Below are 82,050 nucleotides of genomic sequence, written 5' to 3' on the forward strand. Positions count from 1 at the left end.
CCCCCCTTTTCGTTCAACCAAACGCCCGGCGCGGCCTCAGTGCGCGCCTGCCGCCGCTTCCGCTGCGCCGCCGTCGCCGGCCTTGGACGAGCGCGGGCGAGCAAACCAGACCAGGCCCGTCAGCATCAGGAAGATGACGGCCGACGCATAGAACACGTCCACCGCCGACATCGTGAAGGCCTGCGCGTTGATCAGGCCGTCAACCATGCTCAAGGCCTGCTGATGCGATACGCCCAGCCCGTTCTGCAGCGTGTTGACCGTCTGATCGAAAGCCTGCTGACCGGGCTTGGCAATTTCGGTCAGCTGCGAGTGGTGCATGGTGGCGCGATTTTCCCACAGCGTGGTGGCGATCGACGTACCGAACGCGCCTGCCGTCAGCCGCAGGAAGTTCGACAGGCCCGACGCGGCGGGGATGCGCCACGGCTCGATGCTGGACAGCGTGATGGACGTCAGCGGCACGAAGAACGCCGCCATCGCCGCGCCCTGGATGATGGTCGGCAGCATCAGCGTGCGCACGTCGGTCTGCGTGTTGAAACCGGACCGCATGAAGCACACCAGCGCGAAGATCAGGAATGCCACGGTCACGATCTGGCGCGGGTCGCGCGTGGCCAGCATCTTGCCCACGATAGGGGTCAGCAAGATGGCCAGCAAGCCCACCGGCGCGGTCACCAGGCCGGCGTAGGTGGCGGTGTAGCCCATATTGCTTTGCAGCCACAGCGGCAGCAGCACCACATTGCCGAAGAACACGCCGTAGGCCACCGCCAACGTCAGTGCGCCCACCGTGAAATTGCGGACCTTGAACAGGCGCAGGTCCACTACCGGATGCGCGTCCGTCAATTCCCAGATCAGGAAGAACACGAACGCCACAAAGGCCGTCGCCGCCAGCGCGATGATGGTGGGGCTGGCGAACCAGTCCAGTTCCTTGCCCTTGTCCAGCATGATTTGCAGCGCGCCCACCCAGACCACCAGCAACACCAGGCCGAGCTTGTCGATGGGAAGCTTGCGGGTGACCGATTCGCGATTGCCGTAGATGCGCCAGCTGATCCACGCCGCCAGCAAGCCCACGGGAACGTTGATATAGAAGATCCACGGCCAGGTGTAGTTGTCGGAAATCCATCCCCCCAGCAAGGGCCCGGCCACGGGAGCCACCAGCGTGGTCATGGACCACACCGCCAGCGCCATGCCCGCCTTGGACTTGGGGAAGCTGGCAAGCATCAGCGTTTGTGACAGCGGGATCATCGGCCCTGCCACCGCGCCCTGCAACACGCGAAACGCGATCAGCGCTTCCAGCGACGGCGCAAAGCCGCACAGCCACGAGGCCAGCACGAACAGCAGCGTCGAAATCAGGAACAGGCGCACCTGGCCGAAACGCTGAGTCAGCCACCCGGTCAAGGGCACCGTGATGGCGTTGGCCACCGCGAACGAGGTAATGACCCAGGTGCCCTGACTGGTGCTCACGCCCAGGTCGCCCGAAATCGTCGGGATGGACACGTTCGCAATCGACGTGTCCAGCACGTTCATGAACACCGCCGTGGACAGCGCGATGGACCCGATGATGCGGGCCGCGCCTTCCAGGGGCGGGTGGGTGCCCGGCGGGCGGGCGGGTTCGATGGGGGGCGCGCCAGCGCCCGCGGGCTGGGCGGTCGTGCTCATGATGCGAGGTTGTCGTCGATGATTTTCTTGATCATGGCGTCGACGTCGTCGTGCGCCGGTTCGAAGGCGCGCGTGGACCAGGCGGGCTCATTGCGCACGGCTTGCGTCAGCGCTTCGCCGTCCTGTTGGCCCACGTCCACTTCCACGTCCATCGACAGGCCGACGCGCAACGGATGCGTCTTCAGGTCTTCAGGGTCAAGCAGGATGCGTACGGGCACGCGCTGCACCACCTTGATCCAGTTGCCCGTGGCGTTCTGGGCGGGCAAGAGCGCGAAGGCGCTGCCGGTACCGGCATCCAAACCGGCCACCTTGCCGTGATAGACCACCGAGCTGCCGTAAAGGTCGGCCACCATCTTGACCGGCTGGCCGATGCGCATCTTGCGCAACTGGCCTTCCTTGAAGTTGGCTTCCACCCAGACCTGGTCCAGCGGCACCACGGTCATCAGCGCGGTGCCTGGGGCCACGCGCTGGCCCACCTGCGCGCTGCGGCGGGCAATGACGCCACCTACCGGCGCGGGCAGCACCGTACGCGACTGGGCCAGCCACGCGTTGCGCAAGCCCGCGGCGGCTTGCAGCACGTCGGGGTGATTGGCAACGGTCGTGCCTTGCGTCAGCGCCTGGTTGGTGGCCAGCTTGGCGCGCGAGGCGGCCAGCGCGGCGCGGGCCTGGGCCAGACCCGACTGCGCCGACTTCAGCGCGGCTTCGGCGTGCAGGATTTCTTCACCGCTGACGCCGCCGGACTTGGCCAGTTGCTGGCGACGGGTGACGTCGCTTTGCGCGCGGGTCAGTTCGGCCTGGGCGCGCAGGATGTCGGCATTGCGCAGGTCGACGTCGGCGGCCAGCGCATCGTTCTGCACGTAGTAAGTGCGAACCTGGCGCACCATCTGCGCCAGCTTGGCCTGCGCCTGTTGCAGGGCTACGTCGGTGTCGGCGGGGTCCAGGCGCACCAGGGGCTGGCCGGCTGCGACGGTTTCGGTGTCGTCGGCCTCGATAGCGATCACAGTGCCGGGCACTTGCGGCGTAATCTGCACCAGGTTGCCGTGCACGTAGGCGTCGTCGGTGCTTTCAAAGTGGGCGCCAAACAGGAACCACCAGATGGCATAGGCGATGGCGATAAGAATGAAGACGCCGGAGGCCAGCAGCAAGAGGCGTTTGCGGGCGGGATTGGCGGTGGGGGTGGCAGCGTTCATGACGTCTGAATCCGAGGATCGTTCAATGAATGGGGTTCGTGGCCGGGGCGGCCTGCGCGGCTTGCGCGGTGTCCGTGGGGGCGGGCGGGGTGTAGCCGCCGCCCAGCGCATTGGCAAGATTGGCGTCAAGCTGGTAGGCGCGGATACGCAGATCGGTATCCATGCGTGCCTGCGTCAGCACGCCGGTTTGCGCGATCAGCACGGTGATGTAGTTGCCCAGCCCCGCCTTGTAGCGGTTCACGGCCAGGTCGTACGCGGCTTCGATGGCCTCGCGGGCCTGGCGCTGTTGGGCGCGTTCCTGTTCCAGCAGCCGCAGCCCGTCCAGCGCGTCGGCCACTTGATGCACGGCGTCCAGCACGGCCTGGTTGTAGTCGGACACGGCAAGGTCCGCGTCGGCGCGGCGGCCGGCCAGGTTCGCGTTCAATTCGCCACCGTGGAAGATCGGCAACGTGACGGCCGGGCCGAAGCCGGCAGTGCGCGCGGCAGCGCCCAGCAGGTTGCCCGTGCCCAATGCCTGAAAGCCCGCGAATGCCGTCAAGTTGACGTTGGGGTAGAACTCGGCCTTGGCGGTGTCGATGGCGCTGCGCGCGGCTTCGGCGCGCCAGCGCGAGGCCACGACGTCGGGCCGGTGGCCCAGCAGGTCCAGCGGGATGGCGGTGGGCACGACGCCCGCCGGGGCGGTCAGGTCCACCGCAACCAGCGACTGCCCGCGCTGCGGCCCGGCGCCGGCCAGCGCCGCGACCTGGTTGCGCAACTGCGCCAGCGTGGTTTCCGTCTGCGTCAGTTCAACGTTGCCGGCCGCCAGCGAGGACTCGGCCTGTTTCACTTCCACCTGCGTGTCAAGCCCGGCGCCATAGCGGCCTTGGGTCAGGGACAAGACGTCGGCGCGCTGCGCGATTACGCGCTTGAGCACGTCGCGTTGGGCAAAGGCGTTTTGCAGGTTCAGGTACGCACGCACGGTGGCGCTGGCAAGCATGTTGCGCGCGGCCTGGGCGTCGGCGGTGGCGGCTTCGCGTTCCGACACAGCCGACTTCAGGCGCGACCGGTTCTTGCCCCAGAAATCCAGTTCATAGCTGAAATCCAGCGCCAGCCGGTTGTCGCTGACGACGGTGCCACCCAGCGGGGCCGGGTAGATGTAGTCGGCCGACAAATGTTCGCGATTCAGGGAGTAGTCGGCGTCCACGCGGGGCATCAGCGGGGCGCGGGCCGAGCTGACAGCGGCGTTGGCCTTGGCCAGCCGCGCTTGGGCGGCGCTCATAGAGGGGCTGTTTGCCAGCGCTTCGTCCATCAGGGCGTTGAGCTGGCTGTCGCCGTAGCGTTGCCACCATTGCGTGTTGGGCCAGGCCGTGTCGTGAGCCGTCAGCCCCAGTTTGGCCGCATCCAGCGCTACAACGGGTTCGGGCCCGGGTTCCATCAGTGCGCAGCCGCTAAGTGCCAGCACCAATACGGTAGAAAGAAGGCGTTTCATCCTGACTGTTTGCTGAAAGTAATTGATTAATCTGTATTTGCCTAGGCAAACATTATGCCAAATAAAAACCCGGATCCCGGGGGCAAGCAACGGGGGCAAGCGGCGTCACCGTTCCGGCGCCGTGCCCGAGGCCGAGCCGTTGGCGATCATGCGCCGCAGGAAATGCATCAGCTGCGTCACTTCGTCGGCCGAAAAACCGCGCAAGTGATGATTGAGCGAACGGGCGATGTTGGGCGCGATTTCGCGGGCCTTGGCTTCGCCCAGTTCGGTCAATTCAATCTTCACGACTCGGCGGTCCTGCTGGCTGCGGTTACGCCGCAGCAGGCCCTTTGCCTCCAGCCGGTCAAGCGCGCGGGTCATGGCGCCGGTGTCCATGTCGTTCAGGCGGGCCAGTTCGGCCGGGGTGTCGGCGCGCCCCAGGAAGACCATGGCCAGCGGACGCCATTGCATCGCGGTCAGGTCAAGCGGAGCCATTTCCTGGTCCAGCATTCGGGTCAGCGAGTGATAGACCAGCTTGATGAGGTAGCCGGCGTTCTCTTCCCCCATGCAGCGGTGATCGCTGCGGTAATGGACGGGGGAATCGGCGGCGGGCGGGGCAGTTTCGGCATTCATGGGCCGAATTTTACTGCCTAGTCAGTTATTGTCAAGGCTGCGAATTCGGCGGATTCTGAGCCTCGGGCGCGCCTTTGCGCAGGCCCGACCAGACGATTGCCGCCACGATCAGGGCCGCGCCCGCCATCATCCGAAGCGTGGGTTCCTGGCTGAACAACGCCCATGCGAAGGCAATGGCATAAACGGGTTCCAGCGCTATTACCAAGCCCGCCGTGCGCGCGTTCAACCGTGTCAGGCTGGAAACAAACAGGTAGTGCGACAGCCCGGTGCAGAACACGCCCAGCAAGGCCAGCCAGAACCAGTCCACCGCCGGCAACGCCGGCAGCTGGCCCACGGCAAACGGCACCATCACCAGCGCCACCACCACGTTTTGCCAGCAGGCCACCTGCATCGGGTCCATGCCGGATGCAGAGCGGCGGTTGCTCAGGGCAAGCAGCGCAAACGTCAGGCCGGACAACAAGCCCCAGGCCAGGCCGATCGTGCCCTGGTCCGCCAGGTCGAAAGACGGAGTGACCAGGATCAGGCCGGCCGTGACCAGAGCCAGCAGCATCCATTCGCCGGCGCGGATGCGTTCGCGAAACAGCAGGCCTTCGAACAGCGTGATGAAGGCCGGGAAGCTGGCAAAGCCCAGCGTGGCGATGGCGATGCCGCCGACCTTGACCGCAATGAAGAACGTGACCCAGTGCGCCGCCAGCAGCGCGCCGGCCAGCACCAGCACGAAAAGTTGCGCGGGGGTCAGCACACCCAGCAACGGCTTGCCGCGCAGCCGGGCAAAGACCCCCAACGAAATCACCGCGAAGAAAGCGCGGCCCAGCGTGATGACGGCGGCGCTGGCTTGTATCAACTCCCCGAAAACGCCGGTCAGGCCGAATAGCACGGCGGCAATATGGATGTTCGTCAGAGCGTGTTGTCGGGTCATGCGTGGGGTGTCGATGCCAAAAAGCGATGTTGGGGCGTGCAAATCGGCTTGCACTGAATCTAAAATCATCGCATGAATCGTATTGCCAAGCTTTTGCCGCTCTATAGCCCGTCCGGTCGCGCGGCCGGAATCCTCATGGCGATGCTTGGCGCGGTGCTGTTTTCCGCGAAGGCGATTGTCGTCAAGTTCACCTATCGCTATGGGATTGACGCCGTTACGCTGATCGCGTTTCGCATGCTGTTCGCGATGCCGTTCTTCGCGGCGGTGGCGTGGTATCAGTCGCGCCGCGCCGCCCGGGGCGAGATCGTCGTCATGACCCCGAAGGAACGCGTGCAGGTCATTGTGCTGGGCCTGCTGGGCTATTACCTGTCCAGTTTCCTGGACTTTCTGGGGCTGCGCTATATCACCGCCAGCCTTGAACGCTTGATCCTGTTTCTGTCGCCATCGCTGGTGGTGCTGCTGTCCGCGTTCTGGTTCAAGCGCCCCATCGAGCGCCGGCAGTGGCTGGCCATGGTGCTGTCTTATACGGGCGTGGTGCTGGTGTTTGCCCACGACCTGTCCTTTGGCGCCGGCAACGAGGTGCTGTTAGGGTCTTTGTTCGTTTTTGGCTCGGCGGCAAGCTATTCTGTGTACCTGATTTGTTCCGGCGAACTGATCAAACGGGTCGGGCCGACGCGTCTGGTGGCCTACGCCATGCTGGTGTCGTGCATCGCCTGCATCATCCAGTTCTTTGTGATCCACCCGCCGTCAATGTTGATCCAGCCGGCGGGTGTATATGGATATTCCGTTATTCACGCCACCTTGAACACGGTGGTGCCGGTGTTCATGCTGATGTGGGCGGTATCGCTGATCGGCGCGCCGACGGCCTCATTGCTGGGCATGATGGGGCCGGTGTCGGTACTGTTCCTGGCCTCCTGGTTCCTGGACGAGCCCATCACCTTGTGGCAGATGGCGGGTACGGCGCTGGTGTTGACCGGGGTATTCGCATTGATGGGCGGTGGCGCCGGCAAAGCGGCACCGGTTGCCCCGCGCGAGGCCCAGCCGCCGCGTTGAAGTCTGGTTTTCTTGATTTATTCGCATCACTTTCATTTAAAGGAGGCCGGCATGGCCAGCAATCTCGTCAAGGCAATTCGTATCGAGCAACACGGTGGTCCCGAAGTCCTGAAGCTGGTTGAGGTGGAAGTGCCGGCGCCGGCCGCCAATGAAGTCACGATCGAGCAGCACGCCGCTGGCCTGAACTTCATCGACATTTATTTCCGTACGGGCCTGTACCCCCATCCGCTGCCGCATGGCCTGGGCTTCGAAGCCGCGGGCGTCGTCACCGCCGTGGGCGCCGACGTCAAGCACCTGAAAAAGGGCGACCGCGTCGCGTACGGCCAAAGCCCCATCGGCGCGTACGCGCAGGCACGCAATGTGCCCGCCAACCAAGTCGTGAAGGTGCCCAAGGGCATCGGCTTTGACGAGGCCGCCGCGCTGATGCTCAAGGGCTTGACGGTGCAATACCTGTTCCGCCAGACCTATCGCCTGCAAGGCGGTGAGACCATTCTGTTCCACGCGGCCGCCGGCGGCGTGGGCCTGATCGCCTGCCAATGGGCCAAGGCCCTGGGCGTGAAGCTGATCGGCACCGTCTCCAGCCCGGAAAAGGCCGAACTGGCCCGCGCCAACGGCGCCTGGGAAACCATCGACTACTCGCGCGAAAACGTCGCCGAGCGCGTGCTGGAATTGACCAAGGGCAAGAAAGTGCCGGTTGTGTACGACGGCGTGGGCAAGGACACCTGGGAAACCTCACTGGACTGCATCGAGCCGCGCGGCTTGATGGTCAGCTTCGGCAACGCGTCCGGTCCGGTCGCCGGCGTCAACCTGGCCGTGCTGAACCAGAAGGGCAGCCTGTACGTGACGCGTCCGTCGCTGGGCGTGCATGTGAATACGCTGGAAAAGCTGCAAGCTGCTTCGGAAGAAGTGTTTGACCTGGTCTTGAAGAAGAAGATCAAGGTGCGCATCGACCAGCGCTATTCGCTGGAGCAAGCGGGCGAAGCGCAGACCGCGCTGGCCTCGCGCAAGACCACCGGCGCCACCGTGCTGATGCTGGACTGATCCGCCACAATCGGCTGCCGGCCCTCGGGCCGGATCAGGCCGTAGCCGGCTGAACCAGGGCCGGGCAAGGCGCGCAATGCGCGGCTTGCCCGGCCCTTTTTGCTGCCGCGCGCCGTGCGCAGAATGACAAATCCCCATGCACGGCCCGACAAGCCTGCGCGCAATGCCGTTGCTATTCTGGCTCCACACTTTTCGTTGGAGCTTTCAGATGTCTTCAGCTCGCAGCAGCGCCACCGACACCGCCACCGGCGACCGCCCGGAGCTGGCCGCCATCCGGGAATTCATGCTGATAGACGGGCAGCCGGTACACGAAGGGCAGGGCCAGCCGATCCCCGTGTATGACCCGGCCACCGGCCGCGTCATCGCCCACCAGCCCGATGCCGGTCCCGCCCAGGTGGATCTGGCGGTGCAAGCGGCGCGACGCGCCTTCGCCTCGGGTCCGTGGCGCGACATGCTGCCCGCCGGCCGCGAACGGCTGCTGCTGAAGCTGGCCGACCTGCTTGAACAGCACGGCACCGAACTGGCCCGGTTGGAGACGTTGAACAACGGCAAGCTGCTGGGCATTGCGCAGGGCCTGGAAGTGGGCGCGGGCGCACAGTGGCTGCGCTACATGGCTGGATGGGCCACCAAGATCACGGGCGACACCCTGTCGTTGTCGATTCCGTTTCCGCCCGGCGTGCACTACAGCGCCTACACGCTGGTGCAGCCCGTTGGGGTGGTCGGCGCCATCATTCCGTGGAATTTTCCCTTGTTGATGGCGGTGTGGAAGATCGCGCCCGCCCTGGCCACCGGCTGCACCGTGGTGCTGAAGCCCGCCGAGGAAACCCCGCTGACCGCGTTGCGGCTGGCCGAATTGGTGCTTCAGGCCGGCTTTCCGCCCGGTGTCGTCAATGTGATCACCGGTCGCGGCGAGACTGCCGGCGCGGCGCTGGTTGCGCATCCGGGTATCGACAAAATCGCTTTCACCGGCTCTACCGAAGTCGGCAAGCTGATCGGGCGGGCCGCCATGGACGACATGAAGCGCGTGTCGCTGGAGCTTGGCGGCAAGTCCCCCGTCATCGTCCTGGATGACTGCGACGTGGACCGCGCCGTGCAAGGCGCCGCCGCCGCCATCTTCTTCAACCAAGGCCAGGTCTGCACGGCGGGTTCACGCCTGTATGTGCAACGCGGTCTGTATGACAGAGTGGTGCAGGGGCTGGCCGACGTGGCCGCCGGCATGACGCTGGGGTCGGGCTTTGACCCCGCCACGCAGATCGGTCCGCTGATTTCGGCGCGCCATCAGCAGCGTGTCTTGGACTACATCGGTATCGGCCGGGCCGAAGGCGGGCGGGTGCTGGCCGGGGGGGCGGCGGACGATGGCGACGGCTACTTCGTGCGTCCCACCGTGTTCGCCGATGTGCCGCAACAAGCGCGCATCGCCCAGGAAGAGATCTTCGGGCCCGTCGTCGTGGCGCAATCGTTCGACACGCTGGATGACGCGGTGCGTCTGGCCAACGACAGCGCATTCGGACTGGGCGCCAGCATCTGGAGCAACGACCTGACGCGCGTGCAGCGCCTGATCCCGCAAATCAATGCGGGCACGGTGTGGGTCAACACGCACAACATGCTGGATCCCAACATGCCGTTTGGCGGGTTCAAGCAATCAGGCGTCGGCCGCGAACATGGCAGGGCCGTGATTGAGATGTATCTGGAGAAGAAGTCGGTTTGCATTGCGTACTAGAACAGACCAAGGGGTATGGGATGGCAGGCATGACATACCGCCACATCCGCGCGGGCGCCGCGTTGATGCTGGCATGGGCGGGCGCAACGCAGCCGGCGTGGGCGGGCGACCCCAGCGCGCGCGACTGGATCCCGGCGCCGGTGGGCACCAACATCGTGGCGGGCTACCTGGCCGGCTTGCGCTCGTCCGGCTTGTATTCGGAAGGCAAACGCGTGCAAGGGGCGTCAGTCGACGTCAACGCGCTGGTCTATCGCCAGATGCACTACCGGGATTTCTACGGCAAGACGGTGCAACTGGAGTTCATCATTCCGATGACTCGCACGTCGCTGGACCTGCCTGGCGTGCCGGGCGATCACCAAACCGGCATCGGCGACGTCACGCTGGGCTCGGCCATCTGGCTCTACAACAACGAGCAGACCAAGACCTGGTTCGCCTGGGAACCGTTCGTGGTGGCCCCGGTAGGGCGCTACGACGGCTCGCGACCCGACGTGTCGCCCGGCAAGAACCGCTGGTCCACCATCCAGGACTTTTCCTTCGTCCAGGGCGTAGGGGAATCCACGTTTCTGGAGGCGATCGCCGAAGTGGAAATTTACGGCCGCAATACCGACTGGTACGGCCAGACGCTGAAAAAGGACCCGTCGTTCCGCTTCTTTGCGTTGGCCTCCACCAACCTGACGCCCGACACCTACACCGGCATCCGCTACCGCTACGAAACGGGCGGACGAGAAACGTCGTCAGGCGAAACCGTGGCGACCCGCGCGCGCAATCACCAACTGGCCGCTGAACTGACCCACCAGATCAACGACGCCAACCAGATTCAGATGCAGTACATCCACGACCTCAAGGTCGAGAACGGGCCTAGGATGCGCGGCGTTCAACTGCGCTACGTCTACGCCTTCTAGGGAATCGGATCATGACACCAGGAGAATATCGATGATTGCGCCTCAAGCCAGATCACGGGCGTCGCGGGTGGGCCGATGGGCGCTGTGCGCGGCCTTGGTCAGCGTCACGGGCCTAGCCTGGGCCGACCTGCCCATAGAAGAGCTGAAGGGCGGCACCCGCTTGCCCTCGGCCAACGCACACCGCCTTTACGTCATGGACGTGGCCTTCAACCATATGGTCGACAGCCGCATCAACGTCTACGACGGCGACACCGGCAAATTCCTGGGCCTGGTGCCCACCTCGTTCAACGGCCACATGACGGTATCGGCCAACGGCCAGGACATCTACGTCATGACGTCCTATTACGAGCGGCTTAATCGCGGCAAGCGCACCGACGTCATCGAAGCATGGGACGCCGAAACGTTGACCCCGAAGTACGAAGTGCCGATTCCGAACAAGCGGGCGCAAGCGCTGAATTACCGCAATTATCTGCGCCAGACCACGGACGGTGAACTGCTGTTGGTGCAGAACGCCACGCCGGCTACGTCGGTCACCGTGGTCGACCTGAAGACGCGTCAGTTCGCCGACGAAATCACGGCGGCGGCGGGGTGCTGGAGCGTCATCCCGTTGCCGTCCCGCCCGCGTAGCTTCACCACCATCTGCGGTGATGGCGCGCTGTTGACCATCGACCTGGACGCCGCGGGCAAGCCCGCGACCCAGCAGCGCAGCAAGCCGATGTTCGACGTGGAAAAGGATCCCATCTTCACGCACACAGAAAACCTGGGCGACACCTTCTACTTCGTATCTTTCAACGGCAACGTCTACACCGCCGACTTCAGCGGCAAGGACGTGCAGTTTGGTGCGCCATGGTCCCTGCTGGACGCCACCGGCAAAGATCGCGGCTGGCGGCCCGGCGGCTACAACATGCTGGCTGTGAACCGCGCGCTGAAGCGGCTGTACGTGGGCATGCATCCCAACGGAGCGGAAGGCACGCACAAGGCGCCCGCTGCGGAAATCTGGGTGTATGACTTGGAATCGCGCAAGCGCATCGCGCGCGTGCCGGGCAAGGGCGCGGTGTCGATGTCGGTATCGCAGGACGACAAGCCCCGGCTGTTCACCATCGACGGCAGCAATGTCGGCGTGTTCGACGCCGCGCCGACGGCGCCGGTTTTCAAGACCACCATTCAGGCTGCGGGCGAAACCGCGGTGCAGGTCGAGCCGCAACCCGTCCGGAGCACGCCATGAATAATCCCGTGTTGTTCTACGGCGCCAGCGCCGCGCTGGCATGTGTGCTGCTGTTGGGCGCGCTTGAAAAGATCAAGGACCTGACAGCGTTCACAGCGGCCGTCTCCGGTTACGACCTGCTGCCGGCCCGCCTTGTCGGCGCGTTTGCACGAGGCTACGTGCTTGCCGAGATCGCGGCGGGCGCGTTGTTGCTGATACCGGGGCGCCAGCCGCTCGGCGCCGCGCTGGCCTTGGGCGTGCTGGCCGTGGCGACGCTGGCGCTGGCGATCAACCTGGCGCGCGGGCACCGGGATATCGACTGCGGATGTTCGGGGCCGGTTGCCAAGGCGCCGGGCGGGGCGCACGGCGGCCTGACATGGTGGCTGGTGCTGCGCAACGGCGCGCTAGCGCTATGGACGCTGCCGGCGCTGGCATCGCTGGAGGGGCACGCGCGCGGCCTGCAATGGGCGGACGCCGCCGCCGTGTTCGGCTTGGCAATGACCGCCGTGGGCCTGTACTTCACCGCCAATCACCTGTTGGCCTCGCATCTCAAGCTACGGAACCTTTGAAGGAGTTTCATATGGATGCCTTGATCATTTCCAATTTCCTGTTGTGGGGCGTGGTGCTGTGCCTGGTGCTCGTCATCCTGGCCCTGTCGCGCCAGATCGGCGTGCTGTACGAACGCGTGGCGCCGATGGGGGCGCTGACGATGGACAAGGGCCCCGCCGTGGGCGAGCCCGCGCCACACTTTGCCTTGGCCGATCTGCTGGGCCGCCGCATCACCATCGGCGAACGCGGCCAACACAGTCAGCTGCTGTTCTTTCTGTCGCCCACCTGCCCGGTGTGCAAGAAGCTGTTGCCCATCCTGAAATCGGTTGCAGCGACGGAAAGCGCGTGGTTGCGCATTGTGCTGGCCAGCGATGGCGAGATGCCCAAGCATCTTGCGTTCTACAAGCAGGCCGGTCTGGAACGATTCCCCTACGTGTTGTCCACCGAACTGGGCATGAAGTTCCAGATCAGCAAGCTGCCTTACGCGGTGCTGCTGGACGAAACCGGCATCCTGCGCGCCAAGGGGCTGATCAACTCCCGCGAGCAACTCGAAAGCCTGTTCACGGCCAAGGAACTTGGCGTGGCGTCGGTACAGGAATTCCTGGCGGCGGGCACGCTGAACGAAACCCAGATTTCCCGCAAGGAGAGCCGCAATGCACTGGCTGGATAAATTGGGAGAGCGCGCCACGCGCTCGGTCGCGCACGCCACGTCGCGGCGCAGCGTGTTGAATCGCATCGGCAAGCTGCTGGTCGGCACCGCGTTTCTGGTGCCGGTGCTGCCGGTTGCCCGCTCGGCGCCTGCCGCCGGGAAAAAGCCGCAAACGGACGACACGGCTTGCGATTACTGGGGCTACTGCGCGGTGGACGGGTTTTTATGTTCGTGCTGCGGCGGCAGCATGACATCGTGCCCGCCCGGCACCTCGCCGTCCGCCGTGTCGTGGGTGGGCACCTGCCATAACCCGCTGGACGGCAAGGACTATCTCATCAGCTACAACGACTGCTGCGGCAAGACGGCTTGCGGCAAGTGCATGTGCGCGGCCGCCGAGCGCGAGCGTCCGGGCTATCAGATGTTCCTGCACAACGACGTGAACTGGTGCATGTCAAATGAGTCCTCAATCTTTCACTGCACAACCTCGGTAATCGTGGGCATGGCCAAACCGCAACCGAAGGCGCCGGCCAAACCATGAGGCAGGGCGGCAACGCGCGCATGCGAAGGCGGTGCTGGGCGACCGCCTTCGCCCTGTTTGTTTTCGGGCAGGCGGCGGCCCAGGGCGATACCCCCCCGGCCGACCGCCTGCGGCAAACCGCCAGGGCCGACTACGTCCTGCAATGCGCGGGTTGCCATCGCGTGGACGGTCGTGGCAGCAACCCGCACGGCATTCCCGATTTTCGGCAATCGGTGGGGGCATTCGTGCATTTGCCCGCCGGGCGCGAGTATCTGGTCCGAGTGCCGGGCGCCGCGCATTCGCAGCTAAGTCATGCCGAACTTGCCGACGTGCTGAACTGGGTGCTGACCGAATTCAGCCCGGCCCAGTTGCCGGCGGATTTTGTTCCCTATAACGAAGCGGAAGTGGCGGCTGCACGGCCGCGCCGCTATGACGATGTGGTGCCCGTTCGGCATGAGCTGGCCAAGGCGTTGGCGTTAAGGGGGTTCACCTTGTCTGATTATTCTTACGGTAGCGACAGAAAGCCCTAGTCCGGACAATTTTTAGGGGTTGTCACCGATACTCGCCCGTCAGACGTGGTGCTAGAAAGAGGCAGCATCCATCCACCGAACGCTGTAGCTGTGCCACGGAGCTGGCCGATCCAGGCACAAAAGGCACGCCGTTTCCAGACGCCGGAGTCGCCATGTCATCGTCCTTGTTGCGCAGCACGCCCCGTCATTTTCTGGATTGCGCCAGCTGGCAGGAAAGCATCAGCAGCACCTTCGTACCCTTGGAAGTATCGGCGGTATCTTCCGCGCGTTTTTGCAATAGCGTGGCGGTGGATTCGCTGGGCTGGATGCACGTCAGCGAATTGCGCAGCAGCGCGCAGCGCGTGCGCCGCAGCAAGCTGCTGGCGGGCCAGTCCGAGCAGGCCGGCTACAAAGTCACGCTGCAATTGTCGGGGCGCAGCGAAATTCGCCAATCCAGCCGCAACGCCTTGCTGACGCCGGGTGAATGGAGCATCTACGACACCACGCGCCCCTACGAGGTTGACGTTGATGAGGGCGCTCATTTCCTGGTGATGCAGGTGCCGGGCAAGCATGCCCAGACCTGGCAGCCACACATGCAAAACGCGGTGGCGCGCAGCTTTAGCGCGCGGCAAGGCTGCGGCCGCATGGCGATGGATCTGCTGCGGGTGGCGCTGAACGAACACGCCCATCTATCGGAAAGCGCCGCGCGCGACGCCGCCAACGCGGTGCTGCAAATGATGGGGCTGGATATCAGCGAGCGGACGGGCGGGCAGGTCGATCAAGACCAGGTAGGGGTCAAGCAGGCGCAATTGCGGCGCGTTCAGCAGTACATCATGGAAAATCTGCACGATCCGAATCTGTCGCCGGTCTCGACGGCGGCGGTGTTTCGGATGTCGCGCCGCTATCTGTACAACCTGTTCGCGCTGGCGTCGACGACGCCGGCAGAGTTCATTCTTGGCGCCAGGCTGGAACGTAGCCGCGACGTGCTGCGCGATGCCTCGCAGGCGGCGCGGCAGATCGGTGATATCGCGTATCGCTTTGGGTTTTCAGATGCGGCCCGCTTCAGCCACGCTTTCCGCAAGCGCTTCGGCGCGTCGCCGTCAGAATATCGGCGGGAAGGGCGTTGAAAGGCAGAGCCGACGGTAGAAGGCAGGGGCCGATGGCGCAAGGCGCGGCCGGTATTTACAGCTGCTCTTCGTTGATCAGGTCTTCTTTGCCGTAGAACTTCACGCCGATGTGAATGCGGTCGCGCCCTTGCGCGCGGCGATGGCGGTTGGTATCGCGCAGCGAATACACGCAGCCGCAATATTCCTGCTGATAGAAGTTCTCGCGCTTGCTGATTTCGATCATGCGGGCCGAACCGCCGCCTTTGCGCCAGTTGTAGGTCCAGTAGATCAGGTCGTCGTAGCGGGCGGCGGCGCGTTCGCCGCAGCCGTTGATCTGGTTCATGTCTTTCCAGCGCGAAATGCCCAACGAGCTGGTGATGGTGTCAAAGCCGTGCTCGTGTGCATACAGGGCTGTGCGCTCAAAGCGCATGTCGAAGCAGGCGGTGCAGCGTTCGCCGCGCTCGGGGGCGTCTTCCATGCCCTTGACGCGGTCAAACCAGTTATCCATGTCGTAGTCGGCGTCGATGAATTCGATGCCGTGCTGCTCGGCAAAGCGAATGTTCTCCTGCTTGCGGATCTCGTACTCTTTTACCGGATGGATGTTCGGGTTGTAGAAGTAGATCGCGTAGTCGATGCCGGAAGCCGTCATGGCTTCCATGACCTCGCCAGAACAGGGCGCGCAGCACGAGTGCATCAGCACTTTGCTACGGCCGGCGGGAAGGTCAAGCTTGGGGCGGACGAGTTCGGACATGGCGTGCACGGGAAAAAGACGAAAAACGCCTTATTTTACCGCGAGTTGCCGTGCCCGGCCGGCGCTCGGGCCAAGACCGGGGCCATCACGCGGCCATCACGCGACCCTCACGCGGCTATCACGGGGCTATCACTTAGGGGCGCCCAGGCTGTAACCCCGGACGTCACCCCGGCTGTGCCCCCGTCTTTGAGCCCGACATCGGCCCCGACATCGGCGCCATAACCGAGTCCCACAGCTCGCGCACCGCCGTGCGTTCCTCCACCAGTTGATCCGGCCCCACGCGCGCCTTTTCCACGCCCTGCATGCGCAGCTGGTGCTGCACGCGGCGCAAGGTGCGGTAGGCGTCTGCCGCGCGCGCGGCCAGCTCGGGCGCGATTAGCCCGGCTTCGCCCGCCAGGCGCAACAGCGTGATGTTGCCCAGGTTCTTCACAAACACCGGGTGCGTTCCCGCATAGCAAAGCACCAGGTACTGCGTCACGAATTCCACGTCGACCATGCCGCCGCGGTCGTGTTTCAAATCAAACTGCTGGCTGGTGTTGGGATGGCCGGCGTTGATTTTCTCGCGCATCGCCAGCACTTCGTCGCGCAGCGCAGCGGGGTCGCGCGGCTGCACCAGGATCGCTTCGCGGATGGCTTCGAAACGGGCGCCCACGTTGGCATCCCCGGCGGCAAAGCGCGCGCGGGTCAACGCCTGGTGTTCCCAGGCCCAGGCATGCTTGTGCTGATATTGCTCGAACGCTTCCATGGAAACGGCCAGCAGCCCGGCGTCACCATCGGGCCGCAGGCGCAGGTCCACTTCATACAGCCGGCCCGACGAGGTCATCGTTGACAGCCACGACGTCATGCGACGGCCCAGCTTGGCATAGACCTCGGCGGCGTCCTCGCGCGGATCGTCGAACAGAAACACCAGGTCCAGGTCGGATGCATAACCGAGTTCCTTGCCGCCCAGCTTGCCATACGCGATGACCGCGAATCGGGGCGGTTCGCCTTCCAGCTTGTTCACCAGCGGCCAGGCGCGACGAATGGTTTCGGTCAGCAGCAGGTCGGCAAGCGCCGACAATTGGTCGGCCAGTTTTTCAACCGTGAGTTCGCCTTCCAGATCCTGCGCCAGCAACTGGAAGCTGGCTTGGCGCTGTACGTCGCGCATCAGGTTCATCTGGCGTTCGATGTCCGGCGAGCCATCGGGCAGCCGGCAAGCGTCCAGGTCGGCGGTCAGTTGGCGTGCGATCTGCGCGAAGTCCAGCGGTTGGAACAAGGTGCGCCAGTCAATCAGGCTATCCAGCAGCAACGGGTGCTGCGTCAGGTACTGCGCCGCCCACGGGCTGGCCGCCACCATGCGCGCCACGCGCGCCAGGGTGTCGGGGTATTCGGCCAGCAGCGCCAGATAGGCGCTGCGCTGGGCAATTTTTTCGATCAGGTCAAACAGGCGCACAGCGGCGTTCAGCGGTGCCGGGGTCTGCCGCGCGGCGCGCAGCGCGGCGGGCAGCAGCGTTTCCATGCGGCGGCGGCTGCTGTCGGGCAGGCTGCGCACGCGATGGCTGCCCAGCAGGGTCTCGGTACGCCGCAACAAATCTTGGGCCTCGTCGCCGAAAGCCTGGCGGATCTGCTCGGCCAGTTCGCATTCGTTGTCGGGTTCTTCGGCGTCGTCGGAGGCGTCGCCGGACGTGCCGGTGTCCTCGGCGTCGCCCATGCCAACCATGCGGAATACGTTGCGGAACGTTTGCGAAACGAATTTGCGGTGCGCGGCCAGCGTGCTTTCAAAATCGTCATGGCTCATGCCCAGCGCAGCGGCCAGCGCGGCTCGGTGTTCCGGGTCGCCGGGCAGGAGGTGCGTTTGTTCGTCTTCGCGATACTGCAAGGCGTGTTCGGTACGGCGCAGGTAGCGGTAGGCCTCTTCAAGCCTGCGCGCGTCGTCCTCGGGCACCAGGCCCGCAACGCGCTCGGCGTGCAGCGCTTCCAAAAGGCCACGCTTTTGCAGGGCGGGCATGCGACCGCCGCGTATCAGTTGTGCCAGCTGCACCACGAATTCGATCTCGCGGATGCCGCCGTCACCCAGCTTGATATTGTTGGCGCTGTCGATACCGTTGCGCGCCATGGCGCGACGTTGCCAATCCTGCCGAATACGTTCGCGCAGCGCGCGCAGCGCGGCCAGCGCATCAAAGTCAAAGTACTTGCGATAAACGAACGGCACGCGCAGGCTTTCCAGCTGGCGGGCCTGCGCGGCACTGTCGCTGCCTTCAAAAGCCTGGGCGGGCATGATGCGCGCCTTCAACCAGGCATAACGTTCCCATTCGCGCCCCTGGCCGATCAGGTAGTGTTCCAGCGCATCCAGGCTCCAGGCTAGCGGGCCGGCGTCACCGTCGGGTCGCAGACGCAGGTCCGTGCGGAATACCTGGCCGTTGGCATCCACTTCCGAAATCACCGGCATCATGCGTCGCGTCAGGCGGCCGTAGAACTCGTGGTGGCTGATGCGGCGTGGACCATCGGTTTCACCTTCTTCGCCATACAGCATGATCAGGTCGATGTCCGAGGACACGTTCAGCTCGCACCCGCCCAGCTTGCCCATGCCGACAATCAGCATTTCCTGGGGCTTGCCCGAGGCCGGGTCGCGCGGCACGCCGTGCACGGCCGCCAGGTCGGTGGCCACGCTGCGGTAGGCTTGCGCCACCGCGATGTCCGCCAACGTGGTCATCGCGCCCACCACTTCTTCCAGATCCGCCTGCCCGGACAAGTCGCGCACAATCAATACGCTGAAGACACGTTCGCGTAATTTGCGCAGCACCATGCGGCAGGTATCCACGGGCAGGATGTCCGGCGCATTGGGGCCGGCCAGCTCGGCCTGCCAGTGCGCCATGCGGGCGGCCGTGACGGGCTGCTGCACGGCATCGGCAAGCCAGGCGGCCAGGTCGGGATGGGCGTCCAGTCGGCGGCGCAAATGACCGGACCAGGCAAGGGCGGGGGCAAGCAAAGAGGGCGAGGACATGGCGTGGGGGCGGCAGACGAATGGACGCGTTTCAGGTATAAATGGGGACGATACCGCAAGACATATTCTCCTGCCCACCGATCCGTGTCTGTTTCAAAAAAAGCCCCCGTGCCGCGCACGCGTAGCGTGCTCTGCTGCCTGTTCTGGGCCGCGCTGATCATCTATGGCGTGGTGGCGGTCGGCTTTCTAAGCGTGCGCTATTGGGTGCTGCCCCGTGTGGGCGAATGGCGTCCACAGATTGAAGCGTACGCCAGCGAGGCGCTGGGCGCGCGCGTCACCATCGGGGACATCAAGGCCGAGTGGCAGGGCCTGAACCCCCGCCTGGACCTGACATCGGTTCAAGTGGTGGACGACAGCGCCACGCCGGTTCTGTCCCTGCCTTCCGTATCCGCCGTGCTGGCGTGGCGCAGCGTGCTGACCTTGTCGCCCCGTCTGGTGCGCTTGCAGGTGCGCAAGCCTGAACTGACCCTGCGCCGCGATCCCGATAATCATCTATGGGTGGCCGGCCAGAACATCGACCTGAATGCCAGCGACCATCGGTCCGATCTGGACCACCCCGCGTTGCGCTGGCTGGTGCGTCAGCGCGAATTGGCAATTAGTGACGCGACCATCATCTGGCAAGACGATCTACGGCGCGCGCCCGCGCTGCCGTTGACCGGCGTCGATTTTCTGATGCGCAACGGCAGCCTGTCGCATCGCTTCGTGCTGCGCGCCTCGGCCGGCGATGCGCTGGCGCGCAAGGTTGAACTGCGCGGCGAATTCAATCGCAGCCTGTTCGCGGCCAACTCGTCCAACCCCGCCAGCTGGAGCGGCCAGCTTTATACAGAGCTTGATGACGTCGAACCGCAAGCGTGGGTGCCGTGGGCACCGGCCCCGGTCATCTCCGGCCGCATTGCCGCCCGCGCGTGGCTGCAACTGGAGCGCGGCAAGTTCACCGATCTGACGACCGACGTGGCGGTGCGCGGGGTGAATTGGGCGGCCTCCAAGGACGGCACGGCAGTACGCGGCGCCTCGGCGCAATTCCGTTTGCAGGGGCTGCCCGGCGATTTTTTCCAGCTTGAAGGCGTGCCGTTGGCGCGCAGCCCGGGGGCGGCCGATGTGTCGCTGAAGGGCGCGGCGCAGCACCTGCAAGTGACGCTGCCGGGCGTGTTCCAGGAACCTACCCTGGTCGCGCGTGAATTGGCCGTGGACGCGCAGGTGAAAGGGCCCGATGCGAAAAACTGGTTTGTCGACGTGGCCGGCCTGCACGTGGTGAACGACGACCTGGACGTGCGCTTGCAGGGCCAGTGGAAGCGCGAAGGCAAGACAGCGGCCGGCAGCGTCGACATGCGCGGCACGATGGTGCGCGGCGCTATGTCGGCTATCCACCGCTACCTGCCGCTTGAGGTAAACGCCGACGCCCGGGAATGGCTGGCCGTAGGCTTGCCCGCCGGGGAAATGCGGTCGGCCTCTATCTTGCTCAAGGGCGACCTGGACGATTTCCCGTTCGCCGCGCCCAACGCAACGGGCGAATTCGTCATCGCCGGCGCCTATGCGGGCGCCAAGGTCGATTACGCGCCTCCCGGCCAGCGACGCAAAGGCTGGCCGATGTTGGAGAATCTGTCCGGCAACTTCCGTATCGACAAGGTCAGCCTGAAGCTGGATAGCGCAGGCGGTGCCACCGCGCGCACCGGACCCGGCCAGACGCTGAATATGGGGGCCGTGACCGCCACCATTCCCGACATGGACCAGGGCGCGGAATTGTTGCTCAACGGCGAGACGTACGGCCCGGTGTCGGCCTATCTGGCGATGGCGGCCAATTCCCCGCTTGGCGGTCTGTTGGACGGCGCGCTGGACGAGGCGCGCGGCACCGGTGACTGGCGGGTGCCGCTGAAGCTTAAGGTGCCCTTGTTGAACACCGACGACACGCAGGTGCAGGGGCACATCCTGTTCTCGGACAACAGTTTTACCTTCATGCCGGAAATGCCCTTGCTCAAGGACATGCACGGCGATCTGGAATTCTCGGAAAAAGGGGTGCAGACCAAAGAACTGCGCGCGCAGTTCCTGGGCGGGCCGGTGAAGATTTTCGGCACCCTGGCGCAGAACTCGGACGCGCTTCAGTTTGAAGGAGCCCTGACGGCGGGCGGATTGACGCAGTTGGGCAATATGCCTTCGATGTCGCGCTTTTCGGGCAAGACGGCCTACAAGGGGCGGCTGGGTTATCAGAAGGGCGGATCGGTCGAGATCTCGATGGAATCGAATCTTTCGGGCATGGCCATCGACATGCCGGCGCCCGTGGGCAAAGCGGCGTCGTCATCGCAATTACTGAAATTGCAGTGGGGAACGGCCCAGGACCGCGGCTCAAAAGACCGCCGCTGGCTGACGGCCAGCCTGGGCGAGAACGTCAACGCGCTGTTCGAGCGCGACCCTGCTGATGGGGCGCCGTCTTACTTTGCCCGGGGCGCATTGGGCATCGGCCGGCCCGCCAGCTTGCCGGAACGCGGAATGAGCCTGAACGCCAGCCTGCCAGAACTCGACATGGACGGCTGGGAAGCCGTGGTGGACGGGTTCGACACGCCGGCGGGCAAAAGCGGCGCCAAGAAAGCCGCGCAAAAACCGGTATTCCCGCCGCCTGAACGCATCAGCCTGGCCACCGGCATGTTGCGCACCAGCGGCTACACGCTTAATGACCTGACGCTGTATGCCATGCGTCCCGGGCCGTCTCAGTGGCGGGTGGACATCCAGTCGCGCCAGGCGACCGGGTCATTGGAATGGCAGGAGGCCTCGGGCGCAATCGCGGGCCAGATCAAGGCGCGAATGAAGCACCTGGCGTTCGGCGGCGAGGGCGACACGAACGAAGCCGACAAGGCCCTGGCGTCCGGCAACGACTTGTCCGATATTCCGGCCATCGACCTGCAAGCGAAGGAGTTCTTTCTGTATGGCAAGAACGTAGGCGAGCTTCAGGTGGTGGGCACGAACCTGGCACGCGGGCGCCAGTGGCGGCTGGACAAACTGACGATCACCAACGATGCCGCCAACCTGAACGCCACCGGCACGTGGCGGCTGGAAGGACCCGATCGGGGCCTGAGCGTGGACGTCAACGCCAACTTCGTGGACCTGGGCAAGTTCATGAACCGCATCGGCTTCGAGAACGTCGTGTCGGGCGGCTCGGGCACCGCGCAAGGCAAGGCAACCTGGCGCAATCTGCCGTGGACGCACAAGGTGGCGGATGTGGCGGGCGAGGTCGATATCAGCCTGGACAAGGGCCGCTTCATGCACGTGAATTCCCGTACCGCCCGGCTGCTGGAATTGTTGTCGCTGCAATCGCTGCAACGTCTGGCGCGGCTGGACGTCAACCCGACCAACCTGCTGCGCGACGGGTTCCCGTTCGATACCATCCGGGGCCGCGTGAAGATGGCCGACGGCAAGATGTCCACCGAAGGCTACAAGATCAACGGGCCCGTGGCGGCGATTGTTCTGGCGGGCGGCGTGAACATCATCAGCGAACGCTGGGACTTGAAGGCGGTGGTGATCCCCAACCTGGATGCCAGCGGGGCGGCCATGGTGACGGCGCTGGCCGTGAATCCGCTGATCGGCCTTGGCGCTTTTGTCACGCAATGGCTGCTCAAGCAGCCGCTGGCGCGCGCAATGACGATGGAATATTCGGTGACGGGTGACTGGGACGATCCGCAGATCGAGCCCATCGAAGCCGCGGGCAAGTCGGGCGACAAGTCAGGCGACAAGCCGGCAGACAAGCAGACGCCGCGCCCGTTCACGGCGCCCGCCCGGGGCGCCATGCCGGAATTCATCGAACATTAGAGCCGGACCAGTGCACTGAGCCCATAAAAAAAACCGCCTGTATGCAATGCAGGCGGTTTTTTCTTTGACGCAGGGCGCCGGCTTACCGAATGTCGGCTTACTTCTTCTTCATCATGTCGAAGAATTCGGCGTTGGTCTTGGTGGCACGCATTTTGTCCAGGATGAACTCCATGGATTGCACTTCGTCCATGTCGTGGATGAACTTGCGCAGCACCCACACCTTTTGCAGCAGGTCGGGGGCAATCAGCAGTTCTTCGCGGCGCGTGCCCGACTTGTTCAGGTTGATGGACGGGTAGACGCGCTTTTCAGCCAGACGACGCTCAAGGTGGACTTCGGAGTTGCCCGTACCCTTGAATTCTTCGTAGATGACTTCGTCCATGCGGCTGCCGGTTTCAATCAGCGCCGTACCCAGGATGGTCAGCGAACCGCCTTCTTCCAGGTTACGTGCGGCGCCGAAGAAGCGCTTCGGACGTTGCAGGGCGTTGGCGTCCACACCGCCGGTCAGCACCTTGCCGGAGGCCGGCACAACGGTGTTGTAGGCGCGGGCCAGACGGGTGATCGAGTCCAGCAGGATCACGACGTCCTTCTTCATTTCGACCAGGCGCTTGGCCTTTTCGATAACCATTTCAGCCACTTGCACGTGGCGCGTGGCGGGTTCGTCAAAGGTCGACGCCACCACTTCGCCGCGCACCGTGCGCTGCATTTCGGTCACTTCTTCAGGGCGCTCGTCCACCAGCAGGACGATCATGACGGCGTCCGGGTAGTTGGTGGTGATGGCATGCGCGATGTGCTGCATCATCACCGTCTTGCCGGACTTGGGGCTGGCGACGATCAATCCGCGCTGGCCCATGCCGATCGGGGCGAACACATCCAGGATGCGGCCCGTCAGGTTCTCTTCGCTCTTGATGTCCCGTTCCAGGCGCATCGTGCGGTTCGGATGCAGCGGCGTCAGGTTTTCGAACATGATGCGATGCTTGATCGCTTCGGGCGCCACGCCGTTGACCTTATCCACCTTGACCAGCGCAAAGTAGCGTTCGCCGTCTTTCGGCGTGCGCACTTCACCTTCGATGGAATCGCCGGTGTGCAGGTTGAAACGGCGGATCTGCGAGGGCGAGATGTAGATGTCGTCCGTGCTGGCCAGATACGAGGTCTCGGGCGAGCGCAGGAAACCGAAGCCGTCAGGCAGGACTTCCAGAACGCCGTCGCCAAAGATCTGCTCGCCTTGCTTGGCGCGCCGTTTCATGATGGCGAACATCAATTCCTGCTTGCGCAGGCGGTTGGCGTTCTCGATTTCCAGGCCAGCGGCCATTTCGAGCAGCTGCGAAACGTGCAGCGCCTTCAGTTCGTTGAGGTGCATCGCGGTGAATGTGGGGGAAAAGTAAAGGAGGGTTCTGGCGGCGCGCCACGGACGGGCTCGCGCGGTATTGAATGAGCGCCGCCTCCAGGGCGGCGCCTTCGTTCACAGCACGCAGTTTACAACGCGCCGTCCAGGAATGCAGTGAGTTGCGACTTCGACAGCGCGCCAACTTTGGTGGCGGCGGCTTGGCCGTCTTTAAAGAGCATAAGGGTGGGGATGCCGCGGATGCCGTACTTGGTGGCGGTACCCTGGTTTTCGTCCACGTTCAGCTTCGCGATCGTCAGGCGACCTGCGTACTCGGTGGCGACTTCTTCCAGGATCGGGGCAATCATCTTGCAGGGGCCACACCAGGCAGCCCAGTAGTCCACCAGCACCGGCTGGCCGGATTTCAACACATCGGCATCGAAGCTTGCGTCACTGACGTTCTTGATTTGGTCGCTCATGATGGTGATTCTCGGTTCGGCAGCAAAAGGCGCGTAAAAAGGGACGCGCCTTGCCGTTGTTCTTGTATGTGGAATGGATTAAAGCATACCACTGTCAATAACAACAGGCATACCACTGTTAATAACAACAGGGTTTGCTGGTTTTGTGTAGGATGTTGCGGCGCAGTCGTTTGTGATCCGGGCATTGAAGCCCTGACGCGCTGGCTGTGACTGTCATCATCCTACCGAATTCGGAGTTGGTCAGGTCGTGCGCAACCCACCGGGAGCCGCGCAGAATCTAGGCTTATCCGTAAAATGTCGGTTTTTTTCCACAGATGTTGGGGATAACTTGGCCACTCCACGTTACACCGAGGCGTCCATTCGCGTCCTGAAGGGGCTGGAGCCCGTGCGCCAGCGCCCGGGCATGTACACCCGCACCGAAAACCCCCTGCACGTTGTGCAGGAGGTCATTGATAACGCCGCAGACGAGGCCTTGGCCGGCTACGGCAAACAGATCCAGGTCACGCTGCACAGTGATGGCAGCGTGTCCGTCGAGGATGACGGCCGGGGCATCCCCGTCGGCCTGCATCCCGAAGAAGGCGCGCCCGTCGTCGAATTGGTCTTCACCCGCCTGCACGCGGGCGGCAAGTTCGACAAGGCGGGCGGCGGCGCCTATGCCTTCTCGGGCGGGCTGCACGGGGTGGGCGTTTCTGTCACCAACGCGCTGGCGACCCGGCTTGAAGTCGTGGTCTGGCGCGACGGCGCGGTCAACCGGCTGGTGTTCAAGGGCGGCGACGTTGCTGAACCCCTGGCGCCGTACGACCAGGGCGGCCGCAAGAAATCGGGCACCCGCGTGCGCGTCTGGCCCGATGCCAAATATTTCGACAGCCCCAATATTCCGCTGGGCGAACTGACGCACCTGTTGCGTAGCAAGGCCGTGCTGCTGCCCGGCGTGAAAGTCACGCTGGTCAACGAGAAAAGCGGCGACACCAAGACGTGGCAATACCAGGATGGCCTGCGCGGTTACCTGGCCGAAGCGCTGACCGGCGCCGAATTGATGGTGCCGTTCTTCGAAGGCCAGCAGTACGCCGGGGCCGACCACGAGAACTTTGCCGAAGGCGAGGGCGCCCAGTGGGTTGTGGCCTGGACCGAAGACGGCAACGCCGTGCGAGAGTCCTACGTCAACCTGATCCCGACACCGGCCGGCGGGACGCACGAGTCCGGTCTACGCGAAGGCCTGTTCGGTGCGGTGAAGGGCTTTGCCGAATTGCACAGTCTTTTGCCCAAGGGCGTGAAGCTGTTGCCCGAAGACGTGTTCGCCCGCGCCAGCTTTGTGCTGTCGGCCAAGGTGCTGGACCCGCAATTCCAGGGCCAGATCAAGGAACGGCTGAACAGCCGCGACGCCGTGCGTCTGGTGGGCGGCTTTGCCAAGAGCGCGCTGGATCTCTGGCTGCACAGCAACGTCGAATACGGCAAGAAGCTGGCGGAGCTGGCAATTCGTCAGGCACAGGCGCGCCAGCGCTCGGCCCAAAAGGTTGAAAAGCGCAAGAGCTCCGGCGTGGCCGTGCTGCCCGGCAAGCTGACCGATTGCGAATCCAGCGACGCCAGCCGCACGGAAGTGTTCCTGGTCGAGGGCGACTCCGCGGGCGGGTCCGCCAAGATGGGGCGCGACAAGGAATTCCAGGCCATCCTGCCGCTGCGCGGCAAGGTGCTCAATTCCTGGGAAGTGGACCGCGACCGGCTCTTTGCCAATAACGAAATCCACGACATTTCCGTTGCGATCGGCGTAGACCCCCACGGCCCCAACGACACGCCGGACCTGTCCGGCCTGCGTTATGGCCGCATCTGCATCCTGTCGGACGCTGACGTCGACGGCTCGCACATCCAGGTCTTGCTGCTGACCCTGTTCTACAAGCACTTCCCGAAACTGGTGGAAGCCGGCAACGTGTTCGTGGCCAAGCCGCCGCTGTTCCGGCTGGATGTGCCCGCGCAGGGCAAGCGCCCGGCCCGCAAGATCTACTGCCTGGACGAAGGGGAACTTGAAGCCGCGCAGGACAAGCTGCGCAAGGAAGGCGTGCGCGAAGGCGCCTGGTCGGTCAGCCGCTTCAAGGGCCTGGGCGAAATGAACCCGGAACAACTGTGGGAAACCACCATGAATCCGGACACGCGCCGCCTGCTGCCCGTGGGTTACGGCGATCAGACCCCCGAAGACACCACCCGCATGTTCGACATGCTGATGGGCAAGGGCGAATCCTCGCAGCGCCGCGCCTGGATCGAGGAAAAGGGCAATCTGGCAGAGCTGGACATCTGATGACGTCCACCTTGCCTGACCCCGCCTCCGACTCCGCTCGCATGACCGTCGACATGACGGCCGACGACTACGCCGAGTTCGCCGCCTATGTATACAGGCGGCCCGAACTGCGTCGGCGTCGGTATCGCTCGCACCTGCGGTTTGGCGTGCTGATGATCGTGGCGCTTTTTGCCTACCTGGTCTGGCAGACCTGGGACGGCAAGGGGCCCAACTGGTCGCAGATGCTGCCCGTGTATTTCGAGGGGCTGGCGGTGGGCCTGGGCATTCTGGCGCTGTTGGCGCTGGCGTATGAATTCGTGCTGCCGCCGCTGGTGCGGATGAACACGCGCCGCATGCTCAAGAGGCAGCCCGACGACCTCTTCCTGGGACGGCATCAGCTGGACTTCGGCCCGGACGGCATTCTGGATACCACCGGCAGCGCTTCCGGCCGGATGGAATGGTCGGATATCCGTCGCGTCGAGGAAACGCCGCAGCACCTGTACGTCATTCTGGGCACCTTGCAAGGCGTGATCATTCCCAAGCGCGGCCAGGATGCCGCCACGCTGGCAGCGGTGCGCGCCCAACTGCGCGCGCACGTCGCCGACACCCAGCTGGCCCCGTCCGCGTAAAGGCGCATTGGCGCCGTTTCGATGAAATTGTCTACCTGAATAACCATGACCGACAGCAATCAACCCGGCCTGTTCGACCCCACCCCGCCCGATGGCGATGGCGATGCCAATGCCGCCATCACGTTGGCGCGCTACGCGGAACAGGCTTATCTGGACTACGCGGTGTCCGTGGTGCGCGGCCGCGCCTTGCCCGACGTGGGCGACGGGCAGAAGCCCGTGCAACGCCGCATCCTTTTCGCCATGCAGGCGATGGGGCTGGCCGCCGGCGCCAAGCCGGTGAAGTCCGCGCGCGTCGTGGGCGACGTGCTGGGTAAGTACCACCCGCACGGCGACCAGGCCGCCTATGACGCCATGGTGCGCATGGCACAGGACTTCTCGCTGCGCTATCCGCTGATCGATGGCCAGGGCAACTTCGGTTCGCGCGACGGCGATAACGCCGCCGCCATGCGATACACCGAGGCGCGCCTCACGCCCATTGCCAAGCTACTGCTTGATGAGCTGGACGAAGGCACGGTCGACTTCGTGCCTAACTACGACGGCAGCCAGCAAGAACCCCAGATGCTGCCCGCGCGGCTGCCCATGATGCTGCTGAACGGCGCATCCGGCATTGCCGTGGGCATGGCCACCGAGGTGCCGCCGCACAACCTGCGCGAAGTGGCGCAGGCCTGCGTGGCGCTGATCAAGCACCCGCAATTGCCGGACGCCGAATTGCACGCCATGATTCCCGGCCCCGACTTTGCCGGTGGCGGCCAGATCATCACGCCGGCCGCCGATATCGCGCAGATCTACGGCGCGGGGCGTGGGTCCCTGAAGGTGCGCGCGCGCTGGCAGTTCGAAGAAATGGCGCGCGGCCAGTGGCAGCTGGTCATCACCGAATTGCCCCCGGGTACGTCGGGCCAGAAGGTGCTGGAAGAGATCGAGGAAATCACCAATCCCAAGGTCAAGTCCGGCAAGAAGAGCCTGACGCCCGAGCAGACGCAGGCCAAGGCCGTGATGCTGAATCTGCTGGACGCCGTGCGCGATGAATCCGGCAAGGATGCGGCGGTGCGCCTGGTCTTCGAACCCAAGACCTCGCGCGTGGACCGTGACGAATTCGTCAACACGCTGCTGGCGCAGACCAGCATGGAAAGCAGCTCGTCGATCAACCTGGTGTGTATCGGCACCGACGGCCGGCCGCGCCAGAAGGGCCTGCGCGACATCCTGGTCGAATGGGTGGCGTTCCGCACCAATACCGTGGTGCGGCGCACGCGTTTCCGCCTGGACAAGGTCACCGACCGCATCCACGTGCTGGAAGGCCGCATGCTGGTCTACCTGAACGTGGATGAAGTCATCCAGACGATCCGCGAATCCGACGAGCCGCGCGCGGCGCTGATGGAACGCTTCAAGCTGTCCGAGCGCCAGGCCGAAGACATCCTGGAAATGCGCTTGCGCCAGTTGGCTCGCCTTGAAGGCTTCAAGATCGAGCAGGAACTGGCCGACAAGCGCAAGGACCAGATTTCGTTGCAGGAACTGCTGGACAATCCGACGACGCTCAAGCGCCTGCTGATCAAGGAAATCGAGGCCGACGCCAAGCAGTATGGCGACGACCGCCGCACGCTGATCGAAACGGCCGAACGCGCCGTGCTCGAAACCAAGGTGCTGGACGAACCGGTGACGGTGATCGTGTCGCAAAAGGGCTGGCTGCGCGCGCGTCAGGGCCACGGCCACGATGCCGCCCAGTTCACCTTCAAGCAGGGCGACGATCTGTACGGCGCCTTTGAGTGCCGCACCACCGACACGCTGATCGCCATGGGCGACAACGGCCGGGTGTATTCGGTGCCGGTGGCGGGCTTGCCCTCGGCCCGGGGTGACGGCCAGCCGGTCACGACCATGATCGATCTGGAGTCCGGCACGCGCATTGTCCACACGATCGCGGCCGCGCCCGAATCTCGTTGGCTGTTGGCCACGCGCGGCGGCTATGGCTTTGCGGCCAAGCTGTCCGACATGGTCAGCCGCCAGCGCGCCGGCAAGCAGTTCATCACGCTGGAAACCGGCGATGAAATGCTGCGCCCCGTGCCGTTGTTCGACGGCGCCACGCAACTGGCGCTGCTGTCGGCCAAGGGCAAGTTCCTGGTGTTCGGGCTGGACGAATGCAAGTCCTTGTCGGGCGGGGGCCGTGGCACCATCCTGATGGGCCTGGACGCGTCCGACAAGCTGGATCAGACGGTGCCGATCGGCGCTCGCGGCCTGCGCGCCACGGGCATCTATCGCAACAAGCTGACCGAGGACATCCTGGTGGGCGATGCGCTGGCGCCGTATGTGGGCAAGCGCGCGCGCAAGGGTCGTCAGCTGGACGTGCGTCCCAAGCAGCCGGTCCTGTCGCCCGTGCTGGGGTAAGGCCAAAGGCCATGCCCGGGCGCGCGCCCATGACTCACGCCGCAGCGCATGCCATGCCCGCCAGCCGCTTGGCGCACGTGGATGCGCTGCGCGGCTTTGCGCTTTTCGGCATCCTGGTCGTGAACATCGGCGTTTTCTCGTCGCCTTTCTACGGCGCGGGCATGGCCGACCCGAACTACTCCCGCCCGCTGGACCTGGCGGTGCACTGGCTGATCGCCTGCCTGTTCGAAACCAAGTTCTATCTGCTGTTTTCCTTTCTGTTCGGCTACAGCTTCACGTTGCAGATGGCGGCGGCTGAACGCAGCCACGCGGCCTTCGCCCCGCGCTTTCTGCGGCGGTTGGGGGGCTTGGCCATGCTGGGCGCACTGCACGCCGTGCTGTTCTATCAAGGCGACATCCTGCTGACCTACGCCTTATTGGGTTTGGGCTTGCTGGCGTGCCGCCGGATCGCACCCCGGCATGCACTGCGCACCGCGCTGTGGCTAATCGTGCTGGCCGCAACGGTGTGGGGGGTGCTGGGCCTGCTCAGTTTCCTGGACCCTGTACCCACCGGCTACGAGGCGCGGTATTGGGCCGACGCGCTGGCGTCTATCGAGGCGTATCGCGGCACGATCGGCACAACAATCGCCCAGCACATCAAGGAATTGACGACGTCGGTGTGGTTCATGGTGCTGTTCGTGCAAGGGCCGTTTGTGTTCGCGATGTTCCTGGCCGGCTACGCGCTGGGCCGGCGCCAGGCGCTGGCCGACCCCTGGCGGCAACCGCGCGCGCTGTGGTTGCTGTGCGCGTTCGGCTTGCTGCCGGGCCTGGCGGGATCTGCGTTGTATGCGACCTCGTCCCTGCCGTTTGCCGGTGCCGCGTGGGAATTGCCCGGGCTGGCGGTGGACTTGCTGACGGCACCGCTGTTAAGCATGTCGTACGCCGCCGTGTTTCTGCTGGCGATCCGTACCCGCGCGGCTGGTGGCTTGGGGGCGTGGCTGGCGCCGGCCGGGCGGATGGCGTTAAGCAACTATCTGATGCAGTCGGTCGTTTGCGCGTTCCTGTTCACCGGCTGGGGCCTGCGCCTGTTTGCGTCGGTGTCGCCGCTGGCGACCGTGGGCATCGCGGTAGCCATATTCGCCGCTCAGCCGCCGTGGTCCGCGTGGTGGTTGAAGCATCACGCTTACGGCCCTGTGGAGTGGTTTTTACGCGCACTGACCATCGGGGCATTGCCGCCGTGGCGGCTGGCGCGCGCGGGCTGATTGGCATACCGGCTTACTCGTTGCGGCGGACCGCGTTTAGCGCGGTATCGATGGCGCCAACCAGACGTTCGGTCAATTGGTCCAGCTCGTCATCGGAAATGATGAACGGCGGGGCCAGCAACACGTGGTCGCCTTGGCGCCCGTCAATGGTGCCGCCCATCGGGTACACCATCAGCCCCTGGGCCATGGCTTCGCGCTTGATGCGTGCATGTAGCGCCAAGGCGGGGTCGAAGGTCTGCTTCGTGGCGCGGTCTTGCACCAGCTCAATCCCCATGAACAGGCCTCGACCACGGATGTCACCCACGTGCGGATGCTGGCCCAGCGCCTGCTCTAGCCGTTGCCGCAAGCCCGCGCCTTGTTCGCGCACGCGTTGCAGCAGCTTGTCGCGGCGGATCACCTCTTGTACGGCAAGCGAGGCGGCGCAGGCGATGGCGTGGCCCAGATAGGTGTGCCCGTGCTGAAAGAAGCCGCTGCCTTGCTGCATGGCGTCCACGATGCGTTGCTGCGCCATCACGGCGCCAATGGGCTGATAGCCGCCACCCAGGCCCTTGGCGATGGTGATTAGGTCGGGCACGACGCCTTCCTGTTCCACCGCGTACAGCGTGCCCGTGCGGCCCATGCCGCACATCACTTCATCGGCAATCAGCAGCACGCCGTGGCGGTCGCAGACCTCACGCACGTGCTTGAAGTAGCCGGGCACGGCGGTGACGGCGCCGCTGGTCGCACCCACCACCGGCTCTGCCACGAACGCCATCACGGTGTCCGGGCCCAGCTTCTCAAAGGTCTGTTCCAGTTCCCGCGCCAGGCGTTCGCCGTACTGCTCGGCGCTTTCGCCGTCGCGCTGATCCCGATACGCGTAGCAGGGCGAGACGTGTTCGACGTCGATCAGCAACGGCGCAAATTGCGCACGGCGCCACGCGTTGCCGCCCACCGCCAGCGCGCCCAGCGTGTTGCCGTGGTAGCTCTGGCGGCGGGCCACGATGTGGCGCCGTTGCGGCTGGCCGATTTCGACAAAGTACTGGCGCGCCATCTTCAGCGCCGCCTCGACGGCCTCGGACCCGCCCGACACGAAGTACGCGTGCGAAATGCCTTCCGGCGCGTCGGCCACCAGCCGCGCCGCCAACCGTTCGGCCACGTCGGTCGTGAAGAAGCTGGTGTGGGCGTAGGCCAGCGCATCGATTTGGGCGTGCATGGCAGCCTGGACGTCGGGGTGGTTATGTCCCAGGCAGGACACGGCGGCGCCGCCGGAGCCGTCCAGGTACGCGCGGCCGGCGCTGTCGCGGATCCACACGCCTTGGCCACTGACGGCGACTGGGGGCGTCTGGCGCAGGGAACGATGCAGAACGTGGGTGTGGCTCATGGCAATCCGTTTGGCAAAGAAAGGGTTGAAGTCAGCCGGGGCGGCGGGAAGTCGGGGCGGTCCAATAGATGTTGTCGGCGCGCAGACGCTGTTCCACTTCGGTCAGGCGGTTCAAGACGTCCGCGCCGCCGCGCGCCGTCAACCGGGCGATCAGATGTTCTGCCAAGCCGAGCAAACCGGCCGTGGTGTGAAAGAACGACCCCGGGCCTCGGCGGGCCGGACTTGCCTGCACGCCTTCGCGGTCGGGCGGGGCGAAGCGCAGCGTGTGGCGCGCGCCCACCGCCAACGGCGACAAGGGGTCGTCAGTCAGGGCGATCAGGGCCGCGCCTCGTTGCGCCGCCTGGCGGGCGAGCTGCACGGTGGCGGTGGGATAGGGCGCCTGCGAAATCACGATGAGCGCGTCCTGGGCGGTAAGGCTGTCGGCCTGTTCGGCCGGCGCGCCGCCCAGGCCGTCGATCAGCACGCTGTTACGGCGCACCAGTTGATACGCGTAACGCATCTGAAACGCGATGCCAAAGGCGGATCGCGTGCCCAGAAAGCCCACCTGCCGCGCGTTCAGCAGGGTCTGGACGGCCGCGTCGAAGGCGGGCGCCGGGTTCAGTACACATACTGACGTCACCGCCTGCACCTGGTAGTCGGTCAGCACGTCGTGGCCTGGCGCGGCGGCATCGTCCGCCGCCGCTTGCAGCGCGGCGGCACGATCACGCAGGCCGGGCAGGGCAAGCCCGCTGTTGCCGGCAAGCGCTTGTTGAAAAGGCTGTCTAAATGCTTCGTAGCTGGAATACCCCACCGCCCGCGCCAGCCGCAGCATGGTGGCCGGCGCAACGCCCAGCGCCAGGGCTTGCCGCCGCATGGACCACAGCCCCACTTCCGCCGGATGCGCCGCCACCCAATGCGCTGCGCGTTGCAGCTCGGGCGGTAGTCCTTCCATTTTTTGCTGCAACGTCGCGAGGAGCTCGGAGGGCACAGGCATAGGGGTAAAGCGCGGGGTCGGCGACAAAAAACAAATGATATATCGATGGATTTGAATAAAACAAATGTTTTTATGTGCGCCTTTCTCAGTGGTGGTTCCGCATTTTCGGCCACGTCGGGGTAACCTTGAGCACGCAACTTGCTCCTCTCGCAAGTGCCCGAAATTTGCTTATATCTTCTGCAAATCCGTGTTCATTTATTTACATCGTGCACGGGTTTTTTGTTTGACGCGAATACATCGTGCGCATATCATTCGTGTAGAAATGAATTTGACCGAACCTTTCTCTTCCATGACCAGCCCCGCGAACACTGATCCCTCCCAGCAGTACGATCTGCGCATTTTGCGAGCCCTGCGCCGCATCACGCGTTCGATCGCATTGCACTCGCGACAGTTGTCCGCGGTCAGCCATATCACTGCGCCGCAGTTGATGTGTCTGCGTACGGTAATGGCCAATGGCCCGATGACGGCCACGGCCATCAGCCGTGAAATGCATGTCAGCCCCAGCACGGTGGTTGGCATCCTGGACCGCCTGGAAGACAAGGGTTTGATCCGCCGTGAACGCGGCCGCGAAGATCGCCGCATTGTTTTCGTTACTGCCACGGACGCCGGGCGTGAATTGGCCCAAGGCGCGCCGTCTCCCTTGCAAAAGCACCTGGCCGACGCATTGAATGCGTTGCCCGAGCTTGAGCAAGCCACCATCACGCTATCGCTGGAACGCATCGTGGCGCTGATGGAACAGGAAGGCCAGGCAGTCGCAGCGGAACCGCACGGCGATGTATCGTCGCCCATCCTTGAAGTGCCCACGGGCGGGGCACCCCCAGAATCGGGAATCGTTGCATGAAGAAAAACGAACTGGATACCCCCCATCTCTCAAGTGCCGTGGCGCCGGCGGTTCGCGCGCAGACCCATACGATGCGTCTGCCCACCCGCAAAGACGGCGCCGCCATTCACCACCTCATTTCCGAGTGCCCGCCGCTCGACCTGAATTCCCTCTACGCCTACTTGCTCCTTGGTGAGCATTTCAGCGACACCTGCGTCATCGCCGAAAGTGCCGGCGGACGTATCGACGGTTTTATCTCCGCTTATGTGATCCCGACCCGACCCGACGTGTTGTTCGTCTGGCAGGTTGCGGTGCACACCCGCGCACGCGGCCATCGGTTGGGCCGCGCCATGCTTCGCGAACTCTTGCAACGCAAGGGGCTCGAGCATGTTCGATATCTTGAAACCACGGTGGGGCCTGACAACCAGGCATCGCGCCGCAGCTTTACCGGCCTGGCCGGCGAGCTTGGCGCCCACGTTTCCGAACAGCCGTTCTTCGACCGGCAATTGTTTGGTGGCGCGGACCATGACGACGAGATGTTGTTGAGGATAGGCCCGTTCGCATTGCCTGCCCCGTAGGGCAGCGCAACCCCAGCGGACTTATCGAAATTACCGGGATGGCAGTGCCTGTCCGAATGCGTTCGCCGCATCCGGAGGGATCGTGCCGTCTATTCAACTTATGAGATGAAAAGGGAGGATTGATCATATGGACTTGAAAATCTTTGACCGGATGGAATCCGAAGTGCGGGGCTACATTCGGTCGTTTCCCGTGATATTCAGCCAGGCCCGAGGCTCGACGCTGATCGACGAAGACGGCACCGAGTACATCGATTTCTTCAGCGGCGCAGGCACGCTGAACTACGGCCACAACAATCCTGTTCTCAAGGAAAAGCTGCTGGAGTATGTGCAGGCGGACGGCGTCGTCCACGGCCTGGACATGGCGACCAGCGCGAAGAAGCGTTTCCTGGAGACGGTGGATCGCGTGCTGCTCAAGCCGCGCAACTGGCAATACACGCTGCAATTCACCGGCCCCACCGGCACCAACGCCGTGGAAGCCGCGCTGAAGATCGCGCGCCAGGTCAAGGGCCGTTCGAATGTGATTTCATTCACGCATGGTTTTCATGGTGTCAGCGGCGGATCGCTGGCTGTGACAGCCAACATGAAGTTCCGCGAAGCGTCGGGCTATGCACTGGGCAACACCACGTTCATGCCCTATGACGGCTACTTCGGTCCCGACGTGGACACGATGGCCTACCTGGAACGCATGCTGGAAGATCCCAGCAGCGGCATGGACAAGCCCGCCGCCGTCATCGTTGAAACCGTGCAGGGCGAAGGCGGCGTCAACGTTGCCACGCTACGCTGGTTGAAAGAGCTGGAAAAGCTGTGCAAGCGCCACGACATGCTATTGATCGTGGACGACATCCAGGTGGGCTGCGGTCGTACCGGCACCTTCTTCAGCTTTGAAGCCGCCGGCATCCGCCCGGACATCATCACGCTGTCGAAGTCGCTGTCCGGTTTCGGCCTGCCGATGTCCTTGGTGCTGATGAAGCCCGAGCTGGACATCTGGAAGCCCGGCGCGCACAGCGGTACGTTCCGTGGCAACAACCTGGCGTTCGTCACCGCCACGCAAGCCTTGGAAACCTACTGGGCCAACACCGCGTTCACGGCTGACATCCAGCGCAAGGAACGCACGGTGCGCGACTGGCTGGAAAACCTGGTGCACAGCTATCCCAACGCCGGCCTGTCGGTGCGTGGCCGTGGCCTGATCCAAGGCCTGGTGTGCAACACCACGCCCGCGCTGGCCAACCGCATCGCGCAGCAGGCATTCAAGAAGGGCGTCGTCATCGAGACCTCGGGCGCGCATGACGAAGTGCTGAAGTTGCTGCCGGCGCTGACGATCGAAGAGGATCTGTTGAGCAAGGGCCTGGACATCATCGAGGCCAGCGTGGCCGACGCGCTGGCAGAAGAAGGCCAGTCCGCCCGCATTCTTAAATTTGGAGGAAAACGTCAATGATCGTACGCAATGTCAAAGATGTGATCGGCACCGCCGACGAAGTCCGTACCGACACCTGGGTCAGCCGCCGCGTGCTGCTCAAGAAGGATGGCATGGGCTTTTCCTTCCACGAGACCACCATCTTTCCCGGCGGCCGCACGCACATCCACTACAAGAACCATCTTGAAGCGGTGTGGTGCATCGAAGGCGACGGTTCCATCGAGACCATCGCCGACGGCAAGAAGTATGACCTGGGCCCCGGCGTGGTCTACGCGCTGAACGAGAACGACGAGCACTGGCTGTGCGGCGGTAAAGAGCCGCTGCGCGTCATCTGCGTCTTCAACCCCCCGCTGACCGGTCAGGAAGTGCACGACAAAGAAGGCGTCTACGCCTTGCCTGAAGCCCAAGCCAAAGCGGCTTGATATAAGGAGGTTCGCATGATCTCACCTGCAAAGGATCCGTACGCCTCCCGTACGGACCGAGGTTCCGCCATCATTGCCCGCCAGGACCCTGTGGTCTATGGCGACGGCAAGTACGCCAATGCCTTGTCGGGCGACCAGGTCGGACAGTATGAGCGTGATGGCTTCCTCTTGTTGGAAAACCTGTTTTCCGAAGAAGAGATCCGCGCGCTGTCCGCCGAGGTCGAGCGCATGACGCGCGACCCGTCGATCATCCGGCGCGAGGAATCCATCACCGAACCCGGCAGCAATGCCGTGCGCTCCATCTTCATGGTGCACGTGTTGAACCCCGTGCTGTCACGCCTGGTGCGCGATCCGCGCCTGGTCAACGTGGCGCGGCAGATCCTGGGCTCCGAGGTTTACATCCACCAGTCGCGCGCTAACATGAAGCCCGGCTTCAAGGGCAAGGAGTTCTACTGGCACTCGGACTTCGAGACGTGGCACGTGGAAGACGGCATGCCGTCGATGCGCGCGCTGAGCTGCTCGGTGCTGCTGACCGACAACAACGAGTGCAACGGCCCGTTGATGCTGGTGCCGGGCTCGCACCGCCAGTTCATCTCGTGCGTGGGGGAAACACCGAACGAGCACTACAAGCAATCGCTGAAAAAGCAGGAATACGGGGTGCCGGACCCGGTCAGCCTGCAATTGCTGGTAGAGCAGGGCGGCATTCGCTCGATGACGGCCAAGGCCGGTTCGGTGGTGTTTTTTGATTGCAACACCATGCACGGCTCGAACAGCAATATCTCGCCGTGGCCGCGCGCCAATGTCTTCATGGTTTACAACAGCATGGAGAACACCTTGAACCCGCCCAAGTACGGCTTGACGCCGCGTCCCGAACATATCGCGACGCGCAAGGGCTTCAAGGCGGTCACGCCGCTGGATACGCTGAAGCTGGTGGGCGGCTGATCCGCCGCATTCAGCCCGCCGACGCACAACGGCGGGCTGTGCATCACCACACCGAAACCCGGGCCTTGCCCGGGTTTTTTGTTGGGCGGCGCGGCGCCGAAAAATCGGACGATACCGGCGTCTGCTCTCTGCTATTCTTGCGCGGATTCCCCTCACGCCTAACCGATGCCGCCATGTCCGCCCGTATCCTGAGCTTGCACATTTACCCGATCAAATCCTGCGCCGGCATCGACCTGGCGGAGTCGCCCATCGACCGGGCCGGCCTGGCTTACGACCGTCGCTGGATGTTGATTGGCGCCGATGGGCAATTCATGACGCAGCGCCAATGGCCGGCAATGGCCTTGATCCGCACGGCGCTGACCGCCGACGCGCTTAGGATCAGCGCGCCGGGCATGCCCGATCTGGATGTGCCCTTGGATGAATCCGGCATCGAGCCCGGCGCGCAAGCCGTGGCGGTCTGGGCCGACACGATATCGGCGCGCCACGAAAGCGCCGCCACGGGCCAATGGTTTTCGGAATTCCTGAAAACGCCGTGCCGCCTGCTGAAGGTGGATAGCGCCGCCGCGCGCAATGCCAAGCCCGACTGGGTATCGCGCTGGGTGGATGCGCATCCCGACCTGGCGGATGCCTTCGTGGGCGAACATTACTTCGGCTTCGCGGATGGCTTCCCGCTGCTGATCGCGAACCAGGCGTCCCTGGATGACTTGAACGCGCGCCTGCAAGCCAAGGGCGTAGCGCCGGTGCCCATGGACCGTTTCCGTCCCAACATCGTCGTCCAAGGCGAATGGGAGCCCTTCGAAGAAGACCATACCGCCATGATCACGGCAGCGGGCGTCCGGATGGCGTTCGTCAAACCGTGCACCCGCTGCTCGATTCCCGACATCGACCAGCGCACCGCCCAGCAGCACGACGAGCCCGGCCGTACGCTGGCGGGTTATCGCAACCTGGATATCGGGGTGGTATTTGGCCAGAACGCCATTCTGGACGCGCCGGCCGGCGCGCGGTTGAAAGTCGGCGACGAGGTCGAGATCGAACTGGATTTCTGACCGGTCGCCGGACCGTGGCTGTCTTCGGCCACGCCGAAGACAGCGGTGCGGATTACGCCGAAGACAACTTCAGGCCGATCAGGCCCAGCACGATCAGCGCCACGCTGACCATGCGCATCCAACTGGTGGATTCCCCGAACAGCACGATGCCGGCCACAAAGGCGCCCACGGTGCCGATGCCCACCCATACGGCGTAGGCGGTGCCCAGCGGCAGTGTTTTCATGGCGACGGCCAGCAGCCACACGCTGATGGCCATGCCGCCCGCCGTAATCAGGGACGGCCAAAGGCGAGTGAAGCCATGGGTATATTTCAGGCCCACGGCCCAAACGATTTCAAACAGGCCCGCTAGCACCAGGATGATCCAGGTCATTGACGACTCCTTCTGTTGCGCTGCCGGCGTTGCGCCGGCAATAAGGGGTCGTCCCCGGATAAAAAAACACCGGTCGTTTGACCGTGCGCGGCAACGGGCCGTCCCGCTGCGGCAAAAATTATAGAATACCGGCTTCCAACGGCAAAACCGGATGCCGGGCATCACTTAAGCAACACGTCGCGGACCGGGCCGCGAACCAGGAATTTCCATCATGCAACGCATCATGCTGCGGGCAAAGCTACACCGCGTCACGGTCACCGAAGCCGACCTTCACTACGAAGGATCTTGTGGCATCGACGAAGACCTGCTGGACGCTGCCGGCATGCGCGAGTTCGAACGCATCGAACTCTACAACGTCACCAACGGTGAACGCTTCGACACCTACATCATCAAGGCGGCCCGCGGCAGCGGCGCCATCTCGTTGAATGGCGCGGCGGCGCGCCGCGCCCAGGTGGGCGATCTGTTGATCATCTGCACCTACGGGCCGATGTCCGAAGAAGACTCCGCCAAGCACAAGCCGCGGGTCGTGCTGGTGGACGACGCGAATCGCGTCAAGGAAATTCGCAAGTTCCCGGCCTGAGGCCGGGCCGGGCAACGCGTCGTTCCGGCCTGGCCGGATGGCGCTTTCGTCAACCCTGAACCATTTCATCATGAGCTTCCAGGTCATCATCCAACCCAGCAAGCATCAATTCCCGGTTGAGCCCGGCCAGACCGTGCTCGACGGCGCCTTGGCCGCCGGCATCGTGCTGCCCTACAGCTGTCGCAACGGCGCGTGCTCCACCTGCAAGGGCAAAGTGGTGTCCGGGGAGTTCGACGCCGGGCAATATCCCGCCCAGATCCTGTCGCCGGAAGAGCTGGCCAACGGCTACACGCTGTTCTGCCAGGCGCGGCCCGCGTCCGACATGGTGGTTGAATCCACCGAAGTCCGGCTGGCCAGCGACATCCAGATCCGCAAGCTGCCGTCACGCGTGCAGACGCTGGAACGCGTTGCGCCCGATGTCACCGTCCTCAAGTTGCAACTGCCTGCTTCCGAGCAGTTCCGCTATTACGCGGGGCAGTACATCGAAGTCATCCTGAAAGATGGGCGTCGGCGCAGCTACTCCATGGCCGGCGCGCCGCATACGGGCAGCCCGCTTGAACTGCACATCCGGCACATGCCGGGCGGGCTTTTCACGGACCACGTCTTTGGCGCCGGCACCACCCAGATGAAGGAACGCGAGATCCTGCGGCTGGAAGGGCCGTTCGGCTCCTTCTTCCTGCGCGAAGACAGTGACAAGCCGATCGTGTTGCTGGCCAGCGGCACGGGCTTTGCGCCCGTGAAGGCCATCGTCGAGCACATGATCCACAAGAACATTGCGCGCCCGGTCACGCTGTACTGGGGCGGGCGCCGTCCCCAGGACTTGTACATGGACGCGCTGGCGCAGTCCTGGTCTGGCCTGCTGCCGAACTTCAAGTACGTGCCGGTGGTGTCCAATGCGCTGCCTGAAGACGGCTGGTCGGGTCGCACCGGCTTCGTCCATGAAGCCGTCATGCAGGACATTGCGGACCTGTCCGGCCATCAGGTCTATGCCTGCGGCACGCCGTTGATGGTGGATGCCGCACGCCGCGAATTCAGCGTGCAGAACGGCTTGCCGCCGGAAGAGTTCTATGCGGATGCCTTCACGTCCGAGGCCGACCTGGCGAAAGCCGCGTCGTAAATCGGACCAAGGGAATCATCGGGGGGGGAATTCACAGGCTGAAAAGCTTCGTGACTTCCGCCCCTTTTTTATACGTAGGCGAAGGCAAATCGGCGGGGTAAACTGCCTTCGCAGCGGCTTGCCAAAGGGGCGGACATCGGGTCCGTGGCCGATTTGGCACGCAAGGAGCAATGCGGGCATGAAAGTAGCGGTATTGGGTAGCGGCATTATCGGAATCTCCAGCGCCTGGTGGCTGAACCAGGCCGGCCACGACGTCGTGGTCATTGATCGCTGCACCGGTCCCGCCCAGGAAACCAGCCTTGCCAATGGCGCACAGATTTCGGTTTCCTATGCCGAACCCTGGGCCAATCCGCAGGCGCCGCTCAAGCTGCTCAAATGGATGTTCCAGGACAATGCGCCGTTGCTGTTCCGGCCGCAGCTGGACTGGCGTCAATGGATGTGGGGCCTGGCCTTCCTGCGTGAATGCCTGCCCGGCCGACTGGCTCCGAATATTCGCGCCATGGTGCGCATGGCCGAGTACAGCCGCGCCACACTGCGCAGCATGCGCGCGGAACTGGGCATCGAGTACGACCACCTTGAACGCGGCATCCTGAACTTCTACCGTGATCCCCACGAATTTGAAAACTCGCAACGGGCCGCCGGCCTGATGCGCGATTTTGGCGTCGAGCGCCGCGTGGTCACGGCCGACGAGGTCATCGCCATCGAACCGGCCCTGGCCCCGCACCGCCAGACCATCGTGGGCGGTGATTACACGCCTGAAGACGAAAGCGGCGACGTCCATCTGTTCTCGGTCGCGCTGGCCGAACGCTGCGCCCGCGCGGGCGTGGAATTTCGCTACAACACGCGCGTCACGCGCTTGCTGACGCAAGGCGGCGCCGTGCAAGGCATGGAGATCATTGAACCCGATGGCCGCTACGGGGCGCTCTCGGCTGACGCGTATGTCGTCGCGATGGGCAGCTTCAGCCCCAATCTGCTGCGTCCCCTGGGCATCCCGTGCAACGTGTATCCCGCCAAGGGTTACTCGGCGACCTTCCCGGTGCTCAAGCCGGAAGCCACGCCTACGGTCAGCCTGACCGACAGCAGCCATAAAATCGTGTTTTCGCGCCTGGGCGACCGCCTGCGCATGGCCGGCACCGCCGAGCTTTCGGGATATTCCCGCAGTCTGAACACCGGCCGTTGCGAAGCCATGACGCGCCTGGCGCAAGAACTTTTTCCCGACGCGCTCGATTTCGAACGCGTCAGTTATTGGTCGGGCCTGCGCCCGTCCACTCCCTCGAACGTGCCCATCATCGGCCGTAGCCGCATCCCCAACCTGTATATCAATACGGGTCACGGAACGCTCGGTTGGACGATGGGCGTTGGCTCGGGCCGGGCTTTGGCTGATCTGCTCAGCGGACGGCGGCCGGAACCGGAATTTCCTTTTCTTGGTCTGTGAACCTATGAAGAATCTGCAATTGGCGGGCGTTGCCCGCGCGATGTTCGCCAGCCGGCGTGCATGGGTCTTCGGCGCCGCGATGGCGCTGGCGGGGGTGGCTAACGCCGCGCCCGTGGAAATCCAGGTCTGGCACACACTGTCGGACGCCAACAAGGCCGAGTTCGAAAAACTGGCCAAGCAGTACAACAAAGAGCAGGACCAGGTCAGCGTCAAGCTGCGTGGTTTCGCCTCGCAAGAGGCGCTGGAACAGGAAGCTGCATCGGCCGCCAAGGCCAAGAAGGCGCCCAACCTGGTACAGCTGACGGACAACCATTCGCCGGAAGTCGTGGCGCAGCACAAAGCCATCATGCCGATGTACGAACTGCTGGCCAAGTACCCGATCAAGGACCTGAACTGGTTCGTGCCGGCCACCAGCAGCTTCACGCGCGACAGCAAGGGCCGCCTGCTGGCCTTCCCATGGATGGCCGAAGTGCCGGTGATGTTCTACAACACCGCCGCCTACAAGAAGGCCGGCCTGGATCCCAACAATCCCGCGCGCACCTGGAACGGCCTGCAAGCCGAACTGCTGAAGCTGCGCGACGTGGCCGACATCGATTGTCCGTACGCGTCCAGCGATCAGGTCACCGTGCACCTGGAGAACCTGGCCCCTATCAACGGCCAGCAATTCACCAGCAACAACAACGGCCTGGATGCGGTCACCAAGAAAAGCGCCGCGCCCGCGATGCAGTTCGACACGCTTTACATGCGCCACATCTCCCTGATGGTCAGCTGGAAGCGTTCGTTGCTGTTCATGGCGCACACCGGTGACGCGTCGGCCGACAAGCTGTTCGCCAAGGGCGAATGCGCGGTGCTGACCGCCAATTCCGGCGCGTTCGGCACATTCCTGAACACCAAGGCGCTGTCGTTCGGCGTGGCGCCGGTGCCGTACTACGACCAAGCCACCAAGGCCGCCGGCCAACCGTTTGTCAGCGGCTCGGCCTTGTGGGCGCTGGAAGGCCGTCCGCAATCCGAAGAAAAGGCAACGGCACAGTTCCTGGCTTGGTTGTCCAAGCCGGTCGTGGCCGCCGAATGGCATCAGCGCACGGGCTTCCTGCCCCTGACCGAGGCCGCGTTCCGCGCGTCTGACGTGTCGTTCTACAAAAGCATCCCGGGCGCACAGGCCGTGATCGCGGCGATGAGCAACCGTCCGGCCAGCAACAGCCGTGGCTTCCGCATGGCCAACTACGCGCGCATCGAACCCGTTCTGAACCAGCAACTGAACGACGCCTTCGAAGGCAAGGTTCCGCCCGTGTCGGCATTGAACAATGCGGCCTCGCAGGCGCGCAGCATTGCCGCGCAGCGTTAAGCTCCGAGCTTGGCCCGGGCAGCGCTGAAGCTGCCTGCCGCCACCGCAAGAACCCGGTCTATCAGGCCGGGTTTTTTTTCGTCTTCGGCACGCCTGGCCGGCTGGGTGGATCAATTCATCCATGCGTACATGCCAGTCTGGCGGCCCGCTTTGCCCTCGTCCACCATGCCGTTCATGCGTACCGATTCCGGTGCGCCTTGAGCTTGCGGTGAGGCATGGTTCGAATCATTTTCCTGGTGGCAGGCGTGTCCTGTCTGGGGGCTTGCACTGGCTGGCCCGCCAACGACGGTGCCGGCATGGGTTGGCAGGCCGCCGGGTCTGCCGCGCGCGCTTTTCGTTTTGATTGGCGCTTGTCGGGCGCCCCCTCGGTCGCACCCATGCAGGTTTTTGATGACGGCAAGGACGTCTGGCTGCAATTCGCGCCGGGGCAGCCCTTGCCTGCCATCTTTGGTGTGCGCGCACATGTCGAACATGCGTTGCCCTATACCCGGCGCGAACCCTATGCGGTGGTGGCGGGGGCGTGGGACGCGCTGCGTTTTCGCGGCGGACGGCTGATGGCACTCGCAGAACGCGAAGCCGATGTTGCGGCCGCGCCTGGCGCACCGGTTTCGCTGTCGGCAGAAGCCGCCGTCGCCGTCCCACTTGCGGGCGTGGGGCAGCTTGCGGGTGCAGGGCCGCTGGGCATCCGCGATGCGGCTGAGCACGCGTCGGCTGCGGCGGACGGGGTGGCGGGCAAGAAGGGGGGCGAGGGCGCCGTGCTTGGCCACGGCGCCGCCGTGGACCATGTGAGCGGGACGGCCGCATCAACGTCGGGCATATCCGCCACCGCCGATCCAAGTCCAAAGTTGGCCGGTGCGGTCAGCAGGTATCGGGCCGCACCCCCGGACACTACGCTGCGCGCCGTGCTGGCGCGTTGGGCCGATGATTCCGGCTGGACCTTTCGCCCGCAACACTGGGCCGTCGACGTCGACATTCCTCTGTCCGCCTCGGCCGATTTTGCCGGCGATTTCAAATCCGCTGTCCGCGAATTGCTAAGCGCGACCGAGCTGGCCGACAAGCCCTTGCAGCCTTGCTTCTACGGCAATCAGGTCCTGCGCGTGGTGCCGCTGGCCCAATCGTGTTCGCGGGCCACGCCTGCACAAGGGGGTGGGACATGAACCGGCTTCATTGGTTTGCGGTGGCTGCGTGCTGCGCGTTGGCCGGCTGTGCGGCAACGGAGCAGGTGGCGCGCTTGAACCGGGCGGCGAACGAACGGCTTGACGTGGTCTCCAGCCATCATCGGGCATTCGCTCAGGGCTTGTCCGACCGCCAGGCCCGCATCGCCGCGCAGGACGTGGCGGCGCCGTGGGTGGCCGGCACGCCGCAACCCTTGGCGCGCGACGTGTCGCTGCCGCCCGCCTTGCGCGAGAACGTGCCAACCACGTTGATGCTTGCCGACGACGCCGATCTCTTCGGATTGGCGCAGCGCCTTGGCGCGGCCACCGGCATCCCGGTGCGGGTGCAACCCGAAGCATTGCTGCCGCTGGAACAATTTTTGCCGCGCCTCGCGATAACAGGCGGCCTGTCCGTGCCCGCGCCGTATCGCATGGAAGTCCGGGACGGACCCTTGCCGCTCGCCGACTTGCTGGACGCGTTGGCCGCGCGCTTTTCGGTGCATTGGCGATACGTGCGCAATGCCCTGGAGTTCTACCGTACCGAGACGCGCGTTTTCGATGTGCGCGCGCTGTCGCTGGCAAGCGCGGTCGACGTGCGCCTGGGCCGGTCGGGCAACGCCGATGGCGAAGGCTTCGAAAGCACGTCCAGCACCACGTTGGCGGCGCGGGAACATAACGCGCTGGCGGTGCTGCGTGCCAGCATCGTGCCGTTCCTGACCAGGTCAGGTCTGGTCGCCGACGCCGTGGACGGCGCCGCGTCCATTGTCGTTACCGACACCCCCGACGCGTTGGAGCGCATCGCGTCTTTTCTCGACCGTGAAAACAAGGCCATGACGCGTCGCGTGCGGCTGGTTTTTGAAGAAATCACCGTCATCGTCAAGCAATCCGCCTCGGGAGGCCTGGACTGGAATGCGCTGTACGCGGCGGCGGGCGCCTCCGCGCGCTACGCCATGCCCGTCGCCGCCGCTGCGGGAGCAAGCACGCTGGATGTTTCGGCCGGGCGGGGTGCCTGGCAAGGGTCGCAAGCGCTGGTGTCGGCGCTGAGCACGATGGGCGCGATCGTGCGGCACAACAAGGTTCCCGTTTTGACGCTTAACCGGCGCCCGGTCACTCATGCCATCCGCACCACGTTTTCCTACATCGACCGCGTGCAAAGCACCGCGGTGCCGGGCACCACGGCGGGTGGCGCCAATGGCACGTTGCCGGCGGTGTCCATCACCCAAAAAGAAGAAACCGTGGGCTCGTTCCTGACCCTGGTTCCGGACATCCAGCATGACGGCCAGATCCTGCTGTCCGTGGCGTATGACAACGCAGTGGCGCAACCGCTGAAGACCATCACCTTTGGCGAGCGCGGCAATCAAGTCCAGGTGCAGCAGATCACGATTGATGGCAATGGCACGGTTCAGCAAATAGAGCTGCGGCCGGGTCAACCCGTGATCTTGTCGGGCTTCGACCGCAGTACAGACCAGCATGCGGGCCAGCGTTTGGCGCCTGGGCTACCGCTGATCACCGGCGGGCACGACAGCGCGGAACAGGCGCGCGAGACAACGCTGATGCTCGTCACCGCCCAAGTGGAAGAGGGGTACTGAACCGCCATGAAAAGAGCTCCGGACCCGTTGTTGCTTGATTGCCCCGGCGCCGGCCATCGCCTGGCGTTCGGCCTGAGATGGCTGGTATTGATCGGCTCCGACACGCAGACCCTTGCGCGCGCCCGCGGGCGCCGGTTGCGCGCCACGCACGTCGTCGTAGGCGGATCGCCCGCAACCATGGCGGGGTACGGGCGCCTGCGCGGCCAGCGGCGCGCAAGGGTCGGCCATTGGTGGCGCAATCGCCTCGGGAATTTCCTGTCCGATCGCGCGGCCCGCCGTCCTGCAAGGCCGCCCGTCCTGGCCGCCGCGCAGCTTTACGCGCTGCGGTTTCCGTCCGGTGGACACTGCGTTATCGCGCTTCCTGAGGGGCGGTACTGGCTGGTCGCTGCTCAGGAAGGTGTGGTGATTTCCCAGGCGGATCGTGTGTTTGTGTCTCACGATGACGCGTTGCAGGCGCAGGCGCGGTTGCAAGAACAACGCCCTGGCTTGCTGGCGCACGATCCAGAGTCCGTCTGGCCCAGCCTGATCAGCGCGGTGGATCCGGGTGCCCGCCTGGCGCCTTTGCCATCGCGCTGGGCAGGCGTGCCGTTCGCGCTGCGTCTGTTCCTGCTGTGCGTCGCCATGTCGGCCCTTGCGCCGCCGGTATGGCGTTCTGTTGTCCCTTATGTTCTTTCCAATTGGGTGGCGGTGCCTGCTCAGGACTCCGCGCCACCAGATCCGAAAACTGCATATCAGACTATGTTGGGCGGCCTGACCGCGCATGGCCCCAACGACGTCGCGCGGCTGCTGCGCAGTGTTGGAATGTTGCCCGTCCAGGTGCAGGGCTGGGCGTTGCGCCGCGCGCAATGCGATGCCGGCGAAGGCGTTTGGCGTTGCGCGGCGGTCTATGCGCGCGCGCACCGTTTCGCGACGAATCAACGCTTGTACGCGCGGTTGCCCGCGGGCTGGCAGGTGTCTTTCAAGCCCTTGGATGAAGCCACGTTAGCGTGGCGCGTGGCATCCGAACCGGTTCCGTTGTCAGCCCTGGCACTGCCTAGCGGCTTGCATGTCGACACCAAGCTGGTGGCTGCATTGCAGCGTTTGCAGCCTGCATTCGCATCAGTGTCGCTGGCGTCGGCGGTGGTGCTGTCGTTATCGAACGCATCTGTCGGCGGCGCGCAGCCCTCCGCGTCGCAGCCCCAGCCGGTAGTGCGGCGGCGGGCGCTGCGCCTGCAAGGCCCTTTGAGATCGATCGGTCTTGTACCCGCCGCGCTTACCCCCGCGCTTGGCGCCGCGCGTTGGTCTCGGCTTGTGGTTGATGTCCAGGCACAAGCCAAGCCCACCTTGGTGGCCAGCACGCTGGTTGCCGAACTGCAAGGAGAGCTCTATGAGCAGGATTAGAACGGGCCGGGTCGCCATCGCGCTTGTGGCGCTATGCGTCGGCGCCGCCTCGCGCGCAACGCCGCTATCGCTTGAAGACGCCCGGCCCTGGCCGGAGGTTGAAACCGTGCAGACCTTGCTGCGTGCCGACGCGGCTGCCGCGCTGGCCGATTGCCGTGTGCCGGGCATCTGTCCGTCCGGCCCCGCGATAGCGCAGCCCGACGAGCCCACCGCGCGCCAGGTAGACGCCATCCGTGTGGCGGCCATTTATGGATCCACCCGTAGGCTGAACGTTGACGTGGTCATCAATGGCGCGCTGTTGCGCTATCGGGCCGGCCACCACGCACCCGTCGCGGGAGCCTACTTCGGGCGCGCCTATCGGCTGCTGGCCGTCGAAGGCGCTTGCGTGCATTTGCGCCGCGACGATCTTGACCACACCGCCTGCGTCGATATCGGGACAGCCACGCCATGAACCTGCGCCTTGTGCCAACCCCGCCGCAGCCGCCTCCCACGTTGGCTACCGTCGACGACATCGCCCGGATGACCCCCGCGTTTGCGCGCGCGCTGGTCCGCGAATTCGACCTGGCCTCGTTGGCGGGCAGGCTGTGCCCTGTGTTGCTGGACAGCGGCGAGGCGGCCATCTTTGCCGTCAAGGAATATGTCCACGGCGACGCCATCGACGAGTTGCAGCGCATGGTGGCGGCGGCCGGCTATCGCTTGGCCGTGCCCCGGCGTTACCAGTTGCCCGCGCCACTGCTCCTGATGATTGCGCGGGGCCAGTTGACGGCGTCTGGTGTCAGCGGTTCGGGCGCCGGTCCGCAGCCGGATCGCGCGTCCGCCTTGGCCGCGCTGTTTCTGGACATTGTTCGCTGGGGCGTCTTGCAAGGCGCCAGCGACGTGCACATCAACGTGAATCGCCGGCACGAGTCCTGCGACGTTCGCTACACGATCAATGGCGACTACGTGTCCACGGACCGGTTCGCGGGGTTGTCGAACGACACCTTGCTGGAGGTGCTGGCGGTGGCCTGGATGGATGTGCGCGGCGGCAACGGCGCCGTCTTCGACCCGGCGCTTGAACAGCAAGGGCGGCTGGCCTTTGTGGTCGATGGTGTTCCGATCGTGTTGCGGTGGGCCTCTTTGGCCGCGGATGCCGGGCCGTCGGTGTGCTTGCGCATCCTGCGTCTGGACGCCACGGCCGACGGCAACCTCCAGACCTTGGGTTACCCGCCCGGGCAAATCGCCACCTTGCTGCGCGCCCGAGACCGGGAAGGCGGCGCCATCGTTCTGGCTGGCGTGGTCGGGTCGGGCAAGTCCACGACCATCGCGACTTTGATGCGCGGTATCGATCCCGCTCGCAAGGTCATTACCTTGGAAGATCCGGTCGAATACATCATCGCCAATGCGCTGCAAAACACATTGGGTGGCGCGCTGGCGGAATCTGCCTGGGCGTCGTTCGATGCCAAGTTGAAGACCATCAAGCGCTCGGCCATGAACGACCTGCTGATCGGTGAAATCCGTGACGTCAATACGGGTCGCGCGTTCATGGACCTTGCCAGTTCGGGCATCAGCCTTTACGCCACGACCCATGCGGGCGCGGCCGCCATGATTCCCGAACGCCTTGCCTCGGATGCCATCGGGGTATCGCGGGATTTCCTCGCCACGCCAGGCATTTTGAAACTATTGGTCTATCAGACGCTGCTGCCGCGCTTGTGCCTGGCGTGTGCGTTGCCGGTCGACAGTCTCTGGCGGGCCGCCGATGTCGTGGGGGGTGTCGAAGGCGCGTACGCGTCGTACGACGCGGCGGGTTGGCGGACCTGGGTGCATGCACTTCAGAGCACCTATCAGCTGGACGCCGGCCAGCTACGGGTCAGGAACGCGGAAGGATGTCCGGCGTGCCGACGCGCCCAGTTGCCGCAGCTGAACGGCACGTCGGGCCGCTGTGTGGCGGCCGAAATGATCGAACCCGAGCGCCTGGACGGATTTCTGGACCGCGTGCGCGTCCGCGATAACGCGGGGCTGGACAAGCTGGTGCGCGAGGCGGGCTTCCAGTCAGGCCCGGGGGCAAATCCTGCATGGCGCGACTGGCGCGACTGGCGGGAATCCGCAACGCGCGGCGCACGCGCGCTGCACTGTGCCTTGCTTAAGGTCAGCACCGGCGAGGTAGACCCGCGCGCCCTGTTGCGGCGTTTCGATGTCCCGCTGGAGGAGTCGGCGGCGGCCGTGCTTCAAACCTCGCGAGGCGCCGCATGAACAGATCGCAAGCACTTGCTCGCCGGTGGCCGCGTATCACAGGGCATGGCGTTTTGCCGTGGTTTGACGCGCTGCGGTTCCGGGCCCATCGCGCGGACTACTACGCGTATCTGGCGGATCTTATCGAGGGCACGCAGGGGCGCAAGAGCCTGCGCGACATCTTCGATGACGACGCGCGCCGCTACGGCTCGCGGACAGTGCGTGGCCGCCTGTCCAGGCATTGGGCAACGTCCTATCAGGAAGAAGGCGGCGACCTTGGTGTTGCGTGGTCGGGCACCCTGCCGCTGGACGAGTGTCGTCTTGTCAGCTGTGTGCAGGAAGAGGGCGGTGATCTTGCCGCCGCGTTGCGCGATCTGGCCGGGGCCGTGCGCTTGGCGGGGCAGGCGTGGCTGGCGGTAGCCTCGGCCGCTGCCGCCGGGGTGGTGGCGGCCACGGTCGCCTTTGCGTTGCTATGCGCCATTCCGTACTTCACCGTGCCACGCCTGCAATCCGTCTTCCAACTGGTGCCGCCGGAAGACTACGGCCGCTTGACGCGCAACCTGTTCGGGCTGGCGGGGGCGCTGGATCAGTGGCTGTTGCTATGGCTCGTGTTGAGCCTGGGCATCGCGTTGCTAAGCCTCTGGTCCTTGCCGAACCTGACGGGCAGCGCCAGAGCCGCTTTGGACAGATGGCTGCTATGGCGCCTGTATCGCGACTTTCAGGCGATTCGCTTTCTGTGCCTGTTGTCGGTGCTGATCCGGCAACGCGGGTCCGCCGACACCCGGCTTCGCCGGGCGTTGTCGGTGCAGGCAGGCGGCGCGCCGCCTTGGCTGCACATGCATCTGCAAGCCATGCTGGACCACATTGACGCCGGCGATAGCGGGCCGGACATCTTCGCCACCGGCATGCTGGACCAGGAAACGTGGTGGTACATGGCCGACATGATGGACGCTTTGGGGCTAGAAGCGGGCTTGGCGCGAGTACGCCAGCGCGTCGAATCACGCCTGTTGGCGCGCGTGCGCAGGCAGGCCACCGCATTGCGTTGGTCGCTGCTTGTCGCCTCGCTGGCAACGGTATTGGGCATCACGCTTTGGCACTACGGGGTCATTGACGAGTTGCGGCGCGCCCTTACAAATTTTTATGCAAGTCAGTAGCGCGGGGCAGGACTGTAGGCAGCGACCCCTCGCGCACATTTCATTCATCCACGGAGGCAGCGATGCAGCGAATAACCATGAACAGTAAAAACCGGCGTCGATGCCGCATAACGCGGCAGCGGGGCTTTTCCTTGATGGAGGTGTCCATCGTGACCGCCATCGTTTTGCTGATCGCCATTGTCGGGATTCCGGCGATAGGCGCCTACGTCATCGAAAACAAGGTGCCCAAGGTCGGGGAAGAAATTCAGCGTTTCATTGCCAGCATGAAAATCAACGCCCAGGGCGGCGGGGTGACGCCGTACGAAGGCCTGGATACCGGCGCGCTGGCGAATGCGCTGCGCGACTCCAGCGTGCTGGCAGTTGTGGGCAGCGGCGCGTCGGCGCGGGTGGCGCACGGTCTGGGCGGCAGCGGAACGGGTCGCAACGGCGTGGTCGAGGTGGCCGCCGCCGCGTCCGGTGGAGGCGGGCTGGGCCCGGCATTCGTCGTCACTTTGACCAACGTCAGCCACGCCGCGTGTCCAGCGCTGGCCTCGGTGTTGCAACGGGTTTCGGAAGCAATTTCCATAGGCGGCGGCACGGGCGCAAAAGTCGTGAAAGACGCGTTGGCCGTTCCCAACGTGCCGTATCGCGCCGCCTTGGCGCAGGCGCAATGCAGCCAGGGTGAAGTCAACACCTTCACCTTCACCGCCAGATGACGCGGCCGGCCTTTGCCTCGAGTGCGCGCGGGTCGCGGGGCGCAGGGCTACGCCAAGGCGGGTTCTCGTTGGTGGGGCTGGCGCTGGCCTTGGCGTTGACCTCCATGATTGCGATCTGGGCGTCAAACCAGCTCGTCCAGCGGATCGAAGATGCGGCGGCCCGCTCAACGGGCGTGTGGCTAATGCAGGTCAGGCAGGCGATGGCGCAGACGCTTGAGCGCCATTTCGACGCCTTGGCCAACGGCGGCCCATTGGTGGGCGAGGGCGGAGCCCCGTCGTTCGCGGACCCGTTTTCCCCCACCGTGGCGGAACTGCGCACGCAGGCATATTTGCCCGCTGATTTCCCGACGCGCGCCGCGTTGGGATTCGGCGCGCGCATCCATATCCTCAGACACGATGCGTGCCCCGGCCCGCGTTGCCGGCTTGACGCCCTGGTCTATAGCGACTCGCCCGTGCTGAAAAAAGGAACGTATGCGCCGGACTTGATCGGCATCTCGGCGATCATCGATGCCGCACAAGGGTATGCGGGCGCCGTCTGGCCCGAGGCGCCCGGGCGGGTAAGGGGGCCGGCCTTCAGCTTTTCCAACCCCTTGGCCGTCAACGCGCCGCCGTATGCGGCCGGCACCGTGGCACTTTGGGCGGGTATCGGCGGCCAAACCGAGGCAGGCGCCCAGCCCGTCATGCCGGACCTGTCGCCGTACATCAAGATCGGCGATGCGCGGGACCCCAGCCTGGCTGGCTCGCTCACGGCGGCATCCTCGATCGTCGCCGGCGGGTATCTTTCCGTGGGCGCCCGCGCCACGGCCGGCCACGCCTGCAACGTCGGGGTCGGCACCGTGGCGTCATCGCATGAAAGTGAACTGTTGACCTGCCAGTCCGGAGTTTGGCAGCGTGCAGCAAGCGGCTTTGGCGGCGCTTACAGCCTCAATCACCCGCGCGGATGCCGGCATTACACCGGCGTGTCGACGGCCAATCCCGTGACAGGGCAGTGTTCCTGTCCCCCGGGCTTTGCCGGGGTCATTGTGTCCGCGGGCGGAAAGTGGACAGAAACGGAAGGGTGGACGACGGGCTATGTGTGTGTCAGATAGGACGGCCAGGCCGGCCTTTTCCGCGCTTTCGCGCTAAGCCTCTATAATCAAAGATTCGCCTAAATCTGCGTCATCCACGATGAAATCCTCCGAGATTCGCCGCCAGTTTCTGCAATTCTTCAAGTCGAAGGGGCACACCATTGTCCCGTCGTCCTCGCTCGTTCCCGGCAACGATCCGACCCTGCTTTTCACCAATTCGGGCATGGTCCAGTTCAAGGACGTGTTCACGGGCAAGGAATCGCGGTCGTATACGCGCGCCACGTCTTCGCAGCGCAGCGTGCGCGCGGGCGGCAAGCACAACGATCTGGAGAACGTGGGCTACACCGCCCGGCACCATACGTTCTTCGAAATGCTGGGTAACTTCAGCTTTGGCGACTACTTCAAGCGCGACGCCATCCAGTACGCCTGGGAACTGCTGACGCAGGTCTACAAGCTGCCGGCCGAAAAGCTCTGGGTCACCGTCTATCAGGAAGACGACGAGGCCTACGACATCTGGGCCAATGAAGTGGGCGTGCCGCCCGAGCGCATCGTGCGCATCGGCGACAACAAGGGCGCACGTTACGCGTCGGACAACTTCTGGCAGATGGCCGACACCGGCCCTTGCGGCCCTTGCTCGGAGATCTTCTTCGACCACGGCCCCGACGTCTGGGGCGGTCCTCCCGGATCGCCCGAAGAAGACGGCGACCGCTACATCGAGATCTGGAACTTGGTCTTCATGCAGTTCGAGCGCGACGCCGAAGGCAACATGCCGCGTCTGCCGCGCCCCTGTGTCGATACCGGCATGGGGCTGGAGCGCATCGCCGCCGTTCTGCAAGGTGTGCATTCCAACTATGAAATCGACCTGTTCCAAAAGCTGATCCACGCCGCTGCGCGCGAAACGGGCGTGCAGGACCTGGAAAACAATTCCCTCAAGGTCATCGCGGACCACATCCGTGCCTGCTCGTTCCTGATCGTTGACGGCGTGATCCCCAGCAACGAAGGTCGGGGCTACGTGCTGCGCCGCATCGTGCGCCGCGCCTTGCGCCACGGCTACAAGCTGGGCCAGACCAAGCCGTTCTTCCATCGCCTGGTGCCCGATCTGGTCGCCGAAATGGGCGAAGCCTATCCGGAATTGGCCAACATGGCCGACCGCGTTGCGCAGGTGCTCAAGCAGGAAGAAGAGCGTTTCGGCGAAACACTGGAACACGGCATGCGCATCCTGGACACTGCCCTGGCCAATGTGCCCAAGGGTGGCGTGCTGGACGGCACGACGCTGTTCACCCTGTACGACACCTACGGCTTTCCCGTCGACCTTACCGCTGACATCTGCCGCGAACGCGAAGTCGAAGTCGATATGGCGGGTTTTGAAGTCTCGATGGAGCGCCAGCGGGATCAGGCACGGGCCGCCGGCAAGTTCAAGATGGCCGAAGGCCTGAGCTATGAAGGCGCCGAAACGCGCTTCGAAGGCTACGAAAAGCTGGAGCTCGACAACGTCAAGGTCACGGCCCTGTACGTGGACGGCACGCAGGTACAGCAGGTGCAGGCCGGCCAGAACGCCGTCGTGGTGCTGGACGCCACGCCGTTCTACGCCGAATCCGGCGGCCAGGTCGGCGATACCGGCTTGCTGGAAGCCGACGGCGTACGATTCGCCGTCGCCGACACCCTGAAGATTCAAAATGGCGTGTTCGGCCACCACGGTGTGCTGGAAGCGGGGTCGTTGTCGGTAGGCACGACGCTGCTTGCGCGCGTGGACGCCGTGCGCCGCGCGCGTACCGTGCGCAACCACTCGGCCACCCACCTGATGCACAAGGCCTTGCGCCAGGTGCTGGGTGAGCACGTGCAGCAGCGTGGTTCGTTGGTCGATGCCGACAAGACGCGCTTCGACTTCGCACAAGATGCGCCGATGACCGCCGAGCAGATCGCGCGCGTCGAAGCCATCGTCAATGCTGAAGTGTTGGCCAACCATCCCACCGTTGCGCAGGTCATGGCCTACGACGACGCCGTCAAGGGCGGCGCCATGGCGCTGTTCGGCGAGAAATACGGCGATACGGTGCGCGTGCTGGACATCGGTTTCTCGCGTGAGCTTTGCGGTGGCACGCACGTCAGCCGCACCGGCGACATCGGCCTGTTCAAGATCGTGTCCGAAGGTGGCGTGGCGGCGGGTGTGCGCCGTATCGAAGCCATTACCGGCGACAACGCGCTGGCCTGGGTGCAGAACCAGAACGCCTTGCTGACCCAGATCGCCGGCATGCTGCGCAGCACGCCCGCCGACGTGCCGGCGCGTATTGCGCAGGTGCAGGATCAGATCAAGGCGCTTGAGAAAGACCTGGAGCAGTCCCGCAACAAGCTGGCCGCCAGCGCCGGCAACGACCTGGCGACCAGCGCCGCCGTCGACGTGAAGGGCATCAAGGTCCTGGCCGCCAGCATCGGCGACGTGGACCCGAAGGCCCTGCGTGGCATGGTCGACAACCTGAAAGACCGCCTGAAGCCGGCAGTCGTGCTGCTGGCCACCGGCTCGGCCGATGGCAAGATCAGCGTGGTGGGCGGCGTCACGGCCGACCTGACCGACCGCATCAAGGCGGGCGACCTGGTTGGCTTCGTTGCCAGCCAGGTGGGCGGCAAGGGCGGCGGTCGTCCGGACATGGCCATGGGCGGCGGCACGGACCTGGCGGCCTTGCCGGCTGCCATCGCCGGCGTGCAGAAGTGGGTGGACGAGCGTCTCTGATGAGCAGCGCGGAAACCGGCGTCGGCGCGCAAGCGCCGGCTTTCGAGCACGAAATCGATGCCAGCGGCCTGACGTGCCCGCTGCCCATCCTGCGCGCCAAGAAAGCGTTGGCGCAGATGGCAAGCGGCGAGGTCTTGCGCGTTGTCACGACCGACCGTAATGCAGTCCGCGATTTTCAAGCGTTCGCCCGTCAAACCGGCAATACCCTGGTCGCCCAGGAAGAGGCCGATGGGCGCGGCGTGCATTATCTGCGTCGTCGCTAGCCTGCGCTGTTGCCCACCCGGCCAGCCGTGCGGGCACGCACTCGATACGCAGCCGAAAAAAGGCCCGCTTGATACCAAGCGGGCCTTTTTTTGTTCCGGCCGATGCGCTTGCCGGGGTGCTTACTTGTGGATGGCCGCGGCAACGGCCTGGGTAATCGTGAAATCCACGAGATCGCCTTCCTTGAGTTGTTGCAGGCGCGCTTGCAAGGCAGGGTCCTTGACCTGGATCGTGCGCTTGCCGCCCTGCGGGCCTTTCAGCGTGACCAGGTTGGCGCTTTTGTTGATGTGCCAGATCTCGGCGGTGATGGTGGTCTGGCGGCCCATCGCCCCGCCCGGCATGGCGCCGGGGGCACTGCGCGTTGCCGCCGTTTCGGTCCTGACTTCTGGGGCGCCTGAACCCGCGGGGCGCACATCCACCCCCACGGATTCGTAGTAGTCCAAGGTCAGCATGTCGCCCGGTTTGATCTGCTTGAAATTGCGGACTTCCGGGCCGGCCACGACCTCGACCGTATTGCCGTTGTCGCCTTGCAAAGTGATGGCGCGCGTGGCCGGGTCCACGGCGGTGACTTTGCCTGTAGCGGTGGTCATCGCCGCGCCGACGATGCGGGCGGAAGCCGCCATGGGCATCGCCAGCGTGCTTAGCAACAGGCCCGTCAAGGCCAGGCGCGCGATGGGTTTGAAGACGGATGTCGGGTTCTTCATGGTGTGGCACCCTCCGAGAGAGGAAGTGTTGGGGAAAAAACACGAACGAACAGGCATAACGATGCCGGAAGGAGTAGATCCGTCGTCAGAATGAAGATTGCAAAACACGGGAAATGCCGCGCCGAAACGGCACAGCCAAAGGCAGGCAAACGGGAGGTCTGGCGTAGGACGACATAAATCCGATCTCTCCAACCGGTTATTTCTTCAAACGCACTAAGGGTGAATCGCAGGAAATGCGGGCGAAAGCGCGGCCAGGCGGCTACACTTTGGCCTGCGGCGGGCTCCGGCCCGTTTTGTAGAATACCCGCCTGCGGTGTTTTACGACACAAATTGCGCCGCCCTGACTGATTCAGCACCTGCATTTGCCAGCTGGCTTGTTTAAGTGCTAGAATTTCCCGTTTTTCACAACTAATTCAAGGGATTACCTATGGTGGTGATTCGCCTGGCCCGCGGTGGGTCCAAGAAGCGTCCGTTTTACAACCTGGTGGCCACCGATTCGCGTAACCGTCGCGACGGCCGCTTCATCGAGCGCGTGGGTTTCTACAACCCCGTAGCTAGCGAAGGCACGGAAAACCTGCGCATTGCGCTGGATCGCGTGCAGTACTGGACCGGCAATGGCGCCCAACTGTCGCCCGCCGTCGAGCGTCTGGTCAAGGACTACTCGGCTAAGGTTTCCGCCGCAGCTTAATTGCCTGCGTCGTACAACCGAACCGTTAGTTCAGCTGTAAAGCTACCATTCTTAGCTGTTTCATAATTACCAAGAGCACGATACATGTCTGATGCCGCAACCTCTAACGCGGCGCCTACGGATTTGATCGAGCTGGGCCGCATCACTGCAGCCTACGGTGTGAAAGGCTGGGTTAAGGTGCAGCCTCATTCGGCCAATGCCGAAGTGCTGCTCTCAGCATCTCAATGGTGGTTGACTCGCCCTGTGCCTGAATTGGCGCGGGGCGCTGTCGCGTCTGCGCCTGTCGCAATCAAGGTATTGCAATCCCGTTCGCAGGGCGCCACGGTGGTGGCCCAGCTGGCGGGTATTGCGGACCGCGATCAGGCCGAAGCCTTGCGCGGATATTCCGTGCAGGCGCCGCGCGGTTCTTTTCCCGCGCCCAAAGAAGACGAATACTACTGGGTCGACCTCATCGGCTGCGCGCTGTATACCAGCGCCGACGGTGAACCCACGCTGATTGGCGTGGTGGACGAAGTCCTTGATAACGGCGCTCATGCCGTTTTGAAGGTCTTGTGCCAGAAGGTTGGAGCCGAAGGGCCCGAACCTATTCTGAACGCCAAGGGCCGACCCGCCGAAATGCTTGTTCCGTTCGTACGCGCGCACATCCACGCCGTCGACCTGGCTGCTCGCCGCATTGACAGCGACTGGCCGGCGGATCTTTGATGCGATTCGACGTCATTACGCTCTTTCCCGAAATGTTCGGGGTGGTGCGCGATCTAGGTGTCACCGGTCGGGCGCATGCCCAAGGCCGGTGGTCCCTGTATGCGTGGAATCCTCGCGATTTCACGCATGACGTCCATCGCACGGTGGACGACCGCCCCTACGGCGGCGGCCCCGGGATGGTGATGATGGCAGCGCCCCTGGAAGCTGCCGTCAACGCCGCCCAGGATGCGCGCGCCGCGCAAGGCCTGGGCCGTGCCCCCGTGGCGCTGTTGGCCCCAGTCGGCCAACGCTACGATCAGGCGGGCGCCGAAACCCTGGCCGCCAGCGACGGCATCATCTTGATTTGCGGACGCTACGAAGGCGTTGACCAGCGCTTCATTGAACGTTGCGTTACCCACGAGATCTCGCTGGGCGACTTTGTCCTGTCCGGTGGTGAAATCGCCGCGCTTGCCGTTATCGACGCCGCCGTGCGGTTGTTGCCCGGTGTACTGAACGATGGCGATTCCGCATTGCAGGACTCGTTCAACGATACCTTGTCCGGTCTGCTGGACAGCCCCCACTACACGCGCCCGGAAGTCTACGAGGGCGAATCCGTGCCCGCACCGCTGCTAAGCGGCCATCATGCGAATATCGCCCGCTGGCGGCGCGAGCGTTCGCTGGCATTGACGGCCTCGCGCCGCCCGGAACTGATCGAATCCGCGCGTGCCAAGGGGTGGCTGAACAAGGCGGACGAGCGCTACCTGGCCGAGCTGGCCGGCACGTACGACCCCGCAGCCGATGCGCCCAAGCGCCGGCGCCGGCCCGCCGCATCTCCCCCCAAAAAAACCAAAGCGCCCGACGCACCCTGAGCATTTCGCTTCCGCGTGCCGGCGTCTTGGTGCCGACTTCCCCCTTCCGCTTTCCGCTTGCTGCATCCGTCCGCAACCGCTAGGGATGTTCCTAGGTTGTGAGCCCTCCGCGCGCTCCTTAGTATTGAAAATTACACCATCGTGAAATTTTCACATGAGCAGATCCAAGCCCGGCGGGTTGCGTTCGACGCGGACCGCCCTTGAGAACCGTTCCGCGGCGTCGCCCGCGTCGAAGACTCTGCCGCCCGATCGGCCGGAGTCGGCCGTGGATTTATGGCTGGGCCAGCAACTGCGGCAGCTGCGTAAAGAACAGGGCCGTTCGCTGGCGGAAGTGGCGCGTGCCTGCGGCATGTCCTTGGGCTTGTTGAGCCAGATCGAACGGGGCCTGAGCTCCGCTTCCGTCAAGGTGCTGCACCTGCTGGCTCGTGAATTTCATGTCTCGGTCAATTCGCTGCTGCGCAATGCCGAGCCGACGCAGGGCGAAGATGGGGGGCGCGTGGCGCGCGCCGGCACGCATCGCTTCATCGACCTTAGTGAAAAAGGCATTAGCAAAGAGATGTACACGCCGCCGGCGTGCCGCAGCATGGACCTTTGCCGCGCCAGCATCGAGCCGGGCGGCTCCACCGGCAACGAGCTGTTCGTGACGGGGCAGGGCGAGCAGATCGGTGTGGTGCTGAAGGGGTCGCTGGAATTGTGGGTGGGCGATCGCGTGGTTCTTCTCAATGAAGGTGACAGCTTTTGTTATGCCAGCAGCACGCCGCGGCGCTGGCGCAATCCCGGCTCGCAGACGACCGAGGTTATCTGGGCCATTTCCAACATCACACCAGCCGCGGGGGACGACACGCAACAGGCGCCATAAGCGCGCAGCAGCCACATCCGCGCGACGACACTGGGGATTGTCGCGCCACCGGACACCCAAGGCGTTGCCCGGACTTCTTTGCCGCGATGAGGAAATGTCATGAAATTCAAGACTCTTGTTGTCTCTGTATTTGCAGCATTGTCCATGGCCGCGGGCGCGCAAGCCCAAACGGTGTTGAAGGTGGGGTCCACGCCCACAGGCAGTCCATTTACGTTTCTGGACATCAAAGCCAATAGCATCGAAGGCGTGATGGTCGACATCGTCAAGGCCGTGGGCAAAGAGGCCGGCTTTGAGGTTCAGATCGAACCCATGGCGTTTTCCGCATTGATCGGGTCGCTGACATCCAAGCGCATCGACATCGTGTCGGCCGCAATGTTCATCACTCCGCAGCGCCAACAGGTGGTGAGCTTTTCCGAGCCGGTCTATCGCTATGGCGAAGGGCTGATGGTGCTTAAGACCGATAACAAGGAATACAAGTCGTTCGCGGACATGAAGGGCATGACCGTGGGCGTGCAGGTGGGCACGGCCTTTGTCGAGCCCATCCAGAAAAGTGGCGTGTTCAAGGAAGTGAAGCTGTACGACAACCCGCCGGACATGATGCGCGACGCTAATGCCGGCCGCATCCAGGGCGGGTTCATGGACTACCCGATCGCCGCCTACATCCTGACGCAAGGCAACTATCCCAATCTGAAGATGGCGCAAGCCTATCAACCTACCGTCATGGGCAGCCTGGGGCTGGCCACCCGCAAGGAAGATACCGCGCTGTTGGACCGCATCAACAAAGCGTTGGCCAAGCTCAAGGCCGACGGGGCCATCGACGCGATCCTGAAAAAGTGGGGGCTGTCCGGCGCATAACGCCGGCTGCTTGCAGGCAACCAACGTTTTTGGCAACGGCCAAGCCGACGTGCGTGCATGCGCGTCGGCGGGCGGGGCGCATCCCGCGTCCCTGCCGGCAGTCGAGCCTGGGTGGATGAGGTCATGACGGAATTCTTCAACGACGCGGCGGAGTTCCTGCCGATATTGCTGCAAGGCGCCAAGCTGACGATCCTGGTCACGCTCGGTTCCCTGGCGCTGTCCACGGTGCTGGGCCTGGTGTGGGCGCTGATGCGCGTCTCGGGCAATAAATTCCTTTCCAAGGTCAGCGGCGGGGTGATCAACCTGCTGCGCGGTATACCGATCATCGTGCTGCTGTTCTACATCTATTTCGTGATGCCGGACATGGGGGTTTCGTTGACCGCCGTGCAGGCCGCCATCATCGGTCTGGGCGTGGCGTATTCCGCGTATCAGGCCGAGAACTTCCGCGCCGGTATCCAGGCCATCGACCGGGGGCAGATCGAAGCAGCGATGGCGATGGGCATGAGCTGGAGCATGACGATGCGGCGGGTGGTTTTGCCACAGGCAGTCAAGATCGTGCTGCCGCCGTACGGCAACATCATGATCATGATGTTGAAAGATTCGTCGCAGGCGTCGACGATCACGGTGGCCGAACTTGCGCTGCAAGGCAAGCTGATTGCCGTGTCCACCTTCAAGAACGCCACGGTGTTTTCGTTGGTGGCGCTGATGTACCTGGTGATGTGCGTGCCGTTGATTCTGCTGGTGCGTCACCTGGAAAAAAGGAGCGCCACCAAATGATCGAACTTCAAGGAGTGCGCAAGAGCTTTGGCTCGCTTGAGGTGTTGAAAGGCATCGATGCCGAAGTCCGCAAGGGCGAAGTGGTGTGCGTGATCGGCCCGTCCGGTTCGGGTAAGTCCACGATCCTGCGTTGCATCAACGGGCTTGAGCGCTATAACGCCGGCCGCATCACCGTGGACGGTGAACTGGTCGATGCCGACGCGGCTTCCATCGTGTCGATCCGCACGCAGGTGGCGATGGTGTTTCAACGCTTCAACCTTTTCCCGCATCGCACCGCGCTGGAAAACGTGATCGAAGGGCCCATCTTCGTCAAGAAGGAGCCGCGTGCGCAGGTGATCGAACGCGGGCGCGAATTGCTGGCCAGCGTGGGCCTGGCCGACAAGGCGGACGCGCATCCCAATCAATTGTCCGGGGGGCAGCAGCAGCGAGTGGCCATCGCCCGGGCATTGGCGATGCAGCCCAAGGCCATCCTGTTCGATGAGCCCACCTCGGCGTTGGACCCGGAGCTGGTTGGCGATGTGTTGGGCGTGATGCGCAAGCTGGCGGAAGCGGGCATGACGATGGTGGTCGTCACGCATGAAATGAGCTTTGCCCGCGAGGTCGCGGACCGTGTCATGTTTTTCGATGGCGGCGTCATGGTAGAGCAGGGCGCCGCCCGCGAAGTGCTGAATCATCCGCAGCATCCCCGGACGCAGGACTTCCTGCACCGCGTGCTGCATCCCATGTAAGGATCCGTCATGTTGCAAGCGCCGTTTCCCCTGTCGCCTTCCCTGTGGGCCGCCACCGCGGCGCCGCCGCCTCCGACCGAGCCGCTGACCGCGTCAACGCAAGCCGACGTGTTGGTGATTGGTGGCGGTTATGCCGGGCTGAGTACGGCCTTGCACCTGGCCGAGCGGGGCGTGAAGACCCTCGTGCTGGAGGCCCGCGAGATTGGCTTCGGCGGGTCCGGGCGCAATGGTGGCCAGGTAATCCCCGGGCTGAAATATGACCCCGACGATTTGATCGCCATGTTCGGACACGACAAAGGCGAGCGGCTATTGCGGTTTGCCGGCGCCACGGCCGATTCGGTCTTCAACCTGATCGACCGGCATGCCATGGACGTGCCGCATGTGCGCAAGGGGTGGATCCAGGGCGCGCACACCGCCGAAGCCTTGCGTATTGCGCACGGCCGCGCGGCGCAATGGGCGCGCCACGGCGTGGATGCGCAACCGCTGGATACTGATCAGGTTGCACGCCTGCTGGGCACGAATCGCTACCTGGGTGGCTGGGTGGACAATCGCGCGGGCGCCGTGCAGCCCTTGAGCTATGTGCGTGGCCTGGCACGCGCCGCGCTGAACGCGGGGGCGCTGATCCACACGGACACGCCGGTCACGGGTTTGAAGCGTGACGGCGGCAAGTGGACGGCCACGACTTCGCGCGGAGCAAGCGTGATGGCGGAGCGCGTCGTCATGTGCACGAACGCTTACGGCGGAGACCTGCTGCCCGGCCTGAAGACGTCCATCATCGACGCCAACACTTTCCAGGTAGCGACTGCACCGCTACCGGAAGCGGTGCGCGCGGGCATCTTTCCCGAAGGCCACGTCACGTCCGATACGCGTAACCTGCTGCTGTACTTTCGGCTGGACCATCAGGGCCGCCTGTTGATGGGCGGGCGCGGGCCGTTCCGTGAACCCAAGGGGCCGCAAGACTGGGCGCATCTGGAACGCGTGATGTTCAAGATGTTCCCCCAGGTTGCCGGCACGCCGTTTGAGTACCGCTGGTGTGGGCGCGTGGCCATCACGCGCGACTACCTGCCGCATTTGCACGAGCCGCAGCCGGGCTTGCTGGTGGATATCGGCTGCCAGGGTCGCGGCGTGGGTCTGCAAACGAGTATGGGGCGCGCGATGGCGCAGTACGTGGCAACGGGCGACGTGGCCGCGCTGCCCGTGCCTTTGTCACCGGTGGTGCCGTTTCCGCTCTACGGCCTGCGGCGGCTCTATGTGAATGCGGTGGTCACGTGGTATCGCATGACGGACGGGGGCGTGTAAGCCACCCGCCAAACGAAAAAAACCCCGGAACGCGTTCCGGGGTTTTTTGTTTGGCAGGCGTTTTGCCCTGCACCGATCAGACTCAGTCCGCCAGCTTGGCGCGCTGTTCGCGCACCTTTTGCAGGGTTTCGCCAAACTGCGCCATGCGCGCCTTTTCCTGCTCAACGACGGCCGCGGGTGCCCGTTCGACAAAGCTGGCGTTGGACAACTTGCCGTTGGCCTTGGCGATTTCACCTTCCAGGCGCGCGATTTCCTTGTCCAGACGGATGCGTTCGGCGGCCACGTCGATTTCAACGTGCAACATCAAGCGGCTGGCACCCACGACCTGTACCGGTGCGCCGGCGTCGGGCAGGGTGTCCAGCACGTCGACCTGGCTCAGCTTGGCCAGCGCGGCAAGGTAAGGCGCGTTGCGCTTGAGCACGGGCGCATCGCCCTGGGCGCACAGCGGCACCTTCTGGGCGGGCGACAGGTTCATTTCGCCGCGCAATGCGCGCACGGCTTCGACCTGCGCTTTCAGTTCGGCCACGTCGGCTTCGGCGGCGGTGTCCACGGCGGCCGGATTGGCTTGCGGATACGGCTGCACGCTGACGCTGTCAGCGACGCCTTCCTTGCGCTTGCCCGCCACCACCGACACCTTCTGCCACAGTTCTTCGGTGATGAAGGGGATGATCGGATGGGCCAGGCGCAACACGCATTCCAACACACGAATCAGCGTGCGGCGCGTGCCCAGTTGCTGGGCCGGCGTGCCGGTCTGGATCTGGACCTTGGCCAGTTCCAGGTACCAGTCGCAGTATTCGTCCCACACGTAGCGGTACAGCGCATTGGCGATATTGTCGAAGCGGTAGTCGGCAAAGCCGCGCGCCACGTCGGCTTCCAGCGTTTGCATCTGGCTGATGATCCAGCGGTCGACGAACGACGTTTCGCCCGCGTCGGAACCCGTCAGGTCATGGCCCTCGGTGTTCATCAACACGAAGCGCGTGGCGTTCCACAGCTTGTTGCAGAAGTTGCGATAGCCTTCGCAACGCTTCAGGTCGAAGTTGATGTTGCGGCCCAGCGTGGCGTAGGCGGCCATCGTAAAGCGCAGCGCGTCGGTACCGAACGCGGGAATTCCGTCCGGGTATTGGCGGCGCGTTGCCTTTTCGATGGAGCCGGCCTGCTTGGGGTTCATCAGGCCGTAGGTGCGCTTGGCGACCAGCCCGTCCAGGTCGATGCCGTCGATCAGGTCGACCGGGTCCAGCGTGTTGCCCTTGGACTTGCTCATCTTCTGGCCGTCTGCATCGCGGATCAGACCGTGCACATAGACGTGCTTGAACGGAATCTGGCCGGTCATGTGCGTGGTCAGCATGACCATGCGCGCGACCCAGAAGAAAATGATGTCGAAGCCGGTGACCAGCACGCTGGACGGCAGGTAGCGTTCCAGGTCGGGCGTTTTTTCCGGCCAGCCCAGCGTCGTGAAGGGCACCAGGCCCGACGAGAACCAGGTATCCAGCACGTCAGGATCGCGCTTGAGATCGCCCGTGACACCCGCGGCGCGCGCCTGCTCGATGGCGCCGGCTTCATCGTGCGCCACGAAGATCTGGCCGTCTTCCGAATACCACGCCGGAATCTGGTGGCCCCACCACAGCTGGCGCGAGATGCACCAGTCCTGGATGTTGTTCAGCCACTGGTTGTAGATGGTGGTCCAGTTGTCCGGGTAGAACTTGATGCGGCCGTCGGCCACCACTTCAAGGGCCACTTCGGTGATGCTCTTGCCCGGGTTCAGCGTGCCTTCGGGCGCGGGTTTGCTCATGGCCACGAACCATTGGTCCGTCAGCATGGGTTCCAGGACGACGCCGGTGCGGTCGCCCTTGGGCTGCATCATTTTGTGCGATTCAACCTTGACCAGATAGCCTTCGGCGTCCAGTTGCGCAACGACGGCTTTGCGCGCTTCGTAGCGTTCAAGGCCCTGGAATTGCTTGGGGCCGTTTTCGTTGATGTGCGCGTCCAGCGTAAAGATCACGATCAGCGGAAGATCGTGGCGCATCGCGCAGGCATAGTCGTTGAAGTCATGCGCGCCGGTGATCTTCACGCAGCCCGTGCCGAATTCCGGGTCAACAAAATCGTCGGCGATGATCGGGATATTGCGGTCGCACAGCGGCAGTTCGACTTCCTTGCCGACCAGGTGCTGGTAGCGGGGGTCGTCCGGGTGCACGCACAGCGCGCCGTCGGCCAGCATCGTTTCCGGGCGGGTCGTGGCGATGGTCATGCCGCGCAGCGTGACGGTCTGGCCGTCTTTGTCCACGATGGTTTGCGGGCCGTCCACGAAGGGATAGAGGATGTGCCACATGTGGCCCTCGGTCTCTTCGGACTGCACTTCCAGGTCGGACACGGCGGTCAGTAGCTTCGGGTCCCAGTTGACCAGGCGCTTGCCGCGGTAGATCAGACCCTGTTTATGCAGGCGCACGAAGGTTTCGACCACGCCGCGCGACATGCGGTCGTCCATCGTGAAGTATTCGCGCGGCCAGTCGGCCGAGGCGCCCAGGCGACGCACCTGTTCGGTAATGGCGTTGCCCGACTTTTCCTTCCATTCCCAGACTTTTTCCACGAATTTTTCACGGCCGAGGTCATGGCGCGAAACCTTCTGGGCATCCAGCTGTCTTTCAACAACGATCTGCGTGGCGATGCCGGCATGGTCGGTGCCGGGAATGAATACCGTGTCGTCGCCGGACATGCGGCGATAGCGCACCAGGCCGTCCATGATGGTCTGGTTGAACGCATGGCCCATGTGCAGCGTGCCCGTGACGTTGGGCGGCGGGAACTGGATGACATATGGCTGGCTTTCCGTCCCCGTTTTTACGTGCTGGCCCGCCGTGAAATAGCCGCGCTTTTCCCATTCGGCGTACCAGCGCGATTCCAATTCAGAAGGTTCGAAGCTCTTGGAGAGTTCCGGGGCGTCGCTCGCGGGATTCGCGGCGGTGGGGGGAGCAGCTTGAGTCATTACAGGGTTCCGGCAGACAGGGCGCCCGGCGTAGGGATACGGGCAGCAAACCGCTCATTTTAAGATGTAATGCGGTCTTCTCAGCGTGTTAGAATACCGGGTTACTGTAAACCTTTTAGAAGTCCCTGAATTCATTGAGGATTCCTTCAGAAATGTGCGCTTAAAAGCTCCCGTTTCGGTATCCTCGGTAAGAATCCATGGCACGTCCGATCGGTGGCCAGTGTCGAATCCCTGCCTTGGCAAGCGGTTCGGGCCGGCCCGGAATGTTCAACGAAATCGTTCAAACACGCCGGACCGCCCGCGCGCCCATCGCGCGATGACACTTCAAGGGTGACACCGACAAGTGCAGAGCCACGCCAGGCAATTCATCAGAAACCAGTCAGAAATCAGCTTTCGGAGTTCCTAATGTCCATCCAACGCACCCTCTCGATCATCAAGCCCGACGCCGTCGCCAAGAACGTCATCGGCCAGATCGTCGGCCGCTTCGAGCAAGCCGGCCTGAAGGTCATCGCTGCCCGCCTGGCGCAACTGTCGCGCGCCGATGCCGAGCGTTTCTACGCCGTGCACAAGGAACGCCCCTTCTTCAAGGACCTGGTCGATTTCATGATCTCGGGCCCCGTGTTCGTGCAAGTGCTGGAAGGTGAAGACGCCATCCAGAAGAACCGTGACCTGATGGGCGCCACGGACCCGAAGAAGGCTGAAGCCGGCACCATCCGCGCCGACTTCGCCGACAGCATCGACGCCAACGCCGTGCACGGCTCCGACGCTCCGGAAACGGCCGCCGTTGAAGTCGCTTTCTTCTTCCCCGAAATCAACATCCACAGCCGTTGATTTTCGCGTAAGCACTGAATTAGTTTTTTAGCGTTACCCAGGTCATGGAATCCGTCGAACGAATCAATCTGCTGGGGCTGGATGGCTCCGCCCTGTCCGAACTTGTCGGGCAGTGGGGCGGCAAGCCGTTTCGCGCCCGCCAGCTGCAGCGCTGGATGCACCAGCGCGGCGCCGATTCGTTCGACGCCATGACCGACCTGGCTCGCGAATTCCGCAGCCAGCTCGCGTCCAACTGCCGTATCGAGGCCTTGCCCGTCAATATCGAGCAACGCTCGACCGACGGCACGCGCAAGTGGCTGTTTGATGTGGGGCAGGGCAATGCCATCGAAACCGTCTTCATCCCCGAAGACGACCGCGGCACCCTATGCATTTCCAGCCAGGCAGGCTGCGTGGTCAATTGCCGCTTTTGCTCGACCGGGCATCAGGGCTTTAACCGCAACCTGAAAACCAGCGAAATCATCGGCCAGCTGTGGTGGGCCAAGCGCGTGCTGGAAGCCGATATCGGCACCGCCCGCCTGGAAAGCGCCAAGGCCACCGAAGATACGCGCGTCATCAGCAACGTGGTCATGATGGGCATGGGCGAACCCTTGCTTAATTACGACCAGGTCCTGCCGGCGCTGCGCCTGATGCTGGACGACAACGCCTACGGCCTGTCGCGCCGTCGCGTCACGGTGTCCACCTCTGGTGTGGTCCCCATGATGGACCGCCTGTCGCAAGACTGTCCGGTGGCGCTGGCGGTGTCGCTGCACGCACCCAACGATGCGCTGCGCGACGAACTGGTGCCGCTGAACAAGAAGTACCCGCTGAAAGAGTTGCTGGCGGCTTGCGAGCGCTATCTGGCGTTTGCGCCCCGCGACTTCATCACCTTTGAATACTGCATGCTGGACGGCATCAACGATACCGACCAGCACGCCAGGGAACTGATCCAAATTGCACGCCAGCTGCGCTGCAAGCTGAACCTGATTCCGTTCAACCCCTTCCCTGAGTCGGGCCTGAAGCGTTCCAATTCTGCCCGCGTGAAGGTGTTCGCGCAGCGGCTGATGGACGCCGGCATCATTACGACCGTGCGCAAGACCCGGGGCGACGACATCGATGCAGCTTGTGGTCAATTGGCCGGAGAGGTGCGCGACCGCACTCGGATTACCGAGCGCAACGCCGCACAGCGCCAGACCATACCAATTAAACAGGTGCATGCATGACGCAGGAATTCGCTTCTGCAGTTTCTGAAACGCCCGCCGGGGCCGCGGGCAACATCGGCTCGGCATTGCGCGCGCTGCGACAGTCCAAGGGTTGGTCCCTGGACGAGGTGTCCAGCCGGATCAAGTTTTCCACGAAGCAGATCGAAGCCCTTGAAAACGAAGCGTGGGCAGACTTGCCCACCGGCGTTTCCCTGCGCGGCCTGGTCCGTAACTACGCGCGTTTGCTGGGCGCCGATTCCCAAGCCATCGTCGACTCGCTTGACCCCAAGGCCCGCGTTACCGGCCCCGTCAAGCTGAGCCCGGGCGCCTTGCATTCGGCGCATTCCATTCCCCAATCCAGTGCTGACGACGAGCGTTCGTCGTCCACGTCCTGGGGCTGGTTGATCGCCATCGTGCTGGTCCTGGCCGCCGGCGTGGCGTATGCCTTCTGGCAAGGCTGGTTGCCGCAGCAATGGCTGCCGTTCGACTGGCTGCCCAAGCCCACCAAGTAAACCGGTTCCATTGATGCAAGATTCCTCTCTGCCTTGCCATGATGCGCCGCCTCCGTCTGTCGGGGCCGCCATGCGCCGCGCCACGCGCTCGGTAGCGGTGAAGTGGGGCGATCGCGTTGTCATGGTTGGCGGTGACGCCCCGGTCGTGGTGCAGTCCATGACCAACACCGACACCGCCGACGCCATCGCCACGGCAATCCAGGTCAAGGAACTGGCGCAGGCCGGCTCCGAGCTGGTGCGTATCACGGTCAACACGCCCGAGGCGGCCCGCGAAGTGGTCGCCATCCGCGAACAGCTGGACCGCATGGGCGTGAACGTGCCGTTGGTAGGCGACTTCCACTACAACGGCCACAAGCTGCTGACGCAGTTTCCGGAATGCGCGCAAGCGCTGTCCAAGTACCGGATCAACCCCGGCAACATGGGCGGCGGCAAGCGGCGCGACGACAACTTTGCGCAGATGATCGAAGTGGCTTGCCGTTACGACAAGCCGGTGCGCATCGGCGTGAACTGGGGCAGCCTGGATCACGAACTGATGGCGCGCAAGATGGACGAAAACAGCCGCCGCGCGCAACCCTGGGAGGCCCAGGCTGTGATGCGTGACGCGCTGGTCGTGTCGGCCATCAGCAATGCGCAGCGCGCCGAGGAACTGGGCTTGCGCCGCGATGCGATCATCCTGTCGTGCAAGGTCAGCCACGTGCAGGACCTGATTGCCGTTTACCGAGATCTGTCCGCCCGCTGCGACTATCCGCTGCACCTGGGCCTGACCGAAGCCGGCATGGGCAGCAAGGGCATCGTGGCGTCCACCGCCGCGCTGGCCGTGCTGTTGCAGCAAGGCATCGGCGACACCATCCGTATTTCGTTGACGCCGGAACCCGGCGGCGACCGCAGCCGCGAAGCCATCGTGGCGCAAGAAATCCTGCAGACCATGGGCCTGCGCGCGTTCACCCCCATGGTGGTCGCATGCCCCGGCTGTGGCCGCACCAGCAGCACGTTCTTCCAGGAACTTGCCGACAGCATCCAGTCCTACCTGCGTCGCCAGATGCCGGTCTGGAAGTCGCAATATCCGGGCGTCGAAAGCATGAACGTCGCGGTCATGGGCTGTGTGGTCAATGGGCCGGGCGAAAGCCGCCATGCGGATATCGGTATCAGTCTGCCGGGAACGGGCGAAGTGCCTGCGGCGCCGGTATTCGTGGATGGCGAACGCACGGTCACGCTCAAAGGCGACCATATCGCCGAAGAGTTCCAGGCCATCGTCGAAGACTACGTGGCGCGCCGGTACGGCGTGCTCGCCTCTCATTAAAAGAAAGGGTGTAGCCGCAAGCGCGCCGCCAGGCGCGTGATGCGGCATGATCAAGATGACTCAAGCTTTCCAGAAAGTCGCCGCCATACGCGGCATGAATGACGTGTTGCCCGGGCCGAGCGCCCGCTGGGAACAATTCGAGGAAATCGTGCGCGGCTGGCTGCGCGGCTACGGCTATCGCAACGTGCGTACGCCCGTGCTTGAGCATACGCGCCTGTTCACGCGCGGCATCGGCGAAGTGACCGACATCGTCGAAAAAGAGATGTACACCTTCACCGACGCGTTGAACGGCGAGTCGTTGACGATGCGTCCTGAAATGACGGCCGGCATTGTGCGCGCCTCCATCGAGCACAACATGCTCTATGACCGCCCGCAACGCGTTTATTCGATCGGCCCGGTTTTCCGCCACGAACGCCCGCAGCGCGGCCGCTACCGTCAATTCCACCAGATCGACGTCGAAGCCCTGGGCTATGTCGGCCCCGACGTGGATGCTGAACTCATCGTCATGCTGGCCCGCCTGTGGAAGCTTCTGGGCCTGAAGGACGTACGCCTTGAACTCAATTCGCTGGGCCAGCCGGCCGAACGCGCCGCGCACCGCGCCGCGCTGATCGAGCACCTGGAAAAGCACCGCGACATCCTGGACGAAGACGGCCAGCGCCGCTTGTACACGAACCCGCTGCGCGTGCTGGATACCAAGAATCCGGCCATGCAGGAAATGGCCAACAGCGCGCCGCGCCTGTTCGATTTCCTGGGTGATGAATCGCGCGCGCACTTTGAAGGCGTTTGCCAGCGCCTGACGGAAGCCGGCATTGAATACAGCTTGAATCCGCGCCTGGTGCGCGGGCTGGACTACTACAACCTGACCGTGTTCGAGTGGGTTACCGATCGCCTCGGTTCCCAGGGCACGGTGTGCGGCGGCGGTCGTTACGACGGGCTGATCGAACTGTTGGGCGGCAAGCCCGCGCCGGCGGTTGGCTTTGCCATCGGCATGGAACGCCTGCTGGACCTCTGGGAACAGAGCGTTCAGCTGGACGCCCCTGCCGAATGCGACGTGTACGTGGTGCATCAGGGCGAAGACGCACAGCGCCTGGCGGCCCGCGTGGGCGAGTCGTTGCGCGATGCGGGCCTGTCCGTGATCGTGCATGCCGGTTCGGCGGGCTTCAAGTCGCAATTCAAGCGCGCCGATGCCAGCGGCGCCCGCGTTGCGGTTATTCTTGGCGCCGACGAAGTCGCATCGCAGACCGCCAGCGTCAAATATTTGCGCGCGGATGCCCAAGGCGACGCGGCGCAGCAGCAGGTCCCGCTTGCGGATCTGGCTGCGGTACTGAACAACAAGGGTTAAGGCATGGCATACGATCTCGAAGAACAGGAAAAGCTGGACGCCATCAAGGCGTGGTGGGCTAGATACGGCACGCTGGTCGTGACGCTGTTTGCCGTGGTGGCATTGGCCTGGGGCGGTTGGTGGGGCTGGAAGGCCTATGAATCGCACCGTGCCAACCAGGCCATGGGTTACTTCGAAGCGCTGGAAGATGCGGCCCGTTTGGGCGGCGCCGATTCGGCGGTGCGCATCAAGACGGCGGCCGCGACGCTGCGTGAACAATACCCGGCCACCGGCTATGCGGCGCGCGGCGCCTTGGTCGCGGCGCAGGCCCTGCAAGCCCAGAAGGACGAAGCGGGCGCGCGTGAACAGCTGGAATGGCTGGCGGCGCAAGGCAAGAATCCGTCGATGCAAGCGGTGGCGCGCCTGCGTCTGGCCGGCATGCTGCTGGACCAAAAGCAGTTTGATGCGGCGCTTGCGCAATTGAACAATCCGCCGGCCGCGTTTGCCGCCTTGTTTGCTGACCGTCGTGGCGATATTCTCGCGGCGCAAGGCAAGCGCGATGAAGCGCGTGCGGCCTGGCAAAGCGCCATTGATGGCTTGGGCACGGCGAATCCGCTGACCCAGGTTGTGCAATTGAAACTGGATGCCCTGAGCGGAGCGTAACTGTAATGCGTAAATTTGCACCTGGTCGTACGTGGCGTGGCGCTGTCTGCCTGGCAAGCTTGCTTGCCCTGGGTGGCTGCGGTCTGTTCTCCCACGATGATGGCCGCTACGATCCCGCCCCGCTGACCGAATACAAGGCCGGCATGTCCGTGCGCCAGATCTGGTCCACGTCGATCGGCAGCGGCTCAGGCCTGGGCTTTGCGCCCACGGTGCTGGGCACGGCCGTCTACGCCGCCACGCCGGATGGCTCGGTCGGCAAGTTCGACCTGCAAAGCGGCCGCCCGTTGTGGAAGGCCAAGACCGAAGGCAAGCTGTCCGCGGGAGCCGGCAGCGACGGCACCACGACCGCCGTCGCCTCGCCCGATGGCGATGTGATTGCGTTTGACGACACCGGCAAGGTCAAGTGGAAGGTCCGCGCGACCAGCGACGTCACGATCCCGCCGGTGGTGGGCTATGGCATCGTCGTCGTGCGCAGCGGCGATTACCGCATCCAGGCATTCGACGCCAATAGCGGCGAGCGCGTCTGGAACGTGCAACGCCCCGGCCCGTCGCTTGCCTTGCGCAGCGTGTCGCAAATGGTGCTGGCCGAAGGCCTGGTCATCACCGGCCTGCCCGGCGGCAAGCTGATGGCAATCGCGTCCGACAGTGGCAACGTGCAGTGGGAAGGCACCGTGGCTACGCCGCGCGGCGCCAGCGACCTTGAACGCCTGACCGACGTCGTCGGCACGCCGCGTATTACGGGCAACCTGCTTTGCGCAGTCGCCTACCAAGGGCGTATCGTCTGCTTTGACGTGACCGCCGGCGGTCGCCCGTTGTGGGCCAAGGACTTCTCCAGCGTCAGCGGCATGACCCTGGACGACCGTTTTGCGTACTCGGCGGATCAAAATAGCGTTGTCAGCGCGTTTGCGCTGGATAATGGCGGCAATGTGTGGAAGCAAGCGGCGCTGAAAAATCGCCAGCTGACCGCCCCGGCCATGCTGGGCGGCGCGCTTGCCGTGGGCGACCTGGAAGGGTATCTGCACTTTCTGTCGCGTAGTGATGGCAGCCTGATGGCGCGGCTGTCCGTGGGTGGAGGCGCCGTCGTTTCGCCGCCGCAAACCACCCCCCAAGGTGTGCTGGTCCAGACGGGCAATGGCAATCTCGTCATGATCGGCGCCAACTAAAACTTATAGAACAAAGCCTTACACCGTGTCTTTCAAGCCTGTCGTTGCCCTGGTCGGTCGCCCCAATGTGGGGAAGTCGACCCTTTTCAACCGCCTGACGCGATCGCGCGCCGCGTTGGTGGCCGATTTTTCCGGCCTGACCCGCGATCGCCATTACGGTGAGGGCAGGGTAGGCGAGATCCCCTTCATCGCTATCGATACCGGTGGTTTCGAGCCCGTCGCCAAGGACGGCATCCTGCTTGAGATGGCGCGCCAGACCCGGCAGGCCATCGCCGAGGCCGACGTCGTGGTGTTCCTGGTGGACGCTCGCGCCGGGCTGAACGCCCACGACCACCAAATCGCCCAATTGCTGCGCAAGTCTGGCCAGCAACGCGTTCTGCTGGCGGTGAACAAGGCCGAAGGCATGGGCCTGGGCCCCGCCATTGCCGAATTCCACGAACTTGGTCTGGGTCAGCCCTTTCCGATCTCGGCGGCGCACGGTGACGGCATTGTCGACCTGATCGAACTGGCCCTGAAAGACCTGGCCGAACCGCCGGCCGAAGACGAGCCATTCGAAGAAGGCGAGGGCGAGCACGATCACCGCATCAAGCTGGCCATCGTCGGCCGTCCCAATGTGGGCAAGTCGACGCTTATCAATACGCTGATGGGCGAAGAGCGCGTCATTGCGTTCGACTTGCCCGGCACGACGCGCGACGCCATTGAAATTGACTTCGACCGCGATGGCCGCCGCTACACGCTGATCGACACGGCCGGGCTGCGCAAGCGCGGCAAGGTCTTCGAGGCCGTCGAGAAATTCTCGGTCATCAAGACGTTGCAGGCCATTGAGGCCAGCAACGTCGTGCTGCTGATGCTGGACGCGCACACCGAAATTTCCGAGCAGGACGCCCACATCGCGGGCTTCGTGCTGGAAACCGGCCGTGCCGTGGTGGTCGCCATCAACAAATGGGACGGCCTGGACGGCGAGGAAAAGGAACGCATCGAACGCGAATTCCAACGCAAGCTGCGCTTCCTGTCGTTCGCGCGCATGCACACCATTTCGGCCTTGCGCGGCCAGGGCATCAAGCCCTTGCTGAAGTCCATCAACTCGGCGCACGCCGCGGCATTCGCCAAGTTGTCCACGCCGAAGCTGACGCGCGAACTTCAGGCCGCCATCGAACAGCAACAGCCGCCGCGCAAGGGTATCTTCCGCCCCAAGATGCGCTACGCGCACCAAGGAGGGCAGAACCCGCCGCTGGTCGTCATTCACGGCAATGCGTTGGATGCCATCCCCGATTCGTATCGCCGCTATCTGGAAACGCGTTTCCGCAACGCGTTCGATCTGGCCGGCACGCCGCTGCGCATCGAATTCAAGTCGTCGCACAACCCCTACGCGCAGGAAAGTTGATCCATGAGCCGTTTCTGGAGTCCCGTGGTCGGGACGCTCAGTCCGTATGTCCCGGGCGAGCAGCCCAAGCTTCAGAACCTGGTCAAGCTGAACACCAACGAGCATCCGTACGGGCCGTCGCCCAAGGTGCTTGAGGCCATACGCGCGGCCGCTGACGACACGCTCAAGCTGTATCCGGACCCGTCTTCGGACCGGCTGCGCCAGGCAATCGCAACCACTGTCGGCGTGCAAGCCAACCAGGTCTTCGTCGGCAATGGGTCCGACGAAGTGTTGGCCCACGCATTTCTTGCGCTGCTCAAGCACGACAAGCCGCTGCGCTTTCCGGATATTACCTACAGCTTCTATCCGGTCTATTGCGGCTTGTACGGCATCGAGTTCGAAACGGTGCCGCTGGCTGCGGACTTTTCCATCAATGTCGACGACTACCTGCCGGGTGCAAACGGGCAGGCGGGCGCCATCATCTTCCCCAATCCCAATGCGCCGACCGGCCGGGCGCTAAGCCTGGCCGATGTTGAACGCATCGTGACCGGCAACCCCGACTCGGTTGTGGTGGTGGACGAGGCCTATGTGGACTTCGGCGGGGAATCCGCGGTGGGCCTGGTGGGCCGCTATGACAACCTGCTGGTCGTGCAGACGCTGTCCAAGTCGCGCTCGCTGGCTGGGCTGCGTGTTGGCTTTGCCGTGGGCAGCGCTGAACTCATCGATGGCCTTGAGCGCGTAAAGAACAGTTTCAACTCCTACCCGATAGATCGCCTGGCGTCGGCCGGCGCAGTAGCGGCATTGGAGGATACAGAGTACTTTGACGAGACTCGCCAAGCCGTGATCGAAACCCGGTCGCGGATGACGGTGGGCTTGCAAGCGTTGGGCTTCGAGGTTTTGCCGTCGGCCGCGAATTTCGTGTTCGCGCGGCACGCTTCAAAAGACGCTGCGGGCCTGGCCGCCGCCTTGCGCGAGCGCAGCATCATCGTGCGTCATTTTCGTCATGCTCGCATCGATCAGTTTCTGCGTATCACGGTGGGCACTGACGAGCAGGTCAACCTGCTTCTGAAGGCGCTTGAAGAGGTCCTGAAAGCGTGATCTTCAGGGGCATTTCAGCTTGAAATTTCTGGTGTCACTTTTGCTTCCTGGCCAAGTAGCACGGGCCGGGAAAACCCTGTAGAGTACATGTTTCGGTGTGCTCCACCAGCACAAGAAAGCACATCATCACTCAATAACAAACAAATGGAGCCTGGCCAATGAGCAATAAAGGGCAAACTCTGCAAGATCCGTTTCTGAACACGCTGCGCAAGGATCATGTGCCCGTGTCGATCTACTTGGTAAACGGCATCAAGCTTCAAGGGCAAATCGAATCTTTTGATCAGTACGTGGTGCTGCTGCGCAATACGGTTACGCAAATGGTTTACAAGCATGCCATTTCCACCGTCGTCCCCGCGCGCGCCGTGAATTTTCAGGTGGAAGTCCCTGCTGAATAATCTCGCTCCAGCTTTACCTTTTTTTGCCCGCCTGACGGTTGACGTCGGCGGGCATTTTCGCTTTGGCTCCAATATGGTGCATGTATGCGCGCTCTGATTATCAGCGTGGATCTGGGTGACCCGGACCACGCTGCCCACGCCGAGGAATTCACCATGCTGGCCAAGGGCGCGGGTGCGGAAGTCGTCGGTACGCTGACTGCTCGGCGCGATCGCCCCGACGCCAAGTTCTTCATCGGTTCGGGCAAAGCGGACGAAGCCGTGGGGATGGCGCAAGCCCTGCTGGCCGATATCGTCCTTTTCGACCAGCCGTTGTCACCGGCTCAGCAACGCAACCTTGAGCGGGCTTTCAACCTGCGCGTGGTGGATCGCGTTGCGCTCATTCTGGATATCTTCGCGCTGCGCGCAAAAAGCCACGAAGGCAAATTGCAGGTCGAACTGGCGCAGTTGCAGCATCTGGCCACGCGCCTGACGCGCATGTGGAGCCACCTGGAACGTCAACGCGGCGGTATCGGGATGCGCGGTCCGGGCGAGTCGCAGCTGGAAATGGATCGCCGAATGATCGGCGCCAAGGTCAAGACGCTGCGCGAGCGGTTGGACCGCGTCGAGCGCCAGCGGGTGACGCAGCGGCGCGCCCGCGCCAGGGGCGGTGCGCTGTCGGTGTCGCTGGTGGGTTACACCAACGCGGGCAAGTCCACGCTGTTCAATGCGCTGACGCGTGCTGACAGCTACGCCGCCGATCAGCTGTTCGCCACGCTGGACACGACCACGCGTCGTATCTGGATCGACGGCGCCGGGTCGGTAGTGGTGTCGGACACCGTCGGATTCATCCGCGACCTGCCGCACGGCCTGATCGCCGCGTTCCGCGCAACACTCGAAGAGACCGTCCACGCCGATCTGCTGCTGCATGTGGTCGACGCGGCCAGCCCGCAGCGTGACGAGCAGATATTTGAAGTCAACAAGGTTCTTGCCGAAATCGGAGCCTCCGCGATTCCGACCATTCTGGTATACAACAAGATTGACCGGGCGGGTTTGGAACCCCGGGTGGAGCGCGATGCACATGGTACGATTGCGCGAGTATTTGTAAGCGCCACCGAGCGCGCCGGTCTGGATGCGTTGCGCGGGGCAATTGCGGAGACCGGACAGATTGTGGGAAACAATGCCGCGAATTATCAAACTCTTCAATCTGAATGACCCCGGTTGGGGTCGTGGGAACAACAATGGCTCCGAGCCGCCGCCGAAGCGGCCTCAAGGCAATGGAGACGGCCCACCTGACCTGGACGAAGTCTGGCGCGATTTCAATAATCGCATCGGCTCCTTGTTTGGTCGCAAGGGCGGTGGCGGTGGTAACAACCGCCCCGGTAACCGAGGCGGCATGACGCCGCCGTCGCCGCGCGGTACGCGCATCGGCCTGGGCGTCATCGCCCTGGTCGCGGCGGGTATCTGGCTGGCCAGTGGCTTCTACATCGTGCAAGAAGGCCAGGTCGCGGTTGTGACCCAGTTCGGCAAGTACAAGAGCACGTCGCAAGCCGGCTTCCAGTGGCGCTTGCCGTATCCCATTCAAAGCCAGGAAATCGTCAACGTGTCGCAGCTGCGCACGTTTGAAGTCGGTTTCCGCGGCGGTTCGCGCAACAAGGTCCTGCCTGAAGCGCTGATGCTCACGACGGACGAGAACATCGTCGATATGCAGTTCGTCGTGCAATACCGTCTGCGTGCCGACGGCGGCCCTGATTACCTGTTCAAGACGCGCGACCCGGACGAATCCGTCCGCCAGGCTTCTGAAACGGCCATGCGCGAAGTCGTGGGCAAGCAGTCGATGGACTTCGTCCTGTACGAAGGGCGTACCGCAGTTGCCACGCAAGTGCAGGCCTTGATGCAGCAGATCCTGGATCGCTATCAAAGCGGGGTGCAGGTCAGCACTGTTGCCATCCAGAACGTGCAGCCGCCCGAGCAGGTGCAAGCCGCCTTTGACGACGCCGTCAAGGCCGGTCAAGACCGCGAACGCCAGATCAACGAAGGCCAAGCCTACGCCAACCAGGTCGTGCCATTGGCCAGCGGCCAGGCATCGCGCATGACCGAACAAGCTGAAGGCTACAAGGCCAAGGTGGTGGGCGATGCGCAGGGTAATACCTCGCGCTTCACCAGCATCCTGGGCGAATACGAAAAGGCGCCGCAAGTGATGCGCCAGCGTATGTACCTGGAAAGCATGCAAGACATCTTCACGCGCGCCAGCAAGGTCATGGTCGACACCAAGAGCAACAACAACATGTTGTATTTGCCCTTGGACAAAATCATGCATCTGGCTGCCCAGGACGCCAGCAAGTCCAGCGTCGGCAACCCGGGTTCGCCTGCGTTGATCAGCCCGCCAGTCCAACCGCCGTTGCGTAGCAACGCGGCGCCGGCGCCCCAGTCTTCCGGCAGCAGCAATAGCAACACGCTGCCCCGCGACCGCACGTCGCGCTAACCCGGAGGATTTCTGATCATGCAACGTTTTATGCCCATCCTGGTCGGCCTGCTTATCGTGCTGGCTGCCCTGTCGTCATGCGTCTTCGTCGTGCGCGAGCGCGACTACGCCCTGGTGTTCTCACTGGGCGAAGTGCGCAAGACCATTAATGAACCCGGCCTGTACTTCAAGGCGCCGCCACCGTTCCAGAACGTCGTGACGCTGGACAAGCGCATCCTGACCATCGAAACCAACGAAGCCGAACGCATCCAGACTTCTGAAAAGAAGAACCTGCTGATCGATTCCTACGTGAAATGGCGTATTGCGGACCCCCGCCAATACTACGTTTCGACGGGCGGCAACGAGCGCGTCGCACAAGAGCGGCTGCAAGCGCTGATCCGTGACGCCTTGAACGCTTCGGTCAACGTGCGTACCGTGCGTGACGTGGTGTCGACCGAACGCGACAAGATCATGGCCGAGATCCTGACCAACGTGGCAAAGCGCGCCGAGCCTCTGGGGGTGCAAATTGTCGACGTGCGTCTGCGCCGTATCGAGTTCGCGCCTGAGATTTCGGAATCGGTGTACCGCCGCATGGAAGCGGAGCGTACGCGCGTCGCCAACGAGCTGCGTTCCATTGGTGCCGCCGAGGGCGAGAAGATCCGCGCCGAAGCAGATCGCCAGCGCGAAGTGATTGTGGCTCAGGCTTACGCCACGGCGCAGGGCATCATGGGCGAAGGCGACGCCGCCGCCGCTTCGATCTATGCCCAGGCCTACGGCAAGAACCCGCAGTTCTACACGTACTACAAGAGCCTGGAGGCGTACCGCGCTTCGTTCTCGAAGCCGGGCGACGTGCTGGTGGTCGACCCCAGCTCCAGCTTCTTCCAGTTCATGAAGGACCCGGCGGGCGAAGCATTGGCGCCGGTTACCGTGCCCGCCAAGTAAGTCACCACGCACCTTGCGCACTGAAAACCCCTTGGAATTCCAAGGGGTTTTTTATTGCTGCAAGGGCGTTGTAGGTTGGGCGGTGCCGCCTGTTCGTCGATAGGGGGACGGCTTGCGGCCCTGATAATCCCGGCTAGCGCTGTCGGCCGACTCATGTACAATACCGCGTAAGCTAGAAAACATTCCGCAGCGGCTGAGCGGGCTTACGCCCCCTCAGCCGCTTTTTCGTTTGGGCGACGCCCACGCATCACTTGGCGTTATTCAGGTAAACATTCATGGGTAACTGGTTGCTGCCCGAGAGCCTTGCCGACGTACTTCCGGCAGAGGCCCGGCGCATCGAGGAATTGCGCCGCGAACTTCTCGATTTGTACCGTACATACGGCTTCGAGCTGGTCGCGCCGCCCCTGGTCGAATACATCGATTCATTGCTGTCCGGCACCGGTAGCGATCTGGATCTGCGAACCTGCAAGCTGGTTGACCAGCTGACCGGTCGCACTCTGGGTGTACGGGCCGACATGACTCCTCAGGTCACGCGCATTGATGCGCACTTGTTGAACCGTGCCGGCGTGACGCGCCTGTGCTATTGCGGCAACGTGTTGCACGCTCGCCCGGCGGACCTACTGTCCAGCCGCGAGCTGCTGCAGATCGGCGCCGAGATTTATGGCCATGCCGGGTTTGAGGCCGATCTGGAAATCATCCAGCTTGTGTTGGAAACCGTGGCAATCGCAGGCGTGCGCAACCCCCGTCTGGACTTGTGCCATCCGGGTGTGGTGCGCGCCATTGTCGAATCCGACCCTGCCGCCGTCGCCTTGGCCGAAGACGTCATCCGTCTGTTGCGCGAGAAAGACGTGCCGGGGCTGGGTGAGCTGGCTGAAAGGGCGCCCGGCATGCGCGAAGAGACGCTGACTGCGTTGAAGTTGCTGCCAAATTTGTATGGTGGGCCCGAAGTGCTGAAAGTCGCACGTCGTGACCTGCCTTTGTTGCCTGGCGTGGCAGCGGCGCTGGATGCGCTGCAGGCCTTGGTGGATGCCATGCCCAACGTGGCATTCGGCGTGGACCTGGCTGATGTGGGCGGCTACGGCTACCACTCCGGCGTCAAGTTTGCGTTGTATGCCGAAGGGTGGCACGACGCGCTGGTCAGCGGTGGACGCTATGACGACGTCAGCCGTGCATTTGGCCGCGCTCGTCCGGCCACGGGCTTCAGTTTGGATTTACGCAAACTGGCGGCGGGTTTGCCGCCAGCAGAGCGGGCGCGAGCGGTTCGCGCGCCCTGGGGGCAGGCCCCCGCCTTGACCGAGGCGGTTCGCCGTCTGCGCCGGTCAGGGGAAATTGTCGTTCAGGTATTGCCCGGTCACGAGCAGGATCAGGACGAATTCGTTTGCGATCGCGAGCTGGCGCTGCAAGATGGCGCCTGGACGGTCAGAACGCTGTGACTAACTCCCTCTTGGAAACGAGAGGGCCGCGGGGAGATTTCCGGATTTCCCGAGAAACTCGATATTGATTCGTAACATGAGCAAGAACGTAGTCGTAATCGGCACCCAATGGGGTGACGAGGGCAAAGGCAAGATCGTCGATTGGCTGGCGGAATCCGTCCAAGGCGTGGTCCGCTTCCAAGGCGGTCACAACGCCGGCCATACGCTGTGGATCAACGGCAAGAAGACGATTCTTCGCCTGATCCCGTCGGGCATCATGCATCCCGGTGTCACCTGCTTTATCGGCAATGGCGTCGTGCTGTCCCCGGAAGCCCTGCTCAAGGAAATCGAAGAGCTGGAAGCCGCCGGTCTGGACGTGCGCTCGCGCCTGCAGATTTCCGAAATCTGCCCGCTGATCCTTCCTTATCACGTGGCCATCGACAAGGCGCGCGAAGCGCGCAAGGGCGAAGGCAAGATCGGCACGACCGGTCGTGGCATCGGTCCGGCGTACGAGGACAAGGTTGCCCGCCGCGCGCTGCGCGTGCAGGACCTGTTCAACCCGTCGCTGTTTGACGAGAAGCTGGCCGAAGTCCTGGATTACCACAACTTCGTGTTGACCAAGTATCTGGGCGCCGAAGCGGTTTCCGCCAACGAAGTGCGCGATCAGGCCATGGCGCTGGCTCCGGCCATCGCTCCCATGGTCAAGGACGTTTCCAGCAACCTGTATGCCATGCAGCAGGAAGGCAAGCGCATCCTGTTCGAAGGCGCGCAGGGCGCATTGCTGGATGTCGACCACGGCACGTATCCCTTCGTCACCAGCAGCAATTGCGTGGCTGGTGCCGCTTCGGCCGGTGCTGGCGTGGGTCCGCAGCAGCTGGATTACGTGTTGGGCATCACCAAGGCGTACACCACCCGCGTGGGTTCGGGTCCGTTCCCCACGGAGCTGGTCGACGAAATCGGCACGCGTCTGGCCACCATCGGCAAGGAATTCGGTTCGGTCACCGGCCGTCCTCGCCGTTGCGGCTGGTTCGACGGCGCCGCGCTGAAGCGTTCGGTTCGCCTGAATGGCATTTCCGGCCTGTGCATCACCAAGCTGGACGTGCTGGATGGCCTGGAAACGATCCAATTGGGCGTCGGCTACCGCGTCAACGGTGAATTCCGCGACGTGCTGCCTTACGGCGCTCACGCCGTTGCGCAAGCGCAACCGGTGCTGGAAGAGTTGCCGGGCTGGTCCGAGTCCACCGTCGGCATCACCGAGTACGACAAGCTGCCCGCCGCTGCTCGTCGCTACCTGGAACGCGTGGCCGAAGTTTGCGGCGTGCCGATCGACTTGGTGTCGACTGGCCCTGACCGCAATGAAACCATTGTCCTGCGTCATCCCCTGAAGGGCTGATCGGGTTATTATTCCAAAGGCCGCCCCC

Annotated in this window: 72 protein-coding genes; 58 read left to right on the forward strand and 14 right to left on the reverse strand. The window is 63.9% G+C overall.

Features of this window, described 5'->3' with window-relative positions; genetic code table 11:
- Window positions 1-36: 36 nt before the first annotated feature.
- From ACNPP0_RS16710 to ACNPP0_RS16730, 5 genes are all read right to left on the reverse strand, one after another.
- Window positions 37-1,653 carry a DHA2 family efflux MFS transporter permease subunit gene (locus ACNPP0_RS16710; RefSeq protein ID WP_314359942.1) on the reverse strand — a complete coding sequence of 539 codons (1,617 nt, stop codon included), beginning with the start codon at window positions 1,651-1,653 and terminating at the stop codon, window positions 37-39.
- Window positions 1,650-2,843 (reverse strand): HlyD family secretion protein, encoded by a 1,194-nt coding sequence (locus ACNPP0_RS16715; RefSeq protein WP_046803730.1) that lies wholly within the window; start codon window positions 2,841-2,843, stop codon window positions 1,650-1,652. Before ACNPP0_RS16715 ends, ACNPP0_RS16710 begins: the two co-directional genes overlap by 4 nt.
- 22 nt (window positions 2,844-2,865) lie before the next feature.
- The gene (locus ACNPP0_RS16720; RefSeq protein ID WP_332613419.1) at window positions 2,866-4,311 is read right to left on the reverse strand and encodes an efflux transporter outer membrane subunit; all 1,446 of its coding nucleotides are present in this window, start codon (window positions 4,309-4,311) and stop codon (window positions 2,866-2,868) included.
- Window positions 4,312-4,416: 105 nt separating this feature from the next.
- Window positions 4,417-4,923, reverse strand: a complete 507-nt coding sequence (locus tag ACNPP0_RS16725; RefSeq protein ID WP_082134389.1) for a MarR family winged helix-turn-helix transcriptional regulator — start codon at window positions 4,921-4,923, stop codon at window positions 4,417-4,419.
- Between the two features lie 31 nt (window positions 4,924-4,954).
- On the reverse strand, window positions 4,955-5,842 hold the full coding sequence (locus tag ACNPP0_RS16730) for a DMT family transporter (protein ID WP_448706499.1): 888 nt from the start codon (window positions 5,840-5,842) through the stop codon (window positions 4,955-4,957).
- A gap of 72 nt (window positions 5,843-5,914) precedes the next feature.
- On the opposite strand from ACNPP0_RS16730, the gene ACNPP0_RS16735 reads away from it, so the two are divergent.
- The 10 genes from ACNPP0_RS16735 (at window position 5,915) to ACNPP0_RS16780 (ending at window position 15,113) form a co-directional block, all read left to right on the forward strand.
- Entirely contained in the window at window positions 5,915-6,895 is a 981-nt protein-coding gene (locus tag ACNPP0_RS16735) for a DMT family transporter (protein WP_332613417.1), read from the forward strand.
- Between the two features lie 51 nt (window positions 6,896-6,946).
- Window positions 6,947-7,936 (forward strand): quinone oxidoreductase family protein, encoded by a 990-nt coding sequence (locus tag ACNPP0_RS16740; RefSeq protein ID WP_332613416.1) that lies wholly within the window; start codon window positions 6,947-6,949, stop codon window positions 7,934-7,936.
- Between the two features lie 208 nt (window positions 7,937-8,144).
- Entirely contained in the window at window positions 8,145-9,656 is a 1,512-nt protein-coding gene (gene styD, locus ACNPP0_RS16745; RefSeq protein ID WP_448706500.1) for a phenylacetaldehyde dehydrogenase StyD, read from the forward strand.
- A 20-nt stretch (window positions 9,657-9,676) separates the two neighbouring features.
- Entirely contained in the window at window positions 9,677-10,558 is an 882-nt protein-coding gene (locus ACNPP0_RS16750) for a transporter (RefSeq protein WP_448706501.1), read from the forward strand.
- Window positions 10,559-10,589: 31 nt separating this feature from the next.
- Window positions 10,590-11,783, forward strand: coding sequence for an amine dehydrogenase large subunit (locus ACNPP0_RS16755; protein WP_448706502.1), 1,194 nt, complete (start codon window positions 10,590-10,592; stop codon window positions 11,781-11,783).
- A complete protein-coding gene (locus tag ACNPP0_RS16760) occupies window positions 11,780-12,331 on the forward strand; it encodes a MauE/DoxX family redox-associated membrane protein (protein ID WP_448706503.1) in 552 nt (183 codons plus the stop codon). The genes ACNPP0_RS16755 and ACNPP0_RS16760 overlap by 4 nt, the downstream gene beginning before the upstream one ends.
- An 11-nt stretch (window positions 12,332-12,342) precedes the next feature.
- A complete protein-coding gene (mauD, locus tag ACNPP0_RS16765; RefSeq protein ID WP_448706504.1) occupies window positions 12,343-12,981 on the forward strand; it encodes a methylamine dehydrogenase accessory protein MauD in 639 nt (212 codons plus the stop codon).
- Window positions 12,965-13,498 (forward strand): methylamine dehydrogenase light chain, encoded by a 534-nt coding sequence (locus tag ACNPP0_RS16770; protein WP_448706505.1) that lies wholly within the window; start codon window positions 12,965-12,967, stop codon window positions 13,496-13,498. The genes mauD and ACNPP0_RS16770 overlap by 17 nt, the downstream gene beginning before the upstream one ends.
- 20 nt (window positions 13,499-13,518) lie before the next feature.
- A complete protein-coding gene (locus tag ACNPP0_RS16775) occupies window positions 13,519-14,007 on the forward strand; it encodes a c-type cytochrome (protein ID WP_332613409.1) in 489 nt (162 codons plus the stop codon).
- Window positions 14,008-14,159: 152 nt separating this feature from the next.
- The gene (locus tag ACNPP0_RS16780; protein WP_332613408.1) at window positions 14,160-15,113 is read left to right on the forward strand and encodes an AraC-like ligand-binding domain-containing protein; all 954 of its coding nucleotides are present in this window, start codon (window positions 14,160-14,162) and stop codon (window positions 15,111-15,113) included.
- A 55-nt stretch (window positions 15,114-15,168) separates the two neighbouring features.
- On the opposite strand, the gene ACNPP0_RS16785 is transcribed toward ACNPP0_RS16780, so the two are convergent.
- Entirely contained in the window at window positions 15,169-15,843 is a 675-nt protein-coding gene (locus tag ACNPP0_RS16785; protein ID WP_006218530.1) for an epoxyqueuosine reductase QueH, read from the reverse strand.
- Window positions 15,844-16,006: 163 nt separating this feature from the next.
- Entirely contained in the window at window positions 16,007-18,826 is a 2,820-nt protein-coding gene (glnE, locus tag ACNPP0_RS16790; protein WP_448706506.1) for a bifunctional [glutamate--ammonia ligase]-adenylyl-L-tyrosine phosphorylase/[glutamate--ammonia-ligase] adenylyltransferase, read from the reverse strand.
- Between the two features lie 108 nt (window positions 18,827-18,934).
- Here glnE and ACNPP0_RS16795 point away from each other — a divergent pair, with 108 nt between their 5' ends.
- Window positions 18,935-22,624, forward strand: a complete 3,690-nt coding sequence (locus ACNPP0_RS16795) for a YhdP family protein (RefSeq protein ID WP_448706507.1) — start codon at window positions 18,935-18,937, stop codon at window positions 22,622-22,624.
- Window positions 22,625-22,721: 97 nt separating this feature from the next.
- On the opposite strand, the gene rho is transcribed toward ACNPP0_RS16795, so the two are convergent.
- Both rho and trxA read right to left on the reverse strand, forming a co-directional pair.
- Window positions 22,722-23,981, reverse strand: coding sequence for a transcription termination factor Rho (gene rho, locus ACNPP0_RS16800; protein ID WP_006218533.1), 1,260 nt, complete (start codon window positions 23,979-23,981; stop codon window positions 22,722-22,724).
- Window positions 23,982-24,097: 116 nt separating this feature from the next.
- A complete protein-coding gene (gene trxA / locus ACNPP0_RS16805; protein WP_006218534.1) occupies window positions 24,098-24,424 on the reverse strand; it encodes a thioredoxin TrxA in 327 nt (108 codons plus the stop codon).
- 328 nt (window positions 24,425-24,752) lie between these two features.
- Between trxA and parE the strand changes: the two genes are divergently transcribed.
- The 4 genes from parE to ACNPP0_RS16825 are packed head-to-tail and all read left to right on the forward strand — an operon-like array spanning window position 24,753 to window position 30,939.
- On the forward strand, window positions 24,753-26,714 hold the full coding sequence (parE, locus tag ACNPP0_RS16810; protein ID WP_046803714.1) for a DNA topoisomerase IV subunit B: 1,962 nt from the start codon (window positions 24,753-24,755) through the stop codon (window positions 26,712-26,714).
- A complete protein-coding gene (locus ACNPP0_RS16815) occupies window positions 26,714-27,322 on the forward strand; it encodes a YcxB family protein (protein WP_332613405.1) in 609 nt (202 codons plus the stop codon). The genes parE and ACNPP0_RS16815 overlap by 1 nt, the downstream gene beginning before the upstream one ends.
- A gap of 45 nt (window positions 27,323-27,367) precedes the next feature.
- Window positions 27,368-29,698 carry a DNA topoisomerase IV subunit A gene (parC, locus tag ACNPP0_RS16820; protein ID WP_046803712.1) on the forward strand — a complete coding sequence of 777 codons (2,331 nt, stop codon included), beginning with the start codon at window positions 27,368-27,370 and terminating at the stop codon, window positions 29,696-29,698.
- A gap of 29 nt (window positions 29,699-29,727) precedes the next feature.
- Window positions 29,728-30,939: a DUF418 domain-containing protein gene (locus tag ACNPP0_RS16825; RefSeq protein ID WP_448706508.1), complete on the forward strand. Its 1,212-nt coding sequence runs from the start codon at window positions 29,728-29,730 to the stop codon at window positions 30,937-30,939.
- A 13-nt stretch (window positions 30,940-30,952) separates the two neighbouring features.
- Here ACNPP0_RS16825 and ACNPP0_RS16830 read toward each other — a convergent pair whose 3' ends face one another.
- Both ACNPP0_RS16830 and ACNPP0_RS16835 read right to left on the reverse strand, forming a co-directional pair.
- The gene (locus ACNPP0_RS16830; protein WP_448706509.1) at window positions 30,953-32,299 is read right to left on the reverse strand and encodes an aspartate aminotransferase family protein; all 1,347 of its coding nucleotides are present in this window, start codon (window positions 32,297-32,299) and stop codon (window positions 30,953-30,955) included.
- Between the two features lie 31 nt (window positions 32,300-32,330).
- Window positions 32,331-33,272 carry a MurR/RpiR family transcriptional regulator gene (locus ACNPP0_RS16835; protein WP_448706510.1) on the reverse strand — a complete coding sequence of 314 codons (942 nt, stop codon included), beginning with the start codon at window positions 33,270-33,272 and terminating at the stop codon, window positions 32,331-32,333.
- 289 nt (window positions 33,273-33,561) lie between these two features.
- On the opposite strand from ACNPP0_RS16835, the gene ACNPP0_RS16840 reads away from it, so the two are divergent.
- From ACNPP0_RS16840 to ACNPP0_RS16865, 6 genes are all read left to right on the forward strand, one after another.
- Entirely contained in the window at window positions 33,562-34,113 is a 552-nt protein-coding gene (locus ACNPP0_RS16840) for a MarR family winged helix-turn-helix transcriptional regulator (RefSeq protein ID WP_046803710.1), read from the forward strand.
- Complete coding sequence (ectA, locus tag ACNPP0_RS16845) at window positions 34,110-34,670, forward strand: diaminobutyrate acetyltransferase (RefSeq protein WP_448706511.1); 561 nt, start codon at window positions 34,110-34,112, stop codon at window positions 34,668-34,670. Before ACNPP0_RS16840 ends, ectA begins: the two co-directional genes overlap by 4 nt.
- 127 nt (window positions 34,671-34,797) lie before the next feature.
- Window positions 34,798-36,105 carry a diaminobutyrate--2-oxoglutarate transaminase gene (ectB, locus tag ACNPP0_RS16850; protein WP_104145719.1) on the forward strand — a complete coding sequence of 436 codons (1,308 nt, stop codon included), beginning with the start codon at window positions 34,798-34,800 and terminating at the stop codon, window positions 36,103-36,105.
- Window positions 36,102-36,506: an ectoine synthase gene (locus ACNPP0_RS16855; RefSeq protein ID WP_332613399.1), complete on the forward strand. Its 405-nt coding sequence runs from the start codon at window positions 36,102-36,104 to the stop codon at window positions 36,504-36,506. Before ectB ends, ACNPP0_RS16855 begins: the two co-directional genes overlap by 4 nt.
- Window positions 36,507-36,521: 15 nt before the next feature.
- Window positions 36,522-37,448, forward strand: a complete 927-nt coding sequence (gene thpD / locus ACNPP0_RS16860; protein ID WP_448706512.1) for an ectoine hydroxylase — start codon at window positions 36,522-36,524, stop codon at window positions 37,446-37,448.
- 173 nt (window positions 37,449-37,621) lie between these two features.
- Window positions 37,622-38,494: an MOSC domain-containing protein gene (locus ACNPP0_RS16865; protein ID WP_332613397.1), complete on the forward strand. Its 873-nt coding sequence runs from the start codon at window positions 37,622-37,624 to the stop codon at window positions 38,492-38,494.
- Between the two features lie 52 nt (window positions 38,495-38,546).
- Here the strand turns inward: ACNPP0_RS16865 and sugE are convergent, their stop codons facing one another.
- Window positions 38,547-38,864 carry a quaternary ammonium compound efflux SMR transporter SugE gene (gene sugE / locus ACNPP0_RS16870; protein ID WP_332613396.1) on the reverse strand — a complete coding sequence of 106 codons (318 nt, stop codon included), beginning with the start codon at window positions 38,862-38,864 and terminating at the stop codon, window positions 38,547-38,549.
- 211 nt (window positions 38,865-39,075) lie between these two features.
- On the opposite strand from sugE, the gene panD reads away from it, so the two are divergent.
- The 14 genes from panD (at window position 39,076) to ACNPP0_RS16940 (ending at window position 55,576) form a co-directional block, all read left to right on the forward strand.
- Window positions 39,076-39,444, forward strand: a complete 369-nt coding sequence (gene panD / locus ACNPP0_RS16875; protein ID WP_448706513.1) for an aspartate 1-decarboxylase — start codon at window positions 39,076-39,078, stop codon at window positions 39,442-39,444.
- Window positions 39,445-39,514: 70 nt separating this feature from the next.
- Window positions 39,515-40,561 (forward strand): CDP-6-deoxy-delta-3,4-glucoseen reductase, encoded by a 1,047-nt coding sequence (locus tag ACNPP0_RS16880; protein ID WP_332613434.1) that lies wholly within the window; start codon window positions 39,515-39,517, stop codon window positions 40,559-40,561.
- Between the two features lie 178 nt (window positions 40,562-40,739).
- Window positions 40,740-41,996: a D-amino acid dehydrogenase gene (locus ACNPP0_RS16885; RefSeq protein ID WP_448706514.1), complete on the forward strand. Its 1,257-nt coding sequence runs from the start codon at window positions 40,740-40,742 to the stop codon at window positions 41,994-41,996.
- A gap of 4 nt (window positions 41,997-42,000) precedes the next feature.
- Window positions 42,001-43,341, forward strand: coding sequence for an extracellular solute-binding protein (locus tag ACNPP0_RS16890; protein ID WP_448706515.1), 1,341 nt, complete (start codon window positions 42,001-42,003; stop codon window positions 43,339-43,341).
- Window positions 43,342-43,556: 215 nt separating this feature from the next.
- Window positions 43,557-44,498: a TrbG/VirB9 family P-type conjugative transfer protein gene (locus tag ACNPP0_RS16895; protein ID WP_448706516.1), complete on the forward strand. Its 942-nt coding sequence runs from the start codon at window positions 43,557-43,559 to the stop codon at window positions 44,496-44,498.
- Window positions 44,495-46,084: a type II secretion system protein GspD gene (locus ACNPP0_RS16900; RefSeq protein WP_448706517.1), complete on the forward strand. Its 1,590-nt coding sequence runs from the start codon at window positions 44,495-44,497 to the stop codon at window positions 46,082-46,084. Before ACNPP0_RS16895 ends, ACNPP0_RS16900 begins: the two co-directional genes overlap by 4 nt.
- 582 nt (window positions 46,085-46,666) lie before the next feature.
- Window positions 46,667-47,464 carry a hypothetical protein gene (locus tag ACNPP0_RS16905; protein WP_448706518.1) on the forward strand — a complete coding sequence of 266 codons (798 nt, stop codon included), beginning with the start codon at window positions 46,667-46,669 and terminating at the stop codon, window positions 47,462-47,464.
- The gene (locus tag ACNPP0_RS16910; RefSeq protein ID WP_448706519.1) at window positions 47,451-47,915 is read left to right on the forward strand and encodes a hypothetical protein; all 465 of its coding nucleotides are present in this window, start codon (window positions 47,451-47,453) and stop codon (window positions 47,913-47,915) included. Before ACNPP0_RS16905 ends, ACNPP0_RS16910 begins: the two co-directional genes overlap by 14 nt.
- Window positions 47,912-49,693: an ATPase, T2SS/T4P/T4SS family gene (locus ACNPP0_RS16915; RefSeq protein WP_448706520.1), complete on the forward strand. Its 1,782-nt coding sequence runs from the start codon at window positions 47,912-47,914 to the stop codon at window positions 49,691-49,693. Before ACNPP0_RS16910 ends, ACNPP0_RS16915 begins: the two co-directional genes overlap by 4 nt.
- Window positions 49,690-50,826: a hypothetical protein gene (locus ACNPP0_RS16920; RefSeq protein ID WP_448706521.1), complete on the forward strand. Its 1,137-nt coding sequence runs from the start codon at window positions 49,690-49,692 to the stop codon at window positions 50,824-50,826. Before ACNPP0_RS16915 ends, ACNPP0_RS16920 begins: the two co-directional genes overlap by 4 nt.
- A 77-nt stretch (window positions 50,827-50,903) precedes the next feature.
- Complete coding sequence (locus ACNPP0_RS16925; protein ID WP_448706522.1) at window positions 50,904-51,521, forward strand: type 4 pilus major pilin; 618 nt, start codon at window positions 50,904-50,906, stop codon at window positions 51,519-51,521.
- A gap of 104 nt (window positions 51,522-51,625) precedes the next feature.
- On the forward strand, window positions 51,626-52,609 hold the full coding sequence (locus tag ACNPP0_RS16930) for a prepilin (protein ID WP_448706523.1): 984 nt from the start codon (window positions 51,626-51,628) through the stop codon (window positions 52,607-52,609).
- Window positions 52,610-52,688: 79 nt separating this feature from the next.
- Window positions 52,689-55,313, forward strand: coding sequence for an alanine--tRNA ligase (gene alaS / locus ACNPP0_RS16935; RefSeq protein WP_448706524.1), 2,625 nt, complete (start codon window positions 52,689-52,691; stop codon window positions 55,311-55,313).
- Window positions 55,313-55,576: a sulfurtransferase TusA family protein gene (locus ACNPP0_RS16940; RefSeq protein ID WP_332613384.1), complete on the forward strand. Its 264-nt coding sequence runs from the start codon at window positions 55,313-55,315 to the stop codon at window positions 55,574-55,576. Before alaS ends, ACNPP0_RS16940 begins: the two co-directional genes overlap by 1 nt.
- Before the next feature lie 120 nt (window positions 55,577-55,696).
- On the opposite strand, the gene ACNPP0_RS16945 is transcribed toward ACNPP0_RS16940, so the two are convergent.
- Window positions 55,697-56,278 carry a hypothetical protein gene (locus tag ACNPP0_RS16945; protein ID WP_448706525.1) on the reverse strand — a complete coding sequence of 194 codons (582 nt, stop codon included), beginning with the start codon at window positions 56,276-56,278 and terminating at the stop codon, window positions 55,697-55,699.
- 427 nt (window positions 56,279-56,705) lie between these two features.
- Here ACNPP0_RS16945 and rpsP point away from each other — a divergent pair, with 427 nt between their 5' ends.
- The 8 genes from rpsP (at window position 56,706) to ACNPP0_RS16985 (ending at window position 63,034) form a co-directional block, all read left to right on the forward strand.
- Window positions 56,706-56,966: a 30S ribosomal protein S16 gene (gene rpsP / locus ACNPP0_RS16950; protein WP_006218566.1), complete on the forward strand. Its 261-nt coding sequence runs from the start codon at window positions 56,706-56,708 to the stop codon at window positions 56,964-56,966.
- Between the two features lie 84 nt (window positions 56,967-57,050).
- Entirely contained in the window at window positions 57,051-57,668 is a 618-nt protein-coding gene (rimM, locus tag ACNPP0_RS16955) for a ribosome maturation factor RimM (RefSeq protein ID WP_046803694.1), read from the forward strand.
- Window positions 57,668-58,516: a tRNA (guanosine(37)-N1)-methyltransferase TrmD gene (gene trmD / locus ACNPP0_RS16960; RefSeq protein ID WP_448706526.1), complete on the forward strand. Its 849-nt coding sequence runs from the start codon at window positions 57,668-57,670 to the stop codon at window positions 58,514-58,516. Before rimM ends, trmD begins: the two co-directional genes overlap by 1 nt.
- A 154-nt stretch (window positions 58,517-58,670) precedes the next feature.
- Entirely contained in the window at window positions 58,671-59,375 is a 705-nt protein-coding gene (locus ACNPP0_RS16965; protein WP_332613381.1) for a helix-turn-helix domain-containing protein, read from the forward strand.
- 99 nt (window positions 59,376-59,474) lie between these two features.
- A complete protein-coding gene (locus tag ACNPP0_RS16970) occupies window positions 59,475-60,230 on the forward strand; it encodes an ABC transporter substrate-binding protein (RefSeq protein WP_448706527.1) in 756 nt (251 codons plus the stop codon).
- 123 nt (window positions 60,231-60,353) lie between these two features.
- A complete protein-coding gene (locus ACNPP0_RS16975) occupies window positions 60,354-61,007 on the forward strand; it encodes an amino acid ABC transporter permease (protein ID WP_332613379.1) in 654 nt (217 codons plus the stop codon).
- The gene (locus tag ACNPP0_RS16980) at window positions 61,004-61,735 is read left to right on the forward strand and encodes an amino acid ABC transporter ATP-binding protein (RefSeq protein WP_332613378.1); all 732 of its coding nucleotides are present in this window, start codon (window positions 61,004-61,006) and stop codon (window positions 61,733-61,735) included. Before ACNPP0_RS16975 ends, ACNPP0_RS16980 begins: the two co-directional genes overlap by 4 nt.
- A gap of 9 nt (window positions 61,736-61,744) precedes the next feature.
- Window positions 61,745-63,034: an NAD(P)/FAD-dependent oxidoreductase gene (locus ACNPP0_RS16985; RefSeq protein ID WP_448706528.1), complete on the forward strand. Its 1,290-nt coding sequence runs from the start codon at window positions 61,745-61,747 to the stop codon at window positions 63,032-63,034.
- 82 nt (window positions 63,035-63,116) lie between these two features.
- Here the strand turns inward: ACNPP0_RS16985 and ACNPP0_RS16990 are convergent, their stop codons facing one another.
- On the reverse strand, window positions 63,117-66,011 hold the full coding sequence (locus tag ACNPP0_RS16990; RefSeq protein ID WP_332613376.1) for a valine--tRNA ligase: 2,895 nt from the start codon (window positions 66,009-66,011) through the stop codon (window positions 63,117-63,119).
- A gap of 405 nt (window positions 66,012-66,416) precedes the next feature.
- Here ACNPP0_RS16990 and ndk point away from each other — a divergent pair, with 405 nt between their 5' ends.
- From ndk to ACNPP0_RS17065, 15 genes are all read left to right on the forward strand, one after another.
- Complete coding sequence (gene ndk / locus ACNPP0_RS16995; RefSeq protein ID WP_006218576.1) at window positions 66,417-66,842, forward strand: nucleoside-diphosphate kinase; 426 nt, start codon at window positions 66,417-66,419, stop codon at window positions 66,840-66,842.
- A 44-nt stretch (window positions 66,843-66,886) separates the two neighbouring features.
- Entirely contained in the window at window positions 66,887-68,041 is a 1,155-nt protein-coding gene (gene rlmN / locus ACNPP0_RS17000; protein WP_332613375.1) for a dual-specificity RNA methyltransferase RlmN, read from the forward strand.
- Window positions 68,038-68,532, forward strand: coding sequence for a helix-turn-helix domain-containing protein (locus tag ACNPP0_RS17005; protein ID WP_332613374.1), 495 nt, complete (start codon window positions 68,038-68,040; stop codon window positions 68,530-68,532). The genes rlmN and ACNPP0_RS17005 overlap by 4 nt, the downstream gene beginning before the upstream one ends.
- A gap of 13 nt (window positions 68,533-68,545) precedes the next feature.
- The gene (gene ispG / locus ACNPP0_RS17010) at window positions 68,546-69,832 is read left to right on the forward strand and encodes a flavodoxin-dependent (E)-4-hydroxy-3-methylbut-2-enyl-diphosphate synthase (protein WP_046803684.1); all 1,287 of its coding nucleotides are present in this window, start codon (window positions 68,546-68,548) and stop codon (window positions 69,830-69,832) included.
- 55 nt (window positions 69,833-69,887) lie between these two features.
- Entirely contained in the window at window positions 69,888-71,174 is a 1,287-nt protein-coding gene (gene hisS / locus ACNPP0_RS17015; protein ID WP_332613433.1) for a histidine--tRNA ligase, read from the forward strand.
- Window positions 71,175-71,177: 3 nt separating this feature from the next.
- Window positions 71,178-71,816 (forward strand): YfgM family protein, encoded by a 639-nt coding sequence (locus tag ACNPP0_RS17020; protein ID WP_046803682.1) that lies wholly within the window; start codon window positions 71,178-71,180, stop codon window positions 71,814-71,816.
- A 5-nt stretch (window positions 71,817-71,821) separates the two neighbouring features.
- Entirely contained in the window at window positions 71,822-72,979 is a 1,158-nt protein-coding gene (gene bamB / locus ACNPP0_RS17025) for an outer membrane protein assembly factor BamB (protein WP_448706529.1), read from the forward strand.
- 25 nt (window positions 72,980-73,004) lie between these two features.
- Window positions 73,005-74,363, forward strand: coding sequence for a ribosome biogenesis GTPase Der (gene der, locus ACNPP0_RS17030; protein ID WP_332613373.1), 1,359 nt, complete (start codon window positions 73,005-73,007; stop codon window positions 74,361-74,363).
- A gap of 3 nt (window positions 74,364-74,366) precedes the next feature.
- A complete protein-coding gene (gene hisC / locus ACNPP0_RS17035; RefSeq protein WP_448706530.1) occupies window positions 74,367-75,440 on the forward strand; it encodes a histidinol-phosphate transaminase in 1,074 nt (357 codons plus the stop codon).
- Between the two features lie 158 nt (window positions 75,441-75,598).
- Window positions 75,599-75,835 carry an RNA chaperone Hfq gene (hfq, locus tag ACNPP0_RS17040; RefSeq protein ID WP_006218585.1) on the forward strand — a complete coding sequence of 79 codons (237 nt, stop codon included), beginning with the start codon at window positions 75,599-75,601 and terminating at the stop codon, window positions 75,833-75,835.
- A gap of 84 nt (window positions 75,836-75,919) precedes the next feature.
- On the forward strand, window positions 75,920-77,026 hold the full coding sequence (gene hflX / locus ACNPP0_RS17045; RefSeq protein ID WP_332613371.1) for a GTPase HflX: 1,107 nt from the start codon (window positions 75,920-75,922) through the stop codon (window positions 77,024-77,026).
- A complete protein-coding gene (gene hflK, locus ACNPP0_RS17050) occupies window positions 76,992-78,296 on the forward strand; it encodes an FtsH protease activity modulator HflK (protein ID WP_332613370.1) in 1,305 nt (434 codons plus the stop codon). The genes hflX and hflK overlap by 35 nt, the downstream gene beginning before the upstream one ends.
- 18 nt (window positions 78,297-78,314) lie before the next feature.
- Window positions 78,315-79,217, forward strand: a complete 903-nt coding sequence (gene hflC / locus ACNPP0_RS17055) for a protease modulator HflC (protein WP_046803676.1) — start codon at window positions 78,315-78,317, stop codon at window positions 79,215-79,217.
- Between the two features lie 275 nt (window positions 79,218-79,492).
- On the forward strand, window positions 79,493-80,650 hold the full coding sequence (locus ACNPP0_RS17060; protein ID WP_332613369.1) for an ATP phosphoribosyltransferase regulatory subunit: 1,158 nt from the start codon (window positions 79,493-79,495) through the stop codon (window positions 80,648-80,650).
- Between the two features lie 76 nt (window positions 80,651-80,726).
- On the forward strand, window positions 80,727-82,022 hold the full coding sequence (locus tag ACNPP0_RS17065; RefSeq protein WP_050446295.1) for an adenylosuccinate synthase: 1,296 nt from the start codon (window positions 80,727-80,729) through the stop codon (window positions 82,020-82,022).
- Window positions 82,023-82,050: the final 28 nt, after the last annotated feature.

Source organism: Achromobacter semiaridum (genome assembly GCF_053543755.1).

What these genes read in the sequence shown, in the direction of transcription:
- ACNPP0_RS16710 (WP_314359942.1), bottom strand. Translation starts at nt 1,653, where the DNA reads ATGAGCACGACCGCCCAGCCCGCGGGCGCTGGCGCGCCCCCCATCGAA.
- ACNPP0_RS16715 (WP_046803730.1), bottom strand. Translation starts at nt 2,843, where the DNA reads ATGAACGCTGCCACCCCCACCGCCAATCCCGCCCGCAAACGCCTCTTG.
- ACNPP0_RS16720 (WP_332613419.1), bottom strand. Translation starts at nt 4,311, where the DNA reads ATGAAACGCCTTCTTTCTACCGTATTGGTGCTGGCACTTAGCGGCTGC.
- ACNPP0_RS16725 (WP_082134389.1), bottom strand. Translation starts at nt 4,923, where the DNA reads ATGAATGCCGAAACTGCCCCGCCCGCCGCCGATTCCCCCGTCCATTAC.
- ACNPP0_RS16730 (WP_448706499.1), bottom strand. Translation starts at nt 5,842, where the DNA reads ATGACCCGACAACACGCTCTGACGAACATCCATATTGCCGCCGTGCTA.
- ACNPP0_RS16735 (WP_332613417.1), top strand. Translation starts at nt 5,915, where the DNA reads ATGAATCGTATTGCCAAGCTTTTGCCGCTCTATAGCCCGTCCGGTCGC.
- ACNPP0_RS16740 (WP_332613416.1), top strand. Translation starts at nt 6,947, where the DNA reads ATGGCCAGCAATCTCGTCAAGGCAATTCGTATCGAGCAACACGGTGGT.
- styD (WP_448706500.1), top strand. Translation starts at nt 8,145, where the DNA reads ATGTCTTCAGCTCGCAGCAGCGCCACCGACACCGCCACCGGCGACCGC.
- ACNPP0_RS16750 (WP_448706501.1), top strand. Translation starts at nt 9,677, where the DNA reads ATGGCAGGCATGACATACCGCCACATCCGCGCGGGCGCCGCGTTGATG.
- ACNPP0_RS16755 (WP_448706502.1), top strand. Translation starts at nt 10,590, where the DNA reads ATGATTGCGCCTCAAGCCAGATCACGGGCGTCGCGGGTGGGCCGATGG.
- ACNPP0_RS16760 (WP_448706503.1), top strand. Translation starts at nt 11,780, where the DNA reads ATGAATAATCCCGTGTTGTTCTACGGCGCCAGCGCCGCGCTGGCATGT.
- mauD (WP_448706504.1), top strand. Translation starts at nt 12,343, where the DNA reads ATGGATGCCTTGATCATTTCCAATTTCCTGTTGTGGGGCGTGGTGCTG.
- ACNPP0_RS16770 (WP_448706505.1), top strand. Translation starts at nt 12,965, where the DNA reads ATGCACTGGCTGGATAAATTGGGAGAGCGCGCCACGCGCTCGGTCGCG.
- ACNPP0_RS16775 (WP_332613409.1), top strand. Translation starts at nt 13,519, where the DNA reads ATGCGAAGGCGGTGCTGGGCGACCGCCTTCGCCCTGTTTGTTTTCGGG.
- ACNPP0_RS16780 (WP_332613408.1), top strand. Translation starts at nt 14,160, where the DNA reads ATGTCATCGTCCTTGTTGCGCAGCACGCCCCGTCATTTTCTGGATTGC.
- ACNPP0_RS16785 (WP_006218530.1), bottom strand. Translation starts at nt 15,843, where the DNA reads ATGTCCGAACTCGTCCGCCCCAAGCTTGACCTTCCCGCCGGCCGTAGC.
- glnE (WP_448706506.1), bottom strand. Translation starts at nt 18,826, where the DNA reads ATGTCCTCGCCCTCTTTGCTTGCCCCCGCCCTTGCCTGGTCCGGTCAT.
- rho (WP_006218533.1), bottom strand. Translation starts at nt 23,981, where the DNA reads ATGCACCTCAACGAACTGAAGGCGCTGCACGTTTCGCAGCTGCTCGAA.
- trxA (WP_006218534.1), bottom strand. Translation starts at nt 24,424, where the DNA reads ATGAGCGACCAAATCAAGAACGTCAGTGACGCAAGCTTCGATGCCGAT.
- ACNPP0_RS16815 (WP_332613405.1), top strand. Translation starts at nt 26,714, where the DNA reads ATGACGTCCACCTTGCCTGACCCCGCCTCCGACTCCGCTCGCATGACC.
- parC (WP_046803712.1), top strand. Translation starts at nt 27,368, where the DNA reads ATGACCGACAGCAATCAACCCGGCCTGTTCGACCCCACCCCGCCCGAT.
- ACNPP0_RS16825 (WP_448706508.1), top strand. Translation starts at nt 29,728, where the DNA reads ATGACTCACGCCGCAGCGCATGCCATGCCCGCCAGCCGCTTGGCGCAC.
- ACNPP0_RS16830 (WP_448706509.1), bottom strand. Translation starts at nt 32,299, where the DNA reads ATGAGCCACACCCACGTTCTGCATCGTTCCCTGCGCCAGACGCCCCCA.
- ACNPP0_RS16835 (WP_448706510.1), bottom strand. Translation starts at nt 33,272, where the DNA reads ATGCCTGTGCCCTCCGAGCTCCTCGCGACGTTGCAGCAAAAAATGGAA.
- ACNPP0_RS16840 (WP_046803710.1), top strand. Translation starts at nt 33,562, where the DNA reads ATGACCAGCCCCGCGAACACTGATCCCTCCCAGCAGTACGATCTGCGC.
- ectA (WP_448706511.1), top strand. Translation starts at nt 34,110, where the DNA reads ATGAAGAAAAACGAACTGGATACCCCCCATCTCTCAAGTGCCGTGGCG.
- ectB (WP_104145719.1), top strand. Translation starts at nt 34,798, where the DNA reads ATGGACTTGAAAATCTTTGACCGGATGGAATCCGAAGTGCGGGGCTAC.
- ACNPP0_RS16855 (WP_332613399.1), top strand. Translation starts at nt 36,102, where the DNA reads ATGATCGTACGCAATGTCAAAGATGTGATCGGCACCGCCGACGAAGTC.
- thpD (WP_448706512.1), top strand. Translation starts at nt 36,522, where the DNA reads ATGATCTCACCTGCAAAGGATCCGTACGCCTCCCGTACGGACCGAGGT.
- ACNPP0_RS16865 (WP_332613397.1), top strand. Translation starts at nt 37,622, where the DNA reads ATGTCCGCCCGTATCCTGAGCTTGCACATTTACCCGATCAAATCCTGC.
- sugE (WP_332613396.1), bottom strand. Translation starts at nt 38,864, where the DNA reads ATGACCTGGATCATCCTGGTGCTAGCGGGCCTGTTTGAAATCGTTTGG.
- panD (WP_448706513.1), top strand. Translation starts at nt 39,076, where the DNA reads ATGCAACGCATCATGCTGCGGGCAAAGCTACACCGCGTCACGGTCACC.
- ACNPP0_RS16880 (WP_332613434.1), top strand. Translation starts at nt 39,515, where the DNA reads ATGAGCTTCCAGGTCATCATCCAACCCAGCAAGCATCAATTCCCGGTT.
- ACNPP0_RS16885 (WP_448706514.1), top strand. Translation starts at nt 40,740, where the DNA reads ATGAAAGTAGCGGTATTGGGTAGCGGCATTATCGGAATCTCCAGCGCC.
- ACNPP0_RS16890 (WP_448706515.1), top strand. Translation starts at nt 42,001, where the DNA reads ATGAAGAATCTGCAATTGGCGGGCGTTGCCCGCGCGATGTTCGCCAGC.
- ACNPP0_RS16895 (WP_448706516.1), top strand. Translation starts at nt 43,557, where the DNA reads ATGGTTCGAATCATTTTCCTGGTGGCAGGCGTGTCCTGTCTGGGGGCT.
- ACNPP0_RS16900 (WP_448706517.1), top strand. Translation starts at nt 44,495, where the DNA reads ATGAACCGGCTTCATTGGTTTGCGGTGGCTGCGTGCTGCGCGTTGGCC.
- ACNPP0_RS16910 (WP_448706519.1), top strand. Translation starts at nt 47,451, where the DNA reads ATGAGCAGGATTAGAACGGGCCGGGTCGCCATCGCGCTTGTGGCGCTA.
- ACNPP0_RS16915 (WP_448706520.1), top strand. Translation starts at nt 47,912, where the DNA reads ATGAACCTGCGCCTTGTGCCAACCCCGCCGCAGCCGCCTCCCACGTTG.
- ACNPP0_RS16920 (WP_448706521.1), top strand. Translation starts at nt 49,690, where the DNA reads ATGAACAGATCGCAAGCACTTGCTCGCCGGTGGCCGCGTATCACAGGG.
- ACNPP0_RS16925 (WP_448706522.1), top strand. Translation starts at nt 50,904, where the DNA reads ATGAACAGTAAAAACCGGCGTCGATGCCGCATAACGCGGCAGCGGGGC.
- ACNPP0_RS16930 (WP_448706523.1), top strand. Translation starts at nt 51,626, where the DNA reads ATGATTGCGATCTGGGCGTCAAACCAGCTCGTCCAGCGGATCGAAGAT.
- alaS (WP_448706524.1), top strand. Translation starts at nt 52,689, where the DNA reads ATGAAATCCTCCGAGATTCGCCGCCAGTTTCTGCAATTCTTCAAGTCG.
- ACNPP0_RS16940 (WP_332613384.1), top strand. Translation starts at nt 55,313, where the DNA reads ATGAGCAGCGCGGAAACCGGCGTCGGCGCGCAAGCGCCGGCTTTCGAG.
- ACNPP0_RS16945 (WP_448706525.1), bottom strand. Translation starts at nt 56,278, where the DNA reads ATGAAGAACCCGACATCCGTCTTCAAACCCATCGCGCGCCTGGCCTTG.
- rpsP (WP_006218566.1), top strand. Translation starts at nt 56,706, where the DNA reads ATGGTGGTGATTCGCCTGGCCCGCGGTGGGTCCAAGAAGCGTCCGTTT.
- rimM (WP_046803694.1), top strand. Translation starts at nt 57,051, where the DNA reads ATGTCTGATGCCGCAACCTCTAACGCGGCGCCTACGGATTTGATCGAG.
- trmD (WP_448706526.1), top strand. Translation starts at nt 57,668, where the DNA reads ATGCGATTCGACGTCATTACGCTCTTTCCCGAAATGTTCGGGGTGGTG.
- ACNPP0_RS16965 (WP_332613381.1), top strand. Translation starts at nt 58,671, where the DNA reads ATGAGCAGATCCAAGCCCGGCGGGTTGCGTTCGACGCGGACCGCCCTT.
- ACNPP0_RS16970 (WP_448706527.1), top strand. Translation starts at nt 59,475, where the DNA reads ATGAAATTCAAGACTCTTGTTGTCTCTGTATTTGCAGCATTGTCCATG.
- ACNPP0_RS16975 (WP_332613379.1), top strand. Translation starts at nt 60,354, where the DNA reads ATGACGGAATTCTTCAACGACGCGGCGGAGTTCCTGCCGATATTGCTG.
- ACNPP0_RS16980 (WP_332613378.1), top strand. Translation starts at nt 61,004, where the DNA reads ATGATCGAACTTCAAGGAGTGCGCAAGAGCTTTGGCTCGCTTGAGGTG.
- ACNPP0_RS16985 (WP_448706528.1), top strand. Translation starts at nt 61,745, where the DNA reads ATGTTGCAAGCGCCGTTTCCCCTGTCGCCTTCCCTGTGGGCCGCCACC.
- ACNPP0_RS16990 (WP_332613376.1), bottom strand. Translation starts at nt 66,011, where the DNA reads ATGACTCAAGCTGCTCCCCCCACCGCCGCGAATCCCGCGAGCGACGCC.
- ndk (WP_006218576.1), top strand. Translation starts at nt 66,417, where the DNA reads ATGTCCATCCAACGCACCCTCTCGATCATCAAGCCCGACGCCGTCGCC.
- rlmN (WP_332613375.1), top strand. Translation starts at nt 66,887, where the DNA reads ATGGAATCCGTCGAACGAATCAATCTGCTGGGGCTGGATGGCTCCGCC.
- ACNPP0_RS17005 (WP_332613374.1), top strand. Translation starts at nt 68,038, where the DNA reads ATGACGCAGGAATTCGCTTCTGCAGTTTCTGAAACGCCCGCCGGGGCC.
- ispG (WP_046803684.1), top strand. Translation starts at nt 68,546, where the DNA reads ATGCAAGATTCCTCTCTGCCTTGCCATGATGCGCCGCCTCCGTCTGTC.
- hisS (WP_332613433.1), top strand. Translation starts at nt 69,888, where the DNA reads ATGACTCAAGCTTTCCAGAAAGTCGCCGCCATACGCGGCATGAATGAC.
- ACNPP0_RS17020 (WP_046803682.1), top strand. Translation starts at nt 71,178, where the DNA reads ATGGCATACGATCTCGAAGAACAGGAAAAGCTGGACGCCATCAAGGCG.
- bamB (WP_448706529.1), top strand. Translation starts at nt 71,822, where the DNA reads ATGCGTAAATTTGCACCTGGTCGTACGTGGCGTGGCGCTGTCTGCCTG.
- hisC (WP_448706530.1), top strand. Translation starts at nt 74,367, where the DNA reads ATGAGCCGTTTCTGGAGTCCCGTGGTCGGGACGCTCAGTCCGTATGTC.
- hfq (WP_006218585.1), top strand. Translation starts at nt 75,599, where the DNA reads ATGAGCAATAAAGGGCAAACTCTGCAAGATCCGTTTCTGAACACGCTG.
- hflX (WP_332613371.1), top strand. Translation starts at nt 75,920, where the DNA reads ATGCGCGCTCTGATTATCAGCGTGGATCTGGGTGACCCGGACCACGCT.
- hflK (WP_332613370.1), top strand. Translation starts at nt 76,992, where the DNA reads ATGCCGCGAATTATCAAACTCTTCAATCTGAATGACCCCGGTTGGGGT.
- hflC (WP_046803676.1), top strand. Translation starts at nt 78,315, where the DNA reads ATGCAACGTTTTATGCCCATCCTGGTCGGCCTGCTTATCGTGCTGGCT.
- ACNPP0_RS17060 (WP_332613369.1), top strand. Translation starts at nt 79,493, where the DNA reads ATGGGTAACTGGTTGCTGCCCGAGAGCCTTGCCGACGTACTTCCGGCA.
- ACNPP0_RS17065 (WP_050446295.1), top strand. Translation starts at nt 80,727, where the DNA reads ATGAGCAAGAACGTAGTCGTAATCGGCACCCAATGGGGTGACGAGGGC.